97 protein-coding genes and 2 tRNA genes (1 of these 99 running past the window's edge) are annotated in these 115,343 nt (G+C 65.6%); 50 read left to right on the forward strand and 49 right to left on the reverse strand.

The window, feature by feature from the left end:
* Nucleotides 1-222: 222 nt before the first annotated feature.
* From FHP25_RS13260 to FHP25_RS13275, 4 genes are all read left to right on the forward strand, one after another.
* Entirely contained in the window at nt 223-2,109 is a 1,887-nt protein-coding gene (locus FHP25_RS13260) for a bifunctional sugar phosphate isomerase/epimerase/4-hydroxyphenylpyruvate dioxygenase family protein (RefSeq protein WP_147847417.1), read from the forward strand.
* 13 nt (nt 2,110-2,122) lie between these two features.
* Nucleotides 2,123-3,124: a methyltransferase gene (locus tag FHP25_RS13265; RefSeq protein ID WP_178133503.1), complete on the forward strand. Its 1,002-nt coding sequence runs from the start codon at nt 2,123-2,125 to the stop codon at nt 3,122-3,124.
* 98 nt (nt 3,125-3,222) lie between these two features.
* A tRNA-Glu gene (locus FHP25_RS13270) sits at nt 3,223-3,298 on the forward strand.
* A 195-nt stretch (nt 3,299-3,493) separates the two neighbouring features.
* The gene (locus FHP25_RS13275; RefSeq protein ID WP_147847419.1) at nt 3,494-4,141 is read left to right on the forward strand and encodes a hypothetical protein; all 648 of its coding nucleotides are present in this window, start codon (nt 3,494-3,496) and stop codon (nt 4,139-4,141) included.
* A 69-nt stretch (nt 4,142-4,210) separates the two neighbouring features.
* On the opposite strand, the gene FHP25_RS13280 is transcribed toward FHP25_RS13275, so the two are convergent.
* From FHP25_RS13280 to FHP25_RS13290, 3 genes are read right to left on the reverse strand one after another with little or no spacing between them, the layout of a single operon-like run.
* Nucleotides 4,211-4,930, reverse strand: coding sequence for a hypothetical protein (locus FHP25_RS13280; RefSeq protein WP_147847420.1), 720 nt, complete (start codon nt 4,928-4,930; stop codon nt 4,211-4,213).
* Complete coding sequence (locus FHP25_RS13285; protein WP_147847421.1) at nt 4,920-5,561, reverse strand: hypothetical protein; 642 nt, start codon at nt 5,559-5,561, stop codon at nt 4,920-4,922. The genes FHP25_RS13280 and FHP25_RS13285 overlap by 11 nt, the downstream gene beginning before the upstream one ends.
* Entirely contained in the window at nt 5,558-5,917 is a 360-nt protein-coding gene (locus tag FHP25_RS13290) for a hypothetical protein (RefSeq protein WP_147847422.1), read from the reverse strand. Before FHP25_RS13290 ends, FHP25_RS13285 begins: the two co-directional genes overlap by 4 nt.
* 285 nt (nt 5,918-6,202) lie before the next feature.
* Between FHP25_RS13290 and FHP25_RS40780 the strand changes: the two genes are divergently transcribed.
* From FHP25_RS40780 to FHP25_RS13305, 4 genes are all read left to right on the forward strand, one after another.
* Entirely contained in the window at nt 6,203-6,535 is a 333-nt protein-coding gene (locus FHP25_RS40780; RefSeq protein ID WP_178133504.1) for a hypothetical protein, read from the forward strand.
* 153 nt (nt 6,536-6,688) lie between these two features.
* Nucleotides 6,689-7,084, forward strand: coding sequence for a hypothetical protein (locus tag FHP25_RS13300; protein ID WP_147847424.1), 396 nt, complete (start codon nt 6,689-6,691; stop codon nt 7,082-7,084).
* Nucleotides 7,085-7,306: 222 nt separating this feature from the next.
* Entirely contained in the window at nt 7,307-7,516 is a 210-nt protein-coding gene (locus tag FHP25_RS40785) for a hypothetical protein (protein ID WP_178133505.1), read from the forward strand.
* A gap of 15 nt (nt 7,517-7,531) precedes the next feature.
* Nucleotides 7,532-7,768, forward strand: a complete 237-nt coding sequence (locus FHP25_RS13305; RefSeq protein ID WP_147847425.1) for a hypothetical protein — start codon at nt 7,532-7,534, stop codon at nt 7,766-7,768.
* A 64-nt stretch (nt 7,769-7,832) separates the two neighbouring features.
* Here FHP25_RS13305 and FHP25_RS13310 read toward each other — a convergent pair whose 3' ends face one another.
* From FHP25_RS13310 to FHP25_RS13395, 18 genes are all read right to left on the reverse strand, one after another.
* A complete protein-coding gene (locus FHP25_RS13310) occupies nt 7,833-8,123 on the reverse strand; it encodes a hypothetical protein (protein WP_147847426.1) in 291 nt (96 codons plus the stop codon).
* A 12-nt stretch (nt 8,124-8,135) separates the two neighbouring features.
* A complete protein-coding gene (locus FHP25_RS13315) occupies nt 8,136-9,836 on the reverse strand; it encodes a terminase large subunit (RefSeq protein ID WP_147847427.1) in 1,701 nt (566 codons plus the stop codon).
* Nucleotides 9,829-10,170: a hypothetical protein gene (locus tag FHP25_RS13320; protein ID WP_147847428.1), complete on the reverse strand. Its 342-nt coding sequence runs from the start codon at nt 10,168-10,170 to the stop codon at nt 9,829-9,831. Before FHP25_RS13320 ends, FHP25_RS13315 begins: the two co-directional genes overlap by 8 nt.
* Before the next feature lie 86 nt (nt 10,171-10,256).
* Nucleotides 10,257-10,691: a hypothetical protein gene (locus FHP25_RS13325; RefSeq protein ID WP_218578363.1), complete on the reverse strand. Its 435-nt coding sequence runs from the start codon at nt 10,689-10,691 to the stop codon at nt 10,257-10,259.
* Between the two features lie 10 nt (nt 10,692-10,701).
* Nucleotides 10,702-10,902: a hypothetical protein gene (locus FHP25_RS13330; RefSeq protein ID WP_147847429.1), complete on the reverse strand. Its 201-nt coding sequence runs from the start codon at nt 10,900-10,902 to the stop codon at nt 10,702-10,704.
* 11 nt (nt 10,903-10,913) lie between these two features.
* On the reverse strand, nt 10,914-11,345 hold the full coding sequence (locus tag FHP25_RS13335; protein ID WP_147847430.1) for a hypothetical protein: 432 nt from the start codon (nt 11,343-11,345) through the stop codon (nt 10,914-10,916).
* Nucleotides 11,346-11,357: 12 nt separating this feature from the next.
* The gene (locus FHP25_RS13340) at nt 11,358-12,515 is read right to left on the reverse strand and encodes a phage major capsid protein (RefSeq protein WP_147847431.1); all 1,158 of its coding nucleotides are present in this window, start codon (nt 12,513-12,515) and stop codon (nt 11,358-11,360) included.
* A complete protein-coding gene (locus tag FHP25_RS13345) occupies nt 12,512-13,045 on the reverse strand; it encodes an HK97 family phage prohead protease (protein ID WP_147847432.1) in 534 nt (177 codons plus the stop codon). The genes FHP25_RS13340 and FHP25_RS13345 overlap by 4 nt, the downstream gene beginning before the upstream one ends.
* Nucleotides 13,042-14,250 carry a phage portal protein gene (locus tag FHP25_RS13350; protein WP_147847433.1) on the reverse strand — a complete coding sequence of 403 codons (1,209 nt, stop codon included), beginning with the start codon at nt 14,248-14,250 and terminating at the stop codon, nt 13,042-13,044. Before FHP25_RS13350 ends, FHP25_RS13345 begins: the two co-directional genes overlap by 4 nt.
* Entirely contained in the window at nt 14,243-14,545 is a 303-nt protein-coding gene (locus tag FHP25_RS13355) for a hypothetical protein (protein ID WP_147847434.1), read from the reverse strand. The genes FHP25_RS13350 and FHP25_RS13355 overlap by 8 nt, the downstream gene beginning before the upstream one ends.
* Nucleotides 14,542-14,979 (reverse strand): hypothetical protein, encoded by a 438-nt coding sequence (locus FHP25_RS13360; RefSeq protein ID WP_147847435.1) that lies wholly within the window; start codon nt 14,977-14,979, stop codon nt 14,542-14,544. The genes FHP25_RS13355 and FHP25_RS13360 overlap by 4 nt, the downstream gene beginning before the upstream one ends.
* Nucleotides 14,980-15,102: 123 nt before the next feature.
* On the reverse strand, nt 15,103-16,506 hold the full coding sequence (locus FHP25_RS13365) for a phage/plasmid primase, P4 family (protein WP_147847436.1): 1,404 nt from the start codon (nt 16,504-16,506) through the stop codon (nt 15,103-15,105).
* Nucleotides 16,496-17,365: a DUF7146 domain-containing protein gene (locus FHP25_RS13370; RefSeq protein WP_147847437.1), complete on the reverse strand. Its 870-nt coding sequence runs from the start codon at nt 17,363-17,365 to the stop codon at nt 16,496-16,498. The genes FHP25_RS13365 and FHP25_RS13370 overlap by 11 nt, the downstream gene beginning before the upstream one ends.
* Complete coding sequence (locus FHP25_RS13375; protein ID WP_147847438.1) at nt 17,362-18,300, reverse strand: DUF3102 domain-containing protein; 939 nt, start codon at nt 18,298-18,300, stop codon at nt 17,362-17,364. The genes FHP25_RS13370 and FHP25_RS13375 overlap by 4 nt, the downstream gene beginning before the upstream one ends.
* 10 nt (nt 18,301-18,310) lie before the next feature.
* Nucleotides 18,311-18,589 (reverse strand): transcriptional coactivator p15/PC4 family protein, encoded by a 279-nt coding sequence (locus FHP25_RS13380; RefSeq protein ID WP_147847439.1) that lies wholly within the window; start codon nt 18,587-18,589, stop codon nt 18,311-18,313.
* A 207-nt stretch (nt 18,590-18,796) separates the two neighbouring features.
* Nucleotides 18,797-19,006: an excisionase family DNA-binding protein gene (locus FHP25_RS13385; RefSeq protein ID WP_147847547.1), complete on the reverse strand. Its 210-nt coding sequence runs from the start codon at nt 19,004-19,006 to the stop codon at nt 18,797-18,799.
* Nucleotides 19,007-19,110: 104 nt separating this feature from the next.
* Complete coding sequence (locus tag FHP25_RS13390; protein ID WP_147847440.1) at nt 19,111-20,064, reverse strand: hypothetical protein; 954 nt, start codon at nt 20,062-20,064, stop codon at nt 19,111-19,113.
* Nucleotides 20,064-21,452: a tyrosine-type recombinase/integrase gene (locus tag FHP25_RS13395; RefSeq protein ID WP_147847441.1), complete on the reverse strand. Its 1,389-nt coding sequence runs from the start codon at nt 21,450-21,452 to the stop codon at nt 20,064-20,066. Before FHP25_RS13395 ends, FHP25_RS13390 begins: the two co-directional genes overlap by 1 nt.
* Nucleotides 21,453-21,629: 177 nt before the next feature.
* Between FHP25_RS13395 and FHP25_RS13400 the strand changes: the two genes are divergently transcribed.
* Nucleotides 21,630-21,697: transfer RNA gene (locus FHP25_RS13400), tRNA-Glu, on the forward strand.
* On the opposite strand, the gene FHP25_RS13405 is transcribed toward FHP25_RS13400, so the two are convergent.
* The 3 genes from FHP25_RS13405 to FHP25_RS13415 are packed head-to-tail and all read right to left on the reverse strand — an operon-like array spanning nt 21,685 to nt 24,165.
* The gene (locus FHP25_RS13405) at nt 21,685-22,983 is read right to left on the reverse strand and encodes a cyanate transporter (RefSeq protein WP_147847442.1); all 1,299 of its coding nucleotides are present in this window, start codon (nt 22,981-22,983) and stop codon (nt 21,685-21,687) included. The two genes, FHP25_RS13400 and FHP25_RS13405, sit on opposite strands and share 13 nt — an antisense overlap.
* Before the next feature lie 3 nt (nt 22,984-22,986).
* Nucleotides 22,987-23,460 carry a nucleoside deaminase gene (locus FHP25_RS13410; protein ID WP_147847443.1) on the reverse strand — a complete coding sequence of 158 codons (474 nt, stop codon included), beginning with the start codon at nt 23,458-23,460 and terminating at the stop codon, nt 22,987-22,989.
* Nucleotides 23,461-23,493: 33 nt separating this feature from the next.
* Entirely contained in the window at nt 23,494-24,165 is a 672-nt protein-coding gene (locus FHP25_RS13415) for an ankyrin repeat domain-containing protein (protein ID WP_147847444.1), read from the reverse strand.
* 114 nt (nt 24,166-24,279) lie between these two features.
* Between FHP25_RS13415 and FHP25_RS13420 the strand changes: the two genes are divergently transcribed.
* The 3 genes from FHP25_RS13420 (at nt 24,280) to FHP25_RS13430 (ending at nt 26,957) form a co-directional block, all read left to right on the forward strand.
* Complete coding sequence (locus FHP25_RS13420; RefSeq protein ID WP_218578364.1) at nt 24,280-25,173, forward strand: LysR family transcriptional regulator; 894 nt, start codon at nt 24,280-24,282, stop codon at nt 25,171-25,173.
* A 158-nt stretch (nt 25,174-25,331) separates the two neighbouring features.
* Nucleotides 25,332-26,063 carry a carbonic anhydrase gene (locus FHP25_RS13425; protein WP_147847549.1) on the forward strand — a complete coding sequence of 244 codons (732 nt, stop codon included), beginning with the start codon at nt 25,332-25,334 and terminating at the stop codon, nt 26,061-26,063.
* A gap of 123 nt (nt 26,064-26,186) precedes the next feature.
* Nucleotides 26,187-26,957 carry an enoyl-CoA hydratase/isomerase family protein gene (locus tag FHP25_RS13430; RefSeq protein WP_147847445.1) on the forward strand — a complete coding sequence of 257 codons (771 nt, stop codon included), beginning with the start codon at nt 26,187-26,189 and terminating at the stop codon, nt 26,955-26,957.
* A 51-nt stretch (nt 26,958-27,008) separates the two neighbouring features.
* Here FHP25_RS13430 and FHP25_RS13435 read toward each other — a convergent pair whose 3' ends face one another.
* Together FHP25_RS13435 and FHP25_RS13440 are read right to left on the reverse strand one after the other, a co-directional pair.
* Nucleotides 27,009-27,200, reverse strand: coding sequence for a hypothetical protein (locus FHP25_RS13435; RefSeq protein WP_147847446.1), 192 nt, complete (start codon nt 27,198-27,200; stop codon nt 27,009-27,011).
* A 112-nt stretch (nt 27,201-27,312) separates the two neighbouring features.
* Nucleotides 27,313-28,179 carry a sugar phosphate isomerase/epimerase family protein gene (locus tag FHP25_RS13440; protein ID WP_178133506.1) on the reverse strand — a complete coding sequence of 289 codons (867 nt, stop codon included), beginning with the start codon at nt 28,177-28,179 and terminating at the stop codon, nt 27,313-27,315.
* A gap of 110 nt (nt 28,180-28,289) precedes the next feature.
* Between FHP25_RS13440 and FHP25_RS13445 the strand changes: the two genes are divergently transcribed.
* Together FHP25_RS13445 and FHP25_RS13450 are read left to right on the forward strand one after the other, a co-directional pair.
* A complete protein-coding gene (locus FHP25_RS13445) occupies nt 28,290-29,981 on the forward strand; it encodes a class I adenylate-forming enzyme family protein (protein WP_147847448.1) in 1,692 nt (563 codons plus the stop codon).
* On the forward strand, nt 29,978-31,060 hold the full coding sequence (locus FHP25_RS13450; RefSeq protein ID WP_147847449.1) for an LLM class flavin-dependent oxidoreductase: 1,083 nt from the start codon (nt 29,978-29,980) through the stop codon (nt 31,058-31,060). The genes FHP25_RS13445 and FHP25_RS13450 overlap by 4 nt, the downstream gene beginning before the upstream one ends.
* A 46-nt stretch (nt 31,061-31,106) precedes the next feature.
* Here the strand turns inward: FHP25_RS13450 and FHP25_RS13455 are convergent, their stop codons facing one another.
* The 3 genes from FHP25_RS13455 to FHP25_RS13465 all read right to left on the reverse strand — a co-directional run bounded on the left by FHP25_RS13455 (nt 31,107) and on the right by FHP25_RS13465 (nt 34,236).
* On the reverse strand, nt 31,107-32,459 hold the full coding sequence (locus FHP25_RS13455) for an ArsB/NhaD family transporter (RefSeq protein ID WP_147847450.1): 1,353 nt from the start codon (nt 32,457-32,459) through the stop codon (nt 31,107-31,109).
* Nucleotides 32,460-32,488: 29 nt separating this feature from the next.
* Nucleotides 32,489-33,664, reverse strand: a complete 1,176-nt coding sequence (locus FHP25_RS13460; protein ID WP_147847451.1) for a patatin-like phospholipase family protein — start codon at nt 33,662-33,664, stop codon at nt 32,489-32,491.
* A 143-nt stretch (nt 33,665-33,807) separates the two neighbouring features.
* Nucleotides 33,808-34,236 carry a hypothetical protein gene (locus FHP25_RS13465; protein WP_147847452.1) on the reverse strand — a complete coding sequence of 143 codons (429 nt, stop codon included), beginning with the start codon at nt 34,234-34,236 and terminating at the stop codon, nt 33,808-33,810.
* Between the two features lie 582 nt (nt 34,237-34,818).
* Here FHP25_RS13465 and FHP25_RS13470 point away from each other — a divergent pair.
* From FHP25_RS13470 to FHP25_RS13495, 6 genes are all read left to right on the forward strand, one after another.
* Nucleotides 34,819-37,068, forward strand: a complete 2,250-nt coding sequence (locus FHP25_RS13470; protein ID WP_147847453.1) for a DUF3141 domain-containing protein — start codon at nt 34,819-34,821, stop codon at nt 37,066-37,068.
* Between the two features lie 48 nt (nt 37,069-37,116).
* Nucleotides 37,117-38,082: a phosphate acetyltransferase gene (locus FHP25_RS13475; RefSeq protein ID WP_147847454.1), complete on the forward strand. Its 966-nt coding sequence runs from the start codon at nt 37,117-37,119 to the stop codon at nt 38,080-38,082.
* Nucleotides 38,079-39,299, forward strand: coding sequence for an acetate/propionate family kinase (locus FHP25_RS13480; protein WP_147847455.1), 1,221 nt, complete (start codon nt 38,079-38,081; stop codon nt 39,297-39,299). Before FHP25_RS13475 ends, FHP25_RS13480 begins: the two co-directional genes overlap by 4 nt.
* Complete coding sequence (gene fabI / locus FHP25_RS13485; protein WP_147847456.1) at nt 39,299-40,081, forward strand: enoyl-ACP reductase FabI; 783 nt, start codon at nt 39,299-39,301, stop codon at nt 40,079-40,081. Before FHP25_RS13480 ends, fabI begins: the two co-directional genes overlap by 1 nt.
* A gap of 203 nt (nt 40,082-40,284) precedes the next feature.
* Nucleotides 40,285-41,523: a CHAD domain-containing protein gene (locus FHP25_RS13490; RefSeq protein WP_147847457.1), complete on the forward strand. Its 1,239-nt coding sequence runs from the start codon at nt 40,285-40,287 to the stop codon at nt 41,521-41,523.
* 27 nt (nt 41,524-41,550) lie between these two features.
* On the forward strand, nt 41,551-43,260 hold the full coding sequence (locus FHP25_RS13495) for a SulP family inorganic anion transporter (protein ID WP_147847550.1): 1,710 nt from the start codon (nt 41,551-41,553) through the stop codon (nt 43,258-43,260).
* 19 nt (nt 43,261-43,279) lie between these two features.
* Here the strand turns inward: FHP25_RS13495 and ppk2 are convergent, their stop codons facing one another.
* Entirely contained in the window at nt 43,280-44,101 is an 822-nt protein-coding gene (ppk2, locus tag FHP25_RS13500; protein WP_147847458.1) for a polyphosphate kinase 2, read from the reverse strand.
* A gap of 221 nt (nt 44,102-44,322) precedes the next feature.
* Between ppk2 and FHP25_RS13505 the strand changes: the two genes are divergently transcribed.
* The 8 genes from FHP25_RS13505 to FHP25_RS13540 all read left to right on the forward strand — a co-directional run bounded on the left by FHP25_RS13505 (nt 44,323) and on the right by FHP25_RS13540 (nt 54,836).
* Nucleotides 44,323-44,769: a hypothetical protein gene (locus FHP25_RS13505; protein WP_147847459.1), complete on the forward strand. Its 447-nt coding sequence runs from the start codon at nt 44,323-44,325 to the stop codon at nt 44,767-44,769.
* Nucleotides 44,770-44,788: 19 nt separating this feature from the next.
* Nucleotides 44,789-45,325: a hypothetical protein gene (locus FHP25_RS13510; protein WP_147847460.1), complete on the forward strand. Its 537-nt coding sequence runs from the start codon at nt 44,789-44,791 to the stop codon at nt 45,323-45,325.
* Between the two features lie 101 nt (nt 45,326-45,426).
* Nucleotides 45,427-46,578 (forward strand): efflux RND transporter periplasmic adaptor subunit, encoded by a 1,152-nt coding sequence (locus FHP25_RS13515; protein ID WP_178133507.1) that lies wholly within the window; start codon nt 45,427-45,429, stop codon nt 46,576-46,578.
* Nucleotides 46,575-49,766, forward strand: a complete 3,192-nt coding sequence (locus FHP25_RS13520; RefSeq protein ID WP_147847462.1) for an efflux RND transporter permease subunit — start codon at nt 46,575-46,577, stop codon at nt 49,764-49,766. Before FHP25_RS13515 ends, FHP25_RS13520 begins: the two co-directional genes overlap by 4 nt.
* Nucleotides 49,767-49,920: 154 nt before the next feature.
* The gene (locus tag FHP25_RS13525) at nt 49,921-51,093 is read left to right on the forward strand and encodes a glycosyltransferase family A protein (protein WP_178133508.1); all 1,173 of its coding nucleotides are present in this window, start codon (nt 49,921-49,923) and stop codon (nt 51,091-51,093) included.
* Nucleotides 51,074-52,423, forward strand: a complete 1,350-nt coding sequence (locus FHP25_RS13530) for a cytochrome P450 (RefSeq protein WP_178133509.1) — start codon at nt 51,074-51,076, stop codon at nt 52,421-52,423. The genes FHP25_RS13525 and FHP25_RS13530 overlap by 20 nt, the downstream gene beginning before the upstream one ends.
* Before the next feature lie 52 nt (nt 52,424-52,475).
* On the forward strand, nt 52,476-53,513 hold the full coding sequence (locus tag FHP25_RS13535) for a phytanoyl-CoA dioxygenase family protein (RefSeq protein WP_147847465.1): 1,038 nt from the start codon (nt 52,476-52,478) through the stop codon (nt 53,511-53,513).
* 18 nt (nt 53,514-53,531) lie between these two features.
* Entirely contained in the window at nt 53,532-54,836 is a 1,305-nt protein-coding gene (locus tag FHP25_RS13540) for a glycosyltransferase family 4 protein (RefSeq protein ID WP_147847466.1), read from the forward strand.
* Nucleotides 54,837-54,987: 151 nt separating this feature from the next.
* Here the strand turns inward: FHP25_RS13540 and FHP25_RS13545 are convergent, their stop codons facing one another.
* Nucleotides 54,988-56,151, reverse strand: coding sequence for a polysaccharide biosynthesis/export family protein (locus FHP25_RS13545; RefSeq protein ID WP_147847467.1), 1,164 nt, complete (start codon nt 56,149-56,151; stop codon nt 54,988-54,990).
* A gap of 295 nt (nt 56,152-56,446) precedes the next feature.
* On the opposite strand from FHP25_RS13545, the gene rfbC reads away from it, so the two are divergent.
* The 8 genes from rfbC (at nt 56,447) to FHP25_RS13585 (ending at nt 67,037) form a co-directional block, all read left to right on the forward strand.
* Nucleotides 56,447-57,037, forward strand: coding sequence for a dTDP-4-dehydrorhamnose 3,5-epimerase (gene rfbC / locus FHP25_RS13550; RefSeq protein WP_147847468.1), 591 nt, complete (start codon nt 56,447-56,449; stop codon nt 57,035-57,037).
* A gap of 32 nt (nt 57,038-57,069) precedes the next feature.
* Nucleotides 57,070-57,960, forward strand: a complete 891-nt coding sequence (rfbD, locus tag FHP25_RS13555; RefSeq protein WP_147847469.1) for a dTDP-4-dehydrorhamnose reductase — start codon at nt 57,070-57,072, stop codon at nt 57,958-57,960.
* Complete coding sequence (gene rfbA, locus FHP25_RS13560) at nt 57,961-58,833, forward strand: glucose-1-phosphate thymidylyltransferase RfbA (RefSeq protein WP_147847470.1); 873 nt, start codon at nt 57,961-57,963, stop codon at nt 58,831-58,833. It abuts the gene before it with no gap.
* 41 nt (nt 58,834-58,874) lie between these two features.
* Nucleotides 58,875-59,915 carry a hypothetical protein gene (locus tag FHP25_RS13565; RefSeq protein WP_147847471.1) on the forward strand — a complete coding sequence of 347 codons (1,041 nt, stop codon included), beginning with the start codon at nt 58,875-58,877 and terminating at the stop codon, nt 59,913-59,915.
* Nucleotides 59,916-59,969: 54 nt separating this feature from the next.
* Complete coding sequence (locus FHP25_RS13570; protein ID WP_147847472.1) at nt 59,970-61,283, forward strand: capsule biosynthesis protein; 1,314 nt, start codon at nt 59,970-59,972, stop codon at nt 61,281-61,283.
* 154 nt (nt 61,284-61,437) lie between these two features.
* Entirely contained in the window at nt 61,438-63,192 is a 1,755-nt protein-coding gene (locus tag FHP25_RS13575) for a TylF/MycF/NovP-related O-methyltransferase (protein WP_218578365.1), read from the forward strand.
* Between the two features lie 39 nt (nt 63,193-63,231).
* Nucleotides 63,232-64,413, forward strand: a complete 1,182-nt coding sequence (locus FHP25_RS13580) for a glycosyltransferase (RefSeq protein ID WP_147847473.1) — start codon at nt 63,232-63,234, stop codon at nt 64,411-64,413.
* An 83-nt stretch (nt 64,414-64,496) separates the two neighbouring features.
* On the forward strand, nt 64,497-67,037 hold the full coding sequence (locus tag FHP25_RS13585; RefSeq protein ID WP_147847474.1) for a glycosyltransferase: 2,541 nt from the start codon (nt 64,497-64,499) through the stop codon (nt 67,035-67,037).
* Nucleotides 67,038-67,174: 137 nt separating this feature from the next.
* Here FHP25_RS13585 and FHP25_RS13590 read toward each other — a convergent pair whose 3' ends face one another.
* Nucleotides 67,175-68,386 carry a hypothetical protein gene (locus FHP25_RS13590; RefSeq protein ID WP_147847475.1) on the reverse strand — a complete coding sequence of 404 codons (1,212 nt, stop codon included), beginning with the start codon at nt 68,384-68,386 and terminating at the stop codon, nt 67,175-67,177.
* Nucleotides 68,387-68,846: 460 nt separating this feature from the next.
* Here FHP25_RS13590 and FHP25_RS13595 point away from each other — a divergent pair, with 460 nt between their 5' ends.
* The 3 genes from FHP25_RS13595 (at nt 68,847) to FHP25_RS13600 (ending at nt 70,558) form a co-directional block, all read left to right on the forward strand.
* Nucleotides 68,847-69,497 carry a class I SAM-dependent methyltransferase gene (locus tag FHP25_RS13595; RefSeq protein WP_147847476.1) on the forward strand — a complete coding sequence of 217 codons (651 nt, stop codon included), beginning with the start codon at nt 68,847-68,849 and terminating at the stop codon, nt 69,495-69,497.
* A complete protein-coding gene (locus FHP25_RS40790) occupies nt 69,494-69,658 on the forward strand; it encodes a hypothetical protein (protein WP_178133510.1) in 165 nt (54 codons plus the stop codon). The genes FHP25_RS13595 and FHP25_RS40790 overlap by 4 nt, the downstream gene beginning before the upstream one ends.
* Before the next feature lie 120 nt (nt 69,659-69,778).
* The gene (locus tag FHP25_RS13600) at nt 69,779-70,558 is read left to right on the forward strand and encodes a class I SAM-dependent methyltransferase (protein WP_147847477.1); all 780 of its coding nucleotides are present in this window, start codon (nt 69,779-69,781) and stop codon (nt 70,556-70,558) included.
* Nucleotides 70,559-70,641: 83 nt separating this feature from the next.
* Here FHP25_RS13600 and FHP25_RS13605 read toward each other — a convergent pair whose 3' ends face one another.
* From FHP25_RS13605 to FHP25_RS13625, 5 genes are all read right to left on the reverse strand, one after another.
* Nucleotides 70,642-71,550 (reverse strand): methyltransferase domain-containing protein, encoded by a 909-nt coding sequence (locus FHP25_RS13605; protein ID WP_147847478.1) that lies wholly within the window; start codon nt 71,548-71,550, stop codon nt 70,642-70,644.
* Nucleotides 71,551-71,720: 170 nt separating this feature from the next.
* Nucleotides 71,721-75,086: a glycosyltransferase family protein gene (locus FHP25_RS13610; RefSeq protein WP_178133511.1), complete on the reverse strand. Its 3,366-nt coding sequence runs from the start codon at nt 75,084-75,086 to the stop codon at nt 71,721-71,723.
* Nucleotides 75,079-76,077, reverse strand: coding sequence for a CgeB family protein (locus FHP25_RS13615; protein ID WP_178133512.1), 999 nt, complete (start codon nt 76,075-76,077; stop codon nt 75,079-75,081). The genes FHP25_RS13610 and FHP25_RS13615 overlap by 8 nt, the downstream gene beginning before the upstream one ends.
* A 129-nt stretch (nt 76,078-76,206) precedes the next feature.
* Nucleotides 76,207-77,475: a lipopolysaccharide biosynthesis protein gene (locus FHP25_RS13620; RefSeq protein ID WP_147847481.1), complete on the reverse strand. Its 1,269-nt coding sequence runs from the start codon at nt 77,473-77,475 to the stop codon at nt 76,207-76,209.
* Nucleotides 77,476-77,548: 73 nt separating this feature from the next.
* Nucleotides 77,549-78,202 carry an ABC transporter ATP-binding protein gene (locus tag FHP25_RS13625; RefSeq protein WP_147847482.1) on the reverse strand — a complete coding sequence of 218 codons (654 nt, stop codon included), beginning with the start codon at nt 78,200-78,202 and terminating at the stop codon, nt 77,549-77,551.
* 76 nt (nt 78,203-78,278) lie between these two features.
* On the opposite strand from FHP25_RS13625, the gene FHP25_RS13630 reads away from it, so the two are divergent.
* The 3 genes from FHP25_RS13630 to FHP25_RS13640 all read left to right on the forward strand — a co-directional run bounded on the left by FHP25_RS13630 (nt 78,279) and on the right by FHP25_RS13640 (nt 82,290).
* Nucleotides 78,279-79,082 carry an ABC transporter permease gene (locus tag FHP25_RS13630; protein ID WP_147847483.1) on the forward strand — a complete coding sequence of 268 codons (804 nt, stop codon included), beginning with the start codon at nt 78,279-78,281 and terminating at the stop codon, nt 79,080-79,082.
* Nucleotides 79,083-79,160: 78 nt separating this feature from the next.
* On the forward strand, nt 79,161-81,317 hold the full coding sequence (locus tag FHP25_RS13635) for a glycosyltransferase family 2 protein (protein WP_218578366.1): 2,157 nt from the start codon (nt 79,161-79,163) through the stop codon (nt 81,315-81,317).
* A 79-nt stretch (nt 81,318-81,396) separates the two neighbouring features.
* Nucleotides 81,397-82,290, forward strand: coding sequence for a methyltransferase domain-containing protein (locus tag FHP25_RS13640; RefSeq protein ID WP_147847484.1), 894 nt, complete (start codon nt 81,397-81,399; stop codon nt 82,288-82,290).
* Nucleotides 82,291-82,409: 119 nt separating this feature from the next.
* Here FHP25_RS13640 and FHP25_RS13645 read toward each other — a convergent pair whose 3' ends face one another.
* Nucleotides 82,410-84,506 carry a glycosyltransferase family 2 protein gene (locus FHP25_RS13645; RefSeq protein WP_147847485.1) on the reverse strand — a complete coding sequence of 699 codons (2,097 nt, stop codon included), beginning with the start codon at nt 84,504-84,506 and terminating at the stop codon, nt 82,410-82,412.
* A gap of 68 nt (nt 84,507-84,574) precedes the next feature.
* On the opposite strand from FHP25_RS13645, the gene FHP25_RS13650 reads away from it, so the two are divergent.
* From FHP25_RS13650 to FHP25_RS13660, 3 genes are all read left to right on the forward strand, one after another.
* A complete protein-coding gene (locus FHP25_RS13650) occupies nt 84,575-85,945 on the forward strand; it encodes a glycosyltransferase family 4 protein (protein WP_147847486.1) in 1,371 nt (456 codons plus the stop codon).
* Between the two features lie 287 nt (nt 85,946-86,232).
* Nucleotides 86,233-93,846, forward strand: a complete 7,614-nt coding sequence (locus FHP25_RS13655; protein ID WP_178133513.1) for a type I polyketide synthase — start codon at nt 86,233-86,235, stop codon at nt 93,844-93,846.
* A 122-nt stretch (nt 93,847-93,968) separates the two neighbouring features.
* Nucleotides 93,969-95,228 carry an aminotransferase class I/II-fold pyridoxal phosphate-dependent enzyme gene (locus tag FHP25_RS13660; RefSeq protein WP_231712317.1) on the forward strand — a complete coding sequence of 420 codons (1,260 nt, stop codon included), beginning with the start codon at nt 93,969-93,971 and terminating at the stop codon, nt 95,226-95,228.
* Nucleotides 95,229-95,368: 140 nt separating this feature from the next.
* On the opposite strand, the gene FHP25_RS13665 is transcribed toward FHP25_RS13660, so the two are convergent.
* Both FHP25_RS13665 and FHP25_RS13670 read right to left on the reverse strand, forming a co-directional pair.
* Nucleotides 95,369-96,157 carry an SDR family NAD(P)-dependent oxidoreductase gene (locus tag FHP25_RS13665; protein ID WP_147847488.1) on the reverse strand — a complete coding sequence of 263 codons (789 nt, stop codon included), beginning with the start codon at nt 96,155-96,157 and terminating at the stop codon, nt 95,369-95,371.
* Nucleotides 96,157-97,458, reverse strand: a complete 1,302-nt coding sequence (locus FHP25_RS13670) for a capsule biosynthesis protein (protein ID WP_178133514.1) — start codon at nt 97,456-97,458, stop codon at nt 96,157-96,159. Before FHP25_RS13670 ends, FHP25_RS13665 begins: the two co-directional genes overlap by 1 nt.
* Nucleotides 97,459-97,625: 167 nt before the next feature.
* Here FHP25_RS13670 and FHP25_RS13675 point away from each other — a divergent pair, with 167 nt between their 5' ends.
* From FHP25_RS13675 to FHP25_RS13690, 4 genes are all read left to right on the forward strand, one after another.
* The gene (locus tag FHP25_RS13675; protein WP_178133515.1) at nt 97,626-99,125 is read left to right on the forward strand and encodes an LTA synthase family protein; all 1,500 of its coding nucleotides are present in this window, start codon (nt 97,626-97,628) and stop codon (nt 99,123-99,125) included.
* Between the two features lie 154 nt (nt 99,126-99,279).
* Nucleotides 99,280-100,983 (forward strand): B12-binding domain-containing radical SAM protein, encoded by a 1,704-nt coding sequence (locus tag FHP25_RS13680; RefSeq protein ID WP_147847491.1) that lies wholly within the window; start codon nt 99,280-99,282, stop codon nt 100,981-100,983.
* Between the two features lie 181 nt (nt 100,984-101,164).
* Nucleotides 101,165-101,962 carry a sterol desaturase family protein gene (locus tag FHP25_RS13685; RefSeq protein ID WP_147847492.1) on the forward strand — a complete coding sequence of 266 codons (798 nt, stop codon included), beginning with the start codon at nt 101,165-101,167 and terminating at the stop codon, nt 101,960-101,962.
* Nucleotides 101,963-102,221: 259 nt separating this feature from the next.
* The gene (locus FHP25_RS13690; protein WP_147847493.1) at nt 102,222-103,169 is read left to right on the forward strand and encodes a VOC family protein; all 948 of its coding nucleotides are present in this window, start codon (nt 102,222-102,224) and stop codon (nt 103,167-103,169) included.
* A gap of 202 nt (nt 103,170-103,371) precedes the next feature.
* Here the strand turns inward: FHP25_RS13690 and FHP25_RS13695 are convergent, their stop codons facing one another.
* From FHP25_RS13695 to FHP25_RS13735, 9 genes are all read right to left on the reverse strand, one after another.
* Entirely contained in the window at nt 103,372-104,448 is a 1,077-nt protein-coding gene (locus FHP25_RS13695; RefSeq protein WP_147847494.1) for an ABC transporter ATP-binding protein, read from the reverse strand.
* Nucleotides 104,445-105,443, reverse strand: coding sequence for an ABC transporter ATP-binding protein (locus FHP25_RS13700; protein ID WP_147847495.1), 999 nt, complete (start codon nt 105,441-105,443; stop codon nt 104,445-104,447). Before FHP25_RS13700 ends, FHP25_RS13695 begins: the two co-directional genes overlap by 4 nt.
* Nucleotides 105,444-105,660: 217 nt before the next feature.
* Nucleotides 105,661-107,151 carry an ABC transporter substrate-binding protein gene (locus FHP25_RS13705; RefSeq protein WP_178133516.1) on the reverse strand — a complete coding sequence of 497 codons (1,491 nt, stop codon included), beginning with the start codon at nt 107,149-107,151 and terminating at the stop codon, nt 105,661-105,663.
* A gap of 241 nt (nt 107,152-107,392) precedes the next feature.
* On the reverse strand, nt 107,393-108,964 hold the full coding sequence (locus FHP25_RS13710; RefSeq protein WP_147847497.1) for an ABC transporter substrate-binding protein: 1,572 nt from the start codon (nt 108,962-108,964) through the stop codon (nt 107,393-107,395).
* A gap of 12 nt (nt 108,965-108,976) precedes the next feature.
* Nucleotides 108,977-110,548, reverse strand: a complete 1,572-nt coding sequence (locus FHP25_RS13715) for an ABC transporter substrate-binding protein (RefSeq protein ID WP_147847498.1) — start codon at nt 110,546-110,548, stop codon at nt 108,977-108,979.
* Nucleotides 110,549-110,774: 226 nt separating this feature from the next.
* Nucleotides 110,775-111,668: an ABC transporter permease gene (locus FHP25_RS13720; protein ID WP_147847499.1), complete on the reverse strand. Its 894-nt coding sequence runs from the start codon at nt 111,666-111,668 to the stop codon at nt 110,775-110,777.
* Entirely contained in the window at nt 111,665-112,603 is a 939-nt protein-coding gene (locus tag FHP25_RS13725; protein WP_147847500.1) for an ABC transporter permease, read from the reverse strand. Before FHP25_RS13725 ends, FHP25_RS13720 begins: the two co-directional genes overlap by 4 nt.
* 227 nt (nt 112,604-112,830) lie before the next feature.
* Nucleotides 112,831-113,427, reverse strand: a complete 597-nt coding sequence (locus FHP25_RS13730) for an ANTAR domain-containing response regulator (protein ID WP_178133517.1) — start codon at nt 113,425-113,427, stop codon at nt 112,831-112,833.
* Entirely contained in the window at nt 113,424-114,626 is a 1,203-nt protein-coding gene (locus FHP25_RS13735; RefSeq protein ID WP_147847502.1) for a transporter substrate-binding domain-containing protein, read from the reverse strand. Before FHP25_RS13735 ends, FHP25_RS13730 begins: the two co-directional genes overlap by 4 nt.
* Before the next feature lie 356 nt (nt 114,627-114,982).
* Between FHP25_RS13735 and FHP25_RS13740 the strand changes: the two genes are divergently transcribed.
* Nucleotides 114,983-115,343, forward strand: partial view of an amidase gene (locus tag FHP25_RS13740; protein WP_147847503.1) — the 5' end (the start) only. It continues 1,157 nt past the right edge of the window; 361 of the gene's 1,518 nt are visible here — the first part of the coding sequence; it begins with the start codon at nt 114,983-114,985; its stop codon lies off the right edge, out of view.

Genomic DNA, 115,343 nt, shown 5'->3' on the forward strand with positions numbered 1-115,343 from the left:
GCGGCGAGTCCGCCGGCGGCGACCTGGCGCGGCCAGCAGCGTCGGTTTGCCGCCTTTGTCCGCCAATTCAACGAAGAGCGGCCGCATGAAGCGCTCGGCCAGGTGCCACCGGCGCGGTGCTACCAGCGATGTATCCGGTCGTACACCCTCCCTCTCCCCGCTCCCGCGGGGCGAGGGGAGAACGGCTGCATATGTGATCGCCCCAGGGCAGGAGGCAAGACCATGCAGACAGCCATCGCGACCGTGTCGCTCAGCGGCGCGCTCAACGAGAAGCTCGAGGCCATCGCCGCCGCGCGCTTCAAAGGCGTGGAGATCTTCGAGAACGACCTGCTGTCGTTCAACGGCACGCCCACCGACGTCCGCGAGATCATCGCCGGGCTCGGCCTGCAACCCATCACCTTCCAGCCATTCCGCGACTTCGAGGGCATGCCGGCGGATCGGCGGGAGCGGGTGTTCGCGCGCGCCGAGCGCAAGTTCGACGTCATGCAGGCGCTGGGCTGCGATCTGCTGCTTGTCTGCTCCAACGTGTCTCCGGACAGCCTCGGCGCCATCGACCGCGCCGCTGCCGACCTGCATGCGCTGGGCGAGCGTGCGGCACGGCGGGGCCTGCGGATCGGCTTCGAGGCGCTGGCCTGGGGCCGGCACATCAACGACTACCGCGATGCCTGGGAAGCCGTGCGGCGCGCCGACCATCCGGCGGTCGGCCTGGTGCTGGACACGTTCCACATCCTGGCACGCAAGACGGATTTGGCTGCCATCGCGTCGATCCCGCGCGACCGCATCTTCCTCGTCCAGGTCGCCGATGCGCCTGTCCTCGACATGGACTACTTGTCCTGGAGCCGGCATTTCCGCAACTTCCCCGGCCAGGGTGACCTGCCGCTGCTGGACTTCATGGCCGCCCTGCAGGCCACCGGCTTCGATGGCCTGCTGTCGCTGGAGATCTTCAACGATCAGTTCCGGGCCGGCTCGGCGCGCAGCGTGGCGGTCGATGGCCACCGCGCGCTGATCTATCTGCTGGACCAGCTGCGGGCGCGGACCGGGGTTGCGACGGCGGGCGTGCCGGGCCTGCCGCCGCGGGCCCGCTGCCGGGGCACGGCGTTCATCGAGTTCGCGATCGACGAGGGCGACGCCCCGTCGTTCAGGCGGGTGCTGGGCGGGCTTGGCTTCCGCCTGGGCGGCATTCACAAGTCGAAAGCCGTGGAGCGCTGGTGCCAGGGCGGCATCAATCTGGTGGTGAACACCGAGAAGGAGGGCTTCGCCCATTCCTACAACATCACGCACGGAACCTCGGTCTGCGCCATCGGCCTGGAGGTCGATGACGCCGCGGCGACGCTCGACCGTGCCCGCAAGCTGCTGGACATGCCGTTCCGGCAGGCCGTCGGGCCGGGCGAGCTGGAGGTGCCGGCGGTGCGCGGGCTGGGCGGCAGCCTGGTCTATTTCGTCGATCCCAAGAGCGAGCTTGCCCGGGTATGGGACATCGAGTTCGCTGCCCCGGACAGCGGGCCGGCGCCAGGGGCGGACGCCGGGCTGACCCGGGTCGACCACATATCCCAGTCGATGCACTACGAGGAGATGCTGGCGTGGCTTCTGTTCTACACGTCGCTGCTGGATGTCACCAAGACCTCGGAGCAGGACGTCGTCGACCCCGGCGGGCTGGTCAAGAGCCAGGTCGTGCAGGCGCCCGACGGCAGCGTGCGCATCGTGCTCAACGCCTCGCAGTCCAATCGCACGCTGTCGTCGCGCTTCCTGTCGGAGATGTTCGGCTCGGGCGTGCAGCACATCGCCTTTGCGACCGATGACATCCTGCAGACCGTGGCGCGCCTTTCGGCCAACGGTGTCGACCTGCTGCCGATCCCCGAGAACTACTACGACGATCTGGAGGCCAAGACGGACCTGCCGCCGGCCATGATCGACAGGCTCAGGGCCCACAACATCCTCTATGACCGCGAGGACGGGGCGGAATATCTCCAGGCCTATGTGCAGAGCCGGGAGGACCGGTTCTTCTTCGAGATCGTCGAGCGGCGCGGCTATGGCGGCTTCGGCGCCGCGAACGCCGCCATCAGGCTTGCCGCGCAGACCCGGTTTGTCCGACAGTCGCAGCACATGTGACGAAGGACCGACCATGACTCAGGCAGACAGGCTCGACACCACCCGGCTTCAGGCCCTGGCGCTGGCCTACCAGCAGAGCGCGGCGCTGATGGCGGCCGTCGAGCTGGATGTGTTCACCGCGATTTCGCGGGGTGCGACGACGATCCCCGCCGTTGCCAAGGCCATTGCCGTCACGCCGCGCAATGCCGAGCGGCTGATGACGGCGCTGACGGCCATGACGCTGCTGGCCAAGACCGGCGACACCTACGCCAATGCGCCCGACGTCGAGCGTTTCCTGGTGAAAGGCAGCCCACGCTATGCCGGGCCATGGATCACCTTCACCAAGCCGCGCTGGGATCGCTGGGGCAAGCTGTCCGAGGCCCTGAAGGCCACCGCCGAGAAGGTGCTGGGCGACTACGAAGGCTTCACCGTCGAGGACGCGCGCCGCTACCACGCCGCCACCAACTCGATCGGCATGGGCGCCGGCCGGCGGTTCTGCCGCCAGGTCGACCTGTCGAGCCGCCGCAAGCTCCTGGACCTGGGCGGCGGCTCGGGCGCCTACAGCATCGTGGCGGCCCAGACCTGGCCCCGGCTCGAGGCGATCGTGCTCGACCTGCCGCCGGTCGTGGTCGTGGCGCGCGAGTACATCGCGCAGCATGGCGTCGGCGACCGCGTGTCGGCGATGGCCGGCGATTTTACCAAGAGCGACTTCCCCGCCGGGGTCGACGTGGTGGTGATGGCCAGCAACCTGCCGCAATACAGCCCGGACCTGATCCAGCTCGTCGTCAGCAAGGCGTTCGCCGCGCTGGTGCCGGGCGGCGAGATGCATCTGGTGGGGGAGATGCTGAACGACGACCGCAGCGGCCCGCTGAACCCGGCGCTGTGGGGGCTCAACGAGGCGGTGTTCGGCAGCACGGGCGTGGCGCACAGCGAAGCCGATGTGCGCCGCTACTTCGCGACGGCCGGCTTTGTCGGCGTGACGGTCAACGAGTTCATCCCCGGCATCCTCAGCCGCGTCACCGGCCGCAAGCCGTAACGTCGCGCCCCGACGGGCTGTCACGATGCGCCGACATCCCCACCGGTGAGGGGTTGCCTCGGGCCGCGCAATGGACTACAAGCCGCCCGTCAGGCCTCGCCCCCTTCGTCTAGAGGCCTAGGACGCGGCCCTCTCACGGCTGAAACAGGGGTTCGAATCCCCTAGGGGGCGCCAATGATATCAAGCACTTAGCTTGATCCTCGGCCCGGATGTCCAACAAATGGCCAATATCGCTTCTGGGATGGAGCGCCAGTTCGACCGGATGACTGTGGTAGGGCGACCCGCGTCGCGGCCGAACGAATAGTCACGCGAATCGCTGTTCGCGAAGGGGCAGCGCGCGCGGCTCAGTCTCCATCCCAGGGACGACCAATGGTCCAGCCAATCACAAAGATTGAAGTTGCCAGCCGACAGGTAGCCACCGCGATCGAGCTGGTCCTATCCCGATCCGACATTGTTTCCGCCCACACCTTGGCCTTTGCTGCCCGCGACATCCTCGCGAACCTATGTCAGCACCGGCGCATTCGGGTGACGTTCGACGACATCTTTCTGGCTTGCGGCCCTGCCCTGGAGCGCGACCTTCGCTTTCATCTGCGGAAACACTACACGTTCTTCAAGCACGCGGATCGCGACCCGGATGCGACGCTGGACTTGCACGACGATCGGTACACCGACTTCGTGCTTATCGAATGCCTTGAGCGGCTGAAGGCGCTTGGCGCGTATCCGCCTCAGTGCGCGTTTTTTCCGATCTGGGTGCAATTCTGCACGCCAGGCATGTTTATGGGCGGACCGGCGCGTGTGCTCTTCGAGCCGATGCAGCAGTTGATCCACCTCTGGCGGCGTGACGAACAGTGCGTCCTGGGCCTGATGTTTTCCAGACTGATGCAGGATCGCAAGAGCGAAGCTATGGCGTTGGCGGCGAGTCTCGACAAGACCCGGCGAAACGATATGCGGGTTCTGGAGGCAATGTTTCCGGCTGCCATGCTCATGGTTCAGCAGATGACGCAGCAGGCAAAATAAGAGGCCCGGCGCGCGGCCGGGCCCGTGCGAGAGGCCCGGCAGCCGAAGCCGCCGGACCGGACTGAGATCTCAGTCGCTGCCGTATGGCTGCGGCACCGGGCCGAACTCATCCAAGGCCGCCTGGGGCACCAAGGCCACCGCGCCGGCGAACACCGGAACATGGTCCGGGCAACCGTAGCGGATCCCCTCCACGTAGATGCGAGCCGCCAGCGCGACGCCGAGTGCTGAGGTCGGAATCGCTTTCCTCATCCGCTCCTCCGCGGCGTGCATGTCGGCGCACGCCTTCTCCTCGGCATCGGACAAGGCGTCGAGGTTGTGCTTCCTCCGCAGCTCCGCGATCATGCGGCCCTTGCGTCGCAACTCCCGTTGCAGATAGCGCCGGATGCGCGCCGCGCCCTCAGGATCGTCTGATGCCAAGATATCCCAGCGGCCATCGAAGCCGCGCCCGCGGCCGTCCAACGACCAGATCTGGTAATGGTGCTCTTCCCCGCGCGGGGCGTTGTAGTGGACCAGCGTGATTTTCGGATCGCCGTGGTGCACACAGGCGGGCAATCCCTTGCTGGCGCTGAGGTGCGCCTTATTGGCCGCCTTATATGCCTCGCAGGAGGCGACCCATTCGCGGTATGCCGTGATGAAGGGGTCAGGCTCGGCAGGCGCAGAAACCGGCGCAACCTGCGCCTGCTTCTCGGCCGGTAGCGCGGCAAGCGCAGGGACGGTGGCGGCAGCAGCGCCACCGGAGAACGCGGCCAGGAAGCCGCGGCGGGTTGCGTTGGCCGTATCACGCGACATGGTCGCCTCCCGCGATGGCTTCCATGTCGTCGATCACGCTGAAAACGACAGGATTGGCGTAGTGGAAGCCAGTGTCCTCAAGGCACTCCCGACCAAGTTCTATCGCGACGGCGGCGCGCAGCTTGAGCAGGACGCCGCGGGGCGTGCGAGCCGGCGTTTCGGCGAGTTCATCACGTAGCTGGGTGAGTTGACCCTCGGCAGGGTCAGTGGCGGTGTCTACGTAGCCGTGCTCGGCCTTGGTGCGATCGCATTTGGCGCGCCACGCCTCCCAGAGGCGGTACCACGCCTCGAAATCAGCCTTCTGCTGCTCGGTCAGTGGATCGCCGATCTTGATCTGCTTCGCCTCCTGTTCAGTCATGCCAGTGACGCGAAGGACAGGTTCAGCCGGCTGGTGTGCGACGGCGAGCTCGTATCTCGCCTCGTTCTCGGCGCTGATGCGATCAATCTCTGCCTGCTGCGCAACGATGGCGTCGTGCAACCGCTGGATCTCAGCATCGGGGTCTGTGGCTGCGATTTGGTCTCTCGGCATAGTGTCCTCACGCTGGGCTGATGCCGCCGCGGATGCGACGGTGCCGAACGATACCGCTGTCGCGGCTGCCAGCACGCGCCGGCGGGTCGATGTCGCGCTCATGACCGCACCTCCCCCTTGCCCCAGAGGACGAACGCGCCGACGACGCGGCCGCGGACGTCGAGATCCTCGAGAAGCGCCATCCGGTTCGGGGCGGTGCCGCCGTCACACGTGATCCGGACGTAGGCCGGCATGGGGCCGCAGACCTCAAGCCGGCGGACCAGCAGGCGCTCCGTGCCGCCCCTGCGCTCAGCGAGGACGAAGACGCCCGGCGGCGATGGCCGGCGGTCAAGGGCGTCGACTTCGACGAAGTCGCCCGGGCGCAGCGCCGGCGCCATGTCGGCGTCGGCGATCTCCAGTATCCACCGGCCCGGTGCGGGTCCAGCAGGCGCGACGGCGCGCGTTTCCTCGATGTGCATGGTTGGTGCTCTCGCGTTTGGCTTATCAGGCCATTGCCAACGAACAGCGCTGGCGCCGGGGGCTGATAACCGACGCGAGTCGGCGGACTTCTTGGGCCGTTTCCGGCTTATCCGTCGCACCCCCGGCAAGGGGCGCCGTGCCCCAGGATCAAGGCACAGCAAAGGCCGCCTCCGGGCGACCATCGGCTCGCGTTTAAATGGGTGTTATCAGCACCCGACAAAATGGTGCACGTGGGCAGCGCAGGTGTCAACATCCCATGCCAGAAAGAGGGGAGGGGGGATCCCATGTACAGGTTCGACCACGGATGGAAGCGATGGCATGAAGCGTTGAAGGCACGCGGGCAAGAAATCCGGATGGGAGATGGCGACGTCCCTCGCCACCTACAAAGAGCGAGGGACGCTCTATTTCTTGTCGCTGACATGGCCATCATGTCAGGCGTGCATCCAGGGAAGGTAGCAGATCTTTGTATCGGTTTCGGCGTCGAAATCCTGCGCCAGGACGGCATGACGGACCTTGAGATTGCGAAACTGTTGCCAGCCTATGCGGACAGTCAAGATCGTGGCGACGACCTGTCTCTTGACGACGATGATGGTCGAGATCCGTTTCCCGTGTGGTGAGGCTCGGCCGTTGGCCCACCGTTATGCCGGCGTAGCGCTTGGCATCGACGAATGGTGCCGGCAGCAACCGGACCTGCCGTCGCGCGCAGAAGCGATCCGCCGGCTGGTCGAGCTGGGGTTGAAGCGCGTCCCGAAACGTACGTAGGTATCATCATGCGACCACTGCTTAAGACCGCCGTTGCCTCACTCGTCTCATTCGGAGTCGCCGGATGGGATGCCGCGGCACAGCCGCTCGGCGACGCGTTGGAAAGCTGTATTAAAAACGCAACGATCAACATAACCGTCAAGCTCGACGGCAAGCTGGATGCGACCCAGCTGGTGCTTTTTTGTGAAGGCGCCGATGCACGCCGTCTCTATCTCTCCAGTGAGAAGGTGACGAAGAAGGAAACCGGAGAGAACGGCGACACTCGGCGGTTCTTCGGTCCGTCCAACAAACCCGAAATCGCCGGATGTTACAAACAGGGAGGGGTGAGCGACCCCTCTTATCTGTGCCACATAACAATCAATCTAGCTGAACAATTCATTCGGGAATACGCACGCCAACCGTGACCGCTGACCTGACAACGGTCCCCTAGCTAGGCCGACAGCACCAGCGGCCGGTTGAAGTCGCACTCCGTCGATACATGCCAGGCGCGAACGGGAGTTGGAGGCCGCGGCGCCAAGCCGTTCAGGCGGCGCCTGCTCAAGGGCTGATCTAAACTGGACTGGAAATCGCCAGCAAGGGCTCGGCGGTTGTGTCATGATCGCACGCAGCAACCGAAGGATCGCTCAATGGCCAGGCCACCGGAAGCGGATATCGATGACATGGAAGGCTTTCTGGGCCTTCTGGAGCATGCTCGCCTGGAACTCGTCGAGGCCGTCATGGCCAACAACACCGAGCGTTACGATGAGGCAGACCTACAAAAGCTGGCGCTTCACGGGGCCGCGGTGCAATCCGTGAAGGATGCCATCGCATTTCGTAAGAAATTCGATTCGATGTAGCGCTGGAGGGGGAAGGTGACGGCAAGCATGCTGGGGGAAACCCGACTTCTGGAGTACTTCAAGTCGGAGCGAGATCGACTGCTGTGGCACTTCGCGAGCGGCAACCTGCCGCCCGAACGTGAGGAAGTCGAGTATCTCGCCACGATCCAGGTAGCCATTCAGGCGGTTGAAGGCCTCATTGCAGATGGCGGCTTGCGCGAGATTGGCGGCGAGAAGCCTACCGCGCCGTTCATGAGCACAGGGAAAGATTGAGCAGGGGCGCGCGGGCGAGCCGGCAGAGGTCAACGTTCTGGGCTGACGACGAAGGTTGGGGCGTTCACTCGCCGTGTGCGCCGCCGAGAGCCCGATAGGCCGCCAGCGCCTTGACGACGAGCGTCGCCGGCAGCTCCCTGTTGCAGAAGTTGACGCCGCGGCGGGCGCCCGAATCGACCGCGTCCAGCTTCGGCGCCCAGACCTTGAGCCTACCGCCCGGCTGCCGCACCAGCGCGCAGCCATACAGCTCCACCTCAGACGTCTTGCAGTCGAACCATGCCAAGACGCTGTCGCCGCTCTTGTTGGGCTTCGGCGTCAGCACGAGGGACAGACCCGTCACCGCGATGTCGTCCATTGATCGTCTCCTTCAAACAATGAGCAGCCCTTCGGGTCGCTCGTCGCTGTCATAGACCGAACGGCTGTTGCCGCCGGCCGTCGCGCCCCCGATCGCCATGATCGTGGCGTCGATTCCGTCGATCTTCTTCGGTGAGTCCTTGTGTTCCTTCTTCGGCAAAATGGTGCCGTTGACGCGCCGGTCGACGACGCAGTTCGATGCCATCCACGTCAGGACGGGATTGCCGTCGTGGCGGAACTTCCGGATCTCGACCAGCGCCTCCAGCATCTTGGCCGGCTCCGAATACGTGTCGGGCTTCTTGTGGATGATCTCGACCGGGAGGCCGTCGCCGAGCAGGCTGGCCGCGATCTGGGCGGAGCCGTAGTGCTCGATCCTGATCTTCTCGACCTGGTGCTGGTCGCACAGGGCCCGGATTTCCTCCTCGATCCTGCCGTGGTCGATGAAGTCGCCTTCGGTCGTCGTGATGAAGCCCTCGTCGGCCCAAACCCGGTAGTGCGTGGTGGTCCGGTGGGCACAGACGTCGACCAGCAGCTCCGGCAGGAAGAATTTCGAGAAGGCGTGGAAGATGCCGTCGCGCTCGAAGACGATGACCACCGCGGCGACGTCGTTGGTGTCGGCGAGATCGACGCCGATCCATGCCGGCTCCGTCGTGAAGTCCTCGATCCGCAGCTCGGCGTCGCCGCAGGCCTTCCATTGCTCCATCGACAGCCAGGCCGCCGCGGCGTTCTGCCAGACATTGACGCGCTTCGTCTTGAACTCGCCCGCGCTGGCCGGCGAGTTGCGCGCCTGCTTGGCGTAGCTCCGCATCTTGTCGATGGCGACGCTGACGCCGAGGTTCGGATTCGCCTTCGGCCACACCCGCTCATCGAAGGGATCGTCGCCCTCGTCGAGGGTGTAGATGACACCGAAATAGGTATCGTCCTCGAGTACCTGCTCCAGGATCTTGGTGACGTAACTGCGCTGCTCATAGCAAACGCCCTGGGTGTTGTAGCCCGCCGTCGTAATGTACCAGCCCAGCGGGTTGCGCCGCGCGCCGGTCGCCGAGCGCAGGACATCGTAGAGGGAGCGGTCCTTGTGGGCGTGGAGCTCGTCGATCACGGTCAGGTGCGGGTTGAGACCGTCCTGCGTCGATGACTTCGCGTTGATGGGCTGGATGCTGCCGCCGCTGGCGCCGCAGACGATGGAGTTGGCCATCACCTCCAGGGCGAACGTCTCGCAGAGGTCCGGTGTCAGCTTCGCCATCTTCGATGCGACGTCGAAGACGATGCGGGCCTGGCTGCCGCTGGTCGCCGCGGTTTTCACCTGCGGGCCGACCTCGCCCTCACAGGTCAGGCAGTACAGGGCGACGCCGCTGGTCAGCGCGCTCTTGGCGTTCTTGCGCGCGACCTCTGTATAGGCTTGCTCGAACCGCCGGCCGCCGTCGCTACGGCGGCGCCAGCCGAACACCGTGGCGAGCAACCAGACCTGCCATGGTTCCAACGTGATCGTCGGCGTCGACCACCGGCCCTCGACATGCGGCAGCTTCTCGATGAAGTCACAGACGTTGCCGGCGTGCCATGGATCGAACCGATAGGGCCATGCCGGATCGGTCCGGGCCCGGTCGAGGTCGCGCAGGTGGCGAGCACAGGCCAGCTTGACCCATCGGCAGGCCGCCACCTTGCCGCTGCCGACGTCCCGGCAGTACCGCAGCGCGATGGCCGCATAGTCACGCATCCCGGCCCCCGGTTGCTGGCGGCTTCGGCGCATTCGCAGCGAACCGGCTCACCTTGCCACCGGCCGGCGTGCGGCCGATCTGGCTGGCTGGGGTGTCGAAGAACTCCGCGGCGAGGATCCGGAAAGCGGTGATCTGCGCCACCGGCGGCGTGTTCTTCTTGCGGTACTGCTCGATGAGCGCCGCCTCGATGGAACAGTACTGCGCCAGCGCGGCCTCACACCCGACGATGCTCTGGCCGCGCGCCGCGTAGATCGCGACCTTCTCGGCCCACAGCTTGGCCGCCCGGCCGCGCAGCCAGGCCGGCTTCACGACATCCCCGGCGACGGGCGCCACGATCGCCTCCCGCCGGCGGCCCGGCTCATCGGTTCCGGAGATCAGCTTCAGGGCGGGCGGTTTGCCTTTGGGGCCTGGTCGCATCGTCAGGACTTCCCTGGAATTTTAATGTGCGTCGCCAAAAATTCGACGCCCCCGCCGGTCCCGCCCCCAGGCTGGAAAGTCTGCGAGGCCCCCGGGGTCGCGCGCCGCTCGGCCGACTGCTTGCGGCTGGCGTGGCAGGGCGACGACGCCATCGGCTGCCAATTGGCGCGGTTCCAGAAAAGCCGCTGGTCGCCGCGGTGCGGGATGATGTGGTCGACCATGTCGGCCAGCCGCCCGCAGCCGCAGACGCAATGCCTGTTCTCCGGGCGGGCAAGGAACGCCTTGCTCTCCCGCTGCCACTTCGAGTCGTAGCCACGGGCCCGCGCGCCGGGACGACGGCGGTCGGCTGCCGCCTTCCTGGCACGCTGGCACGGACACATCTCGCCCGCGGCGATGGTGTAGCCACAGCCGCAGGCACGGGGCGGGCGCATCGGCATCGCGGGCGCCTTACGGGCCGCTGGCGATCTTCAGGACGCCGGCGTCATTCCACAGCGTGACGCCGTCGCCAGGATCGGAGGTCGGCAGGGCGCCGAGGTCGGCACCGCCGACGATCAAGCTGCCGCCGGCCTCGACCGTGATCTTGCCGCCGTCGGCGACAACGACCTCGTCGCCGTCCTGCTTGTGATAGACCTTGGTGTTGTAGGACATGTCGCCCTCCATCACGCTGGCGGGTTCGGCGTCGGCACGCTCGCGGGATGGCCGAGCAGCCAGCAGCCGGCGAGGAAGATGTTGCCGCTGTTGTTGCCGCTGGGCGTGATCGTGACGCGGCAGTAGCGCTTCGGCCCGACGTACCCGATCTTTCGGACCTCGTTGTCGTCGTCGGCCGCCGTGAAGCCGGCCTGCGCCTCGGTGCCCAGCAGGTAGGCGTCATCGACCGCAGCGTGGTCGGAGAGGTTGGCCGCATCGCCATCCTCGAATAGCACCGCGAACGTCGCATCGGCGTCGGTGTTGGCACCGATGAGGATGACGAACTCGCAGGAACCATGGCCCAGCGTGTCGACGATCTGCGACACGTACGGCGTGTTGTCGGTGCCGGCGGCGACGGGCGACAGCCCGCGCTTGATGTTGATGTTGTTGTGCAGGTCACGCATGGGGTGATCTCCTCAGGAGGTTCCGACCTTGAGCTTGCGCAGCGCCTCGGCCTTGCCGACGCCGGCACCGACACGACGACGACCGTGGAAGCGGGTCATGCCGTTCGTGGCCTGGCTGTAGGGGTCGCGCAGGATCGACATGCTGATCCGGTCGAAGATGCGGTATCCACGGGCGAAGTCGCCGAACACGATCGGGAAGGCGCCGCCGCTGACGTCGGGCATGTCCGGCGCCTCCAGCACCGGGCGGCCCAGGATCGTGGTCGTCACCTGGCCCGCCAGGCCCGCGGTCAGGACGAGGTAGTTGCCGTTGCCATCCTTCAGCTTGCGGATGGTGCCGAGCGTGGTGCTGTTCATCATCCACACCGCCTGCGCCCGGTACGGCGTCGGCAGGGCATGGAAGACATCGATGAGGCCGTCGGCCGTGATCTTCGATGCGTCGCCGCTGGCCGTGTAGCTGAGGTCAGCATTCTGCATGAAGCCGGGCGGGATCAGCGGCCCGGCGCCGTTGACGAACGCCGTGCCCTCGGCGACGCCGAACTCCTCGGCAAACTCGAAGGCGAGCAGGCCCGGGATATCGAAGGCCGAGTCCTCGAGCATCGAGTTGCTGACGTCGACATACGCCGCGAACTCGCACACCGCGTATCGGGACTGCCCGAACGTCACGGTCGTCTGCGGCCGTGCCGCCGGTCCTTCGCCAACCCACTGACCGGTCATGCCGCCGGTGCGCTTCGGCCACAGGACGGCCGGCGCGCTGGTCGGGCGCACGGTGGCGACCTGGCGCACCGGCGACCACAGGACAACGTTGCGGTCCAGCTCGGTGACGAACTGATCGGGGGCGAGATAGCCGCCGGCGGTGTCATCCGACACCCGCAGCGACTTCGCCTCGTCCGGCGTCAGCACCTCACGGCCGCGACGGAGGAAGGCGTCGAAAGCCTTCGTCTCGATGGCGGTCTCCTCGTCGGACTTCTTGTCCGTGTTGGGCCGATTACGCTTCGCGATCTCCTCGTCGAGACGATCGCCGAGCTTCTTCATCTCGCTCTCGACGCCCGTGAACTTCTCGTTCAGCGTGGTCGTCAGCGACTCGATGGCCTTCACGGGATCCGGGTCGTCATCGGCCGCCTTGGTCTCCAGGACCGGCCAACCCGTCCAGGTGGAACGCTCATGCTTCATGCTTTCAGCGCCTCCTCAGCGCGCTTGATGGCCGCAACGAGCGCCCGCGCGCGCTCGGGATCGTGGCCTTTGACGTTGGAGACGGTGGCGCGCGGGTGCATCGGAAAGGTCACGATCGAAATCTCGGGAAGGTCGACCTCCTCGAGGAAGCGGATGCCCTTGGGGCGATCGAACTTGTCCTTGATGGTGCGGAAGCCGATCGACAGCCCGTCGAGGGCGCCGCGCTTCATCAGCACATGCGTCTCGCGGCCCTTCTCGGTCTCGAGGATGATCTGGCCTGTCGCGCGCAGCCCCTTGCGATCCTCGACCAGTTCCGTCCAGACCCCGATGGGCTGGCGGCTGTCGTGATCGCGCAGCATCTTCACTTTTCCGGCGGGGCGGCGCTGCAGGGATTTCGCGAAGGCGCCGGCGACGACGACGTCGCGGCCGAGATCCTCGGTGCCGAAGATGCTGGCGTAGCCGCTGAAGACGCCTTCATCGCTGACACCCTTCGTGTCGATCTCGAAGGCGAATCCATGGTCCGTCGTCATGCTGCGATCCTCGGCTTGGCCTGCTGCGCCGGCGGCTTCTCGTTGCCCGGCGTCTCGGTGTTCATCGGCACGCGGTACTCGTCGCCGCCTTCGTATGGCGGCCGGTTCTCCAGCGCCCGGACCTCGTTGGGGTTCAAGATGCCGTTGGTGATCGCCTTCGCGTAGGCTTCGAAGCGCGCCGCGATCTCGGCCTTCACGAGCTCGTCGACAAGAAACTCAGGCACGTACTGTGCCTGGTCCTCGGCGGACAGCAGCCGCGACACCGCGCCCTGCCAGAGCTTCAACCGCGGCAGCAGCGTGAAGGACAGGAAGGCCTGCGCCATCTGCTCGCTGTTGCCCCAGGTCGCGCGGCCGAAATCCATCAGCAGCATCGGCGGGACGCCGAGGGCCCGGGCGATCTCGATGACCTGGAACGAGCGCAGCTCCATGAACTGGAGATCGACCGAGGTGAAGGTCAGCGGTTTGAAGTCGATGTCTTCCTCGAGGATGGCGGTGCCGCCGGCGTTGGAGCCGCCGTGCACCGCATGCCAGGAGTCCCGGAGACGATCGGCGGTTACCTGCGACAGCCGATGCTTGACCTTCAGCACGCCCGATGGCCGACCGCCGTTACCAAACAGCCGGCCGGCGTGACGCTCCATGGCGATGCCGAGACCGATGGCCTCGCGGGCCTGCCTTGCCGGCGACAGCTCGCCGAGGGTTGGCACGTGCAAGATATCGCGCCACGGATAAGTGCGCTGCGCGCCACCCTGGAGCGTGACCTCGTACTTCGGTTCGAGCGTTGCGTCGTCCTGCTTCACCACGACGGACTGTGGCGGCAACCGGATCAGCTCGATGATCTTTGCGCCGGCGCGGTTCGCCAAGGCATACGCCCCTTCGTGCGTGACGCAGTCCAGCTCCATCTGCATGAGGAAGTCGGCCGCCGAGGTCCAGGCGTTCGGGCGGTCGTGGATCAACCGGTAGAGCGGGTGATCGGTGGCGCGGTCCTTGCCGCCGTCGTCCCGGCGCCGATAGAGCAGGAAGGGAAGCGACCCCAGCACCTCGGAGCGGACCGCGGCGCCGCGGTAGAACGGCATGTGCCGCATCGCCACCGTGGGCGACACGGCGATATCCGCCGCCGTCCGGGACGCGACGTCGATCAGCGCTTCCCACGTCGAGTCGGACTTCCGCTCCGGGGCGCCGAACAGGCTTTTGATGCGCTTAAGCACGCTGATCCACTCGTTCTGGAGACGACATCATCGCTGATTCGCCGCCGTCTGTATGTTCACGCGTGACAGAAGCGCGAAGAGTGTCGATGGCATAAGCCTCAAACGCGCGTCGGACGCTCTCGAAATCGGTCGACTCGGCAAGCGTGATATAGCCCTCGGCGACTAGAAGCGCGGCAACATCGTCCTCGGGGAGCACCAGATCGAAGGTGCGCAGGCCCAGAAGGGCGCGGGCACGACACCGCCGCTGCCTGTCCGCCGCCTGCCGCCGCTGGCGTTGTCGGGCGGCGCGGCTCATGACGAACCCTCACGCCGGCGACGCAGGCGGGCTGCGTGTCGCGCGGCACGCTCTGTCTCGCCGAGGTCGGGAATGGGAATCCACGGCTGCAGGACCGGCAGACCGTGGCGGCGGCAAAAATCCGCGATGGCCCGTAGCGCGGCAGCACCAGCCTGGATGCGCTCGACGCCGCCCACGATGCCGGCGGCAGCCTCCGCGCGCAGCGGGGTCAACACGTCGATCAGGTCGACCGACCACGCCTCCCGGGCGTTCTTCAGGGTCCGCTGTGCCTCGGCCGCCCTCCGAGCCAGCCCGGCATCGTGTGGAGCAACGCGGGCGGCAGCTTCGGCCCGGGCCAAGGCAGCCTCGGCCACACGCACGGCGGCGGGTGGTTCGAGGCCGGTCAGGCTGGCATCGACGACAGCCGTGCGGCGGTAGTGGGCAGGGCCGGTCATCGGGCGCGCCTCCAGAGCGCCGCCGTCGGGTCTGACACTTCTGACACGTCATCCGGTTGAACCGTACGTACGCGCATCACGCGCGCGCGCGGGACGTTGATAAAGGCGGAAGTGTCAGAAGTGTCAGAGCCCGTCATTTGACCACCTATTCAGGCGCAAGCCGGCGAAGCCGCGGGCACCTCTGCTGTCCCGCTTGGGGGCGAATCCACGGGCCTCAAGGGTATGGACGAACCGCTTTTGGCTGCCGGTCGGCTCCCCGGTGCGCTCGGTCCAGCCCTTCCAGGAAGCAAACATCTCGGACGACTGCGCCCAACCGTTCGGGTCGATGGTGCACGCCTCGTCCAGCCACAAGGCGATGGAGTCCTCGGCCGCGAGGTATTCCTCCGTGGCCGCGACGACGGTGGCGGGTGCCTTCAGACCATCGCGCTGCCAGGTGCGGCAGCCGTCGACCATCCACCGCATGATGGCGGGCCATTCCGCCTTCAACTTCTCTGGCAGCTCAGGATCCCGGCTTTCGGGCGGGATGGTTACGGTGAATGGCAGCAGGTGCAGTCGTCGGCGCATCGCCTCGTCTACACCCCGCAGGCTGGGGCGATGGTTGCCGACAATGAGCAGCTTGAACTGTGGCACGTACTCGAAGAAGTCCTGCCGCATGTACCGCGCCTTGATGCGATCGCCCCCCGTCAGGGATTTGATGCGGGCCTCGTTCCAGCGGCGGCCGTCGTCGATTTCGGAGGCCACGACCAGGCGGGCGCCGCGCAGGTCGGCCAGCTCGGTCGGGTGCCGCTCGATACGCGAGGCGAGGAAGACGTCGGCCGGTGCCGTCGTGGCGTAGTCGCCCAGGATGCCGGCAACTGTGTTGACCAGGACGGATTTCCCGTTGGCACCGGTACCCCAGCCGAAGAACAGCGCGTGGGCGGACGTATCGCCCGTCAGGGCATAGCCGAGCATGCATTGCAGGAAGCCGATCAGAGCCGGGTCGTTGCTGGTGATCTCGGCAAGGAAGCGCAGCCATCGTGCGGGGCTGGTGCCCTCGGTGAGGGGCGTGGTAGCCGCAACCTTGGTGCAGTAGGCGAGCGGATCACTGGGCCGTAGGCGGCCGGTGCGCAGATCGACCAGCCCGCCAGGGGTATTGATCGTCCAAAGATCGGAATCCCATTGGTCGGCGCTGGCGACGAGACGCCTGTCCGATCGCGCCATGCGCTCGACGCCGGCCACCGTGGCAGCTGAGGCCATCTTTCTCGCTCGGGACGACTCGCTGTCCTGCTTGGGCGCGAATTCCCGACAGACGCCGCGCACGAGGTCATAGACCTCGGTCGTTCGGTCCTGCTGCCAGCGGCAGCCATCCCAACGCAGCCAACCCATCTGACCGTCGTGGCGCAATTCGCCTGCATGGCGTCCTGCGAACTCGAGCGCCAACCAGTCTTCGGAACCGGTTGGCGATCGACGCTGCTGCTCGGCGAAGACTGCTTGGGTCGCGGCATTCGCCCATGCCTCATCGGCCATGCTGGAGGCATCAGGCGGCATGACTCACCGCCTCGGCCATCGCCGCGAAGTCTTTGACGCCTGCCGGCGCGACAATGGCGGCGGCCCGCCCAGCATCACGCCATCTCGCCGCTGCGGCCTCGGCAGCATCGCGGCCCGGCGCATCAGCGTCTCGGAACAGCGTCAGCGCTTCAATGCCGCCCAGGACCGGGAACGTGCGCATGCTGCCGGTCGACATGCACGCCCATATCGGCCGCCAGCCGCTGTTGATGATGGCGAGGCCGTCCTCGATGCCCTCGGACAACCCCAGACCGAGCGTCACGTCTTCGTCTGGCGTCAGCTTCACAACGGCACCGGCGGACCGGCCCAGCATCATCTTCGCGGGCTGGACGTCGGCCTTGCCGCTGCCATCGGGGCGCAGGTAGGTGCGATGCACCCCAGTCGGCTCGTTCGTGATGGCGTCTCGCATCAGGGCGACCATCGCCGGCAGACGGTCGCGCCCGCGCGGGCATTGCGTGTGGAACCGAATGTCTACGCAGTCGGGCGGTAGCCTGCCGAGGCCTCGGCTCCGTAGGTAGGCTTGGACGACGTGCAGGGGCCCGTGCGCCTCGCCGAAGATTTGGACACCGCGGGCGATGGCCTCGCTGCGATCATCCCATAGCGTGGACCGTTGTGCGTCGGCCGTGCGTTGCTCTGCCTCGTCGAGCTGATTGCGGCGTCGCAGCTCGGCGAGGATGTCGATTGGGTCGCAACCGGCGAAGCAGCGCACCAACAGAGCGGACTCGCCGTCCGATAGCATCAGGGACGGACTGCGGTCGTCGTGCGAGACGCAGCGGACCATGCCGTATCGGCCATGCCAGCGGCCACCAAGCGCGGCGGTGATCGTATGGGCGGTGCTCATGCGCCGCCCTCCAGCCACTCGCGGTGGTGCGCGGCTCGCAGCCTCTCCTCTAGGTCGGGTTCGCCGGCGTGCGTGAACTGATGGAGGCCCAGGTGACTCGCCTCATCTTCGCGTCCATCGATCAAGCAGTTGAGCTCGCGCCGAGTCAGCTCGGGCCACGGGTCGCTCAACCCCAGCGCGGCGGCGATAATCGGCACGACCGCCTCGACGGCGTGGTGCTTCCGGTTTATCAGGTCGACGATGAAGCCGAGCCGATCGTAGGCTTCGTCGGGATCATTTTCGGCGGCGATGTGATCATCGACGGCGCGCTCCAGGCTGGCCTTGGTGGAGTCGGGTCTGGCGTGGTCGTCGCCGCTGCCGAACCGGCGTTCGAATGCCTGCCGTAGGTGCGTTGTCGTCATCTGGTCGTCGAGACGCAGTACATCATCTAATTGGGCGACGAGATCCTCGGCGCGCTGAGCGGGCGTGCTCGGTTCGCTTGGTGTGGGTGGCGGTGATGGCGTTGCGGTCGCCGGGTCGAAGATCGGACAGGGCGGCCCGGTCCACGGTCCGCGCTTCGCCGCCTGGTCGTCGGGTGTCAGTAGACCATACGTCTTGCTCAGGGCGCGCAGCGCCTCCCTGACGGTCGAATGCGAAACACGTTTCGCTTTTTCGGCGTCGAGGCCGGCCAACGCCATGTAGTTCTGCGCGGTCCTGGGCGTGAAGGCGCAGTTGGCCTTAATCCAGCTGAGCCACTTGCCGTGTGGCACCTGTGCCTTGGCTTGGCGCAGCAGCGCGCCGGCGCGAAAGGCGTGGTCGATGCCGGTCTGGATTGCCCGCTCACTCTCGGCGTGCGCTTCGTTGATCAGGTCGGGGAGATCGTCGAGCAGGACGGCCTCGGCCCGGGCCTGCACGACGGGTAGGCGGGCCGCCTCGATGATCCCGGTATTGGACATCGAGGTAGCCCTACTTCGCCAGCCTATCGACGAGGTCCATGGCGTCCTGCAGGCCTTCGATCACCTCAGCCAGCAGCGCCGGCGGGACGGTGACGCCCTTGGACGTCGGCACGATCTCGCCGGCCGCGGTCGTGATGTGGAGCCTGATGTCGATGAACTCGCGACCCTTGTAGCTGCGCTGCGCGATGCGGATGCGCTCGCCGCGCCTCTCGTTCTTGACGATATCGGCCAGGACGACGTCGGCAGGGTCAGTCGGTTGCGTCTCGCGACGCTGAGAGGTAGAAGGCATCGTTATTTTCCGTTGCTGAGATGACTTCGCCCGCTCCGGGGTTTTCCTCGGGCGGGCGTTTCTTTGAGGGGATGCTTTGCGCCGGCATCGCGCGAGAAGAGGTCAGGATCGGCGCGCCGGCCATGCCCTCCCGGGACAGCAGGAGAGGTGCGTAGAGCCTGTTGCCGGCCCGGATCTGGGCGGGGGTCGGACGGCGAGTCCGCGGCATCAGGCGGCCCGTTTGCTGGCCAACCACGTCAGGAGGTCATCGCGCATGATGAGGCGACGCTTACCCAGTTTCAGGCTGGCGAGCTCGCCATGCTTCAGCGCGAGATAGATGTAGGAGCGACCAATGCCCGTCGCCTCGACCGCTTCCTCAACGGAATAGCTGATCTTGACGGGGAGGGCAGGGGCCGCGGCGGTGGCGGTGTTCTGCATTCTGTCGTCCATGAGTTCGTGGTGGACGACAGACCATCTATGCCAGTCGATGCCCGGCAAACAGACCCAAAATTTCGGAGCGGGCCTTTACACCGGTGCAAGACTCACGTGCTGGTTTTTACCCCGGTCAGTCGGCCGGGTCGTCCTTTGCGCTTCGGCGGTTTCACCTTCTTCGCCTTGCCCCTGTCCGCCTCGCCCCTCTCGCCGACGATCCGGTTCCGAATGTCGTGTGCGTTCAGATCGTCGATCCAAGCACCCGTGAAGCCGAGGTCGTGTTCCTGGCCGTCCTCGGTTCTGACCAGAAGGCGTTGGGCGAACGCAGGCGGAACCTGCCAAGCCTCATCAATCGAGAGAAGGGCCTCTCCCGCGCGCCGGCGCTTCGGCACGATGGTAGACGCCTGGTGTAGCAGGTAGTACGCGGTGGCGAAAAACTCCGAGAGGCCGGCTGGCGTAAGGAGTTCCACGCCGACATCCTCGAGGATGTACCAAGCTGCCCACAGGTGGCTGACAGATTTGTACCTGGGCCAAAGGTGCTTCTTGATGTTCTGCTTTCCACCCCCCACTACCCGGTTTCTACGGCACCATTCTGCGATGCCGTCGATGGCTCGTGTGAGAGACGCCTCTGGCTGCGTCTCCGGCTGCTGCCAGCGCGAGACGACCCATCGGAGGATGTAGCCGCTCGCGATATGAGCAAGCCAGTCGCGGTCTAGCATGCGGCGGACGATCAGCCGCCAGTCCTCTCGGCCGTCGAAGCTGAGTGCCACGTCGGGATCTACCGTCAGTGGGACGCCGGCTTCGCGGAGGCCCTGCACGATGCTGAGCGACTGATCGGCAAAGATGGCATGGTTGAGCCGGATGATGTCTTCGTATTGCTCGACGCCGGGGGAGCACATGACGGACAGCGTGTAGATGAAATCTCGCTGGGCCAGGACGTTGTTTGCGATCGCGGACAGCTTGTCCAGATCCTCCTCGCCGTTCAGCTCAGCGATGGCGACTTCGGGGATCTCGAGCAGCGCATCATTGTCGAAGTGAGCTGACGGAAGATCGAGCAGCGGCATCAGCTGACCTCCTGCGGCGAGCGACCGTCGGCAATATCTCGTACCTTGCGATCGACTTTCAGCCCAAACCGCGGCGCACCCTTGCGGATGGCATCGCGGATGTAAGAGGGGGCGAGGTGGCCATAGTGCTTCTCGACCATGCGGGTGTCGCTGTGACCGAGGTTCTTGGCGACGACGAGCAACGGGACGCCGTTCATCACGGCGTGCGATGCCCAGGTGTGACGCAGGCCATGGAACGAAATCCGTGGCGTGATTTTCGCGGCCTTGCATGCCGCACGCATCGGTCGGGCCTGATGCGCCGTGCGCCAAGCCGTGCCGTCGGCGTGCGCGAACAGCAGCACCGGATCATCATCGTCAAGGGGTGGTCCTTGGTTATGCCCGCGCCGGTCGGCTTGCTCGGCTTCCCGCTTCGCCAGCTCGGCCGCCCTGACCATTGCCGTCCGTTTGAAGAACGCCGCGCCTTCCGCGGTGAGTTCGATGTGGCGGGCCTTCCCGCTCTTGCTCTCTCGGATCAGCAGCGTCTCAGAGTCGGGGTTGAAGTCCTCGACCAACAACCGGCCCAGCTCGCCGTAGCGCGCGCCGCTCAACAGCGCCGCCGTGATTAGTGAGCGGAAATCCGGCGCGGCCGCGTTGATGAGACGCTGGGATTCCGCGAGCGACAGGTATCGGACCCGGGCGGCGTCAACGCTTTCGAAGGGCTTCACCCGACGCCATTCGACGTCCGAGGTGACGTGCCCCTCCTTGAACTGGTGGTTCAAGGCCGCCTTCAGCACGGTTAGCACGCGGTTCGCGGTTGATCGGCGCCGGCGTTTGGCCTCGTCGCTGTCATCGGCCGCGCGGTGCCGCTGGTCCTGGCCCGGCTTCGTGCGGAGGCGGGCAGAGGCCTTCGCGAGATCCCGATGCCACTTTCGGATCGCCTTCGTCGTGAGCGCGGCGATCTCGGTGTCGCCCAGCGCCGGCAGGATGAATGCCTCCGCCTTGTAGCGGGTATCCCGCGCCGATTTTCGGTTGTCCTCGAGGAAAGCAAGATATTCCTCGACCGCCGCGCGCACCGTGAGGGGCCCGGCTGGCGTCTGTGTCGCCTTGGCTGCCTCGGTGTGCCGGCGCCGCGCCTCATCCTGGGCCTGCTTGAACGACAGTACCGCTGCACCGTCGGCGTTGGCGAAATCGTCGGCCACGCCGATGCGCTCGACGGTATAGGCCTGCTGGCCGGCGTACCGACGGACCACCCAGGCGCCGGCGACCTGCTGGCCGCGCCTGCCCTTGGCCTTGCGGTAGCCGAGGTGCAGGCCAGGCTCGATGGCGCGGTAGTAGGGCTTGCCCCGAGGTTTCAGCCGCTCCCGCGCCGCCCTGCTATCCAACGAGGCATCCTTGATCGTGCGTGCCATTGGCCGTTCTTCCCGGGGGCGGTGTCCAATCGTGTCGAACAGGGACCGCGCGCCGATGCGCTGTGCAGGGCTGCAACTGTCCGTGTCCAACACCGTGTCCAATATACGCACCCGGATTGCCCCGGACAAGGACGGATGAAAAGCGGCGTAAATGCTGGATTTATGGGACGTTCGCGGATGCCAGCGGACGGCAGATTAGCCCTCTCACGGCTGAAACAGGGGTTCGAATCCCCTAGGGGGCGCCAGACGCCAGGACCACCGCAGAACGTCGCGTTTCTGCGGTTTTTTCATGCCCGGCAGAAGCCGCGTTTGATGGCTGGGACGGGCTGGGCTGGGCGCAACGAGCCAGGCCCATTACAGCGGCATAGCTTCCCGGTGAGACGCGCCAGTAAAGCGCTGTGACGACAGCGATGCTCGACAAGTGCAGCACCCAGCCGGCCACGAAGCTTCCCGTCAGGTCGTGCAGGGCGGCGACGATCCACGGCGGCATCGCCGCGATCAGGAAACCGCCGCCCTGCATGAGGGCGGACAGCGCGCCCGCCTGGGCCGGATCGCGCAGGTGGTCGAGGGCGACGACCATGGAAAGGGAAAAGCAGCCCCCCAGCCCCGCACCGAGCAGAGCCATCCAGAGGATGGGCGCAGCCTCGGGCTTCAGCACGAGGGCGACGAAGCCTATCGCCTGCATGGCGAGCGTAAGCCACAGCCATAGCCGGCGATCCTGTCGCCTGCCGGCCAGCACCGGCAGCAACAAGGCCGCGCCCGCCTGACACGCCGCCATGATCGCCAGCAGGCTGCCGCTCGCGGCGGCGCTCCAGCCGAGGTCCTGATAGTACGGCGCCAGCCAGGCAACGACGGTCGAGTAGCCGCCATTGACGAGGCCGAAGCACGCCATCAGCAGCCACGTTCGCGGCCGCCCGAGGAAGGTGGTCGCGGTGTTTCCGTCTATCCGCGGCTCTACGTCCTGCGGCAGGCTGCGCGCGACCAGCCAAAGGGCGAGCACGGCTGGCAACGCCATCCAGGCGAGACCGGCATGCCAATCGTCGGCGGCCGCGGCAATCAGCGGCGCTGCCTGCGCGCCAAGCGCGCCGCCGCCCATCAGCATGGCCGAATAGAGCCCCATGACCGCGCCGACATGGAGGGGAAAATGCCGCTTGATGATGCCCGGAAGGACGGCCTGCACGATCGCCGCACCGAGCCCGAGCAGTGCCGCCGTGCCCACCATCTGCAAGCCGGACGTGGCGAACAGGCGCAGGAATGACGCAAGGCCGAGGACGGCAACCGCCGTCACGACCGACCGACGCGCGCCGATGCGGACCTGCAATGACGGGCCGGCGAAGGCAAGGACGCCCGTCAACAGCATCGGCACGAGAGTCAGCAGTGCGATGCCTTGCAGGTCGAGGCCGGTCTGTGCGCCGATATCCGCTGCGAGCGGCCCGACACCCGTGATGAAGGGCCTCAGATTGAGCCCCACAAGGGCGATGGCCAGGAGCAGCAGGCCGCGACCGGTTGTCGTTGTCGCCTCGCGTTCCATTGCCTATCGCCGCCCGCCGCGGTTCTTGGCCCACTGCTCATAGAGATCCGCACGACCTTCCGGCCGCACGGGCACATAGCTGATGGCCATGGATTGGTCGGCAAAGGGCTTGGCAAGGTCTTCATAGATTGCGGCCGATGACAGCCCGAAGGGAGCGCCATCGTCATTGGAATAGGCGTAGGCGACCCTCGTCACACCGGACAGCCGCATCGCCGCCAGGCACATCGGGCAGGGATGGCCGCTGGCATAGACGGCGCAACCGCTGAGGTCGGGCGATCCGAGCTTGCGGCTGGCGGCGCGGATCGCCGTCATTTCAGCATGGGCGGTCGGGTCGTGGGTGGCGTGAATCTCGTTCACGCCTGTTGCGACCACCTCGCCATTCCTGACCACCACCGCGCCGAACGGGCGGCCACCGTCGCCGATATTGGCGCGCGCCAGCTCGATGGCTTCGTTCAGGAATCTCGTCGTGTCATGCATAGGCTTTCCTTTCGATCGCTGCCGACGACCCCTTCAGCGCGCATCGGCGGCGGTGAGCAGCTTTTCAATCGCCCTGTAGCCGCGCATGCGAGCGTGCTGGAGCGGCGTTGCGCCCTTGCCATCCGCCAGGTTGACATCGGCCCCGGCCTTGACGAGCAGATCGACGATCCGCTGGTGCGGCTCACCGCCATTGCCGAGGATGATCGCCTCCAGAAGGGCCGTCCAACCGAGCTTGTTGACATGGTCGACGTCGACGCCTGCCTCGATGAGCGTGCGCACGGTCTCGACATGGCCGCGCTCCGAAGCGGGTATGAGAGCCGTGCCGCCATAGCGGTTGGTGCTCTTGAGATCGGCACCGCGCGCCAGGGTCATCTTCAGGATTTCGAGGTGCCCGCGTGCCCCGGCATGGAGGTAGGGGCTGTCCTCGATCTTGTCCTTGGCGTTGACGTCGGCGCCGGCGTCGATCAGCGCCTTGGCCGCTTCGATCCTGTTGCCGTGGATCGCGACCAGAAGCGCAGTCGCTCCATTCCGATCGCGGGCATCAATCTCCACGTCCTCCGCCAGAAGCTTCTTGATGGTGGCGACATCATTGTCTCCTGCCGCCGCATGCAATGGGGATCCACTCATGATTTCTCCTGCTGCAACGAGAGGGGCAGCCGCCAGTGGCAGGGAAGCGACACTTGCAAGGACCCAACGGCGAAGCATTTGCTGTTTCCTGTCATGACGTTTGCCGGAGGCAGGATGGCCACGGCGTTCAGATAGGGATGGGAAGTCTCATTTTGAAATTAAATAATATGATAAAATACATTATGAATCTGAATGACTATCGAGTCCGTTCCGATCCCGGGCGGGAAAAACATGTTCGACCCACGCCTGCTTCGTGCCTTCACGGCGATCGTCGATGCGGGGAGCTTCACGCTCGCGGCGGAACGTCTGAACATGACGCAGTCCACCATCAGCCAGCAGCTCGCCCGGCTCGAAGAGGCGGCTGGATCGACGTTGGTCGACCGCGCTGCGCGGCCGGTCGAGCCGACGACGGCCGGCGAGCGGTTTCTGGGCTACGCCCGACGGATCCTGACCCTTCAGCAGGAGGCGAAATCCGCCCTTGGTGACCCGGCTGGAACGGCCTCCATCCGTATCGGCATTCCCGAGGATATCGTCAGCGCCGCGATGGCGAAGGTGTTCGGCGATTTCGCGCAGCGTCACCGCGAGATCAGGCTGGACGTCACGGCGGGGCTAAGCCGTGATCTGACCAGACGCTATCGCGCCGGCGAATTCGACATCGCGATCGTCAAGGAGCCGGAGGCCGGCCCCGATTGCCGGGCAACGTTCCCTGAAGCCATGGCGTGGTTCGGCAGCGCCGGCGCGCGAGGCGAGTGGCCCAATCCGATTCCGCTGGTCGCGTTTCCGCCGGGAGGCCTTTACCGCGAAGCGATGTTCGAGCGCATCGAGCGCGAGCAGCTTCGCTGGTATATCGCCTTCGCGGGCAGCAGCCTTCACAACGTGCTGGTCGCGGTGGAGGCCGGGCTCGGCCTGTCCCTTCTGCCCAGGAGCGCGACGGCCGGATACCGCGTTCGCCAATATATGCCTTTCGGCACGGAGCCTCCGATGGCCGTCTCCATCTACGCCTGGGAAAGCGTCGGGCCTGCCTCAGAACTGGTCGAGCGGATGGGGACGATCCTTGCCGCAAGATGCGCTCGTACAGGTAAGTAACAAGGGTTACCGCATGCGTTTCGATTGTGTTTGGACGCTGCCGATGGCTGGTTGAGCTTCCGTTGACCGGTTTGGGCGTGTTTGTCAGAGTTCCCTGGGGAGCGATGCAGGGAACGGCAGACGACCGTATCCCCTCGCATCCCAGGGGGAACCAGCTGATGTGCCAGCAATGCGAACTGCAGGGTCTTCGTTTCTCTCGGCGTCGGATGCTTGGAGGCAGTGCGGCTCTCGGCGGGGCAATGGGGATCGCGGCGATCTCGTCGGTCGCTGCCTGGGGCAAGGACGTCGGCGCTGCCCCCAATGCAATTGCGCCTGACGAGGCCTGGAAGCGTCTTCTCGACGGCAATACCCGTTACGTGGCCAACAATCCCACCAACAAGGATTTTTCCGCCGGACGCGCGGCAAGGGCACAGGCGCAGTTCCCGATCGCCGGCATCGTGAGCTGCGCCGATTCTCGCGTCGCACCTGAGCTCGTGTTCGATCAAGGCCCCGGTGAGGTGTTCATCGTTCGTGTGGCCGGCAACTTCGTCAACGACGACGGGCTTGCGAGCCTCGAATATGGCGTCAAGTTTCTTGGTATTCCTCTGCTGGTCGTGCTTGGGCATTCCGGCTGCGGCGCCGTCGACGCCACGATAAAGGTCATCAAGGACAAGGCGGCATTGCCCGGCCATCTGCCCGCGCTTGTCGCGGCGCTGAAGCCGGGGGTCGAGGCCGCCATCGCGAAGAAGCCGGGCGATCTCCTTCCAGAAGCGATTGCGGAGAATGTCCGCCACAACGTCAAGCGCCTCATGACGGCGCGGCCGGTCATCTCTGCTCTGGTCGCGTCGGGAAAGGTCAAGGTTGTCGGCGGCGTTTACGACATCGCCACCGGCAAGGTGAACCTCATCTGAGGAATCGTCGATGCGGTCCGGCATGCGGACCGCGGTCGCGAATGCCGGGTGCACCGGATGCGGCGGGCCGACTACTGTTCGGCGATCCGTGAACGGGATTGCGCGGAACAGTGGGAGGTTGCGATGACAGGAGTTCTTTTCGAACAGGTCGGCGGTGTTGCCGTGCTCACCCTCAATGAGCCGGAATCGTCGAACGCCTTGAGCAAGACCATCAAGGACGGCCTGGTGCGGCATCTGGAGCAGGCCGCGTCGACGCCCGATATCCGCAGCATCCTGATCACCGGCACCGGCCGGGCATTCTGTGCCGGCGGCGATATCCGCAGCTTTGACGACCGCACGCCCGTGGCCGTGCGCGGCCGGCTGCTCGATACCCAGAGCCTTGTGGGCTATCTCACCGGCGAGAAGCCGGTGGTGATGGCCGTGAACGGCGCTGCCGCCGGTGCCGGCTTCGGGCTGGCGATGCTGGGCGATGTCATTCTCGTCGCCGCCGAGGCACGCTTCGTGCCGGCGTTTCCGCGCATCGGCGCCGTGCCCGACCTCGGCCTCGCCTACACCTTGCCCCGCGCCGTCGGTCTGTCGCGGGCCAAGGATATCCTGCTGCGCAACCGCGAGGTGTCATCGACCGAGGCGGTCGCGATCGGCCTGGCGCACGAGCGCATCGAAGGCGGTCGGCTGATGGAGGAGGCGCTCGCCGTTGCCAAAGGCCTGGCCGAGGGGGCGACCGTGGCGCTGGGCATGAGCAAGGCGCTGATGCAGGGCTCCTTCGACATGTCGGCCAAGCAGTTCTTCCAGGCCGAGGCCGCAGCACAGGCGCTGGCGTTCTCGAGCCAGGATTTCGGCGAGGGCGTGGCGGCTTTCCGCGGCAAGCGGCGGCCGAACTTCGCCGGCCGATAGGGCCGTTGAGCCGCCGGCGCGGCTGGTCGCCGCGCCGCGCCGGGCGTGTCTTCAATGCGTGGTGGTGGCTTGCGCGTGCGGCGGATGCCGCGCGTCGCCGCGGCGATTCTGTGGCCGGACATACATGATCAGCGCTTCCGGGTGCTCCGTCTTGGCCTTCAAGGCGGCGATGAGGGCGTCCTCGGCATCGACCAAGAAATGGTCCGCCTTGCCTTTGCGCTTGAGCCCCACGGTGAACTTCATGGCCGTGATCCCTGCAATAGGGGGCATGGGAGCAGCGCATTGCGATCGCATGGCGACCCGGTCCAGCCCAGGTTGACGGCATACGCAGCATAGCATCTCCGGTGGCGGCGCGCTAAGCCAGTTCGGCCCCGATATGCTCGGCCAGGTGGCGCACCGCATGGACATTGCGGCGTGTGGCATTGCGTCGGTCGTCCGGCACATGCGTCTCGATCGAGGCCATCACCTCGCGGGATCGTGTGCCCGCCAGCAGCACCGGCAGAAGGCGCGCGAAGTCGACATCGCCGTGCCCGATGGTCACGATCTTGCCGGTCGCTGCGCTGCGGTCCTTCAGATGGACATGATCGGTGCGCGGGGCCACGGCGCGCAGGTCGTCGACGGTCGGCGGGGCGCCGTGGGCATAGGCGTTGCAGATGTCCACCAGCGGCCGCACCCGGCGGTGCGAGAAGGTGCGCAGCACGGCGTCGAGGTCCGCGACGGTGGCGACGTTGCACACTGGCTCGTTCTCCATCTGCAGGTCGACACCATATTCGTCGGCCAGGGCGCAGAGCTTGCCCAGCGGCGGCGCGAGATCCGCCGGCGCGTAGTGCGGATAGGCCAGCCAGCTGAAGATGCGCAGCCGCGTCGCGCCCAGCATCAGGGCGATATCGAAGGCATGCTGGATCGGGTCCGGCGCGGGGCAGGATGCAGGGTCGAAGGCGAAATCGACCTTCGCGGTTGTCGCCGCCTTGCCCGGGGCCGGCCATTTCAGCACCGGCGAGACGAAGGTCGGCACCGTGATCCGGGCCTTGTGGATCCGCGTCGCGATCGCGGCGACCTCGTCCAGCGTCATGCCCAGCAGGTTGCGGCCGTCCAGCGTGCGCATCTCGAGGCGCCTCACACCTGTTTCGGCGCAGAACGACAGCATCTCGTCCAGCGTCGGTCCGATCTCGTCACCGATAACCGACAGCAGCAGGCGCGGCATGATCGTGGGCGTGGTCATGGGGCATAGCCCTCGTGCGGCCAGATGCGCGAACGCCAACTCTAGACGGTAATCTTCGCCGCTGTCACGCATGCCAGCTAGGCAGAGGACGGGGTGGAGGCGCTGCGGCCGTGCGTGTGTACTTGCGGCCAAATTGGCGTCGCGCGGGAGGACAGCAGGCGATGACGTGGTATCCCAAACGTCGGTTCGGCGACTTGCCGGAGCAGATCGCGGCGCGCTTTCCGGACGCCGAAGCGCTGGTGTTCAACGAAGCGCGCTACAGCTTCAGCGCGGTCGCCGCGCGGATCGATGACGCGGCCAAGCGGCTGATGGGGGCGGGTGTCGGCCCGGGCGACCACGTTGCGCTGTGGCTGAACAACTGCGCTGACTGGATCTTCATCGCCTTCGGCATCCTGAAGATCGGTGCCGTGCTGGTGCCGATCAACACCCGGTTCCGGGCCCGCGACCTGGCCTATGTGCTGAAGCAATCGGACAGCAGCGTGCTCGTGACCCATGACCGCTCGGGGCCCATCGACTACCTGGCCATGGTCGGCGAGGCGGTCAGCCTGTCGCAAAGCGGCGATGAGGTCCGCGATGCTGCCTATCCGGCGCTGCGCCGGGTGATCGTGCTGGGGCAGGCGCCACATGCCGGGACGACGGACTGGGCGTCGCTCGCCGCGGCGGCGGCACGTATCTCCGATGGCAATCTCGCGGCCCGGGCGCAGGCCGTCGATCCCGATGCGACGGCGTTCATCATGTACACGTCGGGAACCACAGGCTTCCCCAAGGGGGTGGTGCATACGCACCGGCTGATCCGCAACGTCGAGGAACGCGCCTTCCGGATGGCGATCACCCATAACGACGTGATCCTGAACTACCTGCCGCTGTTCCATGCCTTCAGCTTGTCGGAGGGGCCCTGGATGTCGATGATCACCGGCGCCCGGCAGATCGTCACGCGCACCTTCGATCCCGACGAGAGCCTCGATCTGATCGAACGCGAGCGCGTGAGCATCATCCATGGCTTCGAAGCGCACATGAAGGGGCTGACCGAAGCGCAGGAGGCGCGGCCGCGCAACCTGTCGACCCTGCGCACCGGGATATTCGCGGCCGGCTCGTTGGGCGCCACGCCCGTCACCCGCCGCGGCGCCCGGGTGCTGGCGCCGCTCAAGAACCTGCCCGGCTTCGGCATGACCGAGACATGGCTGGGCGCCGCCCTCGGCGCCCTCGACGACGACGAGGCACATCGCTGCGAGACGTCCGGCTTCCCCGCGCTGGGCTATGAGCTGCGCGTGGTCGACGGCTTCACCGGCGCCACGATGCCCGTTGGGGTGCCCGGCGAGCTGCAGATCCGTGGCTACAGCGTGATGCGGGAATACTACAAGAAACCGGCGGAGACCGCGGCCGCCTTTGCCGAGGACGGCTGGCTGCGCACCGGCGATACGGCGGTGTGGCTCGCCGACGGCTATATCCGGTTCCTGGGCCGCTACAAGGACATGCTGAAGGTGGGCGGCGAGAACGTCGATCCGATGGAAACCGAGGCCCTGCTGCTCGAGCACCCGGCCATTCACCAGGTCGCCGTTGTCGGCCTGCCTGACGAGCGGCTGAGCGAGGTGCCGGTGGCCTATGTCCAGTGCGCGCCCGAAAGCGCGATCGATGCGGACGGCGTGATCGCCTTCTGCCGCGGCAAGCTGGCGAGCTTCAAGGTGCCGCGGCATGTGGTCTTCCTCGACGCTTTCCCGATGACTGAATCGGGCAAGATACGGAAGACCGAGCTGCGCGAGGATGCGAAACGGCGTTTGGCAACAAGGGAGACAGCATCATGAAGTTCGGGGTCACGATCGCACCGCGGGTATCGGATTGGCGTCTGTTCGTCGACCTCGAGGAGATGGGCTATGACTGCGCCTGGGCAGCCGACTCGCAGATGATCTATTCGGATGCCTATGCCGTGCTGGCGCTGGCGGCGGCGAACACGTCCCGCATCCGGCTGGGGACGGGCGTGTCCGTCGCGCCGACCCGCCTGGCGCCGGTGACCGCGCATTCGATCGCCACCATCAACCAGCTGGCGCCCGGGCGCACGTTCCTCGGGATCGGGACCGGCCACACCGCGATGCGCGTGATGGGCAAGGACCCGATGAAGGCGGGCGCGTTCCGGGACTATCTCCGGGTTCTGCGCGCCCTGCTGCACGGCGAGGAGGTCGACTACCCGCTCGGCGGCGAAAGCCATGACATCCGGTTCCTGCATCCCAAGGACGGTTTCATCAACGTCGCCGAGCCGGTGCCGATCTATGTCGCGGCCGACGGGCCGCTGGCGCTGAAGGCGGCCGGCGCGTACGGCGATGGCCGGGTCTGCTCGCATAACCAGACCCGCGCCCGCCTGCAGAAGAGCATGGAAACGATGCAGGCCGGCGCGGCGGCGGTCGGACGCACCCTGCCGGCCGATTTCTACACCGCATCCCTGGGCTATGCCTGCGTGCTCGAGCCCGGCGAGAAGATCACGTCGGACCGCGTCATCGATGAGATCGGCCCGATGGCCGCGGCATCACTCCACTACTGGTGGGAACTCTATCAGATGACCGGGGACACCAGCACTGTCGCTGGGCGCTGCCGCAATCTCTGGGCGGAGTATCTCGACTTCACCGAGAAGATGGAGCTGCCGCCGAACAAGCGTTTCCAACAGGTCCATCTCGGCCACTGCGCCTTCCTGCCGCCCGAGGAGCGCCGCTTCATCACCGAAGACCTCATCCGTTCCACCGGCGGCCTGGTCGGCACGCCCGATGAGATCATCGACATGCTGCGCGAAAGGGAGGCGATGGGCCTGAGCGAGATCACGCTTCTGCCGGCGATGGCCACGGCGCGGCGCAATCTGAAGGACTTCGCCGACAAGGTGATCGCCCGGTACTGACCTGTGGCCTGCAGCTGTCCGGCACACCTGCACGTCGACGCATTCCCTAGGTGCGGAGCACGAGCCAGAGCCCAGCGACGTAGATCGCCGACACGGCGATCTGCGCGATGGCGATCGGTGCGCCGACCCTGAGGAAACGCCCGAAACTGATCGGTGTCCCATGTCGGGCGCTGATGCCGGAGGCCACGATGTTCGCCGTCGCGCCGATCAAGGTTGCATTGCCGCCCAGTGTGGCGCCGAACATCATGGCTACGAAAACCGGCAGCGCCTGCGGCGGCCAATCCGAGAAGGCGCTGCCCATGGCTTCTTCCGGGACCATGTCGATGCCGACGAAGTAGCCCTTGGTGACGACGACCAGCGCGAGCACGACCGGCGTGTTGGCAAGCAGGCTCGACGCCAGTCCGACACCCGTCAGCAGTGCCAAGGCGGCAGCCAGCAGGTTGTCGCCGAAGATGCGCTCCATGGCAGCCGTTACCGCGGTGAGGGCCCCCGTTTTCACCAGCGACTGCACCATCAACAGCATGCAGAAGATGAAGATCAGCGTCCGCCAGTCGACATCGGAAAGCACCTTCTCGACCGGCTCGATGCGCCACCGGTAGAGGGCGAGAAGCGCCAGTGTCGCGGCGAGGATCGCGACGGCGGGTGCACCTTGGCGGACAGGAAGGGATTCACCGCACACGAACAGGATGACCATCAGCGCCAGGACAGCCACGGTGGCGGCAACGAAGCCGGGGTGGCGCAGTCGGACGCCTTCCGGTTCAGCCGAGGGACTGCGTTGCGTCGCCCAGACCTCGCGCAGCAGCCATGGCATCAGCAACACGACGCACAGAACCGCCAGCAGGCCGCCAAGGCTGACGTAGCGGAGGTAGCCGCCGAAGCTCAGGTGGATCGAGCTGCCGACGATATAGGTCGCAGGATCCCCGACGAGCGTCAGCAGCCCCGCGGCGTTGCTGATCGTCACGAACGCGATCAGCAGCGGCACAAAGTCGATATCGAGCGTCCGCGCTGCGCCGATCAGGACCGGCGCCATCAGAAGGACCACCGTGGCATTGGGCAGAACGGCGCAGAGGGGCGTCACCAGGATCACAAGACCCAGCGCCAGACGTTTGCCGCTGCCGCGGGAAAAGCGCACGAGCCGGATGCCGAGCAGCTCGAAGAGACCGGTGGGCACCAGGACCCGGGCCACCACCATGCCGCCGAACAGCAACGCGAGCGTGCCGCCTCCCGACTCCATTGCCTTGAGGATGTCAGGACCGGTGAGGACACCGATGCCGGCGAAAATGATCACGCCAAGCATCGCGGCGACGACAAGGTCGAGCAGATCGAGGGCGATGACCAGGATCACGACGGCGAACACGACGACCACGACCGCAAGCTGCAGGTCGGCAGGCAATGTCATATGGGTCCCCCCAAGGGCCGCGGCATGTCTTACGGCTCGGCTACGGGCCCGGAGGTCTCGAGCCCGGGCGGAACCTTGATCCAGCGGTAGCCGCGTGCGCCCAGATCATAGCCGATCTTGAAGAGCTCATTCATGTAGGCCTTGTCGAAAGGCTCTTTCAACGGAGTCTTGAACGTCGCGGGAATGAAGGCGAGATTGAAGTCCACCTTGTCCCGCCGTGATGTCACGTAGATCCGGTACAGATCGCCGACGCCCTGATTCTGGATCAGGGCGGCGATGGAGCGTCCTGCGATGCTCAACGCGCGGCGGTCGACCTGCTCCCAGTCTGCGTCGAGACGGGCGTTGCGAATGACGTAGATGCGCCGCCCACGGACCACGCCGCGGGCCTTCGCCTCGTCGCCCAGGCCGAACAGAGGTGGGTATGCGAAGACTTGGGCGCTGGCGCCACCATCGACGTGCATCTCCTGATACCGTCGTCCACCTGCCTCGACGTCAAACATGATCGGCGGGAACACACCGGGTATGGCAGCCGATGCGACCAGAATGTCTTGAATGAGGTTCAGGGCTCGCGGATGGCCGCTGGCCGCGATCTTCCCGATGTTCCAGATGACGCCGCGTCGTCCATCCAGATTCGTTGTCCCGATCAGCAGAAGTCTTCCCTTGGCATTTTCCGCCGCGATGTCCTGCATCATTTCGGCATTCATGAATTTCTGCACCAGCCGCTTCAGAGGCGTCGTATCGGAAAGCGCGTCGTCCAGCAGGGCCGCCAGCAACCATCGGCGTTCGAGGATGTCCTTGCTGGTGACCTCGGTGTAGATCCACCGCAACTTGTCGTCGTATCTGGGCCCCAGGAACGCGAACGGCGCGGTCAGCGCGCCTGTGCTCACGCCGGTGACGAGCTTGAATTCGGGGCGTGCGCCGCTGGCCGTCCATCCCAGCAGCAGCCCGGCGCCAAATGCACCATCTTCGCCGCCACCGGAAATCGCCAGGAACTGCGTCGGCGGCAGCTGCCCATGGCCTCCAGCAGATTTCAGCTGCGCCTTCTCTCGCTGAATGGACTCGAACGCATCGTGCAGCAGCAAGGCGCTGTGCTCGCGTGCAAAATACCGCACGCCCGGCATGCCCGGAACTTCAGCTTCAATCTGGAGCTCCTTGGGAACCGCTGCCTGCCTCACCGGGGTCGAGCATGCCGACAGCAGCAGCATGCAAGCGACAAGCAGGAGGGAAGGGGGCCGAACCGTACGATGCGTTCGCCGTGGTGTCTTCCCCATGACCTCGTTCTTTGTGCTTGATGCTACGATCGCTGCACTTGAAGCGGCCGTCCGCTAGTGCCGAGGTCCCCAACTGATCACCAGCTCAGGTACAATCCGACGTCGCCCGGCACGCCGCCCGGGAAGTTGAGAATCTCCGCCCGTACCTTGTATCCGGCAGGACGCAGCTCCTTGACGAAGTACTCATAAGCGCGTTTGGCGAAGCCATCGAGCGACTCGGGCCAGTCTGCTTCCGAGTTGTTGATGCGACGGCCGCGATCGGTCGTCCAGCTTGACGGAAAGCTGACCACCAGGATCTCCCGTTGACCCGCCTCGGCGGCCCGGCGGACCGCGGCGGAAACACGCGCGTTTACTTCGGGGTGTATTTCGCGCTGGAAGAACGCATCGTGTAGCTTTTGCCTCTCCGTCTCTCTCTTCTGGTCGAGGTCGAACGCTTCACGAGCTTTTTTCGCCTCGATATCGTCCGCGATCCGCTTGAGCTCGGCCGGTGATACCAGATCACTCATCAAGGTTCCTCCATGTCTCGAACGCCCGTCCGTGTGGGAACGTTCAAACTGGGAACAGCCATGCGCCTCATGAAATAAGCCCTGAAGTGCGAGTATAGCATGGCCGTCGGATACCGCTACGCCGGGGACGCCGATTCGGATAGCATCGCCAGGCGCTCACTACGGCATCAGGGTAGCGCCGAGCGAGCGATTTGAGGAGGCTCTCGTGCCCGCGACCAGGCGACTTCTTGGCCTGATCACGGACATCAGGGAACAAAGTGCAAGATTCGGATACGATGTCGAACTGAGTTTAGTGACTTCCCGTCGATGGCACGGAATCTGTATTGGGTTGGCCGGTCGTTTTTGGGGAGCTATGGTGTTCCGACGTTCGGACGGGGGCAGTCTGGAGCGATTGCGACGGGTGAGCCGCCCCAAGGCACCAGTCATCTTGATGTAATCGCGGTGTGTTGATTGGGGGCGTTTTCCATGCCGCACGAAGCGCAATTGCGCGGAGCGTGTCTGTTTGCTTTGAGCGGAGTTCCGGCTTCTACGGCAGATTGAGGCCCGCGCGTCTGTCATCGGACGCCGCGGCTGGAGGCCCGGATGCAGGATTCATCACGTAAGAGCCGGGACGGCGCGCTGTCGGCTCCGGTCTTCGGGATTGTCGCCGATGCGGTGGCATACATGATCGACGCCGGCCAACGGACCGTGCTGTTCATGGATGTGCTGCGTCAACGAGGAAACCAGTATGAGGAGCATCTCGCGGAGCTCGCCCCGCACGTGCTCCACTATTCGGCCGAGCTTGTTGTGGATGGGCGTCACCTTGATCGGCCCGTGAACTATGTTCTTGCGCGCATCGTTCCACCGGCGGGCGTCGTGATTGAGGCGAGGCGGCGGCCCTTCGTCGTCGTGGATCCGCGCGCGGGCCATGGTCCTGGGATTGGGGGCTTCAAGGCCGACAGCGAGATCGGCGTTGCTCTCAAGGCCGGCCATCCGTGCTATTTCATCGGCTTCTTGCCTGATCCGATGCCCGGCCAGACGATCGAGGACATTGCGCGCGCGGAGGCAGTGTTCCTCGAGAGGGTCATTGCGCTGCACCCTGACGCGGACGGCAAACCTTGTGTCATCGGCAACTGTCAGGCGGGCTGGGCGCTCATGATGCTGGCCGCCATGCGCCCGGAGCTGTTTGGTCCGCTGATCGTCGCGGGATCGCCCCTGTCCTACTGGGCGGGCGTGCGCGGGCGCAATCCGATGCGCTACTCCGGTGGCTTGCTCGGCGGCAGCTGGCTGACGGCGCTCACCAGCGATCTCGGGCACGGCAAGTTCGACGGCGCGTGGTTGGTTCAGAACTTCGAGAACCTCAATCCCGCCAACACCCTTTGGGGCAAGCAGTACAATCTCTACAGCAAGATCGATACGGAGGCGCCGCGATACCTCGAGTTCGAGCGGTGGTGGGGAGGCCACGTCAACCTGAACGCCGAAGAAATCCAGTTCATCGTCGACGAGCTGTTCATCGGCAACAACCTCGCAGCCGGCCGGATCCAGACGTCGGACGGAACGGCTGTTGATCTGCGGAACATTCGCTCGCCCATCGTGGTTTTCTGCTCCAAGGGAGACAACATCACGCCGCCCCAGCAGGCGCTCGGGTGGATTCTCGATCTTTATGAGGATGTCGACGAGATCCGGGCCTATGGACAGACGATCGTGTACACTGTCCATGAGTCCGTCGGGCATCTGGGAATCTTTGTTTCCGGTGGCGTCGCCCGCAAGGAGCACGGCGAGTTCTCCAGCAATATCGACCTGATCGATGTTCTGCCGCCGGGTCTCTACGAGGCCGTGTTCATTCCCAAGACCGGGCAGACCACGGGCGTCGACCTCGTCTCTGGCGAATGGATCATGCGTTGCGAGGCGCGGACGCTCGACGACATCCGGGCACTGGGCGGAAACAGTGCTGACGACGAGCGCCGGTTCGCCACGGCTGCCCGTGTCTCGGAGATCAACCTGGCGCTGTACCGTGCCTTCGTTCAGCCTGCGGTGCAGGCCTTCTGGCCGCCACCCATGGCCAAATGGATGCACGAAATGCATCCTCTCCGCCTGCAGTACAAGCTCTTCTCCGATGCCAATCCCTGGATGGCTCAGGTGCAAGACAAGGCTCGGGAAGTGAGAGAGAACCGCAAGCCGGTTACGGCCGCCAATCCTTTCGCCGCCGTTCAGCAGAGCATGTCGGCTCAGATCGTTGGAGGCCTCAATGCTTGGCGTGACATGTGCGAGGCGGCCAGCGAGTCGATGTTCCTGTCGGTCTACGGGTCTCCCGCGCTGCAGGCGGCGGTAGGGATCGATTCCGATGACGCAGGGCCCCAGCGGCGTCCGCCGAAGAGCGCACTGCATCGCGAGCTGGTTGAATTGCGCATAGCGCAGCTGAAGACCCAGATCACTTGTGGCGGGTTGCGAGAGGCGTTGGTCCGGGCGCTGCTCTATGTCGGACTGCCCAGGGGCGCGGTCGACGAGCGGGGCTTCGAGGCCATCCGTCGCGTGCGCAATGCCGTGGACGAGGGCACGCGGCAGACGCTGGCTGAATTCAAGGCCATGGTGCGTGAGCAATTCTTCATGCTCATCGTGGATCAGCAAGCTGCGCTCGCGGCGATACCGGCCCTTTTGCCAAATGACGCCGATCAACGTCGCAAGGCATTCGCTACGCTGTGCCAGGTGCTGGAGGCTGCCGGCCAGATCGCTGGCGAGCCGGCGCACAGGCTGATGCAGGTGGAGAAGCTGTTCGATCCGGATGCGGAACCAGCTGCGGACCATCAGAGCGGCCAGAGAATGACAAAGCTTGAAGGAACAAAGGCATCATAAGGACATGCCGGCGATTCGGCATGCCCGACTGATCGCGGGGTCTTTGGAATGACATCTCCTGACGTATCGGCTGGCGCAGTGCCGCACGCCAAGTATGAACGCCTGATCGCGCGCGCTCGGCAGGTCAAGGCGGTCACGACCATTGTGGCGCATCCCTGCGACGAGACTTCGCTGCGCGGGGCGGTAGAGGCCGCTGACGCCGGGATAATCGTGCCCATGCTCGTCGGCCCCGTGGCGAAGATCGCCGCCGTTTCGAAGCAGCATAAGCTTGATGCGTCGCGGTTCGAGATCGTCGACGTCCCGCATAGCGATGCGGCCGCGAACAAGGCGGTCGAGCTGATTCATCAGGGCAAAGGTGAGCTCTTGATGAAGGGCAGCCTGCACACCGATGAACTGATGCGGGCGGTCACGGCGTCGTCGACCGGCCTGCGCACCGCGCGCCGCATCAGCCACGTGTTTGTGATGGACGTGCCGACATACGCCGAAACACTGTTCATCACTGACGCCGCTATCAACATCTTCCCCGACCTGGACGTCAAGCGAGACATCATTCAAAACGCGATAGACCTGTTCACGCAGGTCGGTTTGGGGACGCCCCGGGTTGCCATCCTGTCGGCCGTCGAAACGGTGACCACCAAGATTCCATCGACCATCGAGGCCGCTGCTTTGTGCAAAATGGCCGATCGCGGGCAGATCACCGGCGGATTGCTCGACGGTCCGCTTGCCTTCGACAATGCGATCGACCCGGAAGCAGCAAGGATCAAGGGGATCCGATCGGAAGTCGCAGGGCGCGCCCAGATCTTGGTCGTGCCCGACCTCGAGGCCGGCAACATGCTTGCGAAGAATTTGACCTTCCTGGCAAACGCGGATGCTGCCGGTATCGTGCTGGGCGCGCGCGTGCCGATCATCCTGACGTCGCGCGCCGACAGCGTGCGTGCACGCATGGCGTCGTGCGCTGTTGCGGTTCTCTATGCGGACGCCCGCCGGCGCACGGTGGCGGTGCCCGCCGCATGAGTTCCCGCGACGCAATTCTCATCGTCAACGCCGGCTCCTCGAGCGTCAAGTTCCAGGTCTTCGGCATTGGCACGGCCGGGGAGCCAGTGCGCCTGATCAAGGGCCAGGTCGATGGCATCGGGACGCGACCGAGGTTGCGGGCCAGCGACTCCGACGGGGCGGTTCTCATCGATCGCATGTCGACCGTTGCGGATATTCCGGATGTTCCGGCAGCGCTGCACGCGGCCGGCGATTGGCTGCGCCAACAGCACGGAATCAATCCGGTTGCCGTGGGTCACCGTGTCGTGCACGGCGGGCCAGAGTACGACAAGGCGGTGCTGATCGATGCGGATGTCATTGCACGGCTGGAGAAATACGTCCCCCTCGCGCCCCTGCATCAGCCCAACAATCTTGCACCGATCCGGACGATCGGCGAGCGCTTTCCCGGGTTGGCCCAGGTTGCGTGCTTCGATACCGCCTTCCATCGTGCTCACGACGCGCTTGCAGATCACTTCGCGCTCCCCGAGCACCTGCACGACGAGGGTGTGCGACGCTACGGGTTCCATGGTCTGTCCTACGAATTTATCGCGAGCCGCCTTCCGGCTGTGGCACCCGATATCGCGACCGGCCGGGTCATCGTCGCGCACCTCGGCAGCGGTGCCTCGATGTGTGCGCTCAGCAATGGCAGGAGTATCGAAAGCACGATGGGGTTTACCGCGCTGGACGGCTTGCCGATGGGCACACGTCCGGGGCATCTCGATCCCGGCGTGATTCTGTACCTGATCGGACAACAGGGCATGAGCGTCGCCGGGGTACAGGAGATGCTCTACCACGATTGCGGTTTGAAGGGGCTGTCGGGCATCAGCAACGACGTGCGTGAGCTCGAGGCGAGCACCGACCCAAGGGCGCAGTTCGCGCTCGAGTACTTCGCGTATCGGATAAGTCTATGCGCAGGCATGCTGTGTGCAGCACTCGGCGGCCTCGATGCATTCGTGTTCACGGCCGGCATTGGCGAGAACTCCGCCGGCGTTCGCGCGAGGACCGTTGCCAGGTTGAAGTGGCTGGGCGTCGAGCTGGATTCGGCTGCCAATGCCAGCCATGCGCTCAGGATCTCGAGACCTGAAAGCAGGTGCCCTGTCTACGTGATCCCAACGGACGAGGAGCTCATGATCGCTCGCCATACGATGACATTGATCGCCGATCGCGACGTGTCCGATCCTGCTCTCGCGAGGTCGTGATGGCTATCGAGCGCGTACGCGCCTCCCTTGAAGGCCGCAAGGCGCTCGTTGTCGGCATCGCCAACGAGCAGTCCATAGCATGGGGATGCGCCAAGTGGCTGCGCGCCCTGGGTGCCGATATCGCCGTTACCTACCTTAACGAGAAGGCGAAGCCGTACGTCGAGCCGTTGGCACAGGAGCTCGAGGCGCCGATATTGATGCCGCTTGACGTGCGCCAGCAGGGGCAAATGGAGACGGTGTTCGAGCGGATCGAACGGGAGTGGGGGCAGCTGGATATCCTCGTCCACTCCATCGCCTTCTCGCCGAGGGAAGCACTACAGGGGCGCGTGGTCGATGTGCCACGTGATGGCTTCCTGACCACGCTGGACGTCTCTTGCTGGTCCTTCTTGCGCATGGCCCATCTGGCTGAACCGCTGATGACGAAGGGCGGGACGCTCTTCACGATGACGTACTATGGCAGCCAGATGGTCGTCGAGAACTACAACATCATGGGCGTCGCAAAGGCAGCCCTGGAAAGCGCCGTGCGCTATGTAGCTGCCGAGCTGGGCCCCAAAGGCATTCGCGTTCATGCGGTTTCACCGGGACCCCTGGCGACGCGGGCGGCCTCGGGTATTCCCGAATTCGACGACTTGCTGGAAAAAGCCCGGGAAAAGGCGCCGGCTCGGCACCTGGTCAGCATCGACGATGTCGGGGCGGCGACGGCATTTCTGGCGCTCGACCAGGCACGTCTCATCACGGGCGAGACACTCTACATCGACGGGGGATATCACATTATAGATTAGGAGCAGCCGCAAGGCGGCCTGGCGCCTGCCTTGCCGTGGGCGAGGTGGATTGCTTGTCATGCGCGTCCGCACGCAGCGTCAGCAATCTAACCGGACGTTCAGCAGAACAGCAGAAATTGCAAGAACAGGATACATGCCCTGCGCCGGCGTAGGTTAGTCATGCGTGCAAGCGCGTACGCATATCGGCGAGAGCGGAGGGAGCGATGCTGGTCCGCGTGCTCCGAAAGGGCAGAGTCAGCGCCCGGCCACCGGATGAACCGGCCGCCACGGCGGTGCCAATCAACGGCGCAGCGTTATCCACCTATCAGGACGCTGACGGGAGCAGGTGCGCCGAGCCAGTGCTGCGTGACGCGGCCGGCTCCGACAACACAATGGCGCCGGAGGCCGGAGGAGAGGAGGGATCGCTGCTGCGTACGCCGGAATTGCGCCTGTCGCCGGCCGACGGCTGCGAGCCCGCAGCAGGCAATGGCGTAGATCAGCGACTTGGCAGGGCGGGCGGCATCGATGAGCTGCTTCTCGAAGCATTGGCGCGCGAGACGTTGGCAACCTGTCGCGCCGACATTCTGGCGGCCCGTCAGATCGTGCTGGCCTCGCGCAAACCCGAAGGCATCCATCGCACGCGGGTAGCCCTGCGCCGTCTGCGCGCAGCGGCCAAACTTTTCGGGCGTGCCTTGCAGAACGAACGGGTGTTGGCGCTTGCCAGTGAGGCCAAGCGCTTTGCCTGTGCGTGCGGTGCCGCGCGCGATCTGGATGTTTTCCTGGCCAGCGCCTTGAAGGAGGCCCAAGAGCATTTCGTGAGGCAAGCGGACACGGCCGAAGCGCTGCGATCATTCCGCGCGACCGTGCTCCGCCGGCGCCGTGGACAGCATGAGGCGGCTCGATTGGCGCTGAGCAGCACCTTGTTCGAAGCACTCGATGACCGTTTGAAGGAGTTGCTCGCTGAACCACTGCGGACGACGCTGGATTCGTGCGTCTGTGAACATCCGCAGGACGGTATGCCGCCGGGCGGGGCGCTGGGATTGGCGGGCGATGCCAGGGTCTTTGCTCGCGAGGCGCTGCAGCGACGTGACCGGCGGCTGCGCAAGAAGCTCAAGCGGTTCGATAAGCTCGACGCGGCGCAGCGCCACCAATTGCGCCTGCGCGTCAAGAAGCAGCGGTATGCCGCTACGTTCGTCACGTCGCTCTTCGATCACAGGGACGCTTCGGCCTACATCCAGGCGACTGCCGCGCTCCAGGACGCGCTCGGATTTGCCAACGACCGGGCCACGGCCGTCTATGTTGTGGCCGACGTGCGGTCATTCGCTCATCCACGGGGGCGGGTTGACTGGGGCGCGGGCGTGCTCAAGGGTTGGCTGGAAGCGCTAGCGTTGGCGGGCCAGGCTGACCAAGCCGTGCTTTCGGCGATCAAGCACTTTGCGAGGGCGCCACGATTCTGGCGCTGATCATCGCCGTCGATCTTGGAGCTGGCCATGCGGATTGCTCCCGGCGCGTTTGCTCTGAAGGTCTTTCCAATCCTCGCCCAGCTCGCCTCCTACAGGCGCGGATGGCTGAGATTCGACGTCCTGGCCGGCCTTTCGGTTGCGGCTGTGGCGCTGCCGACGGCTATTGCCTATCCGGCTATTGCCAACTTGCCGGTCGAAGTGGGGCTGTACGCGGCCATCGTGCCTGCGGTCGGTTACGCACTCTTCGGTCCGTCCCGGCAGCTGATGATAGGGCCGGACACAGGAACGACGATCGTGCTCGCAGCGGCCCTTGTTCAGCTCGGTATTGCCGGCCCGGACGAGCGGGTAGCAGCGGCGGCGGCGCTTGCCACACTGACCGGCCTGTTCTGCCTGCTTGCAGGCCTCGTGCGCTTCGGCTTCGTCGCGAACTTTCTTTCCCGGCCTGTTCTCCTGGGCTTCCTGGCCGGCGTCGCCCTGAGCCTGCTGATCGGCCAGATTGGGCGGCTGACAAGCATCCGGATCGAGTCTGAGGGCTTGTTGCGGCCGATCCTCGAACTGGTGTCGAAGGTGGGGCAGGCGCATCTGCCCACGGTGCTCACCGGTTTCGGGCTGCTTCTTCTCCTGCGCATCCTGCGTGCTGTCGCGCCACGGTTTCCCGGTCCTCTTGTGGCGATTGTCGTGGGCCTGCTCGTGGCGTGGGCTGCCGACCTTCCGCGCCATGGCGTGGCTGTCGTTGGGACCATCCCGACGGTACTGCCGACGCCGGGCTTACGCTGGCCGGCGGGAGTCGGGTTGGATGAGCTTGCCCTTGCGGCGCTGGGTGTTCTGCTCGTGAGCTTCGGCAGCGGCATAATCACGGCCCGCAGCTTCGGCGCGAAAAATCACTCTTACGTCGACAGCAACCGCGAGCTGCTTGGCTTTGGCGCTGCGAATCTCGCGTCGGGTCTTTTCGGCGGCTTCCCTGTGACCGCCTCCGACTCGCGCACGGCGGTGAATGATGCGGTCGGCGGGAAGACCCAGGTAGCGGCGTTGGTGTCGGCGGCCGCTCTGCTGGGCTCGGTGCTCTTCCTGGGCAACGTGCTCGCCTGGTTGCCGATCGCGGCCCTGGGGGCGGTGCTGGCATCCGCAGCGATCGACCTGATCGACGTGCGTTCGCTCGCCTCGCTCTGGCGGATGAGCCGGATCGAGTTCATGGTCGCGATCGGCACTATCCTCGGTGTCGTCGTGTTCGGCGTGTTGAAAGGCGTGATCCTGGCGGCAGGGGCGACGCTCGCCCATTTGCTGTGGCTTGCCTCGCAACCACGTGACGCGCAGCTCGGCACCATTCCAGGTCGCGACGGGCTCTATAAGCTCCACATCCACGCCGACGCGCGAGCGCTGCCCGGGCTCGTCCTCTACCTCGTCCAGGCCGGCCTCGTATTCTTCAACGCGGAGTACGTCAAAGCCCGCATTCTTGCGATCGCGGACTCGCAAGAAACGCCTCCCGCGTGGTTCCTGCTCGACGGCAGCGCCATCAATCACCTGGATAGCACGGCAGTGGAGATGCTGGAGGAGGTGCGGATCGAGCTTGGTCGGCGCGGGATCGCATTCGGCATCGCGGGGCTGCACAGCGGTCCGCGAGTGATGATCGACCAGTCTGGCCTGAGCGATCGCATGGGTCGCAGCATGCTGTTCGAATCCGCCGAGGCTGGCGCGGCCGCATTCCAGGCACGATCTTCGCGCCAGTCAATGGCCTGACGATGCGGCCCCGGCGGAATCAGAACTTCGGCGGTACCATCCTGTAGGGGTACTCGGGTTCCTCATAGCCGTGGCGCTTCTGCCGGTCCGGCAGCTTGATCTTCTCGCGCGGCACCTCTTCGTAGGGAACCTTGCTGAGAAGGTGGGTGATGATATTCAGGCGCGCGCGCCTCTTGTCATCGGAATGCGCGACGTACCACGGCGCCCAGGCCGTGTCGGTTGCGTTGAACATGTCGTCACGTGCGCGCGAGTAGTCGTACCAGCGGCTGTACGACTTGAGGTCCATGGGTGACAGTTTCCAGATCTTGCGCTCGTCATCGATACGGGCTTCCAGGCGTCGCGTCTGCTCCTCCGGACTGACCTCCAGCCAGTACTTGATGAGGATCACGCCCGACTCGACGATCGTTCTTTCCACAGCTGGCACCGCAGACAGGAATTTCCTGGCCTGTTCCTCAGTGCAGAATCCCATGACGCGCTCGACACCCGCTCGATTGTACCAGCTGCGGTCGAAGATCACGATTTCTCCCGCCGCCGGCAGATGGGATATATAGCGCTGGACGTACATCTGCGATCTTTCACGCTCGGTCGGCGCAGGAAGAGCGATGACGCGAAACACGCGGGGACTGACGCGCTCCATGATCGCCTTGATCGTGCCGCCCTTGCCGGCGCCGTCGCGTCCCTCGAAAACGATGCAGATCTTGGCGCCGGTGGCCTTGACCCATTCCTGAAGCTTGACGAGCTCGACGTGCAGCTTGGCGAGCTCCTTGCGGTACTGCTTGTTTGTCAGCTTGTCCGGAGCGTCGGCCTCCAGGGCGTCATCCTTTCGCTGGTTCTTTGCCATCGCGTCACTCCCTGGTAGGGCTTTCGCCATCCGCGATCATAGGGCCGACGCAACCCAGCTGACATGCAGCCTGCTATCCCGAACTTGCACAAATGTGCTGGGGTGCTCGACGAACTTGGCGCCAGCAAAATGCGATATGCGATACGCGCGAGTGGTTGAACGGTAGTCGCCATCGGCCCTAAAGCGTGTACAATGAACTGGTTGGTCTGGGGAGAACAACAATGGCTAAGCAGTGGGGGACAGCCGCGGGCGCGGTGCTGGCCTCGTTCGTTTGCGGCGCGGGCATGCTGGCGCCGGCGATCGCCCAAGCGCCATCCGGCACGGTGGAAATCAACCAGGTGCAGATAGCCTTCCTGGTGAGCGGCAACCTTGGCAGCGGCAAGATCCAGTTCCAAGGCCGGACCTACAGCTTCTCCATTGGCGGCCTGGGTATAGGTGGCATCGGGATCAACAGGCTCGACGCTGTCGGCACGGTATACGGCCTCACCCGCATCGAACAATTTCCCGGCCTGTACGGCGGCGCCCGGACAGGCATAGCAGCCGGCGACACCGGCCGCGGCCAGCTATGGCTGGAGAACACCAACGGTGTGAGGATGAACCTGAGAGCCAGACGCGAGGGCTTGGCGCTGACGGTCGGCGCTGACGGCATCGTCGTCCAGATGAAATAGGCGGACTGTGGAGGCGAGGATGATTACACGGGTCATCGCGCGGACCATCCTGTCCGCCTTGCTCGGCCTTGCCATGGTCGGCGCGGCGCAGGCGCAGTCCGAGGAGACCGAGATCGCGGCATTTTCGGTGGTGCGGGGCAAGGGCAGCGGATTCAAGGTCGCCGAGAAGCTCGGCACGTTTGTGGGCACGCTCGAGGGCCCCTTCTTCGTCGATGGCGGGGAAGGGCCGGTGAAGGCGGGTAGTCTCGTCTGCTCGGCAACGCTGGAGATCAAGACCGAGGATCGCGCGTACAAAGGCAGTGGCCGCTGCCTCATTGCGGGAGAGGAAGGCGGCGAGGTCTACGGCCAGTGGACGTGCGAAGGCCATTTCCTTGTCGGCTGCAGCGGCGTGTTCACCCTGACCGGGGGGACCAACCGGTTCGCCGGCATAACAGGCGGCGGGCCGATGACCATGCGCACCAGCGTCGGCAAGCTCGGCGCTGGAACGGCCGTGAGCCAGAATGTCGAAGTAGAGGGCATCTTGTTTTGGCGGGAGTTGAAATACAAGCTGCCATGACCCGCCTTGACGCCCGTTCTGCAAAGAGTCTGCCTGCGTGCGAAGGGGAGGGTGTGTTGCACGGTTCTTCGAAGCGAGGACAGAGGCACGAGCGCCGGCCCGTGCTGTTTGCCGCGTTGCTGGCCCTGGGCCTCGTCGCTGCCGGGATACCGGCCGATGCCTTTGCGCAGCAGGCAGGGGCACCCGCGGTCGGTGTGGTGAAGGCGGAGCGACGGCCGATTACCACGACGTTCGACTTCGTCGGCCGCGTCGAGGCGATCGGCAAGGTGGATCTGCGCGCTCGGGTCACCGGCTTCCTGCAGGAGCGGGCCTTCGAGGAAGGCACGGAGGTGACCGAAAACGAGCTGCTGTTCAAGATCGAGCCGTCGCAGTTTCAGGCCGAGGTTGAGCAGCGCAAGGCGGACCTGGCGTCGGCGCAGGCCGAACTGGTCAACAAGAAGCTTGATCTGACGCGCGCGCAGGAGTTGGAGCGAACCCAGGTCGGGACCCGAGTGCGCCTCGAGAACGCCACAGCGGCGCAGCAAAAGGCCGATGCCGCGGTAATGGGAGCTGAGGCGGCTCTCAAGCTTGCCGAAATCAATCTTGGATACACCGAGATCCGTGCCCCTCTTGCGGGCAAGATCGGCCGGTCCACCTACACGGTCGGTGCGCTGGTTGGCTCCGATGCGGGCACCCTGGCGACGATCGTGAGCCAGGACCCGATGCGGGTGTCGTTCCCGATCTCGGTGCGCGAGGGCTTCGCGATCCGGGAGCGGCTGGGTGGCGGCAACGGGGCCGCCGCCAATGTCCGCGTCCGGATCAAGCTGCCGGATGGATCGGACTACCCGCATCTGGGCAAGATTGACTTTGTCGACAGTCAGGTTGACCGCAGCACGGATACCGTCCTGATACGTGCGACCCTTGCCAATCCGGTGATACGCAAAGGCAGCGGCAACGCGCGTGATCTGATCGACGGTGCCGTCGTCACCGTCAAGATCGAGGGTTCCGAACCGCAGATGGCGGTCACTGTGCCGCGCAGCGCCATGCTGGTGGATCAGCAGGGGCCGTACGTCATCGTGGTCGACAAGGAGTCGCTTGCCCAGGTTCGCCGGGTGCGCATTGGGCAGGGAACGGCCGAGATCGCAGCTATCGATTCGGGCCTCGAGGCCGGCGAGATGGTTGTCGTCGAAGGCGTGCAGCGCGTGCGGCCCGGCCAGCCGGTGACGCCAACGCCTGTAGTGCCCGCGACCCGCCAAGATCGGATGCCCAAATGATCTCGTCCGTCTTTGTCGATCGGCCCAGGATGGCGATCGTGATCGCGATCGTCATGACGATCGCCGGCCTGCTCGCGATGAGCCGCATCCCGGTCGCACAGCTTCCCGACATCGTGCCCCCCCAGGTGCAGGTCTCGACCAACTATCCTGGCGCCTCTGCCGCTGTCGTCGAGTCGACCGTCGCTCAGGTGATCGAGCAGGAGGTCGTCGGCGTCGACAAGATGATCTATATGAAGTCGACGAGCGCAGATGACGGCTCCTACACGCTGAACATCAGCTTCGAGCTCGGCACCAACCCCGACATCAACACGGTCAACGCCAACAATCGCGTCCAGTCGGCACTGTCGAAGCTGCCCAGTGATGTCCAGCGCAACGGCGTGACGGTCAAGAAGAAATCAACCGCCATCCTGCAGTTCCTCACCGTCTACTCCCCAGGCGCCAAGCTCGATTCGCTGTTCGTCAGCAACTACGCCGTCATCAACGTTGTCGACGAGCTGAAGCGCGTACCCGGCATCGGTGACGTCTTCGTGTTCGGCCAGACGGACTACTCGATGCGGATCTGGTTCCAGACCGATCGCCTGACCGGACTGCAGGTCACCCCGGGTGACGTCATCGCCGCCATCCAGAGCCAGAACGTGCAGGCGCCGGCCGGACGCATCGGTGCCCGGCCGATCTCCGAGGATCAACAGTTCCAGCTGAACATTCAGACCAAGGGGCGGCTCGTCACGGCGGAGGAGTTTGGCGAGATCATCATTCGCGCCAATTCGGACGGCTCGTTGCTGCGTGTGCGCGACGTTGCGCGCATCGAGCTGGGGGCCAAGACGGAAGACATTGCGACGCGGCTGGACGGTGCCCCGGCGCTGGGCATCGTCACGTATCTGGCGCCGGGCGCCAACGCCGTGCAGACCGCCGATCGTGTGCGCGAGACCATGGAGCGTCTGGCCAAGCGCTTTCCCGATGGTCTGGCCTGGAAGCCGATCTATGACGCGACCCAGTTCGTGAAGGACACGGTCGAGGTCGTCATTCACACGCTGTTCGAAGCCTTCATCCTGGTCGTGCTGGTGGTCTTCATCTTCCTGGGCAATCTGCGCGCGACGCTGATTCCCGCGATCGCGGTGCCCGTAAGCCTGATCGCGACCTTCGTGGTGCTGAACGCGATGGGCTATTCGGCCAACACCGTGTCGCTTCTGGCGATGGTGCTGGCGATCGGCATCGTTGTCGATGACGCCATCGTGGTCGTCGAGAACGTCGAGCGCGTGATGGAGGAAGACCATTCGCTCTCGCCCGCTGATGCGACCAAGAAGGCGATGGGCGAGATCACGGCTCCCATCATCGCCATCACGCTGGTTTTGCTGTCGGTATTCGTGCCGATCGGCTTCATTCCCGGCATCAGCGGGGAGCTGTTCAAGCAGTTCGCGGTGACCATCAGCGTCTCGATGGTCTTCTCGGCGATCAACGCGCTCACGCTTTCGCCGGCGCTGTGCGCGATCCTGCTGCGGCATACGGAACGCCGGCCGAGAGTCATCGAGTACATGCAGGGCTGCATTGATCGTGTGCGCGACGGCTATGGCATGATTGTCGGACGTCTGGTGCGCGTGGCGGCGCTCAGCCTGGTGGCGACGGCAGTGTTCGGGGTCGCGACATGGTTTGCCATGCAGGCGACGCCCAGCGGGTTCCTGCCGGAGGAGGATCAGGGGGCCTTTTTCATCCACGTTCAGCTGCCGGATGGTGTGAGCACGTGGCGCACCGAAGCTGCCGTCAAGCAGATCGAGGAGATCGTCGCACCCCTTCCGGGAAAGAAGGATGCGCTCGCCGTCGTCGGCTACAATTTCATCGATGGGGTAGCCCAGGCGAATTCAGCCTTCCTGCTGGTATCGCTCAAGCCCTTCGCCGACCGCACGGAAGCCGCCGAGAGCGCCCAGGCGTTGATTCGGAAGACGGCGGCCGGGTTGCAGGATGTGCGGGTCGCCGTCGCGTTTCCCTTCAACCTGCCTCCCATCATCGGCCTTGGGACCGGGGGCGGCTTCGAGTACCAGCTGCAGAACCTCGAGGGGCGGGACCCGGCCGACATGGCGGCCGTGATGAGAGCCTTCATCGTCGCGGCCAATCAGGACCCGAAGCTGGCGCGCGTCAGCTCGACCTTCTCGGCGACTGCGCCCAGCCTGTTTCTCGATATCGATCGAGCCAAGGCGCAGACTCTCGGCGTGAAGATCAGCGACATCTTCAACGCCCTGCAGGCGACGCTTGGGGGCTACTACGTCAACGACTTCAACCTGTTCGGCCGCACCTGGCAGGTCAAGCTCCAGGCGCTGGCGGAGGATCGGGGGGCTGTGCCGGACATCTTCCGCATCCAGGTCCGCAGCTCGAGCGGGCAGATGGTGCCGATGCACAGCCTGGCACAACTTCGTATCGTGCAGGGCCCGCAGACGATCGTCCGCTACAACAACTCCCGCAGCGTCAACGTGCAGGGCGCGCCGCGGCCAGGGGTCAGCTCAGGCGACGCGCTGCTGGCCATGGAACAATTGTCGGATCAATACCTGCCGGCAGGGTACAGCTACGAATGGACCACCACGGCCTTCCAGGAGCGCCGCGCTTCCGGGCAGATCGGGGCCATCCTGGCAATGGCCGTTCTGTTCGCCTACCTGTTCCTGGTGGCGTTATATGAGAGCTGGACGATTCCCGTGCCGGTCCTGCTGTCCGTGGCGGTCGGCGTGCTGGGCGCCTTCGGTGGCATCATCGCCGGTGGTCTGGCGCTGGACCTGTACGCCCAAATCGGCATCGTCGTGCTGATCGCGCTCGCCGCCAAGAACGGCATCCTCATCGTCGAGTTCGCCAAGGAGCAGCGCGAGAGGGGGGTGCACCTGCTGCATGCGGCAACCGAGGGGTCGCGGTTGCGGTTCCGGCCCGTGATGATGACCTCGTTTGCGTTCATCCTCGGCCTGGTGCCCCTGGTCTGGGGCACCGGCGCTTCGCAGATCGCGCGTCGCTCTGTTTCGACGCCGGTCTTTACCGGCATGCTGGCGGCATCGATCGTCGGCATCTTTGTGATCCCGATGCTGTATGTCACCTTCCAGGCTGGACGCGAGTACGCCAAGGCGCGGCTGGCGGCTGGCTTGTTCACCAAGCTGCGTCCGGCGCCGCCGCCGCCCCACGCCGCCCAAGAGGGGCACACGGGCGCCGACGGCTGAGCCTGGATATTCAAACGTCGATGCATCGGGCGAGCGCATCAGGGTGTGATCATCTTGGCGCACGAAGCTGCCTGCCAGGCAGCAAGAGGACCGTGACATGCCGCCCCTGGAGTACGTCGTCACCATAGCGGGCGCGGCTTCCTTGCTATGCGGTGTGCTCACCTTCGTCGCGGCGCTCGATCAACGCCGCCGCGTGGGGCGGCCGCGGGAACAGTGCGCGGTGCCGGTGACGGTCATCATCCCTGTCACGGGCGCGGCACCGTCGCTGGACGATCTGTACCGCCGGCTCCGACACCAGACCTGTCCGCCGACGCGGCTGCTCCTGGCGGTCGAATCGGAGAGCGACCCGGCCTACCGCCGAGCCATCGGCCTGGCCGGTGCCAGCGCGTTTCCAATCGATGTCGTCGTGGCCGGATTGGCATGCCACGGCACCCAGAAATGCCACAACCTTGCCGTCGCGTTGCGGCGTGAAGACCTGCTCGAAGAATACGTCGTCCTGGCCGACGCGGACATAGCGCCGGAGCCGACCTGGTTGAGCGATCTGCTGATCCGGGTGCAGCGCCGCACGGCCGATATCGTGACCGGCTACCGCTGGCCGATGCCGACGGCGGTGAACCTGCCGACGATGCTCTATGCATGGCTCGACAGGGCGGTGGCGACCTTGCCGAAATGGGACTTCCTGGGGCTTTGCTGGGGCGGGTCGCTCGCCGCACGCCGCGACACCTTGCGCGCGATGGCAGCCGCCGATGTCCTCGGGCACGCCGTCACCGACGACCTCGCGCTGGCGGACGCGGCGCGGGCGCAATCGATGCGCGTGACGTTTCGCAGCACCGTGCTACTGCCGACGCCGGCGGCCCATACCTGGGAGTCGCTGCTGGCCTTCGGCATACGGCAGTATCAGTTCGTCCGCTTGTACCGGCCGTCCGCATGGTGGCTTGCCGTTGTGATCGTGGCGGTCAATCTGCTATGCAGCGACGCGCTGGTCGTCCTGGCGTTCTCGAGCGGCGCTGCGGCATTGCTGCTGCTGGCCAATGGGCTGGTGATGCTGTTGATATGCCTCGTACGCTTCGATATCAGCATGCGATGTGCCGCCACCGCACCGGGACCGCGCCACGAATGGTTGTTCCTTCTGATGCCGTTTGCCGGCGTGCTCCTGCACAATCTGCATGCCTTCGTGCTGCTGCGCAGCTGGTCCTGCCGTCAGGTCGTGTGGGGCCGCTGGACCTATCGGCTTGAGGGATTGCAGGTGGTGGGGATCCGGCGGAGTGGTTGGGGCGCCCGCGATGCGGCGGCGCCGGGGGAGGTCGATGCGGTCATTGGCCAATAAGGTCGCCCTGTCATGCGTGACCTGGCTCACGGTGCGCTTCGCCCGGCGGCCGTTGCGGCTGTTCTGGGCCAGCCATTTCCGGCGCGATCTGCTGTGCTACGACCTGCCGTCCTTCCAGCTGGTGATCGGCAACTCGCGCGACGCGGTTCAGCGGGTCCTGGTCAGGGGGGCTGCCCAGTACCCCAAAAGCCGGGTGATGAAGCCGCTGCTGTCGCCGGTCATCGGCCGGGGGCTGTTCGCATCCGAGGATCCGGACGTCGCCACGATCCGCCGCATGTTCGTGCGCGCGATCGCCCAGGTCGATGACGAGGCGGTCGTGGCAGCCAGCTTCCGCCTGCTGGAGGAGTACAAGGCACGCTGGCGCCGTGACGGGCTTCTGAAGCGGCTGCCCGTGTCGGCCGAGATGTCGCGCCTGACGGTGGACGTCGTGTCCGAATGCCTGTTCCGCATGCGCTTCACCGAGGCCGAGAGCGCCGCGTTCACGCGGCTGTTCTTCAGCTATCAGAAGCTGTCGAGCCCGCTGCGCCTGTTTCCCTGGGTGGGCAAGAGCGTGTTCGCGCCCATCCGCCGGTTCCGGCAGAAGCGGGTGGCGGAGCGCATGCGCGCGCTCATACGGAACCGGTTCGTGCACGCCCTGCGCGACGACTCGTCGCCGGCCGCTTCGGCGCCGTTCGCGCGGGCCGTCGCCGAGCGCGAGCGCACCGGCGAGGCACCGCTGTCGGACGAACGCCTGCTGGACGAGGTCGCGGTCATGCTGCTGGCCGGGCACGAGACCAGCGCCTCGGCCATGTCCTGGCTGCTGCGCGAGCTGGCCGGGAATGAGGCGCTGCAGCAGCGCCTGCGCCAGGACATGCAGGCATCCGGGGCGCCCGACACCCGGGCGGCGTCGGAGGCGTCGCTGCTGAAGTCGCTGATCAACGAGGTGCTGCGGCTCTATCCGCCGATCCCGATCTATCCCCGGGACGCGACGCAGGCGGACACGATCGAGGGCCGCCAGATCAAGGCCGGGGCCTTCGTGCTGGTCTCGCCCTGGCTCATCCACCGGCATGCGGAGCTGTGGGGCGACCCGCTGTCGTTCAACCCCGACCGCTTCCGCACGCCCTCGTCGGCAGACGCGGTGAACCGGTTCATGCCTTTCGGCTCGGGGCCACGGGCCTGCCCCGGCAGCCGATTCGCCATGGCCGAGATGCAGGCCCTGGTGAGCGGCATCGTGCAGGCCTTCGACCTGCGCCCGGTGAAGGAGCCCGTGGCCCAGCCGCTGGGCAATCTGACGACACGGCCGGACCGCGAGATCCACGTGACGCTCGAGCCGTTGCCGGGCGCTGGTTGACATGGCGGCGGGTGGGCGGCTTGATGGCCGGCAGGCTTCTGGGACGTTCGGCATGCGCCTGGGGACATTCCTGATCTCGGCGCTCAAGGCGCCGTTGTGGGTCGCGGCGATCCCGACCGGCGCCAAGTCGTTCGTGGGCAATCCGGTGATTGGCAGCCCGCGCCTGAACCGCTGGGGCCTGCATGTCGTGCGGCTGCGGGCGGCGGCCTCGATGACCCGCCTGCGCCGCGGCTGGCTGGCGCGCCGCGTCACCGCGGAGCGTCGCGCTGCTTTCGCCCGCGACGGCTTCGTGGTGATGCCGGACTTCCTGCCCGCGGCCGCGTTCGAGCGCCTGCGGGCCGAGGTGCTCGATGCGCCCTGGGATGCCCATGAGATGCGCCAGGGCTCGACCGTCACCCGGCGCATCCTGCTCGATGTCGCCGCGCTGCGGCAGGACCGGCCGACCCTGGCCGCCTTCCTGGAGAACCCCGACCTGCTGGCGCTGGTCCGCTACATCGCCTCGACCGGCGGCGCGCCGGCGTTCTCCATCCAGTGCATCCTGGCCAACCAGGCCGGCGCCGCCGACGACCCGCAATGCGCGGTCCATGCCGACACGTTCCACTCGACGGCCAAGGCGTGGTTCTTCCTGCACGATGTCGGCCCCGAGGAGGGACCGTTCCTCTACGTCCCGGGCTCGCACATCGTGACCCCGCAGCGCCTGGCCTGGGAGCGCGAGCAAAGCCTCTCGGCCCGTGCCAGCGCGCGGCGCGACCATGCCGAGGGCTCGTTCCGCATCTCGGCCGACGATCTGGGCCGGCTCGGCCTGCCGGCGCCGCGCTCGATCGCGGTGCGTGCCAACACCCTGATCGTGGCCGACACGTTCGGCTTCCACGGCCGCACGCCCAGCCCCGTGGCCACACGGCGCATCGAGGTCTACGGCTCGCTGCGGCGCAACCCGTTCATGCCGTGGACCGGGCTCGACCCGCTGTCGCTGCCCGGCGTCAAGTCCCGGGTCGGCTCGGCGCTGGTCGTGCTGGACAGGCTGGGCATCGCGCGCATGCCGTGGCGGCCGGTCGGCCGCATCCGGCTGGACGCGCCGCCGCGGATCTGAGGAGGGAGCGGTCCGCGGGTGGTGGCACGGCTGATCGACATTTCGCGCCTGGTCGAGAATCGGCATCTCAGGACGCCCACGGGCATCGACCGGGTCGAGATGGCCTATGTCCAGCACCTGCTGGCGCAGGCCAGGCGCGGCGCGACGCTGCGCTTCGTCGTGACCTGGCCGCACTTCACGGGTGTCCTGAGCGAGGACCTTGTCCGGCCCCTGATCGAGGCCATGGCCGCGCGCTGGTCGGAAGGCGCCCGGGACGCCGAGGGTGATCCCGCCTTCGTGGCCCTGCGCGCGGCGCTGGGCCGCCCCTGCCAGCCGGCGAACGGCCCCGGCGTGCCGCGCATCGGCCGGCCGGACGGCAAGGCCACGGCCACCGACCTGGCGCGCATGGCGGCGCTCTGCCTGCGCTCGGCGGCGGGTCGGCTTCCCGGCCGCGAGGAGGGGGCCTGCTACTTCCATACCTCGCAGTTCCGCCTGCACCGGCCGCAGCGCTTCGCCTGGCTGGAGGGGGCCAAGACGCGCGGCGTGTTCGTCCTGCATGATCTCATCCCCATCACCCATCCCGAGTACTGCCGGCCGGGCGAGGCGGTGCGGCACGCCAGGCGGGTCGCGACGATGGCGCGGCATGCGTCGCTGGTCATCGCCAACTCGGCCTTCACCCGCGCCTCGCTGCAGGCCCACCTGGCCGGCCTGGATATCCCGGCGCCGCCCTGCGAGGTGGTGCCGCTGGGGCTGGCCGACATCTTCCTGCGGCCGCCGCCGGTCGCGCCGGTCCAGGCGGCGCTGCCGTATTTCGTGGCCATCGGCACCATCGAGCCGCGCAAGAATCTTGCGTTCCTGCTGCAGGCCTGGCAGCGCTGGACCGAGGATGGCCGCGCGCCGCGCGGCCGGCTGGTGATCGTGGGCCGGCGGGGCTGGGAGAACGAGAACGTGGTCGACCTGCTGGAGCGCAGCCCGGGGCTGGCGTCCACGGTCATCGAGGTCGCCTCGCTGAGCGACGCCGGCATGGTGTCCCTGCTGCGCGGCGCCCAGGCCCTGCTGGCACCGTCCTTCGTCGAGGGCTTCGGCCTGCCGGTGGCCGAGGCCCTGGCGCTGGGCGTGCCGGTCATCGCCTCGGCCATCGACGCCCATCGCGAGGTGGCCGGGGAGTTCGCCGACTATGTCAGCCCGCTGGACGGCCCGGGCTGGGTGGCGGCGCTGGACGCCTACGCCCGGCCGGACGCCGACCACCGCCGGCAGCGCCTGGCAGCGCTGCCGCGATACAGGCCGGCGGCCTGGAGCGACCACATGGCCCGGGTCGAGGAGCTAGTGGAAGATATCCAATAAAAACAAGGACTTGCCGTTTTTCATCTCGCCAGACCCGTGACGCAAACGTCGGAAAATACGAAAAAACTGCCGGGAGCGTCGGATCGACGCTCCCTTATAGTCTGTCTGCGGTCCGAGAACAAGACAAAGAAACAAACCTGGAACACGTATCCTATTTGACCGTGCTGCGGATCACGGCGCCGCTGGTGACCAGGCCGGTGACGCTGCCGATCATGGTCAGGATCTTCTGCAGCTCGTTGAGCGGGGCGCTCGAGACGTAGAGGATGTCCTTGTTCTGCATGGGGAATTGCCGGGCGTTGAAGTATGACCGGGCGTCCCGCATGCTCATCTTGTAGACCACCGGCACGACCGTGGCGCCGGGCTGCGCCACGCGGGTCGGGTCGAGCTGCCGCGCCAGGGCCACCGGCTCGAAGCGGAAGATGAAGACGCCGTCCGGGTCGGCCTGGTAGTCGAGCATGCCGCCGGCCTTGGCGATGGCCTCCTCCATCGAGACCTCGATCTGGTCGAAGGGGATCACGGCATTGCGCCCGGTGGCGCCGAAGGCGGTGTAGGTCAGCGGCTGGCGGATGGCGGTGATGACGTCGCCGGGCAGGACGAAGATGTTCTCCGCCGGGTTGTTGATGATGGCCTGCATGGGCACGGTGACCGAGCGGCCGGCGCGCAGCAGGGTGATCGAGGTCTCGTAGACCGGCGCGCGGATGCCGCCGGCCGAGGAGAGCACGTCGAGGATGCGGTCGCCCTTGACCGTGAGCGGGATGCGGGCGCCGGCCGTGACCTCGCCGGTGACCGTGGCGGTGTTGCTGATGTTGCGCGAGACCGTGACCAGCGCCTGCGGCTCGATCGCCTTGCCGGTGAGCTGGGCCACGATCTGGGCCTCGATATCGGGCGGGGTCAGCCCCAGCACCCGGACGCGGCCGGCATAGGGAACGGTGATGGAGCCGTCCTGGGCCACGGTCTGGTCGGGGATGGTGATCGAGCGCGAGCCGGTGCTGGCGCGATCGACGATGGGCGACGAAAAAAGGCCGCCTGCGGCGGCTTCCCAGACCGTGACGGTGATGCCGTCACCGACCCCGACCCGCTGGTAGGGGGCGGGCCGGCTGTCGCCGAAGCGGCCCTTGAACGAATCGCCGCGGCGCTGGCGCACGATATCGGCGATGCGCTCGTCGACATTGACGATGAGGTACCGGGACAGCTCGTCCTGGGAGACCTGGGCCACGACCTCGCGGGCCAGCGGCCCTTGCGTGGGGAGGTTGCTGCAGCCCGCCAGGCCGAGGGAGAGGCCGGCGGCGGCCAGGATCGTTAGTTTGCGATACATTATGAACCCGTTTTCGTTCCCCAAGGCGGCGCAATGTAATGAGCGCAGGGGCCGATTGACAAGAAAAGGCGACATTGGGGTGAAAGGGGTAATCCCCGGGGCCAGGATGGCGGTCAGTCCGGGCGTAGCGTACGATCCGGGAAACGGCCTGGATTCCCCGCTGCGCTCGGAGTGGCAGGTCGGGCGACCCGTCAAGCGTCTACAATCATTGATTGCATGCGCTCCGGCGACCGCTTGACATGAGTCGCCTGCAATGCTGCATCTGCGGCGGTCGGCTTGCGGAAGGGGACAATCCATGAATTTTGCAATCGAGCGACTGAAACTCGAAGGCCTCTTGCTTGTCCGTACAAGGCGTTTCGAGGATCCGCGCGGCTACTTCATGGAGACCTGGTCGCAGGACGCCTTCCGGCAGCTCGGTATCGACGTCGATTTTGTTCAGGACAACCAATCGCTCTCGGTGCCGCAAGGCACGGTGCGTGGCCTGCACTTCCAGGTGCCACCCTATGCCCAGGCCAAGCTGGTCAGGGTGCTGCAAGGATCGATCTTCGATGTCGCCGTGGACCTGCGGGCCGGCTCACCTGACTACGGCAGGTGGTGCGGTGTCACCCTGTCGGGGGTGAAGCCAGAGCAGCTCTACGTGCCGGCAGGCTTTGCGCATGGCTTCGTGACCCTCGAGCCGGACACGGTGGTGGCCTATCGGGTCGATGCGCCCTACGCGCCGGCATGCGATGCCGGGATTCTGTGGAACGACCCGGCGCTGGGCATCGACTGGCCGGTCGACCCGACGCAGGCCGTGCTTTCGGCGAAGGATGCGGCGCTGCCGCGACTGGCCGCATTCTCGACTCCTTTCCGTTGGAAGAAGGCGGTGGCCGCGGAGCTGGTCTGAGGCTTCAGCCTAAGGGGCGAGACGGGGTCAGCATGTCCCTCCTGGTTTTTGGTGCCGCCGGCCAGCTTGGCCGGGAACTGGCCGGCATGACGTCGGGCCGGAAGCTGCCGGCGGTGCTGCTGGCCCGGGCGGAGGCGGATATCGGCGATCGCCGAGCCGTCATGGCGGCGGTCGAGAAGGCTCGGCCGGCGGTGGTCGTGAATGCGGCGGCCTATACCAAGGTCGACAAGGCCGAGGACGAGCCGGCGCAGGCGTTTCGCGAGAACCGCGACGGGCCGGCGCTGCTGGCCGAGATCTGCGCCGCGCATGGCCTGCCGCTGATCCATGTCTCGACCGACTACGTGTTCGACGGCACCAAGCCGGCTCCCTACGTGGAGACCGATCCCGTCGCGCCGCTGGGCGTCTACGGCGCCTCGAAGGAGGCGGGCGAGCAGGCGGTGCGGGCGCGGCTCGACCGGCACGTGATCCTGCGCACGGCCTGGGTGTACGGCATCCACGGCAACAATTTCCTGAAGACGATGATCAACCTGGCCCGCAGTCGGGAGAGCTGGGGCGTTGTCGCGGACCAGCGCGGCAATCCCACCGCGACCGAGGATCTTGCCGCGGCGATCCTGGCGGTGGCGGCGCGTGCCGCGGAGGGGACAGCCGGCTGGGGCACGTATCATTTCGCCGGGACGGGCATGGCGACGTGGCACGATTTCGCGTGCGAGATCGTGGCGGCGCAGGCGCCGGTCACCGGGCGGACTCCCGACGTGCGGGCCATCACCACGGCCGAGTACCCGACCAAGGCGCAGCGGCCGGCGAATTCCTGCCTCGACAGTGGGCATTTCGAATCGGTTTTTGGTATGAAGGCGCGGCCGTGGCGGGAGCGCACCCGGGACGTGGTGGCGGCGCTGCTGGCAGCGGCGAAGCGAGAGGCTTGAATGAAGGGCATCATCCTGGCGGGCGGTTCGGGCACGCGCCTGGCGCCTATGACGACCGTGCTGTCGAAGCAGCTGCTGCCCGTCTACGACAAGCCGATGATCTACTACCCGCTGTCGACGCTGATGCTGGCGGGCATCACCGAGATCCTGATCATCACCACCCCGCGCGACCAGCCGCTGTTCCGGGAGCTGCTGGGGGACGGGTCGAAGATCGGCCTGTCGCTGTCTTACGCGGTGCAGGCTGAACCACGCGGCCTTGCGGACGCCTTCATCGTCGGGCGCAAGTTCGTCGGTGACGAGGGCGTGGCCCTGATCCTCGGTGACAACCTCTTCTACGGCGACGGCCTGACCGACCTAATGCGCGGGGCAGCGGCCCGCCCAAAGGGCGCGACGGTGTTCGCCTATCGCGTGGCGGACCCCGAACGCTATGGCGTGGTCGAACTGGGCGAGGGCGGCCGAGCGCTTTCGATCGAGGAGAAGCCAGCGCAGCCGAAATCGAACTATGCGGTGACGGGACTCTATTTCTATGACAACCGGGTGCTGGACATCGCTGCGTCGCTGAAGCCCTCCGCGCGCGGCGAGATCGAAATCACTGACGTGAACCGGGCGTACATCGAGTCAGGTGATCTCTACGTCGAGATGATGGGCCGTGGCTTCGCCTGGCTGGACACCGGTACCTGCGACTCGCTACTCGATGCCGCGCAGTTCGTGCAGCTCTTCGAGCGCCGACAAGGCATGCGCGTAGGCTGCATCGAAGAGGTGGCGTTCCGATGTGGGCTGATCGGCGCCGAGGAACTGCGTGTGCTGGCGCAAGGGTGCGGGAAATCTGGCTATGGACAGTACCTCCTGAGTATCGCCGACGACGTTGAGTAAAGGCGGCGTTAAACGAGGCTGCACTACAGGCGACGACGGTAATGCTGTTCAACATTGAAGTCGACCATGGACACGTGGTGACCGGCTACTTCGTCCCGGACAGGTTTACCGGTACGTCTGTGATCAGGATTGAGGGGAGCGGTATCGAGCCCCTGACATTCGAGTGCAACGAGACTCGCCAATCGCTGGTGATGGCCGGCCGCCACGAGACAGGCTGGTGCGGGTTCCGTCTGGACCAGGACCTGATCCCGGGCCTGGCGGAAATGCAGGACCTGGAACTCTACGACCCCGAGACAGGAGTCGTGCTCTATCGCCGGCGGCCCGCCGAATCGATTATCAAGCAGAAGCTCTTCCGGCTGGAGACGCATCTGGAGCCATTGTCACGGCTGGACGATGCGCTCGATGGGTCTTTCAGGTTCTTCTACAAGGGCATGGAGCAATTCGGCCGCGAGACGACGACGCAGATCTTCCTGCTGGACCACGCCGATTCGATCTACGCCAGCGGCCGACTTCTCTACAAGCAGTACGAGTACTTCCTCGAGGATCGCGGCTTTCGCCCCATCTGCCTGTTGCGCAATCCTTATGACGAGCTGGCTGAACGCCTCCTGATCCTGAGCCGGGCGGGCAACGGCGATGCCGACATGCTCGGGGCGCGCGACAGCATGTCCCTGGAGGCCGCGATCGAGTTCGCGGCATCGATCGATTTGTCTGACGAGAAGCAGCTGCGTCGTGCCTTTCGCACAATGTCTGCTGAGGACGCTTTCACTTTTGCCGACCCCCTGGTGCGCGCCCTGGGCGCGCGGACGCCAGACGAGACGCCACAAGACTCGACCATGGCTGGGGCGCTGGAGGTCCTGTCCAACTGCGCCGTGGTCGGTCTGCGGGAGTATCCTAACCTGTTCCTGGAGGGTCTGGGCGCGCAGCTGGGCCTGGAAGCGAAGAAGCTACCGCCCGTTCAGGAACCGCCGGAGGTGCTCCGGCTGGGGCAGATCCTGCGCGACATCAAGCCCGTCAAGAGCCTCATAGAGCACGACCTGGAATTGTACGATCACGTGAGGGCCGCAATGGAAAAAGCATTGTGATTCCAGTGAGTTTCGAGCAAGTTCCAGCAGCCTAGCAACCCGGAACGGATCGCAATGGACGGTGACATCGGACAGAAGCCGCGCACCCGGCGGCGCGACCCGCGTCTGGTGACCGACGTCACGCCGTCGCGGGGTATCGTGGCCCGCGCCGTGCGGACGGCGCGCAGCTTTGTGCCGTTGCGTCTTCGCCAGGTGGAGGTGGAGCCCGAGCCAGACCTGGCAACATTTCCCGCGACGCGCCGACGCCCTCCCTGGGTGCTGATCAGCTTCATCGCCTGCGTCGTGCTTCCGGCCATGGCCGCCCAGATCTATTTCATCTTCATCGCGACGGACCAGTTCATCGCCGAGGCGCGCGCCGTGGTGCGCTCGGCGGAGCAGGAGTCGGCAGTCCAGTCGGCGATGTCGAAATCGGGATCGTCGGGCGCGGGGTCGAACTCGACATCGGCGCTTTCCCTCTCGACGCTCGGACCCAACGCCTACGTCGTCACCAACTACATTCGCAGCCGTGCCGTGGTGGACGATCTCGCCAAGACGATGGATCTGCGCGCGATCTTCCGTCGGCCGGAGGCCGATTTCTGGGCCCGGCTGAAGAGCGACGCCACGGTCGAGGATCTGGTCGACTACTGGAAGGACATGGTCACCACCTATGTCGACGGTCCCTCCGGCATCGTGACGGTGAAAATCCGCGCCTTCCGGCCCGACGATGCGTTGGCGCTGACCCAGGCGGTCCTCAAGCTCAGCGAGCAACTCGTCAATGAAATGACGGAGCGGGCACGGCGCGACGCCATGCAGTTCGGCGAACGCGAGGTGCAGCGCGCCGACGGGCGGGTTCGTGCGGCGCTAGGGGAACTGCGACACTACCGTGATGACGAGGGTCTGATTGACCCCGTCAAGACGGCCGACGAGACCGGGAAGTTGCTGCTGCAGCTTCTGGCGGAAAAGATCAGGCTGGAAAGCGACCTCTTCGTCGCGTCTCGATCGTTGACCAAGAACGCCCCGTCCGTCCAGAACCTGACGGCGCGCCTCGAGATAACTGATGTGCAGATCACGAAGCTGAAGGAGAAGCTCACCGGCGAGACGCCTGAGATCCGTAACATTGCCGCCAAGCTTGCCAGGTTCGAGGAGCTCGAGGTCCAGCGGCAGTTCGCCGAGCGTCTTTACACCATGGCGCAGGACGGCTTAGAGCGTGCGCGCATGACAGCGGAGCGACAGGCCGTCTATCTCACGGTTTTTGTGCCACCGTCACTGCCTGAAGACTCGCTCTACCCACGCCGCGTAGCTTTCTCGATCCTTGCCCCGCTGGCGTTGCTCGTGTTGTGGAGCATCGTCGCATTGATCTGGGCGTCGATTGAGGACCACAGGATTTAAACCTCCGGCGTTTTAGAGTTGGACCAGCAAAGTCACGGAGCGTAGCCAAAATGCAATTGCGTTCGGCTGCATGGTCGCGTGTAGGTCGTGGGCCCATGCGTTAGATGGCTAATCGCTGCCTAGGAGCGGGAAGGTGGAAGTAATGGAGCAAAGAATGTCAGACGGGGATGTGATGGAGGAGAATCCATCGCACCTCTATCTGGACTTGTTGGTAAAGATCCTGGCGAACACAATCTACGGAGATGCGCCGGTCGACCAGTGGTCCGGCGGGCACTACGATTCTGAGAAGCGTCGCTTGGGCCACGATTGGCCGGGTGTTGCCCACACGATGATCGGCCTCGAGAGGCTTCGACACCTACGCGGTCTGTGCGAACGCATTCTCGATGAGCAGATACCAGGAGACTTCATCGAGACGGGTGTTTGGCGTGGAGGAGCCTGCATTCTGATGCGGGCAGTCCTGAAGGCTTATGGCATTGAGGACAGAGACGTGATTCTGGCGGACTCCTTCCAAGGACTACCTCCGCCTGATCCGGCGCACTATCCACGCGATGAAGGAGATCAGCATCACACGTTCCACCAGCTGGCCGTCTCGGTCGAACAAGTTCGTGAGAATTTCAGACGCTATGATCTCCTGGACGAAAAGTGTATCTTTCTCGAAGGGTTCTTCAAGGACACGCTGCACAGGGTCGCCGATCGCACGTTCGCGCTGCTAAGGCTCGATGGCGACATGTACGAGTCGACGATACAGGTCCTGAGCACGCTGTATCCGCGACTCTCACCTCTTGGTTTTGTTGTTGTCGACGACTACGGCAACATTGAAGCGTGCCGGGCGGCAGTCCATGATTACATCGATCAGAACAAGCTGAACGTCACTATTCAACCGATCGATGGATGTGGTGTCTGGTGGCGCAAGGAAGGTGACAAGTCTTCGCGAGCAGTTCATGCGTCGCCCCGGCGGTCTCGTTCCGAGGATCAGTATGCAATGTATGTTCTCCGTAGCAGCCTTGCGCAGGCTAGACAGGACCTAAGCTCGGCGCAGCAGCGCCACGGGATCCTGGTGGACGAACTGGCTGGCGTGCGCGCTCAGCAGCAGTCAATCTCCGCTGCTCTACAAGCAAGCCAGCAGGAGAAAGAGCAGCTTCAAAAGGCAAGCCAGCAGGAGAGAGAGCAGCTCCAAAAGGCAAGCCAGCAGGAGAGAGAGCAGCTCCAAAAGGACCTTCAGTCGGAGCGGGAGTTGAGCCAACAACTCCGAAATGAATTTTCCCGTGAAGTGAAGTCTGCCGAGGCGTTGCTAGCTCGCTATGCGGCGCTTGAGCAGCGGACAGCCGCTCTCGATGCTCGAGCACAGATCCTCGACAGAACTCTTCGGGTCGTGTTTGTCAAACGGAACGACCTGCACAGCCGCTTCAAAAGTCTCCGGGATCGTTTTGTCGAAGCGGACGTACTTCACCAATTCGCGGAAGAGACATATGCCGTGGTGAACAGCATGTCTCGCACGGCGCCAGTTGGCGAAGTCGTGTCGATGTGGCGTGATGCTCTCGGGTTGCTCGGCCCAGGCTCGGAAGGCGGTGCAGTTGGTAACACACTTCGCTCGGTCCTCTCGCCACGTACCCGCGGGGTACGGCTAGGTCGTGAGGTGCTCAGCATCGCCGTTTCAGGTTTGTTCAGTCCTCGGTGGTATCTTGAACGCAACCCGGACGTAACCAAGAGCGACATTCCCGCAATCGTTCACTATTTGCGTCACGGCGGTTTCGAAAAAAGGGATCCAAGTCCATTGTTCTCGTCAGAACTTTACATGCAAAGGTATCGCGACGTGAGAGAGGCAAACGTAAACCCGCTCGTTCACTACATGCTTCACGGCCTCGCGGAGCAGCGCAAGATCGCTCCGTCGGTGGATCGGCGGACCTAGACGCTCCTGTGACTCTGTCGCATTGGAACGGAGAGACGTATGGAAGGGACGCGAATGTCGGCTTGGTCGTCGTTGAAGGAAGCCGAAGGTCCAATGATGGAGTCGCGCCAAAAAGCGGCGATGTCTGTCATTATTCCTACATACAACCGTGCGGATCTCTTGGCTGAGACGCTAAGGCGATGCGTCGATAACGCGGGGGGTGTCGAGCTGGAGTTCGTTGTTATTGACGACGGTTCATCCGATCACACGCCGCGCGTTCTGGAGCAGTTTGAGAAGGAGATTCGGTCGTTGGTGTGGCGTCGGACACCCAACGGAGGTCCTGGGCAGGCAAGAAACCTCGGCGCAAGCTTGGCTTCGCACAATCTCATTATGTTCATGGGAGATGATATCCAGCCCGTCTCTGATGACTTCTTCCGCGTCCACTGGCGCCTTCATCAAGCATATCAGTCGGACCGGTTCGCGGTGCTGGGAAAATGCGTCTGGCCTCATAGCGCCGAAAAGGACGTCAACTTCGTCATGGCTCACATCCAGGGATATGGAGGGGAGCAGTTCGGATATGCGGATCTAGCGCCATACTCCTGGATTGACTGGAGGTTCTTCTATACGGGGAACATCTCTTTGAAAAAGAGCGCCGTGTCAGACTGGATGGTAGACGGGTTTGACACGAGATTCACCATGGCGGCGTTCGAGGACATCGAGCTAGCGTATCGGCTGAGCAAGGAGCCCGGAGGATACCGAATCTTTTACGATCCCGGTGCTCTCGGTGAGCATATCCATCCGTACTCTGTGGATTCGTTCGTCAATCGACAGTTCGCTGCCGGGTTGATGGCAGTGGTAGCGGCAAGGCTGCATCCCGAGTTGGCGGGCAAGATAGGATTGAGCGAACTCATGCACGCCGTCGATTTGCCATGGAGCGGAAACAGCGAAGCGCGGCTATCGGATTACCTCAGCGTTATCGAAGGCATCAAGTCGTGGGCCCGGTTGCTGGAAGCGCAGAAGACACTGGGACGTGAGGCTTGGCACGAGGATCTATTGTTTTGTGTCTTTGAGATTGCTTTCTTGCACGGGGTTCTGACGAACTACGCATCGGCGACCTCCAACTTCTCGGAGGGATATCGCTATATCCTTGGCAAAGGAATGCAGCGACTGCATAGAGTCGTTCACCACCAGGTCACCGGAAGTGAGCGGTTCAAGGACGCGTTGCTCGGCGTTGTGAACTGATCCACAGCAAACCTGTGTTGCGAGCTTGGCCGAGACAGGCGTTATCCGCCAGCAATGCCGCTGCAGCGAAACGGTTGGGGCGAATGTTCAGTGTAGTCATACCGGTGTACAACCACGCGCAGTATCTGCGATCTGCCGTCGAGTCAGGCCTGCGATCGGACTTGGTGAAGGAAGTCCTGCTGGTCGACGATGGGTCCAGTGACGGTTCGCGGCTCGTCCTTCAAGACCTCTGCAGGCAGTACGCTCCGCGGGTGAGGGAGCTTGAATCTGCGGCAGCCGGTAACCGAGGAGCTCACTATCGTCTGAATGAATTGTGCCGGCAAGCATCAGGTCCATGGATCGCGGTGTTGAATTCTGACGACGAATTTCTTCCGGGTCGCTTCGAGGTCCTGCGAAGCCTGATCCGGATGGAGAAGGCCGAATTTGTCTCGGGAACGATGATCATTGTCGATGAGGTGTCGCGCGTCATAGGTACTAAGCGAGGTCAATTCGAGCCCGAATATCCCCTCCCTGAGGCGCTTCAAGGTATTTGGATCCAAAGCTCATTCGATCTGCTCCGCATCCTGTGCTCGCAGAATGTCATCTGTACCACCAGTAACATGGTATTCACGAAGGCCCTCTTCGAGCGTCTCAAGGGCTTTCGGGACCTCAGGTATACCCATGACTGGGATTTTGCTCTCAGGGCGGCTGTTCACGGCAGAGCCTCGTTTTGCGCACACCCGTTGACGCGGTATCGGGCGCACTCTGCGAATACGATCAAGGAGCCGTCGCCTCATGTGGACGGCGAGGTTGTGAGACTGTTTTCGTGGCTGCTTGATGAGCATCCAGAGATCGAGGACGACCCGTTAGTCAGAGTAGCGTTGGAGCACAATAGCCACCTTGGCCGGGTAGTCTGGTCTCGGGATGTCTGCGGTGCTGACGGGACATCGGTCGGCATTAGAAGAGTAACTATCCGGCAAGACCCGAGTGATGTTGAGGGATATACACCCGAATCGTCGGTCGGAGACGTCGGTTGCGATTCCGCTTCCAAGGCCGCTCACTCTGACAACGACTTCATCCTGCGTGCGCCGCCGGGCGTGGCCGACCTTGGAGCGCGCGCATTGGCCAATGTTTCGTTGGCGCTTGCGCAGCCGGACTACGACTTCGTCATCGTGTCGAGATCACTGACTGAATTGCCTGCGATTGCTGTCGACGGCGATACCGAAGAAAAAACGCAGTGCGTTGTTGCCATCCCTGGGGCAAAACCATGGCGAACAAAACGCAAGGCCTTAAAGGGGCGGCTTGTTCGCCACGCTTCAGGGAGGGCCCCGGCGGAATTTCACGAAGTGGACTTCAGAGATCTGCCGGGCCTGGAAGACGCGTGCTGGGAGGGGGCCGATGTCTTCGTGGGTGGGGATGGGGCCAGCCATCTTATCTCGCAGTTGCGGGCGGAGGTCGCCTGGCTACCGACCAGCACGACGACCGGTACGCCAATCGCGAAACTACGTTGTCTAGTCTTCCCGATCTTCATGGCTACCGGAGGTGTGGAGCGTAACACCGTTGAGATTCTGCGGCACCTCCGAGACCGATACGACTTCATTGTCGTGACCTCCGAGCGCCTGAAGAGCCATCAAGGCAGCCTGCACCATCAGTTGGATGAACTGGGAATCCTCTGCCTGGACCTGGCCGAGGTGGCGGATGTGGACCGGCACGCGATTCTATTGGAGTGCATAAGGAGATCGTTCGAGCCGGATGTCGTGTACATATGTAACGGCTCGCCGTGGTTGGCGTCCAATGCGGAGGTGCTCCGCCGCATATTCGCGAAAGCGGCTATTGTCGACCAGCAAGTGTACGACACCGAACATGGGTGGATCGGGTCGTATCGTCAGCGTGGAATTCAATCCTTTGATCGATTCATCGCAACGAATGCAAGAATCAAGAAGGAATTTGTGTCCAAGATTTTGATTCCGAGCAATCGGATAGACATGATCTACCCGTGTATCAATGCGGCTCGTTTGGGAGAGCAGAAGGCGAGCAGAGAAGCTGAGGAAGTTCTTCGGGCCAAGCTGGGCATAAAAAAGGGGCAGCTTGCATTCGGGTGTCTTGGGCGGTTGACCCATCAAAAGCGGCCGCTGGATTTTCTTGATTTGGCGATGCGGGCCGGCAAGGCTGGGTACGGGGATCAGTTCTTTCTTGTTGGAGACGGTGAGCTTGCCGATGAATGCAGCAGCTTTGTCCGGATGAACGCCCTCACGAACGTCGCATCGATACCGCGGTATGAGAATGTGGCTGACATCGTGAATGCTCTGGACGGATTGGTAATCTTGTCCTCTTACGAAGGTTTGCCGATCGTGCTGCTGGAGGCCTTGGCTCTTGGCAAGCCAGCGCTCGCAACCGATGTAGGCGATATCGCGCTGGTGTTGAACGAATATCGGTGTGGAATCGTGATTGACGAGTCCGGGAATCCAGAGCTGAACTGGAGACAGTTCAACGTTTTCAGGTCGTCGCTAACGGAGTGTAAAAGGGCTGCTGAGGAGGCTCGGTTCTCGGTTTTGGAGAGATTCTCGGCTCAAGCGATAGCGGAGCAGTATCACCAATCCTGGACACGGGCGATCGAACAAGTGGGGGATCGCGGCGCAAAGTAGATGCTTCTCTTATAGCAACTGTCGGCGCTGGGCGCCATCAGCCTAACCGATGCCCTGCTCGAGCAAGCCATAAACCTGCTGTTCAAGCAAAGGACGCTGACGGTGATCGGGACACCTGCTCAATCGGTCCACCTGACCTATGAAGGCTTGCAGGCGGCCGGCGCGGCGGCCAAAGGCACGGTAGAGCCCAATCCGAGGAGTGCCACGAGGCGCTCGACAGTCCAATCCGAAAAATCGAAATAATGATCGGCTGGGTCAGTGCGCGGGATCTGGCTCACAACATCGCTGGCATAGCCGGACTCACCGGTGAGGCGCGCCTTCAGGTGAAGATATCTGTTGCTCAGAAAGGCCAGCAGGTTACGGCGCAGCCGGCTCTGGGCGGCAAGATCACCTTGGACCTTCGTCATTGCAGCCGCCGCGCGCCTGAAAGCCGACCGGCCCAGCGTGCGAACGGGCTTCCCGGCCAGGATCCCGGCCATCGCAACCGTCGATGAGATCGTCACCACTTCATCGACGTAAGGCACGAACAGCTCGGCGCGACCGGACGAAAGTTCTCTCGGTGGAAACACGACGTTCGGGAACTCTCCCGATATGTACTTTTCCATGTCCGGAGAGAGTCGGTGTCCGGGATGGTAAGCCGGCACCAGGAGAGCGTCTGGCTGCCGAGACGCTTCGCGGTAGATGAGTTCCTCTGGATGGACCGGGCCGTAGAGCCCTTCATAGGTCAGCCAGTCCGGCGGTTGGAGAGCGAGGAGGCGAGTGCGCCTCGGCCTCAATTCCCGAACCCAATGCCTTGCTGCTTCGTGGGCCGGGTGTTCCCGCAAGGTCGCTTGGAGGTGAGCCTCCCACAGATCCTCCGACAGACCGGTGGAGAGTGGCGGCTCCATCCTGGCCAGCCGATCCCACGCCACAACCAACAGCCCGGTCTGATGGCCGCACGGGTCGAGAAACATCGTTTCTGGCGCCCCCAAGCGGGGCAAGCACCCAAGCTCCGTGTACAGCACGAGAGCGCCCAGAAACGATGCCTTCAGTGCTTCGTTCTCCGTAAAGCTGACCACGACTGAGGGCTTCGCGTGAGATGCTATTTCGCGCAATCGGGCTTCAAGGCTTCCGTTGGACCTCGCCGCTCGGCCGACACGATCCTTACCGTAACGCAGTCGGCGGAAACCGTGTGCCTGCAAGGCGTCCCGCGCTGATATCGCAAACTTCTGGCTGAACGTTAGATTGCTGAAATGCCCAAGGAGCCAGTCGTTGCTGACAACACAGCACCGGCGCTGTGGGTTGGCTGTGGCAATATCTTCGATCCAGCCAACCCAGGGCAAAAGAAAAGACGGATCCTGCCTAAACACGACAGGCTCCACATAAAATAGAAGAGACACCCTATCCCCTGGTTCGTTTTAAGTTATTAGCGACAGTATATGCTCTCCGGCCCCGACGACCAACAGCCGAACCGGTGCGCGGTATGCATATTTCGGTTGCAGCGAGCGTGCGGCTGTAACTTTTTCGCGAGCGTGCCACCGCTAGGGCTGCCGTCTGGCCCGGTCAGCGAGGCTGCCATACCGGGGCCTGGCAGACAGTCCCAGCCATGCGCACATTGTGCCTCGGCGATCTCAAGCTAACCGGTTTGCATGCTGACCACGCGCTTCCATAGCGTGGCGACCGCAGCAAGCAGCGGCGCGATCAAAATGGCGCGGGCGAGCGCGAGCGGTCCATGCTGCGCTAGCATCTTCGGCGGGTCATCTATTGGCGCCCCCGTTGCCAGACAGCGGCTAACCGGCTAGGCATGCCCGTAGAAGAAGGGAGATCCCAATGGCCGCAAACGCCAACCGGCTGCAGAAAGTTGTCGCGGATGAAGCGCTACTGTGGGGCGACACCGTCGCCGACAGCTACCACAGCGTGGCCGACTCCCACATGGACGGCCAATGGGACGCGCTGATCAGGCCGGCGCTCTTTGGCATCCCCGTCGACATGAGCCGCTGTGTCGATTTTGCCTGCGGCCGCGGCAGGAACGCCCGCAAGCTGTTGCGGGAAGGCGCGGGCCACGTGATGATGATCGACGTGAACGAAGAGAACATCAGGTTCTGTGCGACAATGGACCCCGGCAAGTCGCGCGCTGTCCTGGTCAACGGCTTCGATCTGGCCGGCATCGATGATGCCACCATCACCTTCTTCTACAGCTTCGACGCGATGGTGCACTTCGACATGGAGATCATCGCCAGCTACATGCCCGAGTTCCACCGGGTGATGGCGCCCGGCGCGCTCGCCTTGCTGCACCACTCCAACTACGATGCGAACCCCGGCGGCGACTTCCGCCACAACCCCCACATGCGCAACTTCATGACGGCCCGCATCTTCAAGCACCTCTCGCGGAAATGCGGCTTCGAGGTGCTGCGGCAGTGGACGTTCGCTTGGGGTGAGATGCCGGACTGCGATTGCATCACCGTCCTGCGGAAGGGATGAGCAGTGGAAAGCAATCGGAGACGATGACCGTCGCCGTCGCCTGGTACGATCTCAAGGACTGGGAGCGCTGGCAGGAGTTCGGCGTCGGGATATCCTATCCGCAGTGGCTGATCGACGCGGAACTGGTCTGTGACCCCTACGCCGGATGGGCTGCCGCATGATCCGGCTCAACCTACCGCCCGATCTCGCCGTCAAGTCGTAACCGCAAGATCGACAGTACTGCCATGGCAGAGCGGGTGATCGAGATCGCCAAACACCGCGACAAGGTACGAGGCAGTTGAATGGACATTTTCAGACGCAAGCAGCAGGTACCGGCCGTGGCTGGCCCAGCAGAGGCGCACGCCAAGACCTTCGGCGTATCGGCCGTACCGCGCGTCGAGATCGCGCCCGCAGACCAGATGTTCGACACACTGGATCACTACCTGCGCGTCGGTGCCGCGGCGGCTTCGGCAATCCAGTCGTTCACCCGGCCATGGGATGTGACCAATATTCGCCAGATCCTGGATTTCGGCTGCGGCCATGGTCGCGTGCTGCGATGGCTTCGCGCGATCTATCCGGAGGCAACGATCGTTGGCGCCGACATCACCGAGGATGGCGTCAAGTTTTGTGCCGAGACGTTTGGCTCGGTGCCGCTGATTTCCAGCACCAACATTGATGAGATCAAGCCAGGCCGGACGTTCAACCTCATCTTTGCGGGGTCGGTGATCACACACCTCGACGAGCCGAAGTCGCGCGCCCTGCTCGACAGGTTTCTGTCCTGGCTCAATCCCGGTGGCCTGATGGTCTTCAGCTCCCACGGCGCTACGGCCGTGAGATACCAGGAATCGGGGCAGATCGATTACATGTTCGGCGAAGGCACTGCCCAACCAGCCATTGACGCCTACCGCAAGCATGGCTTCGGTTATCTTGACTACGCTGCCACATCGGGCTACGGCGTCTCCTTCATCAATCCGACGTGGTTTGCCGAGTTCGCGGCAGCCAATGCCGCGATCAGCATGTTCGGCGTGATCGAGTTCGGATGGGACTTTCATCACGACATCATTGCGCTCAGGCGGGCTTGACTGCTGGATCGAGCAGCACGTAGGCCGGCCCGACCACCAGCGGACCGTATCCCTTGGCGATCAGCTGCTTGATGAGCTCGCAGTTACGACGCAGCCTGATCCTTCATCTTGCGCAGCGCGAAGATGCTTTCGTTGACCACGGTCATACCGGCCTCAACGCGAAAGCCGATCAGACCAGCCCCGGCAGCCAACATCGCGGCAAAACCGTCATAGGTCCAAGCGTGGACGTGCACGTCCATGCCGCCCTCGCAAATTTGACGGGCTGTGGCTGGGATCTGGTGCTCCGGGATAGGCGGTGACCACGTCGGATGCACAAACCGGCAGTGTTCCTCATAAGCCTGAAGACGGGTCGACTCGCCGCCATCCTCAAAATCCCGAAGGATATGCTCTACTGTCGTTTCCGGCCGCTTACAATCGAAGGTGAAGCGCATATCAGGCGCGGCGATGAGGTGAACGCCGTTTGGCTTCAGTGTGCGCATCGCCGCGGCGATCGACCCGAGCGGGTCGAACAGGTGCTCGATCACATGTGCGGACAGAACGAAATCGCAAGACTCGTCGGCAACGCCAGCATAGGTCTGCGCGTCGATGGTTCGGTCGACACTGGGGCTGCCGGCTTTATCGAAGTAGCGCTGCAGTTCTGCATCATTCCGGATGTCACCGTACAGGATGGTTACGCCTTGTGGCACTGGCCACGGTCGCGTGCCGGCGCCGACTTCGATGCCTGTCCCGTGCACGAAAACGGCAGCCATGCCGGCACGCGCACCGCGGATTTCAGCATCCAGACGCTCCTGATACGCACGCCGGCTCTCGGCGTGTAGAGCGGCGCAGCGCTTTGCCAGATCGTCGTGCGGATGGGTCGCCCAGAAGGCCGGATCTTCGTCTTCGTTCGTCGTGCCGGAATCCTGGTGGGTGCCGTGCTCAGTGCGCCGCTTCGCGCGACGGACCGCCCATGCTGCGCTTCGCGAAATGAAAGACGCCCAAGTTTGCACCATCGCGCTCCATTTCTGCTTCGCGTGAGCCTCAAGGATACACTAGCTTCGCGCAGCCTGACGCGGCCGAGGCACCAGAGCAACAGGGATCATGAGCGTCACAGTGAGCCACGCAGGTCTTAGGCGAGCAGGAACGGCAGAGGGTACGCCAAGTTCGAAAGGTGCAGACGGAATCATTCGATCTCGATTAGTCCCGCTACGACGCTCTCCGGTCGTGCGTTGCGGTTAAAGGCGATGATCTCGAGTTCGTAGATGCCGGGTTCGAGGTTTTCAGTGGTGAGGGAGCACTCTATGCCCGAGTGCAGGAGCGCGTCGTTCGAGAAGTGCGCCGCGACGTCTGGCCGCTCGATCGGCGGGAGAGATTCCGAGCGCATATCGGACTTGCCCGCAAGGCGAATGGCGATTGTGTCGAACGATGCGTCTCGGTCTCGAGGTACGGCCCATCCTCTGACCGTCAGACCTTGCTTCCGGTTGACGTTGGTCGGATGGGAAGTGCTGGGGCGTGAACCGTTGATTGCGTCTACATGCGCGATGACGTTTGGTGCCCGGAGCGTCAGGCGAGGGCGGCGCGCGAATTTGGAGACCGCAACGAGGACATCGAGACCGGATTGCAGCGTCCGTCGAGTCCTGATCGCCAGGATTCGGGACGACTGGCGCAGGGTCGGCAGCGACCCGTGTGGGCGGGCTTTGGTTTCCACCGAGGGGCCTCGTGACTCGGTTGTCGGCGGTGTAGGCAGCGGACCGTCGGTCAGCACTATCCTTACGCCAGACAGGTAACGCACAAGCCGCACGCCCGCGTGAAGGGTGACGACAACGCCGTACACATCTGCCTCGATGACGGATAGGTCGATGTGCGCCGTCGACCAAACCAGATCGGTTGCGCGAATGGTGCTGTCCTGCAGTGGAATCCGGTATTGCTTCGACCCGACCACGACAACCTCGAATGGTCGGGATCTCGAGCGCACGGGTACACCCACGGCCATGGCGAGGGTTCGTTTGACCGGCGGCAGCCGCAACACGCGCGGTCGCGAGATCGATTGCAGGACCTCGCCAAGCACGATCGAGATGCCGTGATCGGCATCTGCCATGGCGGGGGCGGTCGCCACGGTATCTCGCCCCGTCAGAAGCTCGGGTGGCGTCAGCGGCTGGCGCTGCTCAATGCCGACGGCGATTGAATTTCCCCGCAAAGGGTTGTCGTCGTAGGCGGCCGTCGGGCTGGACCAGTTCCCGTTGTTGAAACGAATGTTCAGATCTTCGAGAAGCAGCGTCCGTCCCTTTCCGGCAGGGATGGACGTCTGGTGCGCGGGCTGCCGACTACAGAGCCGATTGTAGAGGTCATCCAGCCTTGCGAAATGCCGATCGTGGTCGCTCAACAGCCGGTCGAGGCCGTAGCGCATGCCTGCCAGCACTGAACGATCGTTGACCAGACGATATAGAATACCGATCAGGTCGAAGGGGTGGTTGGCATCGACGACAAAGCCGTCGATGCCGTCCCTGACGCGCTCGGCGAGCGCGCCATAGCCGAGCACGATCGGCACAAGCCCGGCAGCTCGTGCTTCGTCAACGCCAAGGCAGTAGGTTTCGGGCCAAATCGAGAAATGGAGGGAAACGTCTTTTCCCCGCAGCTTATCCGGCAGCTGACGCAGTTCGTATTCGCCGTGGACACTGACATTGCCGAACTCGCGCTGGTCTTGGATGCGCGCAAACTTGTCGTCGACCCGCCCCAGGATGTGGATATCGATGGGAGCGTGCGCCAACCGCTGAAAGATGCCGATCAGAAGCTCGGCGCCCTTTGGCTGGGTGAAATTGCCCAGAACGGCGACCTGCAGCCGGCGGGTAGACTCGCGCCCTGAGTCGTCAGCGCCGCCGCGCAGCGCGCCCAGCTCCCGCAGCGTGTCGGCGCGGGCTGAGTTGCCGATGACATGATGCTTGTTGGCAGGGAGGTCAGGGTAGATCTCCATGAACTTCCGGCGCGTGTATTCGACGCTGTGGACGATCGCGTCCATGCGATCCAGCATCTGCGACATCACCCAGCGCCGCCGAGCCTGAGCGCCAGGTCGGGCGAGGCCGCGTGTGCCCAGGCAGGCATCGCAAACGTCGGTCCGGTCGTCGCGGATCCGGCAATATTGCCCGTTCTGGCCGATCAGATTGAACTCGGGGCAGATGCCGAAATAGTCGTGCACGTGGAAGACGCCGGGCACGCCGGCCGCATATGACAGCAGCGGCAGGCCCAACGGATGACCCAGCAGGTGATGGTAGTGGACCAGGTCGATCCGGTGGCGAAACAGTACCTCGAAGAAGGCCTTCTCCCGAAGGCGGTCGCTGGTCACGGTATGATCGATCGGCCCTGCGGCGAAGGATTCCGTCTCCCCCGTGCCCAGGTTGCGCAGAGTCAGCTTGCCGGTGTGCCGGTCCGGGTAGAGCACATGGAAATCATGGTGCGACAGGACCTGGGCGAGGGTTTCCTGGTAGAGTTCCACGCCGCCGAACGGCTGCGAGCCGACAATGTTGTGTGACACCAGAAGCACGCGCTTGCGTGCTGTCGTGGCATGTACCGGACGAGGGTGTGGGCCGTTTCGCTTCACAGCCGCCACGAGCTCTGCCACCCGGTGCTCGTAAAGATGCTCTGCCAGGGTCCGCCGACGCGCAGCCTCGGCGATCCGCCGGCGTGCATCAGGATCTTCGACCAGGCGCCGGATCGCGGCCGCCGCCTCGCTGACCGTTTGCGCAACGAGGATCTCCTCGCCGGCATTGAAGTAGGCGGCGATGTCCGGGCGCTCCGTCAGGTAGACCTGAGCGGCGCCTGCCAGCGCGTGCTCGAAGACGCGGGGCGGCGGCGTGCTGCCCGCGATGTCCGGCGCCGGTCCGGCCGAGAAGCCGCGGTCCAATGTCAGGGCGACGACCGACCTGTTGGCCATGCGGGCAAATTCGCGTGGCGGCAATCGGAAGTCGGTGATGAGATCGAGGTCACCGAGGTGGAAATCCGGCAGGAACGGGTTACCGCTGAGTCCGATCTTCTTTCGCAGCGATCGCGGCAGCATGGCCAGGAGCGCGTTCAGGGTGTCCACCCGATCCGGCCAAGCCGTGCCCACAAAGAAGAGATCGAAGAGGAAATCCGTCGGCTTGCTCGCTACCGGACAATCGTGGAACAGAGTGGAGGCGGCGAGCGGCAGATGCAGCACGTCCACGGGGTACCGCTGCTTGGCATTGGCGTCGTTGGTGGCGACGATGTCGAAGAGATGCGCCAGCTCGACGTTGCGCTGCAGCTCGTACGGGTCCTCAGTGACCCACAGCGCCGCCGTTCGGGCATGCTTGATCGCGCGCTCCAGCGGTTCGACGATGGCGCCGCCGCCACCGATCGCCAGCAGCAGGTCGATCTGCTCGTCGGCGCAATGGCGTGCGACGTCGGCGTAGGTCGGCAGGGACACGCGCGCGATGCTGGAATGGCGGCGCAGCGCATCGGCGACGGCCAGCACGATGTAGCGGTTCCGTGTCTGGGGGTCGGTCCCGAAGACGGCAACCTTCAAGCCGTCAGCCATGCGTCTTGTCTTCCGAACGCGCCGCCGCGCCTGCCGGGTTGAACAGCCTGTTTCTCTGCAGGACATCCAGCATGGCCAGCATGCGATGGTCGTAGGTATGCTCGGCGCGCGCCCGGGCCTGGGCGCGGTCTGCGAGCGCCGTCGCGGCATCGGGGTCGCCGCGAACGTGGTCTACAATGTCGGCGAACTCTCCCACCGAGCTGAAGGCCAGGATCTCGGTGTCGCGCGCAAAATAGTCGAACAGCTCCACCGATTCGAGAAAGGCGGCTTGCACACAGCCCGCCGCTGCCGCCTCGAACAGCCTGGGCCCAGGCGTGGAGGGGACGAGGTCGTACTGGCGATTGCCGATGTTGAACTGTCGGCCGATGTTCAGGACGATCCGCGCCGCGGCGTAGCGGTCGATCATGGCCTCCGGGCTGAGCCGCTCATTGCGGCAGAACGGCAGTCGCTCATCCCAGCCATCGCCCCGGATCTCGGTCGCACAGGCGCGCAGCACGTCACGGATGGTCGAGACGACAGTCCGCCGGTTGGGATAGCCGACGCCGCAGAAGAACACATCGGTGCCGCGTTCCCGGATCGGCACGATTGGCCGGAAGTGCCGCGTGACATCAGCGGCCAGCGGCAGGTGGCTGACAGCCGAGGTGCGGTAGAAATCGATCGTCGCGCGATCGCTGGTGAAAATCCAGTCGCAGCCGCCTTCGATCTTCCAGTTGTAGTCGAATTCGTACGGATCGTCGTGCAGCCAGTAGACTAGGGGCGCCTGCACCCGGCGGCACGCGCGGGCCACCGCGGCGTAGTCCACGTGGTCGGGGACCACGCTGCCGATCCCGATAACGAGGGCCGGCTTCAGGGCAAGGACGGTCTCCCGTGCCAGGCTGGCCGACGTGCGTGCGACCTTGACATCCAGCAGGCGCGCCAATGCCTCGGATGCGTAGAGTTCGAGCGACGCATTCCGGTTGAGCGCGTCAGGAAGCGTGCTGAAGACGACCACGAGTGTACCGTGCCCACCACGGGCCACCTCGTGCCGTATAGTGTCGACAGTTGAACTCATGCGCAGCCCAGTCCCCAGCCGCCGGCGCGGCCACCGATTGGATCGTGCACCGGTTGGTCGGTCCCTGCCTCAGGCCATGTGATTGCGTACGCCAGTGATGGCAGCGCAGAGGGCGGCCCAGACAGTGAAGGCCCCCAGCAACGTCAGCGTCGTGAACAGGATCGGTCTGGGGTAGCGCGACTCCTGGGGCAGCGATGGGCGCACGAACGTGGCGAGGTAGACCAGCTGCCGCTCGCTGGCGATGCGCGCCATCTCGAGCGCCGCGGCCGCAACCGCGTACTGGCGCTCGGCGACCCTGCGCTCGAGATCCTGTTGTGCGAACTTGGTAAGCGATTCAGAGAGAACCTTGCTGTCGGCCGCTGTGCTGACCCGCTGTGTGGTGAGCTTGGCTTCCAGCTCTGCGATCTGGTCCTTCAGAGCGCCGAGGCGGGCGCTGAGGGTGCGCATCTGCGGGGCTGAGGTCGCGACATATTTGAGCTGCGTCTCGTATTCCTGCTGCAGCCGGAGGCGCTCGCCCTGCAGGGCCGTGATCAGATCGCCCAGGGCCTTGCCCTGTTGGGTGGCATCCAGCGTGCCCTCCGTGTTGCGCACCTTCTGGTACTCGATGCGCGCCCGGCTGAGCCGCTCAGCGCTACGCTCGAACTCGCGCTCGGCGTCGGCCACGGTGGCGCGCAGCATGCGGCCGTTCATGTCGTTGACCAGCGCCTCGCTAAGCTCGATCACGGTGTCGGCGATGCGCTTGGCGTCCTCGGCGCTGAAAGCGCGGACCGTAAAGTCCACAATGCCCGACTGGATCTGGATGCGGGTATCGGTCATGGACTTCCAGTATTTCACAAGCTTCTCAATGGACTTCTCCCGATCGAAGCGGGCGAACCAGTCGACGTCATCGGCGCTGTAGAGACTGCGCAATCCGATACGCTGCTCCAGGGCGTCCACAAGCGCGCGGCTCTCCATATAGCTCGTCACCACCTGGGTGTCCTGGGCGATCTTGGCCAGTGGCATACCCGTCAACGCGCCCATGCCGTCGATCTTGGGAAGCTCGCCCGTGCGCACGGCAAATTTTGCTTCCGCGACGTACTGCGGCGAGGCGATGAGGCCGAAATAGGCACCCGCGGTGAGGGTGGGCGCGACCACGACCAACGCAAAGCTGACCATGAAGATCGTCCGGAACAGCCGTGCGTGACGCCGCATCCGGAACGTGCCGGTTCCGAAGGCTCGGCGACTGCGCTTCGACATGCGGAAGCGGCGGGCCGTCTCCGCCAGGGAGCGCGACATCAGTTCGGCCCGGCGCAGGGCAGGCGCCTTCTCGTCAGGAGGCGAAACCTCGTTGTCGCTCATGCTCTTGCCCTTCTACCGCGTGCGCTGCCCTGGAACCGTCCCAAACCTGACACTAACCTGCCCGGCACGCCGGCTAGCGGTTCAAGCGATTGTACACCTCGATCGCCTTATCAACATTGTCAAACTGCATGAGGTGACCATCGACAAGAACCGCGCCCCGACGACAATAGGACTTTATTGTGGCCATGGAGTGGGAGACGACAATCAGATCGGCTTTCTCCCGACGGGCGGCAAAGGCATCTTCACAGCGCCGCTGGAAGCGCATGTCGCCGACGCCGGTGATCTCGTCGACCAGATAGCAGTCGAATTCGATGGCCATCGAGAGGCCGAATGCAAGCCGCGCTATCATACCCGAAGAATAGGTGAGCACGGGCGCGTCCAGATAGTCGCCCAGCTCCGAAAAATCCTCGACAAAGCGCACCACGCGGCGCACATCCTCGCCATAAATGCGCGCAACGAATTTGAGATTATCGCGGCCGCTCACCTGGGGATGGAAGCTGCCACCAAAGCCTAAGGGCCAGGAGACCCGGACGTTGCGCCGGATGTGACCGGCGTTGGGCAACTCGGTCCCCGCGATCAACCGCAGGGTTGTCGATTTCCCGGCCCCATTCACACCCAGCAGGCCATAAGACCAGCCAGTCTCGAAGACAGCCGAGACGTTGTCGAGCACGACCTTCATGTGCTGCGGCGTCTTGTAGAACTTGAATACGCTATCGAGCTGGATCATTTTGCCACAAAATCTCGCTCAGTATTCTAGCATGGGCGGCCGCGGAATCGAGACGCGGACCTGATACGGTAGGTCGATGCACATCTCAACTGGTACCACGCAGTCGACATTCGCGCTGCTACAACTTCAGTTCCGCGTCATCGTCGCCATCATGCTGCGCGACATCAGGACCCGGTTCTTCGGGCATGGGGTAGGCTATCTGGTGATGATCGGATGGCCCCTGGTCCACATTCTGATCCTGCTAGCCATCTTCACGCTGCTCGGCCGCAGTACACCCTACGGTGAAAGTCTGACCCTGTTCTTTGCCACCGGGCTGGTACCCTTTATGGCGTACAGCTACATATCCCGTTGGACGATGATGGCGCTGATCTTCAACAAGGCGCTACTGGCGTTTCCCGTCATCAAGACGCTGGACGTGCTGTTTGCGCGCACTCTGCTCGAGGCCCTCGGCCATTTCTGCTCCATCATCTTGTTGCTGTTCATCCTCTGGATGTTCGGCATCGATTTCATGCCCATGGATCTCGTCCAGGCCTGCTATGCGCTGGGCGCCGCCATGCTGCTGGGCGCCGGGTTCGGCATCGTCAACGGTATCATCGCCATGGCCGTTCCGACCTGGGGCACCGGCTATGCTCTGGTGATCGTGGCCATGTACATGATCTCGGGGATCTACTTTGTGCCCAGCGCGATGCCGGAAATCGTTCGATATCTCCTGTCGTTCAATCCTGTGCTCCAGACCGTCGAATGGATGCGCTCGGCGTACTACGAGGGCTATTCGACCATCCTCGACAAGAGTTATGCTATCTGGTTCGGCTTGGTGCACATTTCCGTGGGTCTTGTTATCGAGCGCTTTGTTCGTGGGCACCTTCTGATGGCGAGATAACCGGTATATAGCCGACGCTTCCGGCGTTCTACGAGACCGAAACCCGCGCCACGGCAAGCTGCGCTGATGTTCCCATTCTTGAGCCTGTCCGCCGTCGGCGCCAAGCGGACGGGGCTGTCCACTTGGCAGGCCACAGCCGACAGGGTGGTGTTCACGGTCCGCCCGCGCTTCGGGCTTGCGCGCTATTGCGTGCTGTTCCTCGCCGCATCGGACAGTCCGCTGAATTCATGCCTGGAGGTAAACTACGGACCAGACCGGGCACCTGACGTCCGCAAGCTGAACCACGCCGGCCTTGGCATTTACGCGATCTCCGGCTCCTCAGTCAGACACGTCCGGCTGGTCCTGTCAGGTCGACCGGTGCGCTTCAGGTTCTGGGCCCGCGTGGCGCGCAGCCGGCATGCCGTGCAGCGGATGGTTGCCAGTTCCATCGAGGGAATGATGGCCGGAAAGGGGCCTGCGCCGGTCTGCGAGATCTTCAGCGACGCAGAGGACCGGCACGGCTTCGTGGCGCCGGCGAAGCGGCGGTTCAAGGGCAACGCCCAGCACTACGTGAAAGTGCTTACCATGGCGGCCCTGACCCCGGTCGAGGCCCAGACGCTCGCCTCACCCGAACTGCAGTTGTCCTTCGTCGTACCTGTTTATAACACCTCGGCACGGCACCTGGACGATCTCTATGCCTCGTTCCGCGCCCAGCCCGAAGGAACGGCCGAGCTGGTCCTGAGCGACGACGGCTCGACCTTAAGCGAGACACGCACTTGGCTGTCGGCACACGCAAACGCGCCGTTCGTGAAGATGGTTGCCAGTCGCGATAATCGCGGCATCGCGGCCGCAACGAACGCCGGCATTGCGGCAGCGCGCGGTGCTTGGGTCGGGCTGGTCGATCACGACGATGCGTTGTCTCCGTTTGCCGTGGCCCGCATCCTGGACGCCCTGCACGAGCACCCTGAGGCGGCGTTCCTGTACACCGACGAGGTGATCACGGACGGGGCGCTGAAACCCGTCGGCTACCATATGAAACCAGCCTACGACCCTGTGCTGCTGTCGGGCGTCAACTACATCAACCACCTTTCACTTTATCGCCGCGCCCGGCTACTGGCGATCGGTAGCTTGCGATCAGGGTTCGACGGCTCGCAGGATTACGATCTCCTGCTGCGGTATCTAGCCGGACTGCCGCGCCACGAGATACTGCATCTGCCTTTCCCAGCTTACCTGTGGCGGCGGCACGACCAGAGCTTCTCCACAACGTCGCTTGACCGTGCGCTGAAGAGCGCACGACAGGCGCTGGGGGAGCAGTACGGGTCGCCCGAGGCGCCGCTGCCGATTGAAGGAGCAATCGCGCCGACGCTGCACCGGTTGCGCTTCGACAATGCCATAAAGGCGTGGCCGAAGGTGTCCATCATCATTCCCAGCCGGGACTCGTACGAGCTGATCTCTCGCCTGCTCGAGGACCTGACGACGCGGACCGACTATCCTGAGCGCGAGATCATCGTGGTCGACAACGGGACGACGGATGCGCGTGTGCTGAAGCTCTACGAGCAGGCTCGCGCGCAGGTGCCAGGTTTCCAGGTCGAGATCAAACCAGAGGCCTTCAACTTCTCGCGGCAGGTCAATCGCGGCATCCGGCTTGCCGCGGGCGAGCATGTCCTGCTGCTGAATAACGACATCAAGGTCACGGATTCCCAATGGCTGCGGGAGATGGTCTCGTGCCTGGCCTATCCGCGTACTGGCATTGTCGGCGCACGCTTGCTCTATCCCGATCGGTCACTACAGCACGCGGGCGTGATCGTGGGGCTGTCTGGCCTAGCGGGGCACTGGTACCATGCCAAGCCGCAGGATTTTCCCGGGATGATGGGCCGGCTCCACGTGCGGCAGTCGCTGTCGGCTGTGACGGCCGCCTGCATGCTGATTTCGCGGGCGTGCCTGGACGAGGTCGGCTTGTTCGACGAAGAAGTCTTTGCTGTCGCCTACAATGATGTCGACTACTGCCTGCGTGCCGGTAAGCGCGGCTACCGGATCGTATGGACGCCGTTCGCCACGCTGGTCCACTACGAATCTGTTTCGCGGGGCAGCGACGAGTTGCCGGCCAACATGGCTCGCTTCGCACGCGAGAAGGCCGCCTTGCGCGAACGCCACGCGACGGACCGGTTCGAGGATCCGGCATTCAGCCCGTGGTTCAACCGCGGCCACTCCGATGGACGCCTTATCCTGTTGGACCGGCTACCGGAACCGCGCTAGGAGAATGCGACCGTCCGGATGTTGCTCATGTCGCCACTGTGCCGGTATGCCGGCGCCGCCTTAGACAGGGAGAAGCCGCTTGCTTGCCAGACTGCTCCGCACCGCGTCGAGCTTGGTGGGGTTCGAGCCCCTGCATCGTAGCGGTCCCGGCAAGAGGCGAAATTCGTCCGGCGGCCGGCGAGCCGACGCGGTTCTGGACCAGTATGTCGATGCCATGCCCTGTGCCCAGAATGCCATCGACGTAGTGCCGGGCTGGAACCTTGCGATGCCGCCGCATGTCGGGGCAGCAGCGGGTGATACTCCCCTGTATCAAGATGCCAGGATTCCGTGGTGCCTGGAGCAGTTCGGATCCATCGCCGGCCGCAAGGTCCTCGAGCTGGGGCCGCTGGAGGGCATGCATACCTATCTGCTGGATCAGCAGCAGCCGGCCTTCATCCACGCGATCGAGGCGAACAGGCTGGCGTTTCTGCGCTGTTTGATCACCAAGGAGCTGTTGGAGATCAAGCACGCGAAGTTCATGCTCGGGAACTTCCTGCCCTGGCTCGAACAGACTGACGTCAGGTACGACCTGATCGTCGCATCGGGCGTGCTCTACCACATGAGCAACCCCGTGCACCTGCTGGAGCTGATCGGTCAACGCTCCGATGCGGTCTACCTGTGGACGCACTGTTTCAGCGAACAGGCGATGCCCAATGGGGATCCGCGACGCGAGGCCTTGTCCGGCGAGGTCGAAGCGATCGGCTTTCGTGGGCTCAACGTGCCCCTGTACCGTCGCGGCTATCACAATGCGTGGAAGGCCAAGGCGTTCTGCGGCGGGATGCACGACCGCCACTATTGGATGGAAAGGGACGATATCCTAAGAATCCTGGGCCTGTTGGGCTTCGACGACATCCGCATGGCTCACGATCAGCCTGACCATCCCAATGGCCCGGCATTCTCGGTGTTCGCCCGACGGTCCGCTCCGGGAGCTTGACCGGTACGGGGAACTCGGCATCACTCGGCGCTCGATCTTGACGGGACGGAAATCCTGACAATCGGCGATGTGTGGCGTCGCAACTGCGTCGTGGCGGGCTGATTGACGGCTGCACCGTTTCACCCCAGCGCCGTCCGTATCGACGCCAGCGACAATGATGGATGAAAGCAGGGATCGTCGCGCAGCCGGTGGTGCCAGCGCTCGGCGAAGAACGCGCGCTCGGCGCGGTAGCGCTGGTCCTGCGCCGCCGTGCGGCCGCGGCTGGCCGACTCGCGGTGCACCAGCGCGGCGGCGGGCTCCAGCAGCGTGCGCCAGCCGCGGTCGGCCAGGCGCAGGCAGAGGTCGATGTCGTTGAGCTCGACCGGCAGGTGCTCGGCGTCGAAGCCGCCGACGGCGTCGAACTTCGCCTTCTCGACCGCCAGGCAGGCGGCGGTCACGGCCGCGACCTCGTGCGGCACGGCGCGGCGGCCCAGGTAGCCCGGGTCGTCGCCCGGCGCGCCGCTGTCGCCATGGCCCGACACGCCGCCCAGGCCGATCACGACGCCGCCATGCTGCAGGCGGCCGGACGGGTAGAGGAGCCGGGCGCCGACAGCGCCGATGTCGGGGCGGGCGGCCCAGGACAGCAGGCGTTCCAGCCAGAGGCCATCGCGCGCCTCGACGTCGTTGTTCAGGAACACCAGGACCGGCGCCCGTGCCGTGCCCGCGGCCTCGTTGCAGAGAAGGGCGAAGTTGAACGGGCCAGGCCGCTCGAGCACCCGCAGGCGCGCATCCTGCGCCGTGAGCGTGGCGTAAAGCTGCCGCGTCTTGGCCTCGGTGCTGCCGTTGTCCACGATCACGATCTCGATCTCGATGCTGCCCGGCTCGGCCAGCAGCCCCAGGCTGCGCACGCAGGCCGCCAGCAGGTCGGCCCGGTCCTTGCTGGGGATGATGATGGTGGCGGCGGGGACGTCGGGAAAATGGCCGGCGGCGTGGCGCACGAACAGGCTGCCATGAGCCGGCCCTTCGGGCCGGTGCGCCACTGGCGTGGCGCGCTCCCGGCGTGTCAGCAGCACGCGCCTGATGTGCGCGACCTCGGCCGCCTGCGCCTGGGCCAGCACCGCCCGCAAGCCGGCCGCGCCCACCAGGTCGCCGGCGCAGGCGGCGTCGAGCCGGGCCAGCCAGGGGCTGCGCACGAACAGGGCGCGGCCGACATAGCCGCCGGCGGCCTCGAAGGTCGGGCTCCAGTCCGGCTTCAGCCGTGGATCGACGTGGCGGCCGGCCATGTCGATGGCCTCGTCGTCGCCGTAGAAGACGGTGGCCGCCGGCTGCGCCGCGGCGCGCTCGGCCAGCACGGCCAGGGCGTAGGGCGGCAGGATGTCGCCGATGTCGATCGCGGCGACGAGATCGTCTGTGGACAGATCGTCGTGCAGCGCCGACGCGGCGTCGTGCGCGGCGAGCAGGCGCAGGCGTTCCGATCCAGACGCGGCGCCAAGCGTGGTGGCGCCCGCCGCCTCGGGCGCCACCACGGCCAGCGACCAGCGCGGGTAGGGCTGCCGGGCGAGCTGCTCCAGCAGGGCAGGAACGCGCTGCAGCGCCTGGCTGGTCGCGGCGCCGGCGATGATGCGCACATGCGGCCCACTGGACCAGTCGCTGCGCGGCGCATCCAGGCCGTCGGGATCGAAGTCCCGCCAGCGCTCCCGGCGCCAGGTGTCGTAGTGCGCGAGCGGCGTGCTGGCCAGGGCGCGCGCCAGCAGGCGATCGGCTTCCTGCCGGCGGCCGATGAGCCTCGCGCCGATCGCCTCCAGCACGCGGCCGGGATGGCGCGGCCACAGACTGGACACAAGCGCGCGCCGAGACAGCAGCCGGCAGTGCTCGATCTCGAACCCGAACCGTCCCTCCCTGTCGACCGGCGCGATCAGCAGCGCCTGGGCGTCGTGCGGAACGCGGCCGATCCAGGCCGCCCGGCCGAACAGGGGCGCGGGCGCGAGCTGGTCGTGGTGGCCGCCCGCGGTCACGAAGCGCAGCAGCGGGCGCGCCAGCCTGTCGTGGTAGCTGCAGCGATAGGCCAGCGATATCCAGCGTCCGGCGGGAAGGCCGGCCGCGAAGCGGGCCTGCAGCCAGGCGGTTCCGGCCTGCGCAACGAAGCTGGCGCCATCGCGGCGGACATTCTCGCCCGGCTCGAGCTGCACGGCGTGCGATGCCGGTCCGGCGCATCTCGAGGCGGGCGACGCGATCATCGGCGATACATGCCAGAGTGCTGCCGGCGCTTGCAATTCCTGTCCGACCGGCCTAACGGCTGGATGACATGGCGACGCTCACGCGCAGAACGGAGGCCCGTAGCGGGCGTCTCCTCGACATATCCCGACTCCTGTCGCGCCTGCACCGCAAGACGCCCACCGGCATCGATCGCGTCGAGCTCGCCTATGTCCGGCACTATCTCGACCACGCCGCGGCCGGAGGCTGGGACGTGCGGTTCGCCCTCACGACCCCGTTCAACACCGGGCTGCTGGCGCGCGGGCTGGGCGAGAACATCGTGCGCAGCGCCGTGCAGCGCTGGTGCGCGGGGACGGACGATCCGGCGTCCGAGGCCGCCTATCGCGCCGTGTGCGACGTGCTGGCCAGGCCGCTGGACACGGACCCTGCGTGCGCGGCGGACCGCACGCCGCATCGCGCGATCAAGCGCGCGCAGGCCTCGCCCGACATCCTCGACAAGCGCACCGAGGCGCTGATCGCGGCCGCCTATGCGCAGGCGGCCGTGGCCGGGCCCGCGGCCGCGCGGCGACGGGATGCGTCGTGGTGGTACCTCCATGCCTCGCACATCAACCTCGACCACCCAAGGCGCCTGCAATGGCTGCAGGCGGCCGCGCTGCCCAGCATGTTCCTGCTGCACGACCTCATCCCGATCAGCCATCCCGAGTATTTCCGCCCTGCGGAGGATGCGCATCATCGGCTGCGGATGCAGACGCTGGCGCGCCGCGCCGCGGTCGTGATCTTCAATTCGCGGATGACCGGCGATGCCTGGGACGCCCATGTCGATGCCGCCGGCCTCGCGCGGCCGCGCGGCGCGGTCGTGCCGCTGGGGATCGAGGAGACGTTCTGCGCCGGCCGCGACGGCCCGGCGCCGGCAGCGGCGGCGCCGTACTTCGTCGTCGTGGGCACCATCGAGGCGCGCAAGAACATATCCTTCCTGCTGCATGTCTGGCGGCAATGGACCCGGGACGGGCGCACGCCGCCGGCGCGGCTGGTGGTCGTCGGCCGCCGCGGCTGGGAGAGCGAGAACGCGATCGACCTGCTCGAGCGCAGCACGGCCCTGGCCGCGACCGTCGTCGAGGTCGCGGAGCTGGGCGATGTCGGGCTGGCGGCGCTGCTGCGCGGCGCGCGCGCGCTGCTGGCGCCGTCGCTGGTCGAGGGCTTCGGCCTGCCCATCGCCGAGGCGCTGGCGCTGGGCGTGCCGGTGATCGCCTCGGACATCGCCGCCCATCGCGAGGTCGGCGGCGCGTTCGCCGAGTATGTCGACCCGATCGACGGGCCGGGCTGGCTCGCGATGCTGGATGCGTACGTGCAGCCCGACGCGCCGCGCGCCGCTGCCATGCGGCGCAAGGCGCGCTGCTATCGCCCCACCACATGGGCCGAGCACATCGGCACCGTGGAAGCGATCCTCGCCGGCGCGGTATGATGTGCACGCATCATTGTCAGGCGGATGTCAAGCATGACGGCGCTGAAACCGGGCCTACAACCAGTGCGATACCGCAAAAAAGACAAAATACCGAAACGGCCGCTGAATGTTTCTTCAGCACGCCGCAAATGATCCAGAGATTACACAAGATTACAAATGACGCCTGCTGCGGAATTGGTCTATGACGACTCGGTCTTGCACGTTTTTTGCACCCTACATTTGCACCCAAAGCGGACGACGATGACCCTCAGCCGGACTCCCTCAGCGCCGACAAACTTGGGGCGATCGTGAGAAAAAAATCGGATCGTGGATCGAAGCAGCGCCAGATTGGCATCATCGGCTACGCGCTGAGAGTTCCGGGCGCGCCGGACCGCGAGGCGTTCTGGCGCATGCTCTCGGAGGGGCGCTGCGCCGTCACGCGCGTGCCGGCCGACCGCTTCCCGCTGGGTGCATTCTATCATCCCAAGGCCAGCGCCGACATTCCCGGCCGCAGCTACACGTTCGCGGCCGGCGTGCTCGACGACGTGTGGTCGTTCGATCCGACGGTGTTCGGTATCAGCCCGCGCGAGGCGGCGCAGATGGATCCGCAGCAGCGCCATCTGCTGCAGGTCGTCTACGAGGCGATCGAGCATGCCGGGCTGCGTCCCTCGCAGCTGGCCGGCAGCCGCACCGGCGTCTATGTCGGCGCCTCGTCGTCGGACTACGCGACGCGCTTCATGTTCGATCCCAGCGCGGTCGACGTCCACATGATGACCGGCAACACGCTGAGCATCATCTCGAACCGGATCTCCTACTGCTTCGACCTGCGCGGGCCCAGCTTCACGGTCGACACGGCGTGCTCCTCGTCGCTGGTCGCCATGCACGTGGCGCTGGAGGCGATCCGCGACGGCAAGATCGACACCGCCATCGTCGGCGGCGTCAACCTGCTGCTCTCGCCGTTCTCGTTCGTGGGCTTCTCGCGCGCGTCCATGCTGTCGCCGACCGGCCTGTGCAAGGCGTTCGACGCCTCGGGTGACGGCTATGTGCGGGCCGAGGGCGCGCTGGCGGTGGTGCTGCGGGCGTCCGACGTCGCGGCGCGCAACGGCGATCGCGTCCATGCCACCATCGTCGGATCGGGCATCAACCAGGACGGCCGCACCACCGGCCTGTCGCTGCCGTCGCCCGATGCGCAGGCGGCGCTGCTGCAGCAGGTCTACGCCGAGTTCGGCGTGGCGCCGGACGAGCTGGCGTTCATCGAGGCGCACGGCACCGGCACGCGCGTGGGCGATCCGGCCGAGGCCGAGGCGCTGGGCACCATCCTCGGCCAGAAGCGCACGGCGCCGCTGCCGATCGGCTCGGTCAAGACCAATATCGGCCATCTCGAGCCGGGGTCGGGGCTGGCCGGCGTCATCAAGTCGGTCATGGCGCTGAAGGAAGGCGTGCTGCCGCCGTCGCTGCACTTCAACGAGCCCAATCCGGACATCCGCTTCGAGGAGCTCAACCTCAAGGTCGCGGCCGAGCCCACCAAGCTGGCCAAGGGACGCGGGCTGCGGCACGCCGGCATCAACTCGTTCGGCTTCGGCGGCGCCAACGCGCATGTGGTGCTGCGCGAGCCCGACCGGGCGCCGGCCGCGGCGCGGCCGAAGGCGAACGGCGCCGCGCCGGCACCGCTGGTGCTGTCGGCCTACGGCGCCGATGCCCTGAAGGCGCTGGCCGACCGCTATGCGAGCCGGCTGCCGAAGAACGGCCACGCCGATGTCACGGCCATCGCCAACGCCGCGGCGCACACGCGCGACCTGCTGCCGGAGCGGATGGTCGTGGCCGGCAGCAACCTGCGCGCGTCCCTGACGGCGCACGTCAACGGCGAGGCCGTGCCGTCGCTGTGGCGCGGCAAGGCGCTGGGCAGCGACCTCGATATCGGCTTCGTCTTTGCGGGCAACGGCACGCAATGGGCCGGCATGGGCCTGGCGGCCTATCAGGGCAACGCGGCTTTCCGCGAGGCGCTGCAGGCGTTCGATGCGCGCTTCAAGGAGCTGGCCGGGTGGTCGACCATCGAGGCGCTGCAGTCGCCCGAGCTGGCGGTCGACATCCGCCGCGCCAGCCGGGCGCAGCCGCTGATCCTGGCGCTGCAGGTGGCGGCGGTGGGGGCGCTGGCCGCGCGCGGGCTCGAGCCGACGCTGGCCATCGGCCACAGCGTCGGCGAGATCGGCGCCGCCTGGTGCGCCGGCGCGCTGGACCTCGACGGCGCCATCCGCGTCGTGCTGGCGCGCAGCCAGCTGCAGGAGATCACGCGCTACCAGGGCGGCATGGCGGCCGTGCTGGTGTCGGCGACCGAGATGCAGGCACTGCTCGAGCGCCAGGCTTTCGACGGCCTGGAGGTCGCGGCCATCAACAGCGCGCGCAGCGTCACGGTCGCAGGCCCGAACGCGGCGCTCGATGCGTTCGTGAAGTATGCCGAGCAGGAGCGTTGGGGCGTCCGGCGCCTTGACCTGGATTATCCGTTCCACTGCGCCCTGGTCGACCCGATCAGGGACCGGCTGCTGGCCGAGCTGGCTTCCATCAAGCCGTCGGCGACCCGCATCCCGCTGATCTCGACCGTCACGGGCGAGGAGATCGACGGTGAGACCCTGACCGCCGAGTACTGGTGGCGCAACGTGCGGCGGCCGGTGGCCTTCGAGGCCGGCTTGCGCGCGGTATGCCAGCGCGGCGTGCGCATCTTCGTCGAGATCAGCGCCCGGCAGGTCCTCGGCGGCTATCTCAACGATGTGTTGCGGCGCCAGAGCATCGACGGCGCGGTCATCGACACGCTGGGGCGCGACGGCAAGGAGCCGGGCGACGAGATCACGGCCACGGTGGCGCGCGTCCTCGTCGCCGGCGGCCGTGTCGATCTCGAGCGCTTCGTGGGCCCGGCCGTGCGGCCGGCCGCCGAGCTGCCGAACTATGCCTGGCAGCGCCGGCAGATCGATTTCCCCGACACCGGCGAGGCGTTCCGGACCTATGCCGCGCAGCCCCATCCGCTGCTGGGCTCGGCCATGCGCGCCGAGTCGCGCGAGTGGTTCACGGCCATCGATCCCGGGCTGTTCCCCTGGCTCGAGGACCATCGCGTCGAGGACACCGCGGTGTTCCCGGCCGCGGGCTTCATCGAGATCGCGCTGGCGGCGGCGCGCGAGACCTACGGCGACGGCGCGCTCGAGGTGCGCGACCTCGAGATCCTGCAGCCGCTGGTGTTCGACGCCGAGCGGTCGTTCGAGGTGATGACGCGGGTGTCGCATGATACCGGCGTGCTCGAGATACGCTCGCGGCCGCGGCCGGGCGAGGACGAGTGGTCCCTGCACGTGAAGGCCACCGTCGCGCAGGCGCCAGTCTCGGAGATGTCGGTGGCGCCGCTGTCGGATCCGGCCTGCGACGTGTTCGACGCCGAGCGCGTCTACGCCCTGGCGCGTCGCCGCGGCCTGGTGTACGGCCCCGCGTTCCGCAAGGTCGAGTCGATCGACGTCGTCGACGACCGAAGGGCGCGCGGCACGTTCGTGTCGGCACGGCCGATCGCCGAGAACCTGCTGCTCGATCCGACCATCCTCGATTCGGCCTTCCATGTGTCGTTCGCGCTGGCCGAGATGGATGCGGACCTGGCGCCGGACGCGCGCTTCCTGCCGGTGCGGATCGGCGCGCTGCGGATCTTCCGGCCGGGGACGCCGATCGCCTCGGGCATGTGCCGCATCACGCTGGCGACGGCGCGCTCCCGGGTCGCGGACTTCGTGCTGTTCGACAGCGCGGGCAATGTCGTCGTGCAGGCAACGCAGGTGCGCTTCCGCACAGTGCCGCGCGCCGTGCGCGAGACGATGGACAGCCTCACGTACCGCACCGGCTTCGTGCGCCTTCCGGAACGCGGGCAGCCATCGGCAGCGGTCGCCGTGCATGCCGGCGGTCCGGCAACGGTGCTGGCCGATGCCGCCCGCGCCGTGGACGACGTCGAGGCGGCACGCGACGTGTCGCTCGTGCTCGATGTCGGGGCGCGGGCCGCAGCCTATCTCAGCCTCAAGACGGTGATGGGCGAGGCGCCCACCACCGTTCCCGAGCTGGTCGCCAGCGGCCGCGTGTCCATGTCGGCCTGGCCGCTCATGGCACGGATGCTGACCGAGCTGTCCGACGCCGGCCTGGCGTTCGAGACCGACGACGGCTGGACGCTGAAGGACGCGCCGGACTTCCCGACGATGTCGGAGCTGGTCAACGTGCTGCTGACCCGCTACCCGGCCTGGATCGCCGAAGCGACCTGTCTTGCCCGGCTGCCGGAGATCCTGCCGCAGCTCCTGCGCGAAGGCTTCGATGCCGGCGGCTACGGGCAGGCGGTGCTGGAGCATCTGGAGAACGGCTCGCCATCGGCGCTGCGCCTGGGCGATGTCGTGCAGCGCACGGCGAGCGACATCATCGCGCGCTGGCCGGCGGAAAGCCCGCTGCGCGTGCTGGTGGTGGGCGCGGTCAACCTGCCGATGGCGGCGCGGCTGGCGCCTGCCGTGGTCGCGCGGCACGGGCGCCTCGTCGCCACCGACATGGATGGCGAGCGGCTGAAGACGGCACAGCTCAACCTGTCCGATGCCGCGTCGGCGCAGATGCATCTCGTCGAGTGGGATGAAGCGCTCGACGCCGCCGGCGGCGGCTACGACCTGGTGCTGTGCGCCGGCGCGCTGCATCGCGTCGCCGTGGCGCCGGGCAAGCTCGACTTCCTGGCCCAGGCGATCCGCCAGGGCGGCACCGTGGTGGCGGCCGAGCCGTCGCCGAGCTTCTTCGCCGATATCGTCCACGGGCAGCGCGCCGCGTGGTGGGTTGGATCGGTGAACCCCGACTTCCCGGTCGGCGCGGTCCTGGGCGAGCGCGATTGGCAGCAGGCGCTGGAATCGGCCGGCCTCAAGACGGTGACGGTCCAGTCGCTGGGCGGCGAGCCGGCAGCCGGCCTGCTGGTGAGCGGTGTCGCCAGCGGCCGCAGCGCGGTGCTGGACCTGCCGCGGGACGTGGGCGCGCGATCGATGATCGTGGTGGCCGATGCCTCCAGCGACAGCCATGTGCTGGCCGACCTGCTGCAGTCGCGGCTGGCGGGAACGGGCAGGGTGGTGCCGCTGCGCTCCAGCGACGGCGCGCAGCCGCCGCGCGGCAGCACGCGCCGCGTCCGCGTGATCGACCTGCGCGAGTCCGAAGCCGCTGCCGGCGCCATCGCCGATCTCGGCGCCGACGCCGCCATCACCGACATCATCTTCGTCGCTGCCGACCGTGCGCCGCCGGCCGACCCGGTCGCATCGCTGTCGCGCAAATCGATCGCGATGATCAACCTGGCGCAGGCCGTGGAGAGCGCCGGCACGGTGCGGCTGTGGATCGTCTGCACCGGCGCACTCAGCGGCGCGGTCGAGGGTGCTGCGCCGAATCCGACCCAGACCGGACTGTGGGCCGCCGCGCGCGTGCTGCAGAACGAGTTCCCGGGCGTCGAGGTGCGTTGCCTCGATGTCGATCCGGGCATGGCGACGGACCTCGCCGCGAGCCGGGTCTCGGAAGCCATCACGCACATCCCCACCGAGCGTGAGCTGCGGCTGAGCGCCAAGGGGCGCGTGGCCCTGCGCGTGCTGCGCGGCGGCGTGCTGCCGGAGCCGGGGCTTGGCGTTGTCGGCGCCGACACGGCGCTGCGGCTCGTGATCGACCGCGCCGGGCAGGGCGACGGCTTCGTCTGGCGCCCGGTGACGCGCCGTGCACCGGCGGCGCATGAGGTCGAGGTCAAGGTGTCGGCCACCGGCCTCAACTTCCGTGACGTGATGTGGAGCCTCGGCCTGCTGCCGGACGAGGCGCTGGAGAACGGCTTCACGGGTCCGACCATCGGCATGGAGTGCGCCGGCGTCGTGACGGCGGTGGGCGCCGAGGTGAAGAACCTGCGGGTCGGCGAGCGCGTCGTCGCCTTCGCCGCCGATGCATTCTCCACCCATGTCAGCGTCGGCGCGCACACCGTCGCGTCCATTCCGGAAGGGATCTCGATGGAGGCCGCGGCCACGCTGCCGGTGGCCTTCCTCACGGCCTATTATGCCCTGGTGCACCTGGCGCGGCTGGAGGTCGGCGAGACCGTCCTCATCCATGGCGGCGCCGGCGGCGTCGGCCTGGCGGCGCTGCAGATCGCCAAGCTGCGCGGCGCGAAGGTCATCGCCACCGCGGGTTCCTCGGACCGGCGCACGCTGCTGCGTGAGCTGGGTGCCGACCATGTGCTGGACTCGCGCAGCCTTGCCTTCGTCGACGACGTGCGCCGGCTGACGCAGGGCGAGGGCGTGGACGTCGTGCTCAACTCGCTTGCCGCCGAGGCAATGGAGCGGTCGGTCGACTGCCTGAAGCCGTTCGGCCGCTTCCTCGAGCTGGGCAAGCGCGACTACTACACCAACCGGCATCTCGGCCTGCGGCCGTTCCGCAACAACCTCTCGTATTTCGGCATCGATGCCGACCAGCTGCTCAACGTCAATCGCGGCATCGTCGAGCGGCTGTTCGGCGAGCTGATGGCGCTGTTCGCGCGTGGCGAGCTGGTGCCGTTGCCCTACCGCATCTTCGAGTCCGACGACGCGGCCAAGGCATTCCGCCTGATGCAGCGGTCCGGCCATATCGGCAAGATCCTGGTCCGGCCGCCGCAGTCGCTGCCGCAGCCTGACGTCGCGCGTCAGTTCCAGGTCGACCCGAAGGGCCGCTACCTGATCGTCGGTGGCCTCGGCGGCTTCGGCCTCGCGACAGCGCAGTGGCTGGCCGACAAGGGCGCGCGACATCTCGTGCTCATGAGCCGGTCGGGCAAGCCGACGGAACAGGCCGAGCTGGTGCTGGCCGGCTTCAAGGAGAAGGGCGTCCGCGTCGATGTCGTTGCCGTCGACGTCGCGGACCGGGCCGCGTTGGAGCGGTACCTGACCAGCCTCCAGGGCGACAAGACGCCGCTGAAGGGTGTCTTCCATGTCGCGATGGTCCTCGATGATGCCTTGGGCAAGGATCTCGACCGGTCGCGCATGGAGGCCGTGCTGCGGCCAAAGGTCGCCGGCGCGGACAATCTCGACCAGCTGACGCGACGCTTCGATCTCGATTGCTTCGTGCTCTTCTCGTCGGCGACGGTGCTGATCGGCAATCCCGGGCAGACCAACTACGTCGCCGCCAACGCCTTCCTCGAAGGGCTGGCGCAGCGGCGTCGCGCGGAAGGCCTGCCGGGGCTCGCCGTGTCATGGGGCGCCATCGGCGATGTCGGCTACCTGGCGCGCAACGCCAGCGTCAACCGCGCGCTGTCGCAACGCCTGGGCAGCACGACGCTGGCGGCGTCAGAAGCGCTGGCCGGCCTCGACCAGTTGCTGGCCCGCGACGGCCGCGATGTCGCCGCGGCTGCGCTCGGCTATGCGCGCATCGACTGGTCGCTGGCGCGCAAGGAGCTGGTGATCACCCGCACGCCGCTGTTCGAGGAGCTGCAGCTCACGGATGCGACTGCGGATGGTGCGTCGATGGCAGCCGAGGAGCTGCTGCGCATGTTGCGCGATCTGCCGGAGGCGGAAGTCCAGGACAAGCTGGCCGATCTCGTCGTCGCCAACATCACGCGCACGCTGCGCCTGCCCAGCGGCGACGTGGACCGCAACCGCGCGCTTTCCGAGTTCGGCATGGACTCGCTGATGATGCTGGAGCTGCGGACAGCGGTCGAGGAGGCGATGGGAATCGAGATACCGCTGATGTCGTTGACCAGCAGCCTGACCGTGATCGACATCAGCAAGCGGCTGGCTTCGATGTTGCGTAATCAGGAGAAAGCGCTAATGTCGGGCCAGATGTCGGCATTGGCGCAGGGCCACGTCAGCGTGCCTGACATGGCATCCGATGCCGAGATCGCCGCAGCAGCGGCCGCTGTTGCGCAGCGTGCCAAGACCGTGGATGGTGTTCTTTGAACGACGGCGCTGCACCAACCTCTCTGTCAAAACGCGCCGTCGCGGACAAGCTCCTCGACAAGCTGCGCACGTCGGCATCGCCGCTGGTGGATAAGGCTGCTGCGCCGCGTCGGACGTCGCCGTTGGCGGCTGGCCGCCGCGCTGCCGACTTCGCGGCGCTGCCCGAGTATCAGGCCCTGCGCGTGCAGCGCGCGGCGGCCGACATGCTCAAGATCGATGTGCCGTTCTTCCGCATGCATGACGGCCGCGCGTCGGACACGACCATGGTCGATGGCCGGCACGCCATCAACTTTTCGACCTACGATTATCTGGCGCTCAACGGCGACCGCCGCGTCACGGCGGCGGCCAAGGAAGCGATCGATCGCTATGGCACGTCGGTCGGCGCCAGCCGCCCCACCGCGGGCGAGCGTCCGATCTACCGTGAGCTGGAAGCGGCGCTGGCCAAGCTGCACGGCGTGGAGGACGCCCTGTGCTTCGTCAGCGGCCATGCCACCAACGTCACGGTGATCGGCTGCCTGCTGTCGAAGAAGGACCTGATCATCAGCGATGCGCTGGCGCACAACAGCATCCTCGAAGGCATCAAGCTTTCGGGTGCGACCAGCGTGCTGTTCCCGCACAACGACCTGGATACGCTCGAGGCCTTGCTGCGCGAGCATCGACCGCGCCATCGCCGGGCCATGATCGCGGTCGAGGGGCTGTACAGCATGGACGGCGATGTCCCGGACATGCGCCGCCTGCTGGCCATCAAGCGTCGCCATGATGCCTGGCTGATGGTCGACGAGGCGCATTCCGACGGCGTCCTGGGAGAACATGGCCGCGGCATCGCCGAGGAGCAGGACATCGATCCCACCGAGGTCGAGATCTGGATGGGAACGCTCAGCAAGGCGTTCGCGGCGACCGGCGGGTACATCGCGGGCAGCAGGGCGCTGATCGAGTTCCTCAAGATCCAGGCCCCGGGCTTTCTGTACAGCGTCGGCATGCCGCCGGCGATGGCGGGCGCGGCGCTCGCGGCCCTGCAGGTCCTCGAGCAGGAGCCCGGCCGGGTTGCCGCCCTGCGCGCCAACGGTGCGTTGTTCCTGCAGCGCGCGCGGGCGGCGGGCCTCGATGTCGGCCTCAGCATCGGCGCGTCCGTTGTCTCGGTGATGACCGGGGACACGCTGACGACGACGGTGCTCGCCAACCGGCTGCTGCAGCAGGGGCTCTATGTCGTGCCGATCATCTTCCCGGCTGTGGGCGAGAAGCAGGGTCGCTTGCGGTTCTTCATCACCGCCCGTCACACGGCGCAGCAGATCGAAACCGCTGTCGACATGACCGCACGCGAGCTGTCGCGGCTGCGCAAGGAACCGCCAGTGGCGATGGGGCTGGCCCAGGCCGGCGGTTGAGCTCGTCCCTTCCGACATCTCCCGTCATCCCGAGCACAGCGAGGGATCTCCTGCGGCGGGGCGCACGGTGCGCTATTCGCGGGAGATCCCTCGCTGCGCTCGGGATGACAGCGGTGCGCCGGGATGATGGTGGAACGGCGCTATTTTTCAAGCGTGGCGTCGTCGGCGACAATCTCGGCTGTGAAGCCGCTCAGGATCCAGTCCTGCAGGGCCGTCGGCAGCAACGGCAGCAGGCGGATGCCGAACACCAGCTGCCATGGAAATGCGATCAGGCGCTGACGCTTGTCCAGGCGGTTGCGGATGTATTGCGCGGCACGCCCGGTGGGCCAGGAGAAGGGCTTGGCGCTGCGCTGGCGATCGGCCATGGGGGTTTCGACGTAGCCCGGACATACGACGCTGACGGCGACGCCGCGTGAGCGGAGCCTGACGCGCAGCGCCGCGCCGTAGGAGACGAGCCCGGCCTTGCTGGCGCTGTAAGACGGCAGATCAGGCTGCGGTGCAAGGCCGGCCAGCGAGCTCACCAGCACGAGGTGGCCGGTCCGTCGGGCCTGCATGCGCGAATCCAAGGCCGACAGGGCGGCAATGACGCCCTTCAGATTGATGTCGATCACCTGCAGCGCCGCCGCCAGCGGCTCGGACCTGCGGCCGGCGCCCGAGCCCGACACGATGCCGGCGTTGGCGATCAGCAGGTCGACGGGATGGCGGTCATCGAATGCGTGCAGCCATCCGACCATGGCATCGGCATCGCGCACGTCCAGGGCGATCGTCTCGACTGTCGCGCCGCGACCGCGGCAGGCGGCGGCGATCGCATCGAGGCGCTCCTGATCGCGGCCCAGCAGGCCCAGCGTCACGCCGCGATCGGCATATTCCATCGCCAGTGCCCGGCCGATGCCACTGGATGCCCCGGTGATCACGACCGTGCGGGCCATCAGCGATCCCCGGGAGGGTCGCCGACCGGCCGCGGCGGCAGCCAGGGCAGGCCTTCCTCGAGGCGCTGCACCGTGGCCGGAACGGCCAGGTCGAGCGCCTGCTGCGTGTAGTAGCCGCCACGCACATGCAGGGTGGCGGCCAGCAGGCGGATGAAGTCGTTGACGAGGTGCATGTCGGGTGGCGCGGCCTCGGACCAGAACGCATCCAGCGATCCCTGGAACGTCATTCCCGGCACGTCGAAGATCGCGCTGCCCATGACCTTCAGCGGACAGCCGTGCTGGAGGGCAAACAGCCCGACCGTGCTGTTCACCAGCACGCAACCCTTTGCTTTCACCAGCATCTGGGCGAGGTCGCCGCCATCGACATAGAAGACGCGATCCTTGACGCCTTTATGTGCCGCGATGCCCTCGACCACACGCCGCCAGGGCGTGATATTGCTGTCCAGCGGATGGACCTTGACGATAAGCCTTGCGTCACGCGGGGCATGCACGGCGAAGGACCCGATGACCTCGCGAACCGCTGACGGCATGTCCGGGTAGGGCGAATGGTCGCGGATCTGATAGTCGGTCGAAAGCTGCAGCGGAAAGACGAAGCTCGGCGCGGTCGATCGCTGCAGCGTCTCGAAGGCACGCGCCGTGCGCGGCTTCTCGATCGGCGAGAGCAGCCACTTCCTGACCCAGGCGGCATAGTCGGCGAATGGATGATAGATGGCGTGGCGCTTGTAGCCCGGATACAACGGCCAGAAGACGACCTCGCCGACGTTGTAGACGATGTCGAGCAAGGCCAGCCGCCAGAACGGTGCCATGCAGCGGATCGTCATATCAGGCGGATCGAACTGCGCCGCCATGGCGCGGATGACGTCAGGATCGCGTGGCATGCGCGAATAGGTGCTCATGCCGTCGCGTTCCAGCACCAGCCAGTCCGGACGCAGATAGCCCAGCTCGGCGCAGATGATCTCGGCGCCGCGGGCTCGGGCCTCCTCGGCCGCGATGCGATGATGCGGCCGCCGATCGCCCAGCAGGAAGAGATGCGTGATCGGGTTGGCATCCAGGAACGCCGCGACATAGGCACGCCAGCCTTCGATCGTGCCGCGGTAATCCCGAGCCGGCAGGCGCCAGAACAGGCGGTCGCCGAAATGCAGGTTGATCCGGGATGCCCGATGCCCATGCGCAATGAGCAGCCGCGCGACCTGTTCCATGTAGAACGACGAGGGCCCCTGCAGGAAAAGCACGTGCAACGGCTTCTGGCGCTTCTCGTTCCCGGCGCTTTCCTCAGCCATGGTCTTGTTGATGACTCCCACGCTCCCCGCCTGCTTGCGCCCGCTCTTAGCGGCTCCCGCGCGGTTTGTCACTTCGCGCCCGCACGGCGGGAAAAGGTTGCATCGGCGGCGATCCTATGACTCTATGCCGGCCGCTGGCGATGCGTGGGCTTCGCACCGAATGTCCATGGCCGCCGGAGGCAGCCCCTTTGCTGTTCGCCGCGTCCTTCACCCTCTATCTGCTCCTGACCTTGCTGATCGACGCGCTGGCGGCGCCGCGAGGCCGCTTTGCCGGCAGGCCGTTGTGGGGACAGCTGACCGCAGTCCTGACGCTGTCCCTGCTTTTCGCAGTATGGTTTGCAGTTTCCTGGCGGCCGATCTTCGCGGCCGTGTCGGCATTGATCACCTATACGATCATCGTGCTGATCTCGGACTACAAGTTCCGCAACGTCCAGGAGCCGCTGAATTTCGTGGATTTCGCGCTCATCCCGCAGATCTGGCGGCACCCGGTCCTGTACCAGGCGCCGTACCTGCATCATCCGGCTTTCTTTGCCGGCATCGCGGCGCTGCTGGGCATCATCGTATTGTGGTGCCGCTTCGTGGAACCGTCGCTGCTGCCTGACGGGCACGTCTGGGATGTGGCCGTGCCGGCTGGGGTGGTCCTGGCCATGGTGATTGGCTGGGCCGTGGCCGGCCCGCTTCCGTCGCGGCTCACGGCTGCCGTCCATCGCCGCATGATGCCGGCCGATTCGACGCGGCATGTGCGCGTGCTGGGCCTTGCCGCCTCCTTGGCCGCCGGCCTGGTCGGGTGGCGCCATGCGGCCACCCGGTCGCGGACGTGGCCGGTCGCGGTGCCGTCGGTCCGACCTCTGCCCGACGGTCCGTCGCCCGTGGTGATCGCGGTCCAGTCGGAATCGTTCATGGACCTGCGCCGCGCCGGCCTGCATGACGTGAAGCTGCCGGGGCTGGAGCATGCACGGTCGCAGGCCGTAGCCTATGGGCGGGTGGCGGTGCCGGTGCAGGGCGCCTGGACCCTGCGGTCGGAATTTGCCTTTCTCGCCGGATGTCCCCTGGACGAGTTCGGGCTCGACGCGCTGCATCCGTATCTGCGGCTGGCGAAGCCGCCGCGGACGCTGGCGCACCATCTGGGCGATGCCGGCTTCGCCACGGCGTTCGTACATCCGTTCGATCTCGATTTCTTCAACCGCCGGGTCGCCATGCCTCGGCTGGGCTTCGACCGCCTGGTCGACGAGGGCGATTTCGCCGGCGTCGCGCGCGAAGGCTACTACGTGCCGGACATGGCCCTGGCCGAATATGCGCTGGCCATGGCGGCCAAGGAGAAGCAGCCGCTTTTTTGCATGATCGCGACCATGGAGAACCACAACCCCTGGGACAAGGATCGGCTTCCAGGGATCGAGACGCCCGTGGACCGCTACGTCTATCATCTGCGCAATGCCGACCGGATGATCGCGCATCTGATTGCGGGCATCGAACGCCTCGGCCGGCCGGCGGTGCTGGCCTTCTACGGCGACCACGTGCCGACCATGCCGGAGCTGGCTGATCCGTTTCCCGACCCCCGTACGGACTATTTCGTGATGGGGTGCCGTGATGGCGCCTGGCTGCCCGGCCAGCCGCGCGATTGCGCCCTGCATGAGATGGCAGACACAATCCTCGATGCCCTGGCATGGGCTTGCGATCGGCCAGCATAGCGGCACGACGGCGCCCATCGCCCCGGATATCGAGATGGAGGTCGAGGATTCGCAGCCGGTGCAGAATACAACCGGTGTTCAGCGCACAGGAAAGCCCATACAATGGCCGACATCGGGGCCGCACCGGCTCGCCAGAGCGTAGAGGCTACCATACATGACGCCCAACGTCCTCATGGTGTTTCCGCGGTTCAACCCGAACTCCTTTTGGAGCCTCCAGGCAGCGTGCGACCTCTGGGGCGCGCGCTGTCCGTCGCCGCCGCTGGGCCTCATCACCCTGGCGGCGCTGCTGCCCCAGTCGTGGAACATGCGGCTGGTGAACCGCAATGCCGAGGAGCTGACCGAGGACGACATCGCCTGGGCAGACATGGTGATGACCGGAGGCATGCTGGTGCAGCGGCTCGACACGCTGGACCTGATCGACCGCTGCCACGCGCGCGGCAAGCCGGTCGTCGTTGGCGGGCCCGACGTGACGTCGAGCCCCGAGCTCTATGAGAGCGCCGATTTCCTTGTGCTGGGGGAGGCCGAAGGGATCATCGACCGCTTCGTGGAAGCCTGGATCCAGGGTGAGAGGCGCGGTGTCTTCCGGGCCGAGAAGTTCAAGGTCGATGTCACCAAAAGCCCGATCCCGCGCTTCGATCTCCTCAAGCGGCAGCACTATCTCTACATCGGCGTGCAGTTCTCGCGCGGCTGCCCTTTCAACTGCGAGTTCTGCGACATCATCGAGCTCTACGGCCGGGTGCCCCGCTCGAAGTCGATCGAGCAGATGCTGGCCGAGCTCGACGCGCTCTACCAGACTGGCTATCGCGGCCATGTCGACTTCGTGGACGACAACCTGATCGGCAACAAGAAGTCATTGAAGCAGTTCCTGCCGGCTTTGCGCGATTGGCAGCGGGCGCGTGGCTATCCGTTCAAGTTCTCGACCGAGGCATCGATCAATCTTTCGGACGACGCGCAGCTCCTGCAGATGATGAGCGACGCGAACTTCTTCCTGGTCTTCGTGGGGATCGAAAGTCCCGACACCGAGACGCTCGTCCTGACGCAGAAGAAGCAGAACACGCGGCGCAGCCTGGCCGAGAGCGTCCACCGGATCTATGCGGCGGGGATGTTCGTGACGGCCGGCTTCATCGTCGGCTTCGACACGGAGAAGGGCGGCGTGGCCGACGCGATGGTCGACTGCATCGAGGCCACCAGCATCCCGTGGTGCATGGTCGGGATGCTGACGGCCTTGCCCAACACGCAGCTCAGCCGCCGCCTGGAAAAGGAAGGGCGGATGCTGCATGACGTGTGGCGCAACGAGGCTGACCAGTGCACCGGCGGGTTGAACTTCGTGACGCTGCGGCCGCGGCGCGAGGTCCTGTCGGACTACAAGGCCATCCTGCAGAACATCTATGCGCCCGATGCGTTCTTTGCCCGGGTCCGCAACGTCAGCCGGGCCTTGAAGCGGCCCAGCCGCAGCGTCGCGCCGGCACCGGCCGCGGCGGTATCACCATCCATCACGCCGCCGGTGTCGCAGCCCGAGCCGCCGCCAGCCCCCTCGCCGAAGATGGCGCGACGCATGCTCGAGCTGTCGTCGAAATGGGCCTCATGGCGGGTCCGGCTGCGGGAGTTCAGGCTCCTGTTCCGTGTGATGTGGCGCATGACGGTCCGCCGCCCGGATCTGCGCCGCCATTTCTGGAGCGTCTTCATCGAATGCGCCCGCCGCAATCCGGCCGCGCTGGAGAGCGTGGTGACGATCATGGTCGTCTACCTGCATCTGGGAACCTTCGCGCAATATGTCGTCCAGGAGCTCGACCGCAAGCTCCAGGCGGAGCAGGGCGATGCGCTGCCGAGTGAGGCGCGGACCTTGCAGATCGCCTGAGGCGCGTGCGGATGAGATGCGACCGCACCTGTCATCCCGAGCGCAGCGAGAGATCTCCTGCCAAAGGCTCACGGTGCGTCAATCGCGGGAGATCCCTCGCTGCGCTCGGGATGACGGTGAAGGTGTATGCCGTGGGACGTGATATCGATGCGCCGGTTCCGATGATGATTGGACAGTGACGATGAGCCCGGAGGGCATTCTGCGCGCGATGGCTCCCGGCGCGGGGCTGGCGGATTTCGCTGTGCTCTTTGCGCTGGTCGTGGTGGTGATCGTCGCGATCCTGCTGGGCACCGGCCTCTTCTTCGAGGTCATGAACGCCCGCCACCCCGAGCGCAAGGTCCAGAAGCATCGCGTGAATGCCCGCAAATGGCAGGAGCTGGCCTACGCGCCGGGCTCGATCCTGACCCTGTCGCTTTGCTTCGCCGGCGGACTTTTCGCGCAGTGGCAGGGATGGACGCTGACGCCCTTGCCCTTGTCGTGGTGGTCAAGCCCCCTGCTGCTGGGGATCTCGGTGGTGCTGTACGACGCCTGGTTCTACTGGGTCCATCGCCTGCTGCATTGGCGCCCGATGTTCCGGTTCCACGCCCTGCACCACAAGAGCGTCGCGCCGACCGTGTGGACCAACCATCACGAAACCATCGTCGAAGCGCTGCTCAACCAGCTGTTCTATTTCGTCATCGTGTTCGTGCTGCCGATCCCGTGGCAGATGCTGGTGGCCCAGAAAATCTACGATCAGATCAGCGGCATGCTAGGGCACGCCGGCTATGAGCATTTCGCGTCGCCGATGGCGCGATGGCCATGGCCTTTGGCCAGCACGGTCTTCCATGACCAGCACCACGGCTATTTCCGCTTCAACTTCGCCCACACATTCTCGTTCTGGGATCGTGTGATGGGCACGTTGCATCCGAGCTACGATGCGACGGTGGCGAGCTTCGAGTCGACCGCGTCACAAACGGCGACCAAGTCCGGGCCGACCTGAGACCGTCCGGCATGCCGGTGCGCGATCACACATGGCGCAGCGCCGCGCTGTCGCCCTCTCCGTCATCCCGAGCGCAGCGAGGGATCTCCTGCGAATTGCGCACCGTGCGTCTTGCCGCAGGAGATCCCTCGCTGCGCTCGGGATGACAAGAGGGTCATGCGCGACCGCTCTACGGCATGCCGATAGGCTGCTGTTCGGGCGTTCGGTTTTGCGGCATCCTTTGCACCGCGATGCACCTTGGATCGCAGGGGAGGAAGCAATGTCCGCGATCAAAGTGACGGACCTCGCCTATGGCCGGCTACGGGCGCCCGACCTCGATGCCATGGAGGCGTTCCTGGTCCATTTCGGCATGGTGCGGTCGGCGCGCACCGCCAATGCGCTCTATATGCGCGGGTCCGATCCGCCGCATCACATCCACGTCACGGAGAAGGGGGAGCCGCGCTGTGTCGGCTTCGCCTACCATGCGGCCAGCGAGGACGATCTGCGGCGGCTGGCCGCCATGCCCGGCGCTTCCGGCGTCGAGGCCATCGACGAGCCTGGCGGCGGCAAGCGGGTGCGCCTGACCGAGCCCAACGGCTACCAGGTCGAGGTCGTGCACGGCATCGAGACGCTGCCCGCAATCACGGCGCCGCGCGATCCCATGAACTCGGGCGACGAGCCCCTGCGGCGCGCCGGCAAGCTGATGCGGCTTGGGAGCTCGCCGGCCCTGGTCAAGCGGATCGGCCATATGGTGCTGGGAACGCCGCAGGTTGCCCAGACCGTGTCCTGGTTCCGCGACGTGCTGGGCCTGATCTGCTCTGACGACGTCTATGCCGGCCGCCCGGACAACGTGATCGGGTCGTTCAACCGGATCGACCGCGGCAGCGACTATGTCGACCACCACGTCCTGTTCTGCGTCCATAACGAGAAGGCTGGCCTCAACCACCTGTCGTTCGAGGTGCCCGATATCGATGCCGTCTTCAAGGACCACGAATACCTGAAGAGTCTGGGCAAGTACGAGCATATGTGGGGCATCGGCCGGCACCTGCTGGGCAGCCAGGTCTACGACTACTGGTGCGATCCGTGGCGCCGCGTGCATGAGCGATGGGCCGACACCGATCGCCTGAACGCGGCCAATGGCGCCAACCTGCTGAGCGCGGAGGAGGGCTTCGTTTCCCAATGGGGCGAGCGGCCGCCGGAGAAGTTCCTCGGGCATGTGAGCCCGTAGGGCCTGGCGAAGCAGGCCATCTCCCTGCGGAGGCGGGATTTCGGACTTCTCGTCCAAGCTTGCGCCGGAAGACCAGGACTGTCATCCCGAGCGCAGCGAGGGATCTCCCGCGAAAGACGCACGGTGCGCCATTCGCGGGAAATCCCTCGCTGCGCTCGGGATGACGGTGCCGCAGGCGAAGGGGGAAGAAGGTAGCGGCCGCTCACGCTCGCTTCACCTTCGCCCTCTCGAAGACGGCCAGGCGCGCTGCGAACTTGCCGTCCAGGCCGGCGCTCACGTGCGCGATGCCGGCGTTGGATGGAACGGTCTCGAAGAAGTGGCAGGCGACGCGATGCCCGTTGCCGGCCTCGCGCAGCAGCGGCTCCTCCGTCTTGCAGCGCGGCTGGGCATGCGGGCAGCGGGTGTGGAAGCGGCAGCCGGATGGCGGGTTGAGCGGGCTTGGCACGTCGCCCGGCAAGATGATGCGCTGGGTCTGGACAGTCGGGTCCGGGCGTGGAATCGCCGACAGCAGCGCCTGTGTGTAGGGATGCAACGGGCGGGCGTAGAGCGCCCGCTTGTCGGCGATCTCGACCAGCTTGCCGAGATACATCACCGCAACGCGGTCGCTGATATGCTTCACGACCGCCAGGTCGTGGGCGATGAACAGGTACGACAGGCCGAAGCGCTGCTGCAGGTTCTGCAGCAGGTTCACGACCTGCGCCTGGATCGACACGTCCAGCGCCGATACCGGCTCGTCGCAGACGATCAGCTCCGGGTTGACGGCCAGCGCCCGGGCGATGCCGATGCGCTGGCGCTGGCCACCGGAGAATTGATGCGGGTAGCGCCTTGCATGCTCGGGCAGCAGGCCGACGACGTCGAGCAGCTCCCGGACCCGTGCCGACCGTTCGGCCTCGTCGCCGATGCCGTGCACGGCCATCGGCTCGGCCAGGATCTCGCCCACGGTCATGCGCGGGTTGAGCGACGCATAGGGATCCTGGAAGATGATCTGCATATGGCGCCGCAGGCGCCGCATCGACGCCTTGTCGCGCCCGGCGACTTCCTCGCCCTTGAAGCGCACCGAGCCGCCCGTCATCGACATCAGCCCCAGGATCATGCGGCCGGTGGTGGATTTGCCGCAGCCCGACTCGCCGACCAGGGCCAGCGTCTCGCCACGGGCGATCTCGAAGCTGACGTCATCGACGGCGCGCACCTGGCCGACCGTGCGGGACAGGATGACGCCGCGGTTGACCGGGAAGTGCTTGACCAGGCCCTCGACCTGCAGAACCGGTGATGCCGTCATGTCGTGGCTCCAGCGGCATGCTGCTCGATCGGGGCGTGCCAGCAGGCGACACGGTGGCCGTCGGCAACATCGCGCAATGGCGGCGGCTTCTCGCGGCAGCGGCGGTCGGCGAACGGACAGCGCGGCGAGAAGCGGCAGCCGGCGGGCTGCTTGTCGGGACTGGGTACGGTGCCTTCGATCGTGGCAAGCCGTTCGCGCTCGACGTCCAGGCGCGGGATCGAGCCCAGCAGGCCGATGGTGTAGGGATGCTGCGGATCGGCGAAGAGATCCTTGACCGGGGCGCTTTCGACGATCTTGCCAGCGTACATCACCAGGACGTCGTCGGCCACCTCGGCGATCACGCCCAGGTCGTGGGTGATGATCAGGATCGCCATGCCCAGCCGCTGCTGCAGGTCGTGCAGCAGGTCCAGGATCTGCGCCTGGATGGTGACGTCCAGCGCCGTCGTCGGCTCGTCGGCGATCAGCAATGCCGGCTCGCAGGCCAGCGCCATGGCGATCATCACGCGCTGGCGCATGCCCCCCGACAGCCGGTGCGGGAATTCCTCGAAGCGGGCCGCGGGGGAGGGGATCCGCACGAGGTCCAGCACTTCGATCGCGCGGTCGCGCGCCGCCTTGGGCGACAGCGTGGTATGGGCGAGGAGCACCTCGACGATCTGCCGCCCGATCGTGTGCACCGGGTTGAGCGATGTCATCGGCTCCTGGAAGATCATCGACATCTTGCTGCCCCGCAGCTGGCGGCGCTGGTCCGCCGGCAGGCGCAGCACGTCGCGATCCTCGAACAGCACCGCCTCGCCTTCGACACGGCCCGGCGGATCGGGCACCAGGCCCATGACCGAGAGCGACGTCACGCTCTTGCCGCAGCCCGACTCGCCCACGAGGCCGACCGTCCTGCCGCGGTCGACCGAGAAGCTGATGCCGTCGACGGCACGGAACAGGCCGCGATCGGTGTGGAAATAGGTCCTCAGGTCGCGGACCTCGAGCAGGGAAGTGGTCATGTCAATCGCACGCTTCGAACAATGAATTGGCTGTCATTTCGAGCCCGGCGAGCGACCCGGTCCGATCCACCGCACCGGGATCCCTGCCGCGCTCGGCGCTCGTGGTCTGTCCTTCCCCCGGAGGTGATCGCATATGAACCTGCCGTCATCCCGCGCTGCGCTCGGGATGACGGGTTGGCCATATGCGATAGCTCTGCCCCCCGGGGGAAGGATCAAATCAGAACGAGTAGTCCAGGCCCTTGTAGAAGGTGTTCTGGTAGAGCATGTGCGGCCGCACGCCCTTCAGCTTCTTGCTGCTGGTGGTGTACATGGCGACGTTCATGACCGGCATCCATAGATGCTGCTCGGTCACGCGCCGCTGCACCAGGCCGTAATATTTGGCACGATCGGCCTCGGTCAGGGCCGCACGGCCGAGCTTCAGCCATTCGTCGGTTTGCGCGTCCTTCCAGTTCATGCGGTTGGGCGCGGGGATGTTCTTGGAGTCGAAGTAGAAGTTCAGCAGGTCGCCCGACGACATGTAGGGGAACGTCACCGTCCACAGCTCGAAGTCCTGCTCGGCCATCTTGGCCGGCGCGATGGTCGAGTCGTAGCCGATGATCTTCCAGTCGACCCCGATCTTGCGCATGTAGCCCTGGATCGCCTCGGATACCCTGGGGAAGTAGGAAACCTGGGTGAACAGGACCTTGGGCGCGAGCTTCACGCCGTCCTTCTCGCGGATGCCGTCGGCGCCGACCTTCCAGCCGGCCTCGTCCAGCAGCTTCTTGGCGCGCTCGACATCCTCCTTGATCATCGTCTTCGTCGCCGGATCGAAGTCGAGCGTATCGGGGTCGATGAAGGTGTAGGCCGGCGCCGCGTTGCCCAGCATGATGCCCTTGACGATCTCGGCACGGTTGATGGCGATGTTCATCGCCTCGCGCACGCGCGGATCCGACACCATGGGCCGGGTCGTCTTGTAGCCGTAGTACATGAGCTGGAAGTTCGGCTTCGCCTCCTGGACCTGCAGCATCGGCGCCGCCTTGACCTGGCTGATGAACTGCAGCGGGAGCTGATGCGTCACGTCGAACTGGCCGCTGATCATGGCCGCGACCCGGGCCGAATCCTCGGGGATGATCTTGATCGACAGCCGCTCGAACTTCACCGGGCCCTTGTTCTGGTACATCGACGGGCCCCACTTGTAGGCATCGTGGCGCTTGAGCACGATCTCGGTGCGCGGCTGCCAGGACTCGAAGCACCAGGGCCCGGTGCCGTCGATCGCCTGCACGCCATAGTCCTTGCCGTGCTTCTCGACGCTGTCCTTGTTGTGGATCGCCATCGTGAAGCTGACCAGGTTCAGCATGAGATCGGCGTAGGGCTCGTTGAGCTCGTACTCGACCGTGTACGGGTCCGGCGCCCGCAGCTCCTTGACGTTGCCGGCGCGCCATTTGAGCGGCGCCTTGGTCTCGGGATCGAGCAGGCGCTTGAAGCTGTAGACGACGTCGGCGGACGTGAGCTTCTTGCCGCTGCAGAACTGCACGTCATCGCGCAGCTTGAAGGTGTAGAGCTTGCCGTCATCGCTGATGGTCCACGACTTGGCCAGGTAGGGGATCACCGTCTTGCCGTCCCAGTCGAGCGCCACCAGCGTGTCCTGGATCATGTTGACGATGTCGGAGCTGGGCGACCATGTCGTGCGCTGGCCGTCGTAGTGCGGTGCGTCCAGAGACTTCATCATGCGCAAAGTCTGCGCCTGCGCAGCCGATGCCAGACAGGTGGCACCCATCACTACAACCACGCTCCTCAACATCCTGTGCATTTGGTTCCCTCCTCCTATCGAACGCTTCATGGTGAGCCTGTCAAACCATGAAGGCCGCACCGCTGGCCGTGCGACGCCTTCATGGTTCGACAGGCTCACCATGAAGGCTACTGGAGCACTGCAAATCATTCGTATGCCTGATTTCATCCGCTCGGTTCCGTCAGAGCGACAGGTCCAGACCCTTGTAGAAGGTGTTCTGGTAGAGCATGTGGGGTCGCACGCCCTTCAGCTTCTTGTTGGTGACCTGGTACATGTTCGCGTTGACCACCGGAAGCCAGAGGAACTCGTCCGTCACACGCTTCTGCACCAGGGCGTAGTACTTCGCCCGGTCCGCCTCGTTCAGGGCGCCGCGGCCGAGCTTCAGCCATTCGTCGGTCTGAGGATCCTGCCAGTTCATCCGGTTCGGCGTCGGGACGTTCTTCGAATCGAAGTACAGGTTCATCAGCTCGCCGGCGGAAAGATAGGGGACGGCGACCGTCCACAATTCATAGTCCTGCTCCGCCATCTTGGCCGGCGCGATGGTCGAATCCCAGCCCTGCAGGCGCCGGTCGATGCCGATCTTGCGCAGATAGCCCTGGATGGCCTCGCTGGTGCGGCCGAAATTGGCGACTTGCACGTAGTAGACCTTGGGCGCGAGCTTCACGCCGTCCTTCTCGCGGATGCCGTCGGCGCCCATCTTCCAGCCGGCCTCGTCCAGCAGCCTCCTGGCACGCTCGATGTCCTCCTTGACCACGTCCTTGGTCTGCGGATTGAAATCGGGCGCGGCCGGATCGACGAACGTGGAAGCCGGAACGGCATTGCCAAGGTAGATGCCCTTGGCGATCTCGGCGCGATTGATGGCGATGTTCATGGCCTCGCGCACGCGCCGGTCCGAGACCATGGGCCGGGTGATCTTGAAGCCGTAGTACACGAGCTGGAACACCGGCTGGGCCTCCTGGACCGCCAGGTTCGGCGCCTTCTGCGCCTGCTGGATGAACTGCAGCGGGAATTGATGGGTGAAGTCGAACTGGCCGCCCAGCATGCCGGCGACCCGGGCCGAATCCTCGGGGATGATCTTGATCGACAGCCGCTCGAACTTCACGGGCCCCTTGTTCTGGTACATCGACGGGCCCCACTTGTAGGCGTCGTGGCGCTTGAGCACGATCTCGGTACGCGGCTGCCAGGAGACGAAGCACCATGGGCCGGTGCCGTCCACGCCTTTGATGCCGTAGTCCTTGCCCAGGGCCTCGACGCTCTGGCGGCTGTGGATCACGTTGGTGAACATGGTGAGCTGCAGCAGCAGCTCGGAGAACGGCTCCTTGAGCTCGTACTCGACCGTATAGGGATCGATGGCGCGCAGCTCCCTGATGTCGCCGGCGCGCCACCCGAACGGCGCCTTGGTCTCGGGGTCCTTGAGCCGCTTGAAGCTGTAGACGACGTCCTCGGCGGTGAACTTCTTGCCGCTGCAGAAGGTCACGTCCTCGCGCAGCTTGAACGTGTAGATGCGGCCATCCTCGCTGATATTCCAGGACTTCGCCAGATAGGGAACCACGGTCTTGCCATCCCAGTCGAGCGCAACCAGGGTGTCCTGCACCATGTTGACGATGTCGGCGGTCGGCGACCAGGTCGTGCGTTGCGCGTCGTAGTGCGGCGCATCGAGCGACTTCATTACGTTCAGTGTCTGGGCGTCGGCATCCGACAGGGCGCCGGCCACCACCAGCGCTGCCACGGCGCCACGCAATGTCGTTCGCATCGGATCCTCCCCTCAGAACGAGAAATCGAGCCCCTTGTAGAACGTGTTCTGGTAGATCATGTGCGGCCGGCCGCCCTTGAGCTTGCGGCTGCTCACCATGTGCATGTGGATGTTGAGGACCGGCATCCAGAGGTGCTCCTCGGTCACCTTCTGCTGCACCAGCCCGTAATAGCGGGTGCGGTCGGCCGCATCGAGCGCCGACCGGCCGAGCCGCAGCCATTCATCCGTCTCGGCGTCCTTCCAGTTCATCCGGTTGGGCGTCGGTATGTTGCGGGAATCGAAATAGATGTTCACCAGGTCGCCGGCCGACAGATAGGGGACGGTCACCGACCAGATCTCGTAGTCCTGCTCGGCCATCTTGGCGGCGGCGATGGTCGAGTCCCACGGCTGCAGCTGCCAGTGGACGCCGATGCGGCGCAGATAGCCCTGGATCGCCTCGGCGACCCGCGGCGTGTTGCCGGACTGGGTATAGTAGACCTTGGGCGTGAGCTTGATGCCGTCCTTCTCGCGGATGCCGTCGGCGCCGACCTTCCAGCCCGCCTCGTCGAGCAGTTTCCTGGCACGCTCGACGTCTTCGTGGACGATATCCTTGGTCTTGGGCGCATAGTCCAGTGCTTCCGGATCGACATAGGTGAAGGCCGGATCGGCATTGCCCAGCAGGATGCTTCTGGCGATCTCGGCGCGGTTTATGGCGATGCTCATGGCCTCGCGCACGCGCCGGTCCGACACCATCGGCCGCGTCGTCTTGAAGCCGAAATACAGGAGCTGGAAGTTGGGCTTGGCCTCCTGCACCTGCAGCATCGGTGCCGTCTTGGCCTGGGCGATGAACTGCGCCGGGAACTGGTTGGTGATGTCGAACTGGCCCGCCATCATCGCCGCGACGCGGCTGGATTCCTCCGGCACGACCTTGATCACCAGCCGCTCGAACTTCACGGGGCCCTTGTTGGCGTACATGGCCGGACCCCAGCGGTAGGCATCGTGGCGCTTCAGCACGATCTCGGTGCGTGGCTGCCAGGAGGCAAGGCACCACGGGCCGGTGCCGTCGGCCGCCTTGACGCCGTAGTCCTTGCCCAGCGCCTCGACGCTGTCGCGGTTGTGGATGGCGTTGGTGAACATCGTGAGCTGCAGCAGCAGGTCGGCGTAGGGCTCCTCCAGCTCGTAGATGACGGTGTGCGGGTCGGGCGCGCGCAAATCCTTGATCCGGCCGGCGCGCCACGCGAAGGGTCCCTTCAGCGCCGGGTCGGTGAGGCGCTTGAAGGAGAAGACGACATCGTCGGCGGTCAGCTTCTTGCCGCTGCAGAACTGCACGTCGTCGCGCAGCCTGAAGGTATACGTCCTGCCGTCCGGGCTGACCTCCCACGACCTGGCGAGGTTGGGGATCGGCGTCCGGCCGTCCCAGTCGAGCGCCACCAGGGTGTCCTGGAACATGTTGACGATGTCGGAGGTCGGCCCCCAGGTCGTGCGCTGCGCATCGTAGTGCGGCGCGTCGATCGCCTTCATCATGTTCAAGGTCTGCGCCGGGGCGGCCGGAACAGCTCCGGCCATGCCGATCATGGCGCCAATGCCCAGCAGCACCTTCCGCATCGTCGCCTCCCTGTGGCGATTATTTTTCTCGCTGTTCGTATTTCTCGTGCCTGTGAAGCGCGGGGGATCGCATTTCGCCGCTTGGCGACGCGAGCGTCATCCCGAGCGCAGCGAGGGATCTCCTGCAAATGGCGCGGGGTGCGTCTTGCCGCAGGAGATCCCTCGCTGCGCTCGGGATGACGGTGGCTGCCCACGCCCCGCTGCCTGTGAAGGAAAACGCGGACCATCATTGCTGCAGCCTCGGATCGAGCACGTCGCGCAGGGCGTCGCCCAGCAGGTTCGCCGCCAGCACGATGATGAAGATCGCCAGGCTGGGGATGGTGGCGATGTGCGGCGCCATGAACAGGAAGTCGCGGCCCTGCGCTGCCATCATGCCGAGCTCGGCCGTCGGCGGCTGGGCACCCATGCCGAGAAAGCCCAGCGCCGAGCCGATCAGGATGATCTGGCCGAAACGCAGGGTCAGGAACACGAAGATCGTGGAGATGCAGTTCAGCGTGAGGTAGCGCCAGATCAGGGTCGTGTCCGAGACCCCGACGGCCCGTCCGGCCTCCATGAATTCCTGCCCCATGACGCCGACGGCGGCGCCGCGCGCGACCCGCGCGACGTCGGGGATGGTGGCGACCACCAGCGCGACGATCACCGCGGTGAGGCCGGCGCCGAAGATGGCGGCGACGGCCAGTCCGATCAGGATCGCCGGGAAGGCGAGCATGATGTCCACGAGGCGCATGATCCAGCCGTCGAGGCGGCGATAGAACGCCGCCAGGATGCCCAGCGCGCCGCCGAGGACACCGCCGAGGATGACGCCGATCAGGCCCAGCAGCAGCGTGTTGCGCGCGCCGAAGATCACGCGGCTCAGGATGTCGCGCCCGGTGTTGTCGGTGCCGAACCAGTGCTCGGCGCTGGGTGGCTGCATCGCCTTGGCGAGATCGGTGTAGTAGGGGTCGTAAGGCGCGACCCAGGGGGCGAAGATCGCGGCCAGCACCGTCGCCGACAGTACCACGGAAGCGGCGAACGCCACCTTGTCGCGCGCCAGGCGACGCAGCAGGCCGGCGCGGCCGGGCAGCGCCGATTCGGTCGGGACGGTCGGAGCCGACGGCGAGTCGACGGTCTGGACGGTCATCCGCGCTGCACCCTCGGATCGAGATAGACGTAGAGGACGTCGACGATGAGGTTGATCATCAGGAAGGCGACCGCCAGGATCATGATCGCTCCCTGCGCGGTCGGGAAGTCGCTGGACACGATGGCGCCCACGGCGAGGCGCCCGACGCCGGGCCAGGCGAACATCGTCTCCGTCACCACGGCGCCGCCCAGCAGGAAAGCGGCCTGCAGGCCGATCAGAGTGACGACCGGGATCAGCGCGTTGCGCAGCGCGTGGTGCACGATCACCACGGTCTCGCGCAGCCCCTTGGCCCGCGCCGTGCGCACGAAATCGGCGCCCAGCACTTCAAGCACGGCGGTGCGGGTCAGCCGGGCGATCGGGCCGATCAGCACGCTGCCCAGGGTGAGCGCCGGCAGGATCAGGCTGGGCAGGCCGCCGTCCCATATCGGGCCGGTGCGGCCGGTGAAGGGCAGCAGCGCCCACTTGAAGCCGACATACTGGATCAGGATCAGGCCGATGAAGAACACCGGCATGGACACGCCGGCGACCGAAAAGGCCATGATGATGCGATCGACGACGCTGCCGCGCTTCACCGCCGCCAGCGTGCCCAGCGCCAGGCCGCAGGGCACGGCCATCACCATGGCGCCCAGCATCAGCTCCACCGTCGGGCCGATGGTGTGGGTGAGCTCCTCGCTCACCATCTTGTTGGAGATGATCGAGCGGCCCAGGTCACCCTGCAGCACGCGGCCGATATAGTCGATGAACTGCAGCGGGATCGGCCGGTCGAGGCCAAGCTCGAGGCGGATGGCGGCGATGGTCTCGGCCTTCGCTTCCGGGCCGGCGATGATCATCGCCGGGTCAGCCGGCACAACCTGCAGCAGACAGAAGCACAAGAACAGCACGCCGACCAGAGCGGGGATTGAGATCAGCAGACGATGAAGGATCTGTCGTCCCATGCGTCGTCTCCCGGCCGATCGCACCAGGAGAACAGACGGGCGTTCACGCCGAAGCGTGTTGTCCGTCAGTCCACCCCTGGACGGCCGCTGCGCGAGATTTCACACGCGACCTTGTTGTCTGGCCATTGCGGAAGTCGTTGCTCCCGCGCGTTTTCCTCACTTGTCGTCACGCTTGCAGCTTTCGTCGGACGAGTCAAACGGCGGCTTTCGCATGTCGGGATCGGCCGCTAACCGGCGAGAGCGCGAGGCAGGGGATACTCGCCGGAGACGATGCGGGCGCTGAGGACTTCGAGGGTCACGCGCTGGGACATTGCGGCGCGCTGCAGGATGCGGAAGGCCTCGGCCTCGCCGATCTGGGCCTGGTTCATGATCCGCAGGACGGCCGAGAAGAGAATGCGCCGCGACCGCAGGCGTTCCTCGGCCGATGCCAGCTTGCGGCGCATGGCCTGGATCAGCGCGAACTGGTGCAGCGCGATGGCCAGCGAGGAGTAGATGCCGGTCGGCCGGATCGGCTTCATCAGATAGGCCGACGGCTGGCGCGCCAGCATCGCCTGCAGGCGGCTGGGTGTCTCGGATCCGATCAAGGCCACTGTCGGCACGTCGATGTCGGGGTGGGCCTCGTCGGACTCGACCGCAAATCCGGCATCGGCGTCGAAGAAGAAGATGTCGACACCCTCGCACGGTGCTGCAGCGCCGCTGTCGAGCGTCGTGACCTTGAGGCCGAGCACCTCGAGCTGTGCCGCCAGCACGGTGCGGTCGCGGCCGGGGCAGTGATCGATCAGGGCGTGCAGGCCGCGAAACGACGGCAGGTTGCGCCGGCTCATTTGACGACCCGCAGGCCGTTGGTGGCCCGGGCCTCGCCGGCGGGCCGGCCGCGCGCGCGGCGTGTCAGCGCGTCGAGGTCGAGCCATGTGAGGTAGGGGTCGGGCTTCACGGGTGCGGCCGCCGTGTCCAGGATCTCGAAGCTGAAGCCCCCGCGCGATCGCGCCAGCCGCGGGGTCAGGTAGCAGTGGTTGTTGTCGGGGTCGACCTTCACCGGCCCTTGCGGGGCGCTGAGCTCGTCGCGATAGGCGGCCGTCCGCACGGCCTGCACGTCCGTGGTGCCGGCGCGGCGGATGGCGCGGGCGAGCAGGATGGCGCACAGGTAGGATGCCTCGGCGTCGACCGAGGGCAGATTGCTGCTGCCGAACATCTCGCGATAGCGGCGCACGAAGGCGCGGTTCTCCGGCGTGTCGATGCTCGAGAAGTAGACCGACGACGTGATGTGCCCCACCGATGCCCGCGGCCCGATGAGGCGCAGCTCCGGCTCGCACAGGCTGCAGCTCAGGATCGGCGGGCGCGGTGCGGCGCGCAGCGCGCCCTGCGACTGGGCGCGATAGAGCTCGCGATGGAAGCGGTAGCTGGCCTCGCCGACCAGGGTGTTGAAGATGATCGGCGGCTGGCGCTCGACGATCTCGCGCACGATGTGGTCGATCTGCGTATCGCCCAGCGCGACCAGGCGCTTGGCGATGATGCTACCGCCAGCCGCCGACACGATCTCCTGCAGCACGCGGTTGGTCTCCCACGTCCACAGGTAGTTGGCGCCGACGCAATAGACGCTGGTGCCCAGCGTCTCGATCATGTAGCGCGCCAGCGGCACGATGTGCTGGTTGGGCGCGGCGCCGACATAGATCACGTTGTCGCTGTTCTCGAAGCCCTCGTAGCGGGCCGAGTGCCACAGCAGGCGGTCGTAGCGCTCGATCAGCGGCAGGACCTGCTTGCGCGAAGCGGAGGTGTAGCAGCCGACGATGTGCCGCACGGCCTTGTCGCGGATCAGCAGCTCGCAATGCTCCTCATACGTTTCCAGCTCGCCGCCGGGATCGAACACCAGCGGCGCGATCTGGAAATCGAACTCGGGGCTGGCGTTCACCTGCTCGACGGCGAGCGTGAGGCCGTTGAGCATCTCGCGCCCGACCAGGCCGTAAGGGCCGGTCAGCGAGTAGAGAACGCCGATATGGACCGTCTCGCGTCGACGCTTTGCCATGATGCCCACCCCGCGGCGAGGGTGGCCGCGTCCGGTCCCGTTCGTCAAGCTGCTTGGCAGGGCGCGCACCTGGCGCGGCGATGCGCGCTCACATTGCTTGTCCGTTACAAACACATTGACAGTCATCAGAGCGGATATGACTATCTAACGAGGATTAGATCAAAAAGAACGCCATCGCGCGAGGACAAGGGCGTCCACCACCGCGCAGCCATGGCGATAAAGGGCCAACGCGCCCGAGACAGCAGACATGCGGGGCTGATGCAGCCTCGAACCGGCAACAGGGCCTGAAGGTTCCGCGAGGAGCCATCGGGCGCCTGTTGCTTTGCGGGATGTGGTGCAGGTGGGGGGCGGCGAGGATGCCGGTCAGATTGCCAAGCGTCGAGCAGCTTGCTGGAATCGCGCGGTCGTTCGGGCTGTCGCTGAGCGGCGACGACCTGGCGTCGTTCCGCGACCTGATGCGGGGGCCGATTGCCTCCTGCGCGCGCCTCGATGCGCTCGTCGAGCCCAAGCTGCCCGTGAAATATGCACGGGCGCCGGGCTATCGGCCGTCGGCAGAGGAGAATCCCTACAACGCCTGGTACTGGAAGACGGATATTCCCGGCGCCGCCTCAGGGCTGCTGGCGGGCAAGAAGGTGGCCATCAAGGACAACATCTGCGTCGCCGGCGTGCCGATGATGAACGGCTCGCAGCTGCTGGAAGGCTACGTGCCGGAGATCG

The sequence above is a fragment of the Vineibacter terrae genome, from assembly GCF_008039615.1.
GTDB lineage: Bacteria > Pseudomonadota > Alphaproteobacteria > Reyranellales > Reyranellaceae > Vineibacter > Vineibacter terrae.

Coding starts and splice junctions, on each gene's coding strand:
- FHP25_RS13605 (WP_147847478.1), bottom strand. CDS start 71,550: ATGGTGCAAACTTGGGCGTCTTTCATTTCGCGAAGCGCAGCATGGGCG.
- FHP25_RS13420 (WP_218578364.1), top strand. CDS start 24,280: ATGACTATCGAGTCCGTTCCGATCCCGGGCGGGAAAAACATGTTCGAC.
- rfbA (WP_147847470.1), top strand. CDS start 57,961: ATGAAGGGCATCATCCTGGCGGGCGGTTCGGGCACGCGCCTGGCGCCT.
- FHP25_RS13345 (WP_147847432.1), bottom strand. CDS start 13,045: ATGACGACGGACCATGGATTCGCCTTCGAGATCGACACGAAGGGTGTC.
- FHP25_RS13495 (WP_147847550.1), top strand. CDS start 41,551: ATGCGGATTGCTCCCGGCGCGTTTGCTCTGAAGGTCTTTCCAATCCTC.
- FHP25_RS13650 (WP_147847486.1), top strand. CDS start 84,575: ATGGCGACGCTCACGCGCAGAACGGAGGCCCGTAGCGGGCGTCTCCTC.
- FHP25_RS13695 (WP_147847494.1), bottom strand. CDS start 104,448: ATGACGGCATCACCGGTTCTGCAGGTCGAGGGCCTGGTCAAGCACTTC.
- FHP25_RS13385 (WP_147847547.1), bottom strand. CDS start 19,006: ATGCAGAACACCGCCACCGCCGCGGCCCCTGCCCTCCCCGTCAAGATC.
- FHP25_RS13450 (WP_147847449.1), top strand. CDS start 29,978: ATGAAGTTCGGGGTCACGATCGCACCGCGGGTATCGGATTGGCGTCTG.
- FHP25_RS13335 (WP_147847430.1), bottom strand. CDS start 11,345: ATGCGTGACCTGCACAACAACATCAACATCAAGCGCGGGCTGTCGCCC.
- FHP25_RS13300 (WP_147847424.1), top strand. CDS start 6,689: ATGCGACCACTGCTTAAGACCGCCGTTGCCTCACTCGTCTCATTCGGA.
- FHP25_RS13290 (WP_147847422.1), bottom strand. CDS start 5,917: ATGCACATCGAGGAAACGCGCGCCGTCGCGCCTGCTGGACCCGCACCG.
- FHP25_RS13285 (WP_147847421.1), bottom strand. CDS start 5,561: ATGAGCGCGACATCGACCCGCCGGCGCGTGCTGGCAGCCGCGACAGCG.
- FHP25_RS13575 (WP_218578365.1), top strand. CDS start 61,438: ATGTCAGACGGGGATGTGATGGAGGAGAATCCATCGCACCTCTATCTG.
- fabI (WP_147847456.1), top strand. CDS start 39,299: ATGGCTATCGAGCGCGTACGCGCCTCCCTTGAAGGCCGCAAGGCGCTC.
- FHP25_RS13735 (WP_147847502.1), bottom strand. CDS start 114,626: ATGGCAAAGCGTCGACGCGAGACGGTCCATATCGGCGTTCTCTACTCG.
- FHP25_RS13545 (WP_147847467.1), bottom strand. CDS start 56,151: ATGTATCGCAAACTAACGATCCTGGCCGCCGCCGGCCTCTCCCTCGGC.
- FHP25_RS13365 (WP_147847436.1), bottom strand. CDS start 16,506: ATGCCGCCTGATGCCTCCAGCATGGCCGATGAGGCATGGGCGAATGCC.
- FHP25_RS13520 (WP_147847462.1), top strand. CDS start 46,575: ATGATCTCGTCCGTCTTTGTCGATCGGCCCAGGATGGCGATCGTGATC.
- FHP25_RS13265 (WP_178133503.1), top strand. CDS start 2,123: ATGACTCAGGCAGACAGGCTCGACACCACCCGGCTTCAGGCCCTGGCG.
- FHP25_RS13325 (WP_218578363.1), bottom strand. CDS start 10,691: ATGCCGATGCGCCCGCCCCGTGCCTGCGGCTGTGGCTACACCATCGCC.
- rfbD (WP_147847469.1), top strand. CDS start 57,070: ATGTCCCTCCTGGTTTTTGGTGCCGCCGGCCAGCTTGGCCGGGAACTG.
- ppk2 (WP_147847458.1), bottom strand. CDS start 44,101: ATGGCAAAGAACCAGCGAAAGGATGACGCCCTGGAGGCCGACGCTCCG.
- FHP25_RS13710 (WP_147847497.1), bottom strand. CDS start 108,964: ATGCGAACGACATTGCGTGGCGCCGTGGCAGCGCTGGTGGTGGCCGGC.
- FHP25_RS13360 (WP_147847435.1), bottom strand. CDS start 14,979: ATGACCGGCCCTGCCCACTACCGCCGCACGGCTGTCGTCGATGCCAGC.
- FHP25_RS13275 (WP_147847419.1), top strand. CDS start 3,494: ATGGTCCAGCCAATCACAAAGATTGAAGTTGCCAGCCGACAGGTAGCC.
- FHP25_RS13410 (WP_147847443.1), bottom strand. CDS start 23,460: ATGCATGACACGACGAGATTCCTGAACGAAGCCATCGAGCTGGCGCGC.
- FHP25_RS13415 (WP_147847444.1), bottom strand. CDS start 24,165: ATGCTTCGCCGTTGGGTCCTTGCAAGTGTCGCTTCCCTGCCACTGGCG.
- FHP25_RS13390 (WP_147847440.1), bottom strand. CDS start 20,064: ATGCCGCTGCTCGATCTTCCGTCAGCTCACTTCGACAATGATGCGCTG.
- FHP25_RS13375 (WP_147847438.1), bottom strand. CDS start 18,300: ATGTCCAATACCGGGATCATCGAGGCGGCCCGCCTACCCGTCGTGCAG.
- FHP25_RS13690 (WP_147847493.1), top strand. CDS start 102,222: ATGTCCGCGATCAAAGTGACGGACCTCGCCTATGGCCGGCTACGGGCG.
- FHP25_RS13260 (WP_147847417.1), top strand. CDS start 223: ATGCAGACAGCCATCGCGACCGTGTCGCTCAGCGGCGCGCTCAACGAG.
- FHP25_RS13455 (WP_147847450.1), bottom strand. CDS start 32,459: ATGACATTGCCTGCCGACCTGCAGCTTGCGGTCGTGGTCGTCGTGTTC.
- FHP25_RS13310 (WP_147847426.1), bottom strand. CDS start 8,123: ATGGACGACATCGCGGTGACGGGTCTGTCCCTCGTGCTGACGCCGAAG.
- FHP25_RS13510 (WP_147847460.1), top strand. CDS start 44,789: ATGATTACACGGGTCATCGCGCGGACCATCCTGTCCGCCTTGCTCGGC.
- FHP25_RS13630 (WP_147847483.1), top strand. CDS start 78,279: ATGCACATCTCAACTGGTACCACGCAGTCGACATTCGCGCTGCTACAA.
- FHP25_RS13730 (WP_178133517.1), bottom strand. CDS start 113,427: ATGAGCCGGCGCAACCTGCCGTCGTTTCGCGGCCTGCACGCCCTGATC.
- FHP25_RS13480 (WP_147847455.1), top strand. CDS start 38,079: ATGAGTTCCCGCGACGCAATTCTCATCGTCAACGCCGGCTCCTCGAGC.
- FHP25_RS13405 (WP_147847442.1), bottom strand. CDS start 22,983: ATGGAACGCGAGGCGACAACGACAACCGGTCGCGGCCTGCTGCTCCTG.
- FHP25_RS13530 (WP_178133509.1), top strand. CDS start 51,074: ATGCGGTCATTGGCCAATAAGGTCGCCCTGTCATGCGTGACCTGGCTC.
- FHP25_RS13595 (WP_147847476.1), top strand. CDS start 68,847: ATGGCCGCAAACGCCAACCGGCTGCAGAAAGTTGTCGCGGATGAAGCG.
- FHP25_RS40780 (WP_178133504.1), top strand. CDS start 6,203: ATGTACAGGTTCGACCACGGATGGAAGCGATGGCATGAAGCGTTGAAG.
- FHP25_RS13380 (WP_147847439.1), bottom strand. CDS start 18,589: ATGCCTTCTACCTCTCAGCGTCGCGAGACGCAACCGACTGACCCTGCC.
- FHP25_RS13720 (WP_147847499.1), bottom strand. CDS start 111,668: ATGACCGTCCAGACCGTCGACTCGCCGTCGGCTCCGACCGTCCCGACC.
- FHP25_RS13425 (WP_147847549.1), top strand. CDS start 25,332: ATGTGCCAGCAATGCGAACTGCAGGGTCTTCGTTTCTCTCGGCGTCGG.
- FHP25_RS13505 (WP_147847459.1), top strand. CDS start 44,323: ATGGCTAAGCAGTGGGGGACAGCCGCGGGCGCGGTGCTGGCCTCGTTC.
- FHP25_RS13490 (WP_147847457.1), top strand. CDS start 40,285: ATGCTGGTCCGCGTGCTCCGAAAGGGCAGAGTCAGCGCCCGGCCACCG.
- FHP25_RS13435 (WP_147847446.1), bottom strand. CDS start 27,200: ATGAAGTTCACCGTGGGGCTCAAGCGCAAAGGCAAGGCGGACCATTTC.
- FHP25_RS13610 (WP_178133511.1), bottom strand. CDS start 75,086: ATGGCTGACGGCTTGAAGGTTGCCGTCTTCGGGACCGACCCCCAGACA.
- FHP25_RS13565 (WP_147847471.1), top strand. CDS start 58,875: ATGCTGTTCAACATTGAAGTCGACCATGGACACGTGGTGACCGGCTAC.
- FHP25_RS13645 (WP_147847485.1), bottom strand. CDS start 84,506: ATGATCGCGTCGCCCGCCTCGAGATGCGCCGGACCGGCATCGCACGCC.
- FHP25_RS13460 (WP_147847451.1), bottom strand. CDS start 33,664: ATGCTGCTGCTGTCGGCATGCTCGACCCCGGTGAGGCAGGCAGCGGTT.
- FHP25_RS40785 (WP_178133505.1), top strand. CDS start 7,307: ATGGCCAGGCCACCGGAAGCGGATATCGATGACATGGAAGGCTTTCTG.
- FHP25_RS13470 (WP_147847453.1), top strand. CDS start 34,819: ATGCAGGATTCATCACGTAAGAGCCGGGACGGCGCGCTGTCGGCTCCG.
- FHP25_RS13625 (WP_147847482.1), bottom strand. CDS start 78,202: ATGATCCAGCTCGATAGCGTATTCAAGTTCTACAAGACGCCGCAGCAC.
- FHP25_RS13620 (WP_147847481.1), bottom strand. CDS start 77,475: ATGAGCGACAACGAGGTTTCGCCTCCTGACGAGAAGGCGCCTGCCCTG.
- FHP25_RS13330 (WP_147847429.1), bottom strand. CDS start 10,902: ATGTCCTACAACACCAAGGTCTATCACAAGCAGGACGGCGACGAGGTC.
- FHP25_RS13440 (WP_178133506.1), bottom strand. CDS start 28,179: ATGACCACGCCCACGATCATGCCGCGCCTGCTGCTGTCGGTTATCGGT.
- FHP25_RS13340 (WP_147847431.1), bottom strand. CDS start 12,515: ATGAAGCATGAGCGTTCCACCTGGACGGGTTGGCCGGTCCTGGAGACC.
- FHP25_RS13715 (WP_147847498.1), bottom strand. CDS start 110,548: ATGCGGAAGGTGCTGCTGGGCATTGGCGCCATGATCGGCATGGCCGGA.
- FHP25_RS13535 (WP_147847465.1), top strand. CDS start 52,476: ATGCGCCTGGGGACATTCCTGATCTCGGCGCTCAAGGCGCCGTTGTGG.
- FHP25_RS13355 (WP_147847434.1), bottom strand. CDS start 14,545: ATGAGCCGCGCCGCCCGACAACGCCAGCGGCGGCAGGCGGCGGACAGG.
- FHP25_RS13570 (WP_147847472.1), top strand. CDS start 59,970: ATGGACGGTGACATCGGACAGAAGCCGCGCACCCGGCGGCGCGACCCG.
- rfbC (WP_147847468.1), top strand. CDS start 56,447: ATGAATTTTGCAATCGAGCGACTGAAACTCGAAGGCCTCTTGCTTGTC.
- FHP25_RS13580 (WP_147847473.1), top strand. CDS start 63,232: ATGGAAGGGACGCGAATGTCGGCTTGGTCGTCGTTGAAGGAAGCCGAA.
- FHP25_RS13725 (WP_147847500.1), bottom strand. CDS start 112,603: ATGGGACGACAGATCCTTCATCGTCTGCTGATCTCAATCCCCGCTCTG.
- FHP25_RS13280 (WP_147847420.1), bottom strand. CDS start 4,930: ATGTCGCGTGATACGGCCAACGCAACCCGCCGCGGCTTCCTGGCCGCG.
- FHP25_RS13705 (WP_178133516.1), bottom strand. CDS start 107,151: ATGATGAAGTCTCTGGACGCACCGCACTACGACGGCCAGCGCACGACA.
- FHP25_RS13685 (WP_147847492.1), top strand. CDS start 101,165: ATGAGCCCGGAGGGCATTCTGCGCGCGATGGCTCCCGGCGCGGGGCTG.
- FHP25_RS13665 (WP_147847488.1), bottom strand. CDS start 96,157: ATGGCCCGCACGGTCGTGATCACCGGGGCATCCAGTGGCATCGGCCGG.
- FHP25_RS13600 (WP_147847477.1), top strand. CDS start 69,779: ATGGACATTTTCAGACGCAAGCAGCAGGTACCGGCCGTGGCTGGCCCA.
- FHP25_RS13370 (WP_147847437.1), bottom strand. CDS start 17,365: ATGAGCACCGCCCATACGATCACCGCCGCGCTTGGTGGCCGCTGGCAT.
- FHP25_RS13395 (WP_147847441.1), bottom strand. CDS start 21,452: ATGGCACGCACGATCAAGGATGCCTCGTTGGATAGCAGGGCGGCGCGG.
- FHP25_RS13475 (WP_147847454.1), top strand. CDS start 37,117: ATGACATCTCCTGACGTATCGGCTGGCGCAGTGCCGCACGCCAAGTAT.
- FHP25_RS13465 (WP_147847452.1), bottom strand. CDS start 34,236: ATGAGTGATCTGGTATCACCGGCCGAGCTCAAGCGGATCGCGGACGAT.
- FHP25_RS40790 (WP_178133510.1), top strand. CDS start 69,494: ATGAGCAGTGGAAAGCAATCGGAGACGATGACCGTCGCCGTCGCCTGG.
- FHP25_RS13680 (WP_147847491.1), top strand. CDS start 99,280: ATGACGCCCAACGTCCTCATGGTGTTTCCGCGGTTCAACCCGAACTCC.
- FHP25_RS13315 (WP_147847427.1), bottom strand. CDS start 9,836: ATGCGTGACTATGCGGCCATCGCGCTGCGGTACTGCCGGGACGTCGGC.
- FHP25_RS13700 (WP_147847495.1), bottom strand. CDS start 105,443: ATGACCACTTCCCTGCTCGAGGTCCGCGACCTGAGGACCTATTTCCAC.
- FHP25_RS13430 (WP_147847445.1), top strand. CDS start 26,187: ATGACAGGAGTTCTTTTCGAACAGGTCGGCGGTGTTGCCGTGCTCACC.
- FHP25_RS13585 (WP_147847474.1), top strand. CDS start 64,497: ATGTTCAGTGTAGTCATACCGGTGTACAACCACGCGCAGTATCTGCGA.